Raw genomic sequence first — 112,545 nt, forward strand, 5'->3', positions numbered from 1 at the left:
GTGACCGGGCCATATCGGGCATGTCTCCCCGGCAGCGTCGTCGCAGACCGTGAAGATGAAATCCATCTGCGGCGCGCCGGGCTCTGCGAATTCGTCCCAGCTCTTGGAGCGTGCGAAGCCGGTGTCGATCTTCATGCTCGAAAGCAGGTCGAGCGCGAAGGGGTGAACTGTGCTGCGCGGATACGATCCGGCCGAATAGGCGCGGAAGCGATCGCCGCCCAGAGTGTTGAGGATCGCCTCGGCGAGAATGGAGCGGGCCGAGTTCGCCGTGCACAGAAACAGGACATTGTAGGATCGGTCGGTCATCTCATCCCTCCTTCAGCATTTGCACACGATGGCGTCGAGGACGGGCCGGCAGATTTCGGGCTCCCCCTGGCAGCAGTCTTCCATGAGGTAGGCCATCAGGTCGCGAAATCCGGTCATGTCGGCGAAATAGCGAATGACGCGGCTTTCTCGCTGAGACCGGACGAGGCCGGCCGCCGTCAGGATCTTCAGATGCGCCGAAATCGTATTCTGCACCGCCCCGAGCCGCTCCGCGATCTCGCCGGCGGGAATTCCCGCCGTGCCCGCGCGCACCAAAAGGCGAAAGACATCGAGCCGCGTTTCCTGGCCGAGCGCGGCCAAGGCCGCCAGCGATCGAAACTTATCCATATATCCATCCTTCTCGATATATGCGTATTTTGAATTGCGGATGCTGTCAATCGGCCAATCGCGGCTGGACAAGACTGCCGCGACACGCGAGACATCGGATATGGACGACATCGCAAGACCTCCGACGCCTGCCCGGAAAATGACGCGCGCCTCACTCGGCTGGCGAACGGCGACCGTCGCGGGCGTCGTTTTGGCGATCGGGCTTTGCCTGTTCCTCATCATCTACGCGTCGAGCGGCTTCCTGCTGCTCTTCGCCGGCATTCTCTTTGCGGTCTTCCTCGATGCCTTCACCACCGGGCTCGGGCGGCTCATGCCGATCCCGCGCGGCTTCAGACTGGCAATCTCGTGCCTCCTGACCAGCGCCGCCGTGATCGGATTCGTCACCAGCGTCGGCGTCACCGCCGTCTCGCAGACGCCCGACCTCATCCGCACGCTGGAGCGCGAAATCCGCGGCATCGAACAGATGTTGCAGGAATACAATGTCGTCGACGTCGTGACGGCCGAGATTACGGATCAGGACGGCGACGAGGACGGAAACGGGAATGGCGAGACGTCGACGCGATCGAACGGCATCGCGGACTGGCTGCCCGATCCGTCAGGCCTCTTCGGGCAGGTCCGGGCGGCATTCGCGACGACTTTCGGCGTCATCGGCAATATCGGCGTGATCCTCGTCGTCGGCGTTTTCCTGGCGGCACAGCCGCAGCTCTATCGCGACGGCGCCGTGCGCCTCGTCTCGATCGAGAGCAGGCCGCGCTTTGCCGAAGTTCTCGACGAGATCGGCGTCACGCTGCGGTTCTGGCTCATCGGCCAGTTCGTGACGATGAGCATCATCGGCGTGGTCGTCTATGCGGCGCTCGCCGCCGTCGGCATGCCGGGAGCCATTCTTCTCGGCCTGACGGCCGGCGTCCTCAACTTCATTCCCGTCCTCGGGCCCATTCTTGCCGGCATCCCCATCATCCTCGTCGCCATGTCGCAGGACTGGTGGGTGGTCGGCTATGCGCTCGGCGTCTACTGCGTCGTCCAGTTCCTCGAAGGCAACATCCTGACGCCGCTGATCCAGCGCCAGGCGGTGAGCCTGCCGCCTGCGCTGATCATGGCGTCGCTGGTCATCATGGGGCTCTTGTTCGGCTTCGTCGGCATCATGCTGGCGACCCCGTTCGCCGCCGTCCTGATGGTGCTGGTCAAGCGGCTTTATATCGAGGATGTGCTGGGCGACAGGGCCGGCTGAGGCAGGAAACGTTCGCGGCCCATCCAGCGGGTGATGAAGAGCACCGCGACGACCGCGAGCCCGACCGACAGGCCGATCCAGATCCCGATACCGTCGAAGCCGAGCGGGAAGGCCAGCGCCACGCCGAGCGACATGCCGATCGCCCAGTAGCCGATCGCGGCATAGATCATCGGGACGGTCGTGTCGTGCAGTCCGCGCAACATCCCGCCGCCGACAGCCTGCGCGCCATCGACGATCTGGAACAGGGCGGCGAGCGCAAGGAAGGTGATCGCCATCTCGATGACCGGCAGGTTGACCGGGTCGTCCATGTCGATGAAGGCCCAGATCAGCGCGCGCGGCGCAAGCAGCATGACCAGCGCCACCGCCGCCATGAAGCCGACGCCCAGAACGAAGGCCGTCCAGCCGGCGCGCGTGATGCCGTCGCGATCGTTCGCCCCGAAGGCGCGGCCGACGCGCACCGTTGCCGCCTGCCCGAGCCCCATCGGAACCATGAAGGTGATCGAGGCGATCTGGATCGCGATCGCGTGGGCGGCGAGCGAAATCGCATCGATCAGGCCCATGAGGAGCGCGGCGGCGTTGAACACCGAGACTTCGAGCGCCAGGACGCCGGCGATGGGCAGGCCGAGCCGGACGAGTTCGCGGAAACGCGGCCAGTCCGCACGCCAGAAGCGGCCGAATATCGCGTAGCGCCGAAACCGGCGATCCATCGTGACCACCAGAACCATGCCGGCGAACATCAACGTGCTCGACGCGGTGGTGGCGATGCCGGCGCCGACGATGCCGAGCGCGGGAAAGCCCAGATTGCCGAAGATCAACGCCCAGTTTGCGCCGACGTTGAAGGTCACCGCACCGACCATCACCACGAGCGCCCAGCCCGGACGCTCCAGCGCGGAGGTGAACGAGCGCAGGACGATGTACCAGTAGAAGGGCAGCAGCGCCCATTGCAGCGCGCGCATGTAGTCGGCCGCCTGCGCCGAGAGGTCCGGGTCCTGCCCCATGGCAAGGAGGATCGCCTCGGTCTGCCAGAGCAGGAACCAGATCGGGATCGCGACGAACAGCCCGACCCACATGCCCTGCCGGACGGTGCGGCGCACGTCGCGCACCGAACTCGACTTTCGCCCCAACTCGCGCGCCATCATCGGCGACGTGGCGAGGATCAGGCCGAGGCCGAAGATCATCGGCGCGAAATAGATATTGGAGCCGAGCGTTCCTGCGGCGAGCGCGTCGGGGCCGACCCGGCCCATCATCATGACGTCGGTCGCCGTCATCGCGGTCTGGGCGAGATTGGTCAGCACCATCGGCCAGGCCAGGAGGAGCATGGCGCGGATTTCGCCGCGCCAGGTGGACAGGGACGTCGGAACTGGCGCGGACTGAAGCATCACGGGCCAATAACGCGATTCGCGCTAGAGGCTAGACCCACCGGCGGCAAGCCGTTGGGTCACGTCGTCAACCGGCAACCGCCGCCTGCGGCTTGAACGTCATCGCCACGCCGTTGATGCAGTGGCGCTTGCCGGTCGGCTGCGGACCGTCGTCGAAGATATGGCCCATATGGCCGCCGCAGCGCGCGCAATGGCATTCGGTGCGCGTCATGAACAGCGTGTTGTCTGCCTTGGTGCCGATCGCGTTCGGTTCGGCCTCCCAGAAGCTCGGCCAGCCGGTGCCGGAATCATACTTCGTTTCCGAAGAATAGACCGCGAGATCGCAGCCCGCGCAGTGGAACATGCCGGCGCGCTTCTCGTCGTTCAGCGGGCTGGTGAAAGCCCGTTCGGTCGCCTCTTCGCGCAGCACCTGGTACTGCATGTCGGAGAGGATCGAGCGCCATTCGGCCTCGGTCTTCGTCACTTCGAAAGCGCCTTCCGCGGCGGCCATCGCATGGCCGGGCATCAGCCGGTAGAGAAGGCTGCCGCCGAGCGCCGCGAAGCCGATGGCGCCGGCGCTGCCGTAGAGAAACTGTCTGCGTGTCATCGGTTCATCTCCTGCGATCGTCAGCACCTTACATGCGGGACCTGCGCACGGGGCAATCAATTCGCGTTGAAAGGCACGTCATGCGAGCCACGCACTCGAAACGAAAAGGCCCCGCCCTTCTCGCGGGTGCAGACGCGAACGCGAAAGGCGGGGCCAAGTCAGCCGGCGACCGATGCGGGAGCAGGGAGGTCGCCGGCCGGTTGCTGAAGACGGTTCTTACATCTGGGGCAGCAGCACCGCGTCGATGACGTGGATCACGCCGTTCGACTGGTCGACATCGGCGATCGTGACAGTCGCCTCGCCGCCGTTCTCGTCGACGAGAACGATGTTGTCGCCGTCCATCTTCGCCGTCACGGTGCAACCGCCGACGGTTTCGATGGCGTGCTCGCCGCCATCATCCGAGATCATGGTGCCGATCGCTTCCGACATCGCGTCGGCGGCAACCACATGGCAGGTCAGGACCTTGGTGAGCTGCTCCTTGTTCTCCGGCAGCAGGAGATTGTCGACGGTTCCTTCCGGCAGGGCGGCGAACGCGTCATTGGTGGGCGCGAAGACGGTGAACGGGCCTTCGCCCTGAAGCGTCTCGGCGAGGCCGGCAGCCTGAACGGCAGCGACCAGCGTGGTGTGATCGGCCGAGTTCATCGCGTTTTCGACGATGTTCTTGTCGGCGAACATTTCGGCGCCGCCGACCATCGGATTGTCCTGCGCAAGCGCGGAGCCTGCGAGAGCGGACAGGGCGATGGAGCCGGCGAGAATGGTACGCGTGAAGTTGCGCATGTTCGAAACCTCCTGAATTGGCCCTCTTGCGGGGCGACACCGGGAGTCACGAAGGAGCGCGTCAAGAGTTTCAGGCCGAACCAAAAAAACGAAGCCAAAAATGAAAATCGGCCGGCAAAGCCGACCGATCTTCATGTCTCGAAAGGCCAGGAAGGCCGTTTCGTTTATTCGGCCGGCGCCGTCGTCGCCGGGGGCTCCGTCATGCCGGCCGGCTGATCCGTTCCAGCATCATCCGTGCATGCGGCCATCGCCAGAAGTCCGAAAGCAATCAGCGGATACGTCAAAATACGAAACATGTCCTTCACCTCAAATTCCATTGCATTCCCTACCCACCACCAAGGTAGGGATCGAGATGAATTTGTCGACCGGAGCGGGATAAATTCGGATCAATTCTCAAAAGATGACGTGAAGCAACAATCTACTTCGAAATCGATCAGATGCTGCGCAGATCACCAAGAGCGACCACGGCACCGGTCGGCTGCCCGGTGGGCGAGCCGCCCTCCGGTTCGAGCGATACGGCCAGGACGGCGCCGGCTGCAAACTTCGTGCGCAACTCGTCGGAAGGCCGCACTTCGAGGTGATCGGCATCGGCGAGCACGCCGAGCGAGGCCGGCGCTTCGTCGCCTTCGATGACCCAAAGCTCGAAATCCTGGCCCGCGGCGGCGGCCCCGTCGAGGCGGGTAAGGCTGATCGTCGCATGCGTCTCGTCGTAGAGGGCCAGATAGCGCACGTCCGTCTCGGGATTTTCGAGCGAGGCGACGAAACGCTGCGACGGCGCCTCCTCGCCGGGCGGCTGCAGGTTCCAGCCGACGACCAGCGCCAAGGCGACCACCGAAGCGGCGGCCAGCCCCCGCCAGACCCCGAGACTGTTCCACCACGAAGCTCCTGCCCGCGCTGCCGGCGCGACGTCGCCCGCGAAGATGCGGCGGTCGAGAGCCTGCTTCAGCGATGCCGGGGCTTCGACCGGCGCATAGAAATCGCCGAGCGGCGACAGCCGCGCCTCCCATTCGTCGACCAGGCGCGCGAACATGATGTCGGCTTCGATGCGACGCGCGACGTCCTGCCGCTCGGACGCCGGCAGCACGCCCAGAACGTACTCGGCGGCGAGCGCTTCGTCGCCTCCAAGTTCCGGTTCGTGAGGGTCGGTCGGCGTCATCTTTCCAGACAGTCCTTCAGCTTCATGAGGCTGCGGCGCAGCCAGGTTCGCATCGTGTTCAGCGGCACGCCATGGCGCTCCGCAAGTTCGGCATAGCTCTCACCGACAAGATAGGCGCCGCGCACGGCGGCGGCCCGGTCGGTGTCCAGTTCTTCAAGGCAAAGATGGATTCGCGCGCCCTCGTCGCCGGCAACCGCGAGCGCCTCCGGCCCGGGGGTGGGGTCGGCGATCTCGGCGGCCTCGTCGAGCCCGGTCTGCTTCATCCGACGCGCCCTGATCCGGTCGATCGAATGATTGCGCGCCACAGCCACCAGCCATGAAATCGGACTCAAGTCAGAGACGGCGAAGCGGTCGGCCTTCGTCCATATCTTGACGTAGACTTCCTGCAGCGCTTCCTCGGCTTCGGCCCGATCGTTCAAGACACGCAGGCACACGCCAAAAAGTTTCGCGCTCGTCTGCCGATAAAGCAAATCGAACGCTGCGCGGTCGCGCATCGAGGTCCTGACGATCAGCTTCGAGATATCGGGCGGGGTCATCTGGCACCAAACTAGCGGCCAGGTTCGGTTTTGCAACGCCTGATCGCATTTCCTTTCGGGCGGCGAAGGCGTTTGCCCGTTCCGGCGAATGAAGCTAAACAGCCCCCGCCCCAATATCGTGCGAGGACGCCCATGACCCCCGAGCAGCTCGGAACCGCCGAGGAACAGGCCCGACTCCTGTCCGCCGCCCTGCCCTACATGCAGCGCTACGAGAACAAGACGGTCGTGGTCAAATATGGCGGCCACGCCATGGGCAATGTCGAACTCGGCCGCGCCTTCGCACGCGACATCGCGCTCCTGAAGCAATCAGGCGTCAACCCGATCGTCGTTCATGGCGGCGGGCCGCAGATCGGCGCCATGCTCGCCAAGATGGGCATCGAATCGAAGTTCGAAGGGGGCCTGCGCGTCACCGACCAGAAGACGGTCGAGATCGTCGAGATGGTCCTTGCCGGCTCGATCAACAAGGAGATCGTCGCGCTCATCAATGCCGAGGGCGAATGGGCGATCGGGCTTTGTGGCAAGGACGGCAACATGGTCTTCGCCGAAAAGGCGCGCAAGACCGTGAAGGACCCCGATTCCAACATCGAACGCGCCATCGATCTCGGCTTCGTCGGCGAGCCGGTCGAGGTCGACCGGACGCTGCTCGACCTTCTCGCGCGCTCGGAGATGATCCCGGTCATCGCGCCGGTCGCGCCTGGCCGCGACGGTCACACCTACAACATCAATGCCGACACCTTCGCCGGCGCCATCGCCGGCGCGCTGGGTGCCTCGCGCCTCCTGTTCCTGACCGACGTTCCGGGCGTTCTCGACAAGGACAAGAACCTCATCGACGAACTGACCGTCAGCCAGGCCCGCCAGCTCATCGCCGACGGCACGATCTCGGGCGGCATGATCCCCAAGGTCGAAACCTGCATCGAGGCGATCGAACGCGGCGTCGAGGGCGTCGTCATCCTCAACGGCAAGACACCCCATGCGGTGCTCCTGGAGCTGTTCACCGAGCATGGCGCGGGAACGCTGATCGTGCCGTAGGCGGCATTGCGCTTTTGTAGCCCATAGGATACAGTCAGCTTGATCAAGGTTGTCGAGACCGGAAGCTACTCGAAGTGGTTCGACGCAGTTCGAGACCAAAATGCCAAGGGGCGGATATTGATCCGCATCCGTCGAATGACGCTCGGCAATTTTGGAGATGTCTCCCCGGTCGGCGAAGGCGTGTCGGAGTTGCGTGTGCACTACGGCCCGGGATACCGAGTCTATTTCGTGCGGCGCGGTGAGAAACTGATCATCCTTCTCGGTGGCGGCGACAAAAGCTCGCAAACCCGCGATATCGCTGCCGCAAAAACGCTGGCGAAGACCTTTTGAGGAAAATCAGATGTCGCTTGATCTCAAGCCCTGGGATGCCGCCGATCACCTGAGTGACGAGGGGGCGATCCTCGCCTATCTCGAGGCGGCCGTCGAAGATGGTGATCCGGCGCTGATCGCGGCTGCCATCGGCGATGTCGCGCGCGCAAAAGGGATGACCGAGGTGGCCATGGAAGCGGGACTGTCGCGCGAAAGCCTCTACAAGTCGCTGAGTGCCGACGGCAACCCATCCTTCGCGACCGTTCTGAAGGTCCTGCGTGCACTCGATATAGACCTGTCATTCAAGCGCCACGTCTCGGCCGCCTAACCCACCAGCACCAGCACCACGATCCCCGCCACGATCAGCGCGCAGCCGGCGATTTCGATGCGGTTGATGGCCTCCTTGAAGAAGAACACCGAGGCGGCGAAGGTGAACAGCATCTCGACCTGCGCCAGCGCCTTGACGACGGCGGCCTGCTGCAGCGTCATCGCCATGAACCAGCCGAAGGATGCGGTCGCGCCCATGAGGCCGGTGAAGAGCGACGGTTTCCATGCGCGCCGGATGCGGCCGATTTCGGCGCGGTCCTTCCACAGCATCCACGCCGCCATGATCGCCGTCTGGAAGGTGATGACGACGGCGAGCGTCACCGCCGCCTGCATCATGAAATTCGGCCCGCCGAGCGAGAGGGATGCGGCGCGGTAGGCGACGGCCGAGATGCCGAAGGCGGTACCCGAGGCAAGGCCGATCAGTGCGTTACGCGCCATCACGGATGTCACCAGATTGCGCCAGGTGATCTGCATGTGGGCGACCGAGATCAGCATCACGCCGAAGACGCTGATGGCGATGGCGGCGAGCGTTCCGGCCGTGACGCGCTCGCCGAAGAAGATCAGCGCGAAGAGCGCGGCCTGCGCCGGCTCGGTGCGCGAATAGGCGGTGCCGACCGCGAAATTGCGGAACGAGAAGAGGTGGATCAACAGAAAGGTCGCGGTGATCTGGCCGATGGCGCCGACTACGACCCACGCTGCAAAGGTCGCGTTCAGTGCCGGCAGGTCGAAGCCCGCGAGCCAATGCAATCCGGCGACGAAGGCGAGCGCGAAGGGCAGGCCGAAGCCGAAGCGCACGAAGGTCGCGCCCGTCGTGCCCATGACGCTCTTCAGATGCTTCTGGCCGGCCGAGCGCAAGTTCTGCAAGAACGCGGCCGCGATCGTGATGGGAATCCAAAGTTCCATGTCGCCCCCCGATGCGAGAGCGGCTAGGGCATAAAGATCGTTCGCGCAAGCCGGGCGTTGCGCTTCGTCATTTGCTGCGCCACAAGCAGGCCATGACCAATCTTCCCGATCCCGCCCGCTTCGCCCATGTCACGGACTGGGTGTTCGACCTCGACAACACGCTCTATCCGCACCACACGAACCTGTTCGCGCAGATCGACGTGCGGATGACGCGTTACATTTCGGAGCTTCTAACGCTTCCGTCGGATGAGGCGCGGCTGATGCAGAAGGAGCTCTACAAGGAATACGGGACGACGATGAAGGGGCTGATGGAGCGCCATGCCATCGACCCGGACGATTTCCTGCAAAAGGTCCACGACATCGACTATTCGCCGGTCGAGGCCTCGCCCGAACTCGGTGCCGCGATTTCGGCGCTGCCGGGCCGCAAGTTCATCTTCACCAATGGCGACCGCAAGCATGCCGAGAACACGGCCCGGAGGCTCGGCATTCTCGACCATTTCGACGACATTTTCGACATCGTGGCGGCTGGGCTCAATCCGAAGCCAGCCCGCGCGACCTACGACACGTTCGTGGCCCTCCACGACGTGGTGGGGCCGAATGCGGCGATGTTCGAGGATCTGGCGCGCAATCTCCATGTGCCAAAGGCGCTCGGCATGACCACCGTCCTCGTCGTGCCGAACAATTTCGAGCCGACCTTCGCGGAAGTCTGGGAGCAGGACCCCGATCACGAAGACGATGTCGACTACGTCACCGACGATCTGACGTCGTTCCTGACCTCGATCCTGGCGAAGCGCTAAACACGCGGGTCTGAGGTGCGGTCCGGGACGGGGTCGACCGCGTCGTCCGGATTGGCGCCGGCGCTGCGCGAAGGCGGCAGGTCGCCGAGCTGCTCGGCGCTGGACACGCCGGGCCGCTTGTCCTTGTCGAACGCGCCGTCCTTGCGCTCGGTCTCGTCGGGAAGCGAATCCTGCGGATGTTCGGCCGGCTGTTCGGCGTGGCCGAGGTCTTTTTCCTGCTGATGCTTAATGACGTCGTCGTCGGTGCTGGTGCGTCCGCCCATGGCAATTCTCCTTTGGTGGAGAAACGCCGCTCGCGCCGCGCCTGTTCCGCTCAGTGGCGGTGCGCCTTGATCATCGCCGGCTCGCGAACCGGAAACTGCAGCACCACCGAGCCCGCCTTCTCGAACTCCAGCGTTAGTTCGATCTCGTCCTCGGCGACCAGCGCCTCGTCGATGCCGGTCAGCATGAAATGCAGCCCGCCCGGCTTGAACTCGACCCTGTCACCCGGACCGATCTCGATGCCGTCCGCGACCGGCCGCATCTTCATGACTCCGTTCTCGACCGCCATCTCGTGCATGTCGACGCGCGGCGCGGCGAGCGCGGTGGCACCGATCAGCCGGTCGGCGGTCTCGCCGCGATTGAGGATCGACAGATAGGCCGCCGCCACCTTCTGGCCGGGCTGCATCGCCCGCACCCATGCACCCGAAAGCTGCAGGTCGTCGGCCATCACCGTGTCGAGGTCGACGCATCCCGCCACGTCGAAGACTTGCCCCTCCAGGCACTCCTCTTCGGCGGCGAGGGCGGGGGCGGCAAGCGCGGAAAGGGCGACACAGGCGGCCGCAATCAGCCGAAGCGGGACGAGAATCATGATGCGAAGGTCCTTTCCGACCTATTTTCCACCGTCGATCTCATAGAAACGCGCAATCACGTCCCAGGCTTCCTGCGCGGTGTCGACGAAATCGATGATATCCTGGTCCCCAGGCGAAATCGTGCCCTGTTCGGCAAGAAAGTCGAGGTCGACCGCCCGCTCCCAGAACGATTTTCCGAAGCAGATCACCGGGACGCGTTCCATGCGGCCGGTCTGGATCAAGGTCAGCGTCTCGAAGAACTCGTCCATCGTGCCGAAGCCGCCGGGGAATACGGCCACCGCCTTGGCGCGCATGACGAAGTGCATCTTGCGGATCGCGAAATAGTGGAAGTTGAAGCAGAGCTCCGGCGTCACGTAGGGGTTCGGCGCCTGCTCATGCGGGAGGACGATGTTGAGGCCGATCGAGGGCGCGTCGACATCGGTCGCGCCGCGGTTGCCGGCCTCCATGACGCCGGGCCCGCCGCCGGTGACGACGACGAATTCGCGGTATCCGTAGCTGGCCGAATGCTGCGAGCAGAGGCGGGCGAATTCGCGGGCCTCGTCGTAATATTTCGCATTGGCCAGGAGGTTCTTCTTCTGCACCTCGTTCTTGGCCGCCCATGCCTCGCCGCCCGGCTCGGGAATGCGCGCGCCGCCGAACAGGATGACGGTCGATTCGATACCGCGCTCCGCCAGCACCATATCGGGCTTCAACAGTTCGAGTTGCAGACGGACGGGGCGCAGCTCGCGCCGCGTCATGAACTCCTCGTCGTCCCAGGCCAGCCGATAGGTCGGCGCGCGCGTCTGCGGCGTATCCGGCACGCTCTTGGCGCGTTCGCGATCCTCGTCCGAATGCGGCAGAGGCGACCAGTCGTTCTTTTTCGTCCGTTGCATGAAAGCCGAATACCCCAATCTTGCGCGAAGCGCTTCGCGCCCGTCCGATTCAACCAGTCAAACCATGAAATGGCGGCGCTTGCACGTGGCTTGCGCCGATACCGCGCTTGGCCTAGTTTCCGCGCCGACCGGGAGCCGCCCACAACCCAGTAGCGAGCGGCCTTCACACCTATGCAATGGAGCAAATTGATGACCAAGCCCGATATCGGCGCGCTCGAACAAACCATCGAAAAGGCGTTCGACGAGCGTGACGGAGTGGGCACGGGCACCAAGGGCGAGATCCGCGACGCGGTCGAGACCGCGCTCAACCTGCTCGATCGCGGCGAGGCGCGGGTTGCCGTGCGCCAGCCAGACGGCTCGTGGACGGTCAATCAGTGGCTGAAGAAGGCCGTTCTCCTCTCCTTCCGCCTGAACGACATGGAAGTCATCAAGGGCGGGCCGGGCGATTCGGTCTGGTGGGACAAGGTGCCCTCCAAGTTCGATGGCTGGAGCGCGGTCGACTTCCAGCGCGCCGGCTTCCGCGCCGTGCCGAACGCCGTCGTACGCCGCTCGGCCTTCATCGCGCCCGGCGCCATCCTGATGCCCTCCTTCGTCAATCTGGGCGCCTATGTCGGCGAAGGCACGATGGTCGACACCTGGGCGACCGTCGGCTCCTGTGCGCAGATCGGCAAGAACGTGCATCTTTCGGGCGGCGTCGGCATTGGCGGCGTGCTCGAACCCATGCAGGCCGGCCCGACCATCATCGAGGACAATTGCTTCATCGGCGCGCGCTCGGAAGTCGTCGAGGGCTGCATCATGCGCGAGGGATCGGTGCTCGGCATGGGCGTTTTCATCGGCAAGTCGACCAAGATCGTCGATCGCGAGACCGGGTCGATCACCTACGGCGAAGTGCCGCCCTATTCGGTCGTCGTCGCCGGCGCGCTGCCCGGCAAGCCCATGGGCAATGGCGAGCCCGGCCCGAGCCTCTACTGTGCCGTCATCGTCAAGAAGGTCGACGAGAAGACGCGCTCCAAGACCTCCATCAACGACCTCCTGCGGGCCTGATCCGGTGAACCAGTTTCCGATCCTCTGGCTGTTCTTCGGCCTCAAGGGACGCATCAGCCGCGTCGCCTTCCTGCTCGGCGGGCTGATGATGACGGTCGTCACCTTCTTCGTGCTCTATCGCATGTCGGTCGCGGAAGAGGTCGGGCAGGGGTTCGAATTCTGGAACTCCGTCCTCGGCGTCGTCGTCTTCGTGTCGCTCTGGTGCCAGGCGGCGCTCGCGGCCAAGCGACTGCACGACATCGGACGGCCGGGGCTTTTCGCCGTCGCGATGTTCGTCCCGCTGATCAACTTCATCGCCTTCATCGCGCTGTGCGTCATTCCCGGCGAGCGCGGCCCGAACAAGTATGGCGCGGCGACCAACGCGCCCAGCTAAAGCGAGACGAGCGTGACCAAGCCGACCGATCCCGTCGAAAACCTCGCTGCCCTCATCCGCTGCCCGTCGGTGACGCCCGCTGAAGGCGGTGCGCTCACGGCGCTCGAGGCGATGCTGGCGCCCGTCGGCTTTTCCGTCGAGCGTCCGACTTTTTCGGAAGACGGCACGCCGGACGTCGAAAATCTCTATGCCCGCCTGTCGGGCAACGGCCCGCATCTGATGTTCGCCGGCCATACCGACGTCGTGCCGGTCGGAGACGAGGCCGCGTGGACGCATCCGCCGTTCTCGGCCGAGATCGCGAACGGCATGATGTATGGCCGCGGCGCGGTCGACATGAAGGGCGGCATCGCCTGCTTCGTCGCCGCCGTCGCGCGCTATGTCGAAAAGCATGGCGCGCTCAAGGGCTCGGTCTCGCTGCTCATCACCGGCGATGAAGAAGGCCCGTCGATCAACGGCACGACCAAGCTGCTCGACTGGGCTGCCGGCAAGGGCGAGGCGTGGGACGCGGCGATCGTCGGCGAGCCGACCAATCCGAAAACGCTCGGCGACATGATCAAGATCGGCCGGCGCGGTTCGGTCTCCGCCGATCTCGTCGTCAACGGACGGCAGGGCCACGCGGCCTATCCACACCTTGCCGACAATCCGGTGCGCTCCATCGTAGCGCTGCTCGACGCGCTCCTGCATCCCGCACTCGACGAGGGCACCGACGACTTCCAGCCGACCAACCTCGAAGTGACGACCGTCGATGTCGGCAATCCGGCGGTCAACGTCATCGCCGCCAAGGCCAAAGCCTCGTTCAACATCCGCTTCAACGACACCTGGACGCCCGAAACGCTGCAGGCGGAAATCCACAACCGGCTCGACCGCGCGGCGTCCCGCACGCGGCTGCGGCCGGGCAAGGACGAACGCATCGATTTCGAACTGATCTGGCGCGACCGGCCGAGCCCCGTCTTCCTCACCCGCAACGACAAGCTCACCGACACGCTCTCTGCCTCGGTTAGCGCCGTAACCGGCCTGACGCCGACGCTCTCGACTTCCGGCGGCACGTCGGATGCGCGCTTCATCAAGGATTTCTGCCCGGTCGTCGAATTCGGTCTCGTGGGCCAAACCATGCACATGGTTGACGAGCGCGTGGCTCTTGCCGACCTCGAAACGCTGACGCAAATCTATCTGCGTTTCCTCGAGGACTGGTTCGGATAGACCTTAAATGCCTTCGGCCGACTACGTTCAGCAATCGCTTTCCGGGGCCGCGCGCCTCATGGCCGGCAAGAAGGACGGGCTGCGCTTCCTCGACATCTCGGCCGACGGTTTCTGGACCTCGTTCTTCGCCATCCTGATCGCGCTTCCCGCGATGACGGTCGGCTGGGTGACCCTCGCCAACGAACTCGCCTTCCAGGGCGACGGCATCGGCAGCCGGCTTTCGATCGTCCTCAGGCTCGCGGCCATCGACGTGCTCGCCTGGATCGTCCCGCTTGCGGTCTTCGCGCTTCTGGCAAAGCCGGCCGGCATTGCAAACCGCTTCGTCCATTTCGTCGTCGCCAGCAACTGGGGCTCGGCGATCTATGTCTGGATCATGCTGCCGCCTTCCCTCATCCGGCTGTTCTGGCCGGATGCCGGCGAAGGCGTAACGGCGTTCTCGCTCGGCCTGTTCTTCTTCACCATGGTGCTCGCCTGGCGGCTGACCAATGCCATCCTCGACAAGGGACCGGCCTTTGCGACCGGGGTCTTCACCGCGATGTTCCTGGTGTCGCTCTTCGTGCTTTTCACGCTGCAGGGCGTGTTCGGGCTCGTTCAGTCGTAGTCGACACGTGTGAGAAACAGCCCATCGGGCGGGGCAACCTGGCCGCAGCGGGCACGGTCGGCGGCATCGAGCGCCGCGCGAACATCCGCGACAGACCACGCCCCCTCGCCCGCCTTCTTCAGCGTTCCCACCATCGAGCGGACCTGATTGTGCAGGAACGAACGCGCCGAGGCGCGGATTTCGACGATGTCGCCGTCGCGCGTCACGTCCAGCCGGTCGAGGGTGCGGACCGGGCTGTTGGCCTGGCACTGGACCGAGCGGAACGTCGTGAAGTCGTGCCGGCCGAGCAGCGTCTGCGCCGCCGCGTGCATCGCTTGGGCATCGAGTGCCTTCGGAACGTGCCAAGCGCGGCCGAGATCGAGTGCGGCGGGCGCGCGGCGGTTGAGAATACGGAAGAGATAATGCCGGGCAGTCGCCGAAAAGCGGGCGTCGAAATCCTCGCCTACAGCCTGCACCGCGAAAACGGCAACCGGGTCGCCCGCGAGCCGAAGATGCGCGTTGAGCGCGCCCATCAGCTTGTCCGCCGTCCAACTCCCGGCAAGATCGACATGCGCCACCTGGCCAGTCGCGTGAACGCCAGTATCGGTGCGCCCCGCCCCGCGGATCGACACGCGCTCGCCCGTGAAGCGGAAGATCGCGTCTTCGATCGCCTGCTGCACGGTGGGCAGATCGGCTTGCCGTTGCCAGCCCGAATAGGGCCGGCCGTCATATTCGATATCGAGCCGAAACCGGGCCATCACATTTCAGAAAAGGCGGCGGCGTAGACGAGCCGCCCCATGGTCGGCGCCTCGGTCGAGAAGGCGAGCGCCTGTAGATACTCGCCCTGATAGTCGCTCTCGAATTTTTCCGCCCGCTGGCGCGTATAGCCAAACTTTCCGTAGTAGGCCGGATCGCCGAGGACCACCGACAATTCCTCGCCGGCATTCTTCAGGAGATGATGCGCGTTCTCGATCAGCGCCTTGCCGACGCCGGTGCGCTGCTTGTCGGGCCGCACCGCCAGCGGCGCGAGCGCCACGGCATCCGCGCTGCGGTTCTTCGATTCGACGACGAGCCGCGAGAACAGGATGTGGCCGTAGATCTGCTGCTCGTGCGTGGCGACCAGTTCGAGCACGTCGTCGCCCGCTGCGCGAATGGCCTCGACCAGCTTCGCCTCGCCGGGATTGCCGAACGCTTCTTCCAGAACCCAGCGCACGTCTTCCGCGTCGCGCGGCTCAAAAGGCCGGATCACCAGTCCACGCATCATAGCCTGTCGCCCTTTTTCAATCCCGCGCCGCGCAGAAACGCCCCAGCCTCCATCGGCTTGCCGCCCGCGCGCTGCACTTCGACGAGGCGGACCGCGCCGTCTCCGCAGGCGATCGTCAGCCGGTCGTCGAGTATCGTGCCGGGCGTGCCCGCACCCTCGCCCATTGTCGAGCGCAGCAGCTTCAACCGCTCCGGCTTGCCACCGATATTCGCCTCGCACCATGCACCCGGAAAGGGCGAGAGGCCGCGAATGCGGTCATGGACCTCGCGCGCCGGCTTCGCCCAGTCGATCCGCGTCTCGTCCTTGGATATCTTGGCGGCGTAGGTCGCGCCCTCGCCCGCTTGCGCAACGGTCGGCAGGTCGCCGGCCTCCAGCCTGCCCAGCGCCTCGACCATCAGCCGCGCGCCAACATCGCGCAGCGCGTCGTGGAGTTCGCCCGCCGTCATGTCGGCGCCAATCGTGACGCGCTCGGTCAGGGCGACCGGGCCGGTATCGAGGCCTTCGTCCATCTTCATGATCATTATGCCGGTTTCGGCATCGCCCGCCATGATCGCACGCTGGATCGGCGCGGCACCGCGCCAACGCGGGAGGAGAGAAGCATGGCCATTGTAGGCACCGAGCCGCGTGCCCTCGAGGACCGCCCTCGGCAGGAGCAGACCGTAGGCGACGACCACGGCGACATCCGCGCCCAGCGCGCGGAACGCAGCCTGCTCGGCCTCGCCTTTCAGCGAAACGGGGGTGCGGACCTCAATGCCGAGACTTTCCGCAAGATCGTGGACAGGGGAGTTCTTCAGCTCCAGCCCGCGCCGGCCCGCCGGGCGCGGCGGCTGCGAATACGCGGCGACCACCTCGTGCCCTGCCTCGACGATCGCCTTCAACGTCGCCGCCGAAAACTCCGGCGTGCCCATAAAGATGACGCGCAGCGCCACCCGATCAGCCGACGAGGCGCTGCGGCGCCTTCTCGCGGGCGAGCTTCTTGAACTTGCGCACGACCATGTCGCGCTTGAGCTTGGAGATGTGGTCGATGAAGAGGACGCCGTTCAGATGGTCGATTTCGTGCTGGAGGCACGTCGCCATCAGCCCGTCGGCCACCATTTCCTGCGCCTTGCCATCGCGGTCGAGATAGGTGACTGTCACCGTTTCAGGACGCTCCACCTCGGCATAATAATCCGGGATCGACAGGCAACCTTCCTCATAGATGGAAATGTCGTCGCCCGACGCCACGACCTGCGGATTGATGAACACGTGCGGGGCCTTCTCCTCGCCTTCCTTGGCGAGGTCGATGACCAGCATGCGGAGCGGCTCGCCGATCTGGATCGCGGCAAGCCCGATGCCCGGTGCGTCGTACATGGTGTCGAGCATGTCGTCAGCGAATTTGCGGGTCGCGTCGTCCACGCGCTCCAAGGGCTTGGACACCTGGCGCAGGACGGGATCGGGAAGGATGATGAGCGGCTTGATCGTCATGGCCGTCAGGTAATCGGTGAAACCGCGCGCGTCAACGCTCCGGCATGTGGACGTTCTCGTTTTGGTCTTATTGCGACGTCGCGAATCGTCTAGTGTCGCGCGATGAACCCGTCCGAATCGCTCTTCGCCGCTCCCCTTCTCGTGCTCGGCTCGACCACGATCACGCTCGGCCACGCGCTGATTGCCGGCGCGGCCATGGTCCTGGCGCTGGTCGCGCTCCTCGTCATGTCCGTTTCGCGTACGGCGCGGGTGCAGGCCGAGGTGGCAGAGGAAAGCGCCGCGCGGGCGCGCGAGGCCGATGCGCGGCTCGCCGAGATCACCCGCGCGCAAGTCGAGATGCAGGGGCGCATGGGCACGATCGCCGAAGTGTTCGGCGCGCGGCAGGCCGAGCTCAACAAGGCGATCGGCGAGCGGCTGGATGGCATGACCTCGCGGCTCGGCCATTCGATCACCGAACAGACGAAGTCGACGCATGAGAATCTTGCGAAGCTACAGGAACGTCTGGCCGTCATCGACACGGCGCAGAACAACATCCAGTCGCTCGCCGGCCAGGTCGTGCAACTCCAGCACATCCTGTCCAACAAGCAGACCCGCGGCGCCTTCGGGCAGGCGCGCATGGAGGCGATCATCGCCGACGGGCTGCCGCATGGTGCCTACGAATTCCAGGCGACGCTGACGAATGGCAGCCGCCCCGACTGCACGATCCGCATGCCGAACGGCGCGCCCGACCTCGTCATCGACGCCAAGTTTCCGCTGGAATCGTGGAACGCCATTCGCACCGCTGCCGAGGCCGAGAACCCGGAGGCGCAGAAATACGCCGCGCAGAATTTCCGCCGTGACGTGGAAGTTCACCTGAAGGCGATCGCCGACAAGTATCTCATCAATGGCGAGACGCAGGACACGGCCTTCATGTTCGTGCCGTCGGAATCGATCTTCGCCGAGATCCACGAGAATTTCGAGGCGCTGGTGCAAAAGGCCCATCGCGCGCGTATCGTCATCGTCTCGCCCTCGCTGCTGATGCTCTCCATCCAGGTCATCCAGGCGGTGCTGAAGGACGCGCGGATGCGCGAGCAGGCGCATCTCATCCAGGGCGAGGTCATCCGCCTGATGGAGGATCTCGGCCGTCTCGACGAGCGTGTGCGCAAGCTTCAAACCCATTTCGGACAGGCCAATCGCGACATCGACCTGATCCTCACCTCGACGGAAAAGCTGACCAAGCGCGGCGAGAGGATCGAGGCGCTGGAACTGGACTCGCCGCAGATCGACGAGAAAGCAGACAAGAAGCCGGCAGAAGCACGCAGCGGCTCGCTGCGCCTGCGGGTCGTCGACGACGAATAGACTGTTCACCTGCCAGCGACTGGCAATCCGCCCGCCGGTTTCATACCTCTTCTTCAAATCGAAGGGACATGAACGATGGAAATCGGCCTCTACACATTCGGCGATGTCGGCACCGACCCGGTGACCGGGAACATCGTCAGTCCGGCGCAGCGCTTCGCCAATCTGATCGAGGAAATCGAACTCGCCGATCAGGTCGGGCTCGATCTGTTTGGCCTTGGCGAACATCACCGGCCGGACTACGCCGTCTCGGCTCCCGCCGTCGCGCTCGCCGCTGCCGCCCCGCGCACCAGGAACATCAAGCTGTCGAGCGCCGTCTCAGTGCTCTCGTCGGACGACCCGATCCGCGTCTTCCAGCAGTTCGCTACACTCGACAACATCTCGAACGGGCGTGCCGAGATCATGGCCGGGCGTGGCTCCTTCATCGAATCCTTCCCGCTCTTCGGCTACGACCTCGGCGATTACGACACGCTCTTCGCCGAAAAGCTCGAAATGCTGATCAAGCTCAACGAGGGCGAAATCTTTTCATGGGAAGGCGGCAAGCACACGCCGCGCGTCAGCGAGCGGGGCGTCTACCCGCGGCCCGTCAACGGCCAATTGCCGATCTGGCTCGCCGTCGGCGGCACGCCGCAATCAGTCGGCCGCGCGGCCATGCTCGGCCTGCCGCTCGCGCTCGCCATTATCGGTGGCGAACCGGCCCGCTTTGCGCCCTTCTTCAAGCTCTATCGCGAGGCGGCGGAGAAGTTCGGCCGCGATCCGAAAACATTGAAGACCTCGATCAACGTCCACGGTTTCGTCGCTGACACGCGCAAGGAAGCCATCGATACCTTCTACCCGGCGCAGGCCGAAGTGATGAACCGGATCGGCCGCGAACGCGGCTGGCCCCCGACGAGCCGCCAGCAGTTCGAGGCATCCGCCGGTCCGCGCGGTGCACAGTTCGTCGGCGACGCGTCGGAGTTGACCGACAAGATCCTGGCGCACTACGAAATCTTCGGCTTCGACCGCTTCGTCATCCAGATGGCGATCGGCGTGATGGATCACGCCAAGCTGTTAAAGGCGATCGAGATTTTGGGAACGCGGGTGGCGCCGGAGGTGAAGAAGGCGGTCGGCGAAAGGCGGATCGCCGCGGCCTGACGGGCTTTCCCGTCCGAACCGGCTGGAGATCATTTCGCGCGTTGACGCGCATTGTCCCGATTGCCGCGGTCGCTTTTTTCCGAAGTGACCCCCACCCTGTATCCCTCCCCACAAGGGGGAGGGAGTCGCCAGCGTCGAGCCTTTCCGTCAATTTTATCACCCGGCCGAAAGCAGGGGCGCGACGTGGATGTCCTCCCTCCCCCTTGTGGGGAGGGATAAAGGGTGGGGGTCCCCTTCAAAGAAAACAGCAATTGTGAAGCTGCCGCCGCCCACCCTCCCGGTCGGAACGACGCCGGTCAGCCTTCTTCGTTCGCCAGATCATTCCACGCATTCTGCTGCGCAAGCATGGACCGCAGATATGCCACGTTCGCCTCGGCCTGTTCCGGCGACAGTTCGCGGCTGGCAATCGCCTCGGCATCCGCAAAACGCCCCTGCAGCCCGACCACCAGCGCCAGGTTCTGCCGCACGCGGCTGTCGGCGCCGGGCTGGGTGACGGCGTTCTGAAGCTGGGCTTCGGCCTGCTTCAGATCGCCTTCCAGAAGGTAGGACATTCCGAGGTTTGAAAGCACGCTCGGGTCATTCGGCTGCATTTCGAGCGCGCGGGTATAGAGCCGGCGCGCCTCGCCGGCCTGGCCGAGCTGGTCGAGGATCGCGCCTTCGGCCGACATCAGCTTCCAGTCGGGATATTCCGGCGTCTGCGCACGGCGGACGGCGTCGAGCGCAGGCTGGAGGTCGCCGGCGGCGGCCAGCGCCTTGCCGTAGGCGGCGAGCACCTGACGTTCCTTGGGATGGTCGATCGCCGCCTTTCGCATCACGGCAAGCGCCTGGTCGTTGCGCCCGTCCATCTGCAGCACCGAGGCGTATTGCATGGCGACGGTCATGTCGGCCGGGTTGCGCGTATAGGCGGTGCCGAGCTGGTCGGCCGTCGCGCGCAGTTCGGGTGCCGTCATCTGCGTCACCGCGCCGGTGGTCGTGCGGTCAACGGAGGCGGTCGTCATGCGCTTGTTGCCGGCGCAACCCGCCAGCGCAAGCGTTGCCGCCAGCGCCAGGATCGTGGCCGTGGTCCTCGCCTTTGCCTTCATGTTGATCGACCTCCGCATCGACATACACTCGTGCCGAAGCACCCGTTAATGTCCCGAGCAATATTCCGTTAACCCTAACGGAGCGTTAAAAGGGTTGGCATCTGCTTCGCGCCCGCCTTCCAGGAGACCCCATGCCCATCGAAATCACGCAAACGCCGCTCGCCAATGCGAAGCCCATCCATGTCGTCGCCAAGGACGGGCTCGACGGCGTCGCGATCGACGCGCGTGCCCGCGCCTGGGCGAAGGCCAGTGGCTTTTCCGGCCAGTCTGGCAAGGTGCTCGCCTTCCCCGACGCCGACGGCGAACTGGCCGGCGCGCTGGTCGGCATCGGCAGCGAAGACGGCGCGGCGTTGGGGCTCGGCCGCCTCGCCCGCGACCTGCCCTCCGGCGAATGGGCCTTCGCGCCCGGCACGTTCGACGCGCATCTGGCGACCCTCGCGCTGGTCATCGGCGGCTACCGCTTCGAGCGCTACTGGAAGGACAGCCCGCGCGACATCCGGCTGCAGCTCAGCCCCGGCGTCGACCTTGCCCGCGTCACGCGCGAGGCGGAGGGCATCATCCTTGCCCGCGACCTCATCAACACGCCAACCAACGACATGGGGCCGGCCGATCTGGAAGACGCCGCGCGCAGGCTCGCCAAGGCGCACAGGGCAAAGATCGGCGTCATCGAAGGCGACGCGCTCCTGAAGCAGAACTTTCCGATGATCCACGCCGTCGGGCGCGCGTCCGATCAGGCGCCTCGCCTCATCGACTTCACCTGGGGGCCGAAGGACGCGCCCAAGGTGACGCTGGTCGGAAAGGGCGTCTGCTTCGACACCGGCGGGCTCGATATCAAGCCGGCAAGCGGCATGCTCTTGATGAAGAAGGATATGGGCGGCGCGGCGAACGTGCTTGGCCTCGCCTCGATGATCATGAGCGCCAATCTCGATTTGCGCCTGCGGGTGCTCATTCCCGCCGTCGAGAATGCGATCGCCGGCAACGCCTTTAGACCAGGCGACGTTCTGACCAGCCGCAAGGGCCTGACGGTCGAAATCGGCAACACGGATGCCGAGGGCCGCCTGATCCTCGCCGATGCGCTGGCGCTCGCCGACGAGGAAAAGCCGGAACTCCTGATCGACATGGCGACACTGACGGGTGCCGCCCGCGTCGCGCTCGGGCCAGACTTGCCGCCCTTCTTCACCGACGACGAAACGCTCGCCGCCGACCTGTCGCGCGCGGGCGAGACGGTGGCCGATCCGGTCTGGCGCATGCCGCTCTGGAAGCCCTACGCGAAGAAGCTTTCCTCCCGCGTCGCCGACATGAACAACGTCACCACCGACGGCTTTGCCGGCTCGGTCACGGCGGCGCTCTTCCTCCAGAAATTCGTCGAAAATGCACGAAGCTGGGTCCATCTCGACATCTTCGGCTGGAACCCGGTCGAAAAGGCCCACGCGCCCGTCGGCGGCGAGGCGCAGGCCATCCGAGCGCTGATGCACGTTCTCGAAGCGCGGTACGGAAAATGACCACGCTCGACCGCCGCCTCCACGCCTTCCGGCCCGATCTTGCAGCGGAAAGCCTGCGCGGCCAGGTCGAGGCCGGCCAGTTCGTCGAAGGACGACCGGCGCGGATCGCCGCGCCGATCGTGGATTTGCGCCCCGCCCCCCGCGCCGACAGCGGCATCGATACGCAACTGCTCCACGGCGCAACCGTCCGCGTGTTCGAAGAGCTCGAAGGCTGGGCATGGCTGCAGGCGGACGCCGACGGCTATGTCGGCTACGCCCCCGCATCGGCGCTGAGTACGGTCGAGGAGGCGACACATGTCGTTGTCGCGCAACGCAGCTTCGTCTATCGCGGCGCGGATTTGCGCTTTCCGATGACCACGGCGCATTCGATGGGCGCGACGGTTCGCATCGTCGGCGAAGCGGAAACGCGCGGCACGCGCTATGCGCTGTTGGAGACCGGCGAGGCGATGATCTTCGATCACCTTCGGCCGGTCGGGCATGTCGAGCCGGACTACGTCACGGTCGCGGCACGCTTCGAGCACACGCCCTATCTTTGGGGCGGTGTTTCGGGCTTCGGCATCGATTGTTCTGGCTTGGTGCAGCTTGCGATGCGGATGGCCGGCATATCAGTGCTGCGCGACACCGACATGCAGGCGGCGAGCATCGGCATCGCGCTCGACATCGGCGACGACCTCGCCGGCCTGCGACGTGGCGACCTCGTCTTCTGGAAAGGTCATGTCGCGATCATGCTCGACGCCGCTTCCATGATCCATGCCAGCGGCCACACGATGCGCGTCACCCGCGAGCCGCTGGCCGACGCGGTATCGCGCATCGGACACCTTTACGGCGGGCCGACGGGGTTTCGACGCCCCTGACTTTCTGGACTTCGCAAACGCCCCCTCCACCATGCTTCGCATGGTCCCCCCTCCCCCGCTTCGCAGGGGAGGAACCGAGGTTGCGGCCTTTCCTGAGGAAAATCCTCCCCCGTTCACGGGGGAGGTGGCCCGAAGGGTCGGAGGGGGCGCTCGCCCGGCCTAATACCCCGCCTTGCGGTCCACCAGATGCTGCAGGGGATCGCCGCGCTCGAAGCGGTCCATCTGTTCCACCATCAGTGGCACGAGGTGTCGCGCGTCGGAGGTGGCCGCGGCGTGGGGCGTGACGAAGACGCGTGGATGCGTCCAGAGCGGGCTCGTCGCCGCCAGCGGTTCGGTCTCGAAGACGTCGAGGCTCGCCTCCTTCAGCGTGCCATCGTCCAGCGCGCGCAGAATATCCGCCTCCTTCTGCAGCTTGCCGCGGCCCGCATTGATCAGGCACGCGCCGCCGAGCCCGTTGTCGCGGCGCAGCTTCGACAGGAGTTCGTAGTCGACGATCCCCTCGGTCGCCGGCGTGTGCGGCAATAGCACCACGAGGATATCGGTCGCGTTGAGGAACGGCGTCAGCCCCGCCTCGCCGCTGAAGGTTTCGACCCCATCGACGGATTTTTCCGTCCGCGTCCAGCCTTTCACGTCGAAGCCGATTGCCTTCAAGGCCTTCGCTGCCGCCAGCCCGAGCTCGCCGAGGCCGAGAATGCCGACCGAGACGTCCGGCGAAGCTGGCTGCGCGATCTCGCGCCAGCTCTTCTTCGCCTGCTCGGCGCGGTAGAACATGCCTTGGCGCTGGTGGTCCAGCACGCGCCAGACGACATAGTCGACCATGTGCTGGGTCAGGTTTCCTGCCACCACGCGCACGATCGGCACATCGGGCAGGTTCGGGTCGGCGAAGATGTGATCGACGCCGGCACCGATCGAGAAGATCGCCTTCAAATTCGGCAGCGTGGCGAGAATTCCGGGCTGGTGCTTCCAGACCACCGCATAATCGATGGAGTGGTCGCTTTCGCCCTGCGGCTCCGTCACGACCTCGCGTTTGGCCGACAGGAGCTCGTGCCATTTCTTCGGATTGAAACCCTGGACGGACAGAAGAATGCGCCCCGCGCGATGGTCGGTCATGGTCGGCTCCCTGATTTTTCGGTCTACTCGCTGACGACGCCGGCGGGCGCGGTCGCGATGTCGAAGGCGGCGGCGATCAGCGCCTTCGTGTAGTCGGTCTGCGGGTTCTCGAATATCTGCCGGCTGGTGCCGTATTCGACGACCTTGCCGTTGCGCATCACGATCACTTCGTTCGCGAGCGCGCGCACGACCTTCAAATCGTGGCTGATGAAGAGATAGGCGAGCTGGTGCTTCCTTTGCAGGTCTCGCAGAAGATCGACGACCTGCGCCTGCACGCTCATGTCGAGCGCCGATGTCGGCTCGTCGAGCATGACGAAGCGCGGATTGAGCACCATGGCGCGCGCGATGGCGATGCGCTGGCGCTGGCCGCCGGAAAATTCATGCGGGTAGCGGAAGCGCGTCGCCGGATCGAGCCCGACTTCCTTCAGGACGTCGACGACCAGCACGTCGCGCGCGTCGGCGTCGAGCTTCGGCTGGTGGATGCGCAGGCCTTCCTCGATGATCTCCGACACCGACATGCGAGGCGAGAGCGAGCCGAACGGGTCCTGGAAGACGATCTGCATCTCGCGGCGCAGCGGCTTCATTTCGCGGAAGGAGAAATCGTCGATCGCCTTGTCGCCGAGCATGATCTGTCCTTCCGACGAGATCATGCGCGAGAGCGCCAGACCCAGCGTGGTCTTGCCCGAGCCCGATTCGCCGACGACGCCCAGCGTCTGGCCGGCGCGCACCGTCACGTCGATGCCGTCGACGGCCTTCACATGGTCGACCGTCTTGCGGAAGAAGCCTTCCTTGATCGGGAACCAGACCTTGATGTCGTCGCCTTTCATGACGATCGGCGCCGCATCGTTCGCCGCCGGCGGCTCGCCCTTGGGCTCGGCCGCCAGCAAGTGGCGCGTGTATTCGTGCTTTGGACTGGCGAAGACTTCGGCCGTCGGCCCTTCCTCGACGATTTTGCCCTTCGTCATGACGCAGACGCGGTCGGCGATGCGGCGCACGATGCCGAGATCGTGCGTGATGAAAAGCATCGACATCTTGTTGTGGGTCTTCAGTTCGCCGAGCAGTTCGAGAATCTGTGCCTGAACGGTCACGTCGAGTGCCGTGGTCGGTTCGTCGGCGATCAGGAGCTTCGGCTCGTTGGCGAGCGCCATCGCGATCATCACGCGCTGGCGCTGGCCGCCCGAAAGCTGGTGCGGATAGGCGCCGAGCCGCTTTTCGGGCTCGCGGATGCCGACTTCGTTCAATAGCTCCAGCGTGCGGGCTTTCGACTGCTTGTCGTTCATGCCGCGATGCAGCTTCAGGATCTCGCCGATCTGCCGCTCGATCGTGTGTAGCGGATTGAGCGACGTCATCGGCTCCTGGAAGATCATCGCGATGTCGTTGCCGCGCACCCGCATCAGCGCGTGCTCGTCCAGCGCAAGCAGGTCCTTGCCCTCGAACAGCACCTGTCCGGAAGGATGGCTTGCTGCCGGATAGGGCAGGAGCTTCAGGACGGAGAGCGCGGAGACCGACTTGCCGGAACCCGATTCGCCCACTAGTGCCAGCGTTTCGCCCGGCGCGATGTCGAAGGAGATATGGTCGACGGCAATCTGCTCGCGCCCGCCCTGAGCGAAGGCGACGGACAGATCGCGGACGGAAAGAAGGGGTGCGGTCATGAAAACTCGCCACGAATTCTGGTCACGGTATCGAGATCAAGCGGAAGCACGGCGAGTTTAGCGGGTCCTCGTTCGGTGCCCCAGCGCTTATGGTACAGATTGATCTCGCTCGGGAGACGCCTGTCGCCGCTTATGAAATGGGTGCAACCCAGTCCGATAGCGGTCGAGATGTGGATCGCATCGGGCAGCTTGACCGATCGAAATTGCTGCCTAACGACAGCGGCGTACCACAGGACACCTCGATCGACGGGCCGAACTTCCAGCCAAGCCCCGGAGTTGATCCAGTTGTCGTAGAGCTGGATGAGACCGTCATTCTCGTCGCGATATGGCTGCACAAGAAGCTCCGCAAGGCTCAACTCGCTGGTGCAGAGAAATGCCTGTCCCGGCCGTTGCGTGCCGACGAGCCCATATAGCTCAGACGACAAATCGTCCGCACCTTCTGCCATTGCAACGAATACGTTGGTGTCGAGATAGAGACGTTCGATCGACGCCATCAATCGTCCCACTCGTCACGCAACTCACGTATCCGAGCCACAGCTTCCTCGACCGTCACCTTGCGCTTCAAGGACTTGCGTACCTCTAGAAACTGTTCACGCAATTCCTCTTGGGTGAACGGCTTGCGTTCCTCCTCCACCGTAACCGTAACCGACGCTCCGGGCTCGAGCCCCTCGCGCAGTTCCTCGGGCAGCTTCGACACCGGATAATGCTCGCGAACGATCCTGTTCATGGGTGCCTCCGTGGCAACATGTTCTGCGCCTGACATACCACACCGCTCATCTGAACGTCTTCCGGGGGTCGAAGGCGTCGCGGACGGCTTCGCCGACGAAGATCAGCAGCGACAGCATCACCGACAGCGACAGGAAGCCGACGATGCCGAGCCAGGGCGCGTTGAGGTTGCGCTGGCCCTGGCGGAGGAGTTCGCCGAGCGAGGCGGAGCCGGGGGGCAGGCCGAAGCCGAGGAAATCGAGCGAGGTCAGCGTCGTGATCGAGCCGTTGAGGATGAAGGGCAGGAAGGTCAGCGTCGCGACCATCGCGTTCGGCAGGAGGTGGCGGAACATGATCGTGGCGTTGCCGACGCCGAGCGCCCGCGCCGCGTTCACATATTCGAAGTTGCGTGCGCGCAGGAATTCGGCGCGCACGACTCCGACGAACGCCACCCATGAGAAGAGCAGCATGATGCCGAGCAGGATGAAGAAGCCCGGCGGCAGGATCGCAGCGATGATGAGGATCAGATAGAGGACCGGGATCGACGACCAGATCTCGATCACGCGCTGGAAGATCAAGTCCGTCCAGCCGCCGAAATAGCCTTGCACGGCACCGGCCGTGACACCGATGATCGCCGAGGCGGCCGTCAGGACGAGGCCGAACAGGACCGAAATGCGGAAGCCGTAGATGACGCGCGCGGCGACATCGCGGGCCTGGTCGTCCGTGCCGAGCCAGTTGAAATTGCCGAGCGTGCAGTTCGGATCGTCCGCGCCCTCGAAATAGCGCTGGCAGCGCGTCTCGCGGTCATAAAGCCAGGATGGCTTGGCGGGCGCAGCCTCTGGGATCTCGTTGTTCACCGTGCGGTAGGAATAGCGGATCGGCGGCCAGATCATCCAGCCATTCGCCTCGATCTCCTCCTGGATGATCGGATCGCGATAATCCGTCACCGCGAGGAAGCCGCCGAACTTTTCCTCCGGATAGTCGACGACGGTCGGGAAGAGGATTTCACCATTGTAGGAGGCGAGGACCGGCTTGTCGTTGGCGATGAACTCGGCGAACAGCGACAGCACGAACAGGACGAGGAAGATCCAGAGCGACCAGTAGCCGCGCCGGTTCGCCTTGAAATTCTGCCAGCGGCGTTGGTTGAGCGGCGAGAGCCACGGCCGCGCGACCTTCTCGCGTACTTCCTCGACCTGCGCCTTGGCGAGCATGTCGGACATCAGACGTCCCTCCGCTCGAAATCGATGCGCGGGTCAATCCAGGTGTACATAAGGTCCGATAGGAGGCTGACGAGCAGACCGATCAGCGAGAAGATGTAGAGCGTGGCGAAGACGACGGGATAGTCGCGGTCCAGCACCGAGCGGAAGCCGAGGAGCCCGAGCCCGTCGAGCGAGAAGATGTTCTCGATCAAGAGCGAGCCGGTGAAGAAGGCCGAGATGAAGGCGCCGGGAAAGCCGGCGATGATGATCAGCATCGCATTGCGGAAGACGTGGCGGTAGAGCACCTGACGCTCGGACAGTCCCTTGGCGCGCGCGGTGACGACGTATTGCTTGCGGATTTCCTCGAGGAAGGAGTTCTTGGTCAAAAGCGTCGTCGTCGCGAAGGCGGAAAGGACCATCGCGGTCAGCGGCAGCGCGAGGTGCCAGAAATAGTCGATGATGCGCTCGGGCCAGGAGAGGTCCGACCAGTTTTCGGAGGTGAGGCCGCGCAGCGGGAACCAGTCGAAGAACGAGCCGCCGGCAAAGAGCACCATCAAGAGGATCGCGAACAGGAAGCCCGGGATCGCGTAGGCGACGATGACGATGCCGCTCGTCCACACGTCGAAGCTCGAGCCGTCCTTCACCGCCTTGCGGATGCCGAGCGGGATCGAGATCGCGTAGGAGATGAGGGTGATCCACAGGCCGAGCGAGATCGATACCGGCATCTTCTCGATGATCAGGTCGATGACCGAGATGTCGCGGAAGTAGCTGTCGCCGAAATCGAACCGTGCGTAGTTCCAGATCATGTTGGCGAAGCGTTCGAGCGGCGGCTTGTCGAAGCCGAACTGGCGTTCGAGCTGGGCGATGAACTCCGGATCGAGCCCCTGCGCGCCGCGATAGCTAGATTCGCCGCCGGTATCGAAATTCTGGAAGTCGGAACTGCCGCCGCCGATGCGGTCGGCCGCGCCGCCGCCCTGCCCGGTGATGTTGGCGATCACCTGCTCCACCGGTCCGCCCGGCGCGAACTGGATGACGATGAACGAGATCGCCATGATGCCGAACAAGGTCGGAATCATCAGCAACAGACGTCGAAGGATATAGGCGCCCATCAGGTGGACTTCGCTGCGAGGGTGGTCAAATCAGTCTTAAGCCCTGCCAATCGATTTCGCCTTTTCCTCGTCGTACCACCACAAGGCCTCGACGGGGAAGCCATAGTCCGGCTTCGGGTCCTTGAAGCCGAACATGTCCCAATAGGCCGCCCGGTGATTCGGCGCATGCCAATTTGGAATCCAGTCATGGCGCGCGCGCAAGATGCGGTCCATGACCTTCAGCGTCACGACGAGGCCGTCGCGGGTCTCGGCCTTGCCGGCACGCTCAATGAGCGCGTCCAGCGCCGGCGATTTCGTGCCGGGATAGTTGCGCGTTCCCGGTAGGTCCGCCGAGCGCGAATGGAAGAAATTGGCGAGCGAATCGCGCGTCGGCGTCGCGCCGAAGGACGCAGCCATGCCCACCATGTCGAAATCGAAATCGAGCTGGCGCGCCTGGTATTGCGCTGAATCGACCTGTCGGATCGAGGCGTCGATGCCGATCTGGCGCATGTTTTCGACGAAGGGCGAGCCCGATCGGATGAAGACCTCGTCCTGGATCAGGTATTCGACAGTCAGCGGCTGCCCGGCCGCATTCCGGAGCACGCGGCCATCGGCCTGCCATCCGGCCTCCATCAGAAGACGGCGCGCTTCGCGCAGCAGGCGCCTGTCGCGGCCCGAACCATCCGAAATCGGCGCGACCACCGCCTCGCCGAAAGCTTTTTCTGGGATGTCGCTGCGGAATGGCTCCAGCAGCGCAAGTTCTACCTCGGACGGTGCGCTCTCGGCGCGGAACTCCGATTTTTCGAACACCGAATTGGAGCGCGCATACGCATCGTAGAAGAGGTTGCGGTTCGTCCATTCGAAGTCGAAGCACATGCCGATGGCCTGGCGGGTGCGCGGATCGGCGAATTTCTCGCGTCGCTGGTTGAGCGCCCAGGCCTGCATCGAGGGCGACAGTTCGCTGGGGAACTCGCGCTTGACGACGCGCCCGTCCGTGATCGCCGGGAAGTCGTAGCCCGTCGCCCAGGTCCGCGCCGTGAACTCCTGACGAAACTGAATGTCGCCCTTCTTGAACGCCTCGAAAGCGGCATTGCGGTCGCGGTAGAACTCGATACGGATCGTGTCGAAATGGAAAAGCCCGCGCATGACCGGCAGGTCGCGACCCCAGTAGTCCTCGACGCGATCGTATTCGATCGTCTGTCCGGCATTCACGCGACCGACCTTGTAGGGGCCCGAGCCGAGCGGGGGCTTGAGCTGCGAGGCGTCGAACGGGTTCTCCTCATAGAACGCCTTCGAGACGATCGGCATGGCAATGACCGAAAAGATCGTCCGCGAGGACTGGTTGCCGTTGAAGGCGATGCGGAAGGTCGCCTCGTCCTCGGCCACCGCCTCCGTCATCTCGCTCAAGGGCAGGACGAGCGAGGGGTGGCCCTTTTCCTTGAAGAGATTGAACGAATAGGCGACGTCCTCGGCCGTCAGCTTGGAGCCGTCGTGGAAGCGCGCCTGCGGCCGAAGCTTGAAGGTGAAGGAATTGCGATCGTCGGCAATGGTGATGGTTTCCGCCAGAAGTCCGTAGGCCGAATCCGGCTCGTCGAGCGAGCCGGCCATCAGGCTGTCGAAGCACAGCTCCATGCGCGGCGGCGCGTCGCCGCGGGGCACGAAGGAGTTCAGCGTGTTGAAGGTGAGGACCGACTGGTTGTAGCCCCAGTTCGGCACCGAGAAATTGAACCGCCCGCCTTTCGGCGCATCCGGGTTCGCATAGTCAAAATGCGTGAAATCGGGCCCGTATTTCAGGTCGCCGAAGGCCGAGATGCCATAGAGAGGTGTCCCAGTCTGAAGTTGCGCCAGCGCGACACGCGGCAGAAACGGCGCGGCGAAAGCGGCGCCGCCGAGCGCCAGGAAGGCACGGCGGTCGATACCTGCGCCGCTCATTCCGCTTCCTCGATCTGCTCTTCGATCTCGGCCTCGCGGTCCTGCAATATCCACCAGGATTGCGGGTCGATGCCGGAATATTCGGGCTGCTTTTCGGGAATGCCGAACTTGTTCCAGTAGGCGTAGCGCATGGTCGGCTGGAAATATTGCGGCACGGTGTAGTAGTTCCACAGGAGCACGCGGTCGAGCGCGCGCGTTGCCGCCACCAGCTCATCGCGGTCGGCCGCGTAGATGATCTTGTCGATCAGCGCATCCACCACCGGGTCCTTGATGCCGGGCACGTTGCGCGAGCCTTCGGCGTCCGCGGCCTGCGTGCTCCAATAATCGCGCTGCTCGTTGCCGGGCGATTCGGATTGCGGGAAGCGCGCCGTCACGGCGTCGAACTCGAAGGCCTGATAGCGCTGGATGTATTGCGAGGTGTCGACAATGCGCAGCGTCGCGTCGATGCCGAGGCGGCGCAGATTGGCGATGTAGCCGCCCGTGATGATCTCGCTCGTCGGCGAGGAACCCAGGAATTCGATCCGGAATTGCTCGCCGCTCTCCTTGTTCACCATGCGGCCGCCCTGGATCGCCCAGCCCGCTTCGTCGAAGAGCCGGACCGCCTCGCGCAGATTGTCGCGCTGCGCCTGCGGCGTGTCGAAGACGGGCAGCTTAAACTCTTCGGTGAAAAGCTCCTGCGGCAGCGCATCGCGATGCGCTTCGAGCATTTCAAGCTCCTGCCCTTCCGGCACGCCGCTCGACGCCAGTTCGGAACGTTCGAAATAGCTGGAAAAGCGCTCGTTCATCTCGAAGAACTGAAGCCGGTTCTGCTCCTCGAAATTGTAGGCCAGCGTCAGTGCCTGGCGCACGCGCCGGTCCTGGAAGCGGGGCTGGCGCATGTTGAAAGCGAAGGCCTGCATGTGCTGGATGCCGCCCGAGATGAATTCGCGCTTGATGACGTCTCCGCGCTCGAAGGCCGGGAAATTGTACTCGACCGCCCAGCGCCGCGTGCTCGTTTCCTGCCGGATATCCTCGAAGCCGCCGCGGGTGAAGGCCAGGAACTCGGCATTGTCATCCTGGAAATAGGTATAGGTCATGCGGTCGAAATTGTTGCGCCCGATGTTGACCGGCTCCTCGGCACCCCAATAATCCTCGACGCGCTCCCAGACGATGCGCGAGCCGGGATCGAAGGATGCGATCCTGTAAGGTCCGCTGCCAAGCGGCGCTTCGAGAGTCGGATTGGCGATATTGCGCTTCTGCCCGCGCGCGTTCTCGCCTTCCCACCAATGCTTCGGCAGAACCGCCAGATCGCCCATGATGTGCGGCAGTTCGCGGTTGCCGGTCTGGTCGAAGGTGAACTCGACTTCGCGCTCGGAAATCGCGACCGCCGCGGTGACGTTCGCATAGTAACGGCTATAGGCCGGGCTGATCTCCTTCAGCTTCTCGAAGGACCAGACCACGTCCTCGGCCGTGACCGGCTCGCCATCGTGCCAGCGCGCATCCGGGTTCAGGCGATAGATCGCCGAGGAATAGTCGTCCGGATAGGTGAAGGCCTCGGCGATCAGCGCATGGCTCGTCCCGGCCTCGTCCGGGGATTGCTGCATCAGCGTATCCCAGAGAAGTCCGCCGAACTGGCCGAGGCCGGCCGCGGGCGTGCCGCGCACGATGAACGGGTTGAAGCTGTCGAAGGTGCCGAAGGCCGCCGAATTCAGCGTGCCGCCCTTGGGCGCGTCAGGGTTCACGTAGGAATAGCGGGTGAATTCCTCGGCCGGCGGCTCGGTCTGGATCAGCGAGGAGGTCGTGCGCCATTCGGCCTCGGCATCCTGCGCCAGCGCAGTGCTCGCACCAGCGAGCAGAACGGTCGCAACGACCCATGATTTGCGCAGATGATCGCCCCAGCGGCCCAATTCCATTCGACGCATCTCCTCTTCGTCCGAGCCCGCACCCTATCCCATCGGGCGTGATTGGAAACCGGCTACGTGGCTAAACTTTGCGTGGCCGGGCATTTTCACAAACGCAAAAAAGCCGGGCGAAACCCGGCTTTTTCGTGATCGTCGATATTACGGTTTGGTTAGTTCTGCGCCGGAGCCCGCTCTTCTTCCTCGCTCACCTCGCCATCGGCGGCAGGCGTCGCGGGGTCGGTCTCGGGCGAAGCGGCGGAACCGTCTTCCTCGGGCGTTGCGTCTGCCGGAGCAGCTTCCGTCTCGCTTGCAGCATCGGCATCGGCCGGCTCTGCGGCATCGTCAGCCGGCGCGGCTTCATCGGCGCCAGGCGCAGCCTCGTCGGCCGCCGGCGCGACGTCCTCGGCAGGAGCGGCCTCTTCGCCTTCAGCGGCAGGTGCAGCATCCTCGCCTTCGGCAGCCGGAGCAGCGTCTTCACCTTCGGCGGCTGGCGCGGCTTCCTCGCCCTCGGCGGGAGCAGCTTCCTCGCCCTCGGCCGACTCTTCTTCAGCGGCGGCCGGCTCGGGCAGCGGCATCGGGTTGTCCGACTGGGCGTTGATGTAGGCGATCAGGTTGGCTTCTTCCTGCGGATCGCGGATACCGGCGAAGGCCATCGTCGTTCCCGGCACGTAGGAGCGCGGGTTGACGAGGAATGCGCTCAGATTCTCGAATTCCCAAGTCTTGGTGCCGCCCTCGGAATATTCGGTCATCGCGGCGGAATAGGAAAAGCCTTCGTGCGACGCGACGACACGGCCCAGCACGTCGTGCAGGTTCGGGCCGACGCGGTTCGCGCCGCCAGCCTCGATCGTGTGGCACGAGGCGCAGCGGCGGAAGGCCGCTTCGCCAGCAGCCGGGTCGGCGCTGGCGAGAAGGTCGAGCGCGCTCGGGCCGGTTTCGGCCGGCGCTCCGCCGCCTGCGGGCTCCTCGGGAACCTCGATCGCATAGCCCGGAGTTTCGGGAGCATGGGACGCAAAGATCGCGTCCGACACAAGGCTGACCGAAAAGACGACGAAAACGACGCCCAGAAACGCGCCGATCAGCTTGTTAAGTTCAAAAGAGTCCATCTACCCAAGGCTCCAAGGTTCGACCGGGGTGATGCGGCGTGCGGCCGGCGCACACGCGTCAAAGGGTCCCCCACCCGGTCGTGCCGGTGAAAATCGCGCGGAAACTAGGTCTTTTGCTTGGATGTTGCAACACATATAAGGGCCTTTCCACGTGAGACCTTTTGCCACTTTTCCGACCTTCCCGAGAGCCGCACCATCGCTTCGCGCATGTCCAGACTAATCCTCATTCCCGCCCGCATGGCCTCCACCCGCCTGCCCGGCAAGCCGCTGGCGGACATCGCCGGGCTGCCGATGATCGTGCAGGTCGCAAGGCGCGCTGCCGAAAGCGGCGCGGGCGAGATCGCCATCGCGACCGACAGTGACGAAGTGGCGCGCGCCGTCGAGGCCCTTGGCTTCGTGGCCGTGATGACGGCGGCAAGCCACCAGTCCGGCTCCGACCGCATCTTCGAGGCGCTGCAGAAGCTTGATCCCGACGGGCGCTACACGACGATCGTCAACCTCCAGGGCGACCTGCCGACCATCGATCCCGCACTGATCGCGAGCACGGCCGACGTGCTCGAAGGGGGCGATGCCGACATCGCCACGCTGGGCGTCGAGATCGAGGACGAGGCGGAGAAGACCAATCCGAACGTCGTCAAGATCGTCGGCTCGCCGCTCGCGCCCGACCGTCTGCGCGCGCTTTATTTCACCCGCGCGACCGCGCCATGGGGCGAAGGCCCGCTCTACCACCATATCGGCATCTACGCCTATCGCCGCGCCGCGCTCGAACGCTTCGTCGGCCTCGGCCCGAGCCCCTTGGAGACGCGCGAGCGGCTGGAGCAGCTGCGCGCGCTCGAAGCGGGCATGCGCATCGATGTCGGCCTCGTCCGTTCCGTTCCGCTGGGCGTCGATACGCCCGAAGATCTCGAGCGCGCCCGCGCCATGTTGTCGTAAGGAAGAGCAGAAGCCGCATGTCCAGGACCAACCGCATCGCATTTCAGGGTGAACCCGGCGCCAATTCCGACACCGCCTGCCGCAACATGTTTCCCGGCATGGAGCCGATGCCCTGCGCGACCTTCGAGGACGCGTTCAATGCGGTCGAGAGCGGTGCGGCCGAACTTGCGATGATCCCGATCGAGAACACGATCGCCGGCCGCGTCGCCGACATCCATCACCTCCTGCCCGAATCGAGCCTGCACATCGTCGGCGAATATTTCCTGCCGATCCATTTCCAGCTCATGGTCCTGCCGGGCGTGAAGATCGACGAGATCAAGTCCGTTCACAGCCACATTCACGCGCTCGGCCAGTGCCGCAACGTGATCCGCAAGAACAAGTGGAAGCCGGTCATCGCCGGCGACACGGCCGGCGCTGCGCGCCAGGTGGCCGACGAAGGCGACCGCACCGCCGCAGCGCTCGCGCCTGTCCTTGCCGCCGAACTCTACGGCCTCGACATCGTCGCAGAGAACGTCGAGGACACCGACAACAACGTCACCCGCTTCGTCGTGCTGGCGAAGGAGGAATCCTGGGCTCCGCGCAAGTCGGCCGACGATCTGATGATGACGACCTTCATCTTCCGCGTGCACAACATCCCGGCCGCGCTCTACAAGGCCATGGGCGGCTTCGCCACCAATGGCGTCAACATGACCAAGCTGGAGAGCTACCAGCTCGGCGGCACCTTCTTCGCCTCGCAATTCTACGCCGACATCGAAGGCCACCCCGACGACGCCAATGTCGCTCAGGCGCTCAAGGAACTCGACTTCTTCTCGCGCGAAGTACGGGTGCTCGGGGTCTATCCGGCGGCGGAGTTCCGGATCAGCCAGCGTCCTTCTTGAAAAACCCAACTGATGGGATAATGTATTGGTCGTCGTCCACCGTGCGCATGGCTATCGTTTCGTCATCTACACGCAGGACCACGCGCCGGCCCATATCCATCTCATCGGAGCGGGCAATGCCAAGATCAACCTGATCGGGCCGGACGGTTCGATCGAGCTGGTCTTTGCGATCGGGATCAAGCGGCCGGAGTTGCGCCGGCTTCTTGAGGAAGTCGCGGCACGGCGCGACGATTTCCTGCAGGACTGGGAGCGCATTCATGGTGAAGCTGACTGACATGCAGATCGACGCCGCCGAAGAGCGGGGACGACAGGTGCTCGCCGAAGGTCTGCGGGCACGGACGGCGAGCTTTGACGCGGCGAGCGGCCGGATCGTCGTCGAGCTCGAAAATGGCTGCGCCTACGTCTTCCCGCCCGCGCTCGTCCAGTATCTGCACGATGCGCCGGCGGCCGATCTGGGCTTGGTCGAGGTCGACGGGTTCGGCCTCAATCTTCACTGGCCGCGCCTCGACGTCGATCTTTCCGTGCGGGCGCTCGTTGGTGGCGTATTCGGCACACGACGTTGGATGGCAAGCCAGTTCGCGCGTATTGGCGGCAGCACGACATCGCCGGCCAAGGTGCGCGCCGCGCGCGAGAACGGCGCAAAGGGCGGACGGCCGCGCAAGAGCGCCTGATCAGCCCGCGTCCACCCACGCCCGGATGAGATGATTGGCGATCGCCGCATTCGGCGGGACGATCAGGCGATCGGGGTGCGCGCCGGCGATCATTGAGCGCACTTCCTCGCGCGTGAACCAGCGGCAGGCTTCGAGTTCGGTGAAGTCCGGCGTCAGATCTTCGTTCAGCGCCTCGCCGAAGCAGCCGATCATCAGCGAATGGGGAAACGGCCAGGGCTGGCTGGCGTGATAGGCGACGCGGCCGATCTTGACGCCCGATTCCTCCAGCGTCTCGCGCCGCACCGCATCCTCGATCGTCTCGCCCGGCTCCACGAAACCGGCGAGCGTCGAAAACATGCCCGGCACGAAATGCGGGCTGCGGCCCATCAGGCAGCGATCCGGCGTGACGGTCAGCATGATGACGACGGGGTCGGTGCGCGGGAAATGCTGCGCGCCGCAGCCGGTGCACACGCGCTTGTAGCCGCCGATGCGTGACTCGGTCGCCGCCCCGCAGCGGCCGCAGAAGCGGCAATTGGCGTTCCAGGCGAGGAGGGACGCGCCCTGCCCTACGGCACCCATGTCCTCGGGAGCGAGAAGGCCCTGGCTGTTGAGCGAGCGCAGGTCGATCGCCTTGATGCCGTCCGGCAGGCCCTCGGGCTCTAGACTACCAGGGGCAGCGATCACCGGACCGTCGGGGCCATGGCCGAGCAGCACCGCATGCTCCAGCTTGACCCTGAGGGCTTCGGCTTCCGATGCCGAAAAACGGCAGTCGGGACCGGCGCCGTTCATCTTCAGGCAGAGGCGCCCGCCGCGCAGGATGAGAACCGACAGGCGCGGGTCGGCGAGCGCATCCGCCAGCGCCGTCTCGGAGCGGTTCTCGGCCTGCCGGTCGATGCAATTGCCGGCAAAGCCGACGAAGCGGCTCGGCTCTTCGGCCGGCCGGTCGAACAAGGCGAAATTCACAGGCGGCCCTTGATGTCGTTGATCAGGCCGTGGAGGTCTTCACGGCGATAGGGTTCGGGCTGGCCGTGGCCCCAGACGGGCCCGGGCCAGTTCGCATCGCCTTCCCTGCGCGCGATGACGTGGACGTGGAGCTGGCGGACGATGTTGCCGAGCGCGCCGATATTGATCTTGTCGCAGCGCGTGACCTCTTTCAGCGCCTTCGACACCATGGTCGTCTCGAAGGAGAGCATCGCCTGGTCGAGCGGCGTCAGGTCGTGGATCTCGACGGCGCCGCGGCGTTGCGGGATCATGATCAGCCATGGCCAGCGCGCATCGTTCATGATCCGAAGCTCGCAAAGGCCGAGCCAGATCACTTCGCGGCTGTCGCGTTCAAGCTTCCTGTCGAGCTCGAAACCGCCAGCCCTGTGCGGCATGTCCATGTCTCCCTCCTCTGCCAGGGTTGCGAGGCTAGAGCGTTTCCCCGCCCGATGGAAGCGAATCGTTCCAGCTTTCGATCCGGCCTTGCATTCGCCTTTCGAATTGCCGATATGGGGCGCGGGAGGTTGGTGGTGGACGAGCCACTCGCCAACCGGGTCAGGTCCGGAAGGAAGCAGCCCTAACGAGCCCCGGCACGGGTCACCGTGCCAGCCTCCCACCTTATTTCCCCGGCCTTGCGTCCGAGCCGTTTGCGGCATTGACGCCTGGCCATGTCGGGGACGACACTCGCGCCGCGAGGATGATCCGGGCCTTCGGGCTCATGGCACGAGCGAGACTTGATGGACGAAACTCCGCAGATCGAGACGAGCCGTCCGCAGGGACCCTACCGGGTCCTGGCGCGCAAATATCGCCCGCGCGACTTTTCCACCCTGATCGGCCAGGAGCCGATGGTGCGTACGCTGACCAACGCGTTCGCCACCGGCCGCATCGCCCAGGCCTGGATGCTGACCGGCGTGCGCGGCGTCGGCAAGACGACGACCGCCCGCATCCTCGCCCGCGCGCTCAACTACAAGACCGACGCCGTCAGCCAGCCGACCGTCGATCTCTCCGTCCCCGGCGAACATTGCGAAGCGATCATGGAAGGCCGCCATGTCGACGTGGTCGAGATGGACGCCGCCTCGCATACCGGCATCGACGACATTCGCGAGATCATCGAGCAGGTCCGCTATGCGCCGGTTTCCGCGCGCTACAAGGTCTACATCATCGACGAAGTGCACATGCTCTCGACGCAGGCCTTCAACGGCCTGTTGAAGACGCTCGAGGAGCCACCGCCGCACGTCAAGTTCATCTTCGCGACGACCGAAATCCGCAAGGTGCCGATCACCGTCCTGTCGCGCTGCCAGCGCTTCGACCTGCGCCGCGTCGACGCCGGCCTGCTGACCGCCCATCTGCGCGGCATCGCGCAGAAGGAGGACGTCGCGATCGACGACGACGCCCTCGCTATGATCGCGCGCGCGGCCGAGGGGTCGGTGCGCGATTCGCTGTCGATCCTCGATCAGGCGATCGCCCACGGTTCGGGCACGGTTACCGCCGAGGCGGTGCGCGACATGCTCGGCCTTGCCGACCGCGCGCGCGTCATCGACCTTTTCGAACTCCTGATGAAGGGCGACGTCGCCGGTGCGCTCGGCGAATTCCGCGGCCAGTACGATGCCGGCGCGGACCCCGCGACCGTTCTCACCGACCTTGCCGAGTTCAACCATCTCGTCACGCGCATCCGTTTCGTGCCGAACGCGGCCGACGACGCCTCAATCTCGCAGGAAGAGCGCCAGCGCGGGCGCGAATATGCGGACGGGCTTTCGGTGCGCGTCCTATCGCGCACGTGGCAGATGCTCTTGAAGGGCATCACCGAGGTTCAGACCGCGTCGCGGCCGGTCAGCGCCGCCGAGATGGTGCTGATCCGCATCGCGCATGCCGCGACCCTGCCGACGCTCGACGAGGCGCTGAAATCGCTGGAAGGCGACGGCCCGGTCCGCACGCTTCCCCAGGGCACGCCGACATCTTCCGCAGGAAGTGCTCCGAACCGTGCGCCGGCACCGGTCGATGCAGTCGCCGCCCAGCCCGTCGCGATGTCATCGAATGGCGGCGGGCAGACGATGCGGCTGGTACGCACCGAGCCGGAGCCCCTTCCGGTCGCCACGCCGAAGCCGCAGGTCGAAGAAGCGCCGGCCGAACCCCGTATCGCCTCGATGACCGATCTCGTCGCCTTGTGCGACGCCAATCGCGACATGGCGCTGAAGGTTCAGATCAAGCAGTTCCTGCGACCCGTGAAATTCGATCCGGGCCGCATCGAGGTCAGCCTGACCGAACACGCCCCGCGCATGCTCGTCAGCGACCTGACGACCCGGCTCCACACCTGGACCGGGCGGCGCTGGGTCGTCACGATCTCGCGCGAGCGCGGCGGCGACACGCTGTCGGAGATCGAGCAGGCGCGGCGCGACGTCGCCCTTCTCGACGCCAAGAACGACCCCTCCGTCGCGGCGATCCTCGCCCGCTTTCCCGGCGCGAAGATCATCGACGTTCGGCTGCCCGACGCGGTCGAGACGGCGGAGATCGAGATCGAAAGCGACGAAGTGCCGGTCGACCCGGGCATCGGCGATCTGGACGATGACGACGAAATCTGACCAACGGAGATCACGATGAAAGACCTTCTCGGCATGATGGGCAAGGCCCGCGAGATGCAGGCCAAGTTCCAGCAGATGCAGGAAGAACTGGCCAATGTCGAAGCGTCCGGCCAGTCCGCGGGCGGGCTCGTCCAGGTCACGCTTGCCGGCAAGTTCGAAATGAAGTCGCTCAAGATCGACCCCTCGCTCTTCAAGGAAGACGACGTCGAGATTCTCGAGGATCTGATCCTCGCCGCGCACAACGACGCCAAGACCAAGATCGAGGCGATCATGCAGCAGAAGACGCAGGAACTGACCGCCGGCCTGCCGATCCCGCCCGGCATGAAGCTGCCCTTCTAGGTTGCGGTTAACGCGTTAATAACCATTCGGGCGATAGGATCGGGCATATCCGGTTTTGATCGCGGAGTTCCGGCACAGGTGCGTTTGTGGCGCACCTGCCCCTTTTTTGCCGCAAAACACCCTTTCAAAATCATCGACGAAACGGCGGGGGCCGTTCGGAGAGGTTTGTAACGTGTTCTTTCGGCTCCCGGCCGCGGCCTGCGCGGTCGCCCTTTCGCTTGTTGTTTCCGCCTGCACGTCCAGCAGCGACCTTCTCGACGACGTGGTGACGTCCTCGGTCAAGCCCGTTGCGGCGACGGCCAGCAATCGCGATTGCATGGCGCGCGCGATGTTCTTCGAATCGCACAGGTCGAGCCGCGAAGGCCTCGTCGCCGTCGGCACGGTGGTGATGAACCGGGTCAATTCGGGCGAGTATCCGAACACGATTTGCGGTGTCGTCGGCCAGAAGAACCAGTTCGCGCCCGGCGTGATGACGCGCAAGATGAACTCCAAGGCGATGCCGGACGTGATGGCCGCTGCCGACGCGGTGCTTGCCGGCGAGCGCCACCCGATGGTGCAGAACGCCAAGTTCTTCCACACGGCCGGGCTGAACTTCCCCTATCCGAACATGCACTACGTGCTGAAAGCCGGCGGCAACGCGTTCTACGAGAAGCGCGGGCGCGAGGAACGCGCCGCAAACGGCGTACGCCCGCAGTCGCAGCTTGCCGCCGCCGGCCGCGTCGAGGGCAAGCAGGCGCGCGTCCAGGTCGCGGCCGCGCCGCAGCCCCAGCCGCAGGCCGAGCGCTTCGGCACGCCGCAACCGGCGCCGGCTGTCCCGCAGATGGAAACGGCTGAGGCAGCAGCCCCGGCGAACACGGCCTCCGAGGCGCTCTCCTTCGCCGTCGACCAGACCAACGCTGACGCGATCGGCGCCCTGATCCTCGACCAAACGCGGACCGGCTCGACCAACTGAGTTCGACCTACACATCGGCGGGTTTCGGCGTTAAACCGGAGCCATGTCGAAGAGAATCGCCGGCCCCGAAATCGAACGTCTGATCCAGCTTCTGGCCAAGGTGCCGGGGCTCGGGCCGCGCTCGGCGCGGCGTGCGGCGCTGCATCTCATCAAGAAGAAGGAACAGCTCTTCGTGCCGCTCACCGCCGCCATGGGCGAGGCGGTGGAGAAGGTTCGCGTCTGCTCCACCTGCGGCAATGTCGATACGTCCGACCCCTGCACGATCTGCACAGACCCGCGCCGCGAGGACGCAACGCTGATCGTCGTCGAGGACGTCGCAGATCTGTGGGCGCTGGAACGCGCGGCGGCGATGAACGTGCGCTACCACGTCCTCGGCGGCACGCTGTCGCCGCTCGACGGCGTCGGGCCGGACGACCTCAACATCAAGGCGCTGATCGCGCGCGTCGCTTCGGGCGGGGTGTCGGAGGTGATCCTCGCGGTCAACGCGACCGTCGAGGGTCAGACGACCGCGCACTACATCACCGACCAGTTGTCGAGCTTCGACGTCAAGGTCACGCGGCTGGCGCACGGCGTGCCGGTCGGGGGCGAGCTCGACTATCTCGACGAGGGAACGCTGACGGCGGCGCTGAAATCGCGCACGGCGTTTTGAGCGCTCGGCCATAGGGAGAAGACGGATGTCGCGGAAGTCACCCCCCTCTGGCCTGCCGGCCATCTCCCCCTCAAGGGGGGAGATCAATCTCGTCGCCGCCGCACTTGAGCCGACAAGGTCGGGTGCGAAATCCACGCGCGTGATCTCCCCCCTTGAGGGGGAGATGTCCGGCAGGACAGAGGGGGGTGTTCGTCTCCGCCGCTCCTTCATTGCAATACTGCTCCTCCTCCTCCTCCTCCCCCTCCCCGCCCTCGCCCAATCCATCGACCAGCAATTCCGCACCTGGCTCCAGAGCGACCTCTGGCCCGAAGCCTCCCGCGCCGGCGTCTCGCAGTCGACCTTCGACGCCGCCTTCGCCAATGTCGGCCCCAATCTCGACCTGCCCGACCTCGTCATGCCGGGTCAGGCTGCGCAGACGCCGCAGCGCCAGCATCAGGCCGAGTTCGGGTCGCCCGGCAACTATTTCGCAGAGAACATCGTCGGTGGCGTCACCGCGGGCGGGCGCCAGCGAGCGGGGCGGCTCGCACCGGTCTTGCGAGATCTCGAAGCGCGATACGGCGTTCCCGGCGGCATTCTGCTCGCCGTCTGGGGGCGCGAGAGCGGGTTCGGGGCGGCGCGCATCCCGCACAACGCGTTTCAAGTGCTCGGCACCAAGGCGTTCATGGCGACGCGCAAGGAGATGTTCCGCGCCGAGGTCATCGCCGCTTTGTTGATGGTCGAGCGCGGCCATGCGCGCGTATCCGACATGAAATCGTCCTGGGCCGGTGCACTCGGCCAGCCGCAATTCCTGCCTACTTCCTATCTCGAACATGCCGTCGGCCACTCCGGCGGACGGGCGGACATATGGAACTCCGAGGCGGACACCCTCGCCTCGATCGCCAACTATCTCGCCCATTTCGGCTGGGTGCGCGGGCGCGACTGGGGCTTCGAGGTCACCTTGCCGGCAAGCGTTTCCTGCGCGCTCGAAGGTCCCGACCGGGGGCGTCCAATCGCCGAATGGGCGTCGATGGGCGTCGCGCGCGTCTCGGGCCGGCCCTTCCCCGAGCACGAGTCGCGCGGCGAAGGCTTCCTCATGATGCCTGCCGGCCGCTCCGGCCCCGCCTTCCTCGTCACGCCGAATTTCTACGTCATCAAGGAATACAACGAGAGCGACCTCTATGCGCTCTTCGTCGGCCACGCAGGCGACCGCATCACCTATGGCGACAGCCGCTTTTCAGGCGCATGGGGCAATGTCGGCGGGCTGATACGATCCGACGTCGCGGCGATGCAGCGCGGGCTGCAGGCGCTCGGCTACGACACTGGCGGCGCCGACGGCCTGGCCGGATTTCGCACCCGCCGTTCGATTGGGGAATGGCAGCAGAAAGCGGGTCAGGCACCGACCTGTTTCCCCGACGGTTCGATCGTGCGCGCGCTGCGATGATTTTTTTGTCGGCGGCGGGAACCACAATGCGTCCAGCGTCTTGAAGCATTCGGGACGGGTCTGTTTTGGAGTGAACTCATGAAATTCGAATTTTCCGGATTGAAGACCGGATTGCTGGCAGTCGTCGGCGCCGGTCTGCTGGCATCGTGCGTCGTCGTCGAGGAAGGCCCGCGGCCCCTGCCGCCGCGCCCCGGCCCCGAGCCGATCTGCACGCAGCAATATGATCCCGTCTGCGGGGAGCGCGGACGTGACCAACAGACCTTCCCCAATTCCTGCGTGGCGCGCGCCGAAGGCTATCGCATCGCCTATGGCGGCGAATGCCGTCGCGGCGGCGGCTCGAACTGGGATCGTCCGGGACGTCCGGGCGGTGGCCCGGGCTGGGATCGTCCGGGCCGGCCGGGCCCCGATCGCCCGCAGTTCTGCACGCGCGAATATGCCCCGGTCTGCGCCGTGCAAGGCAACCGCCAGCAGACATTCGGCAATGCTTGCGAGGCAGAAGCTGCCGGCTGGCGCATTCGCCGCGGCGGCGAATGCTGATCTGAACAGGAAAAAGGCCGGCGCGATGCCGGCCTTTTCTTTGCTATTCGGCGGCGGCGCTCATCGCGGCCAGTCCGTGGACCTCGGCCAGTATCTCGAAAGAACGCACCCGCGCCGCGTGATCGTGGATTTGCGCTGTCACCATCAGTTCGTCCGCGCCGGTGCGCGCGATGAAGGCTTCGAGCCCTTGGCCGATCCGCTGCGGTGAGCCGACGATGGCGCAGGTCAGTGCCTGGTCGAGCATCGCCTTCGCCATCGGATCGATCTGCTGCTCGAACCCCTCGACCGGCTTCGGCAGCTTGCCGGGACGGCCGGAGCGCAGATTGACGAATGCCTGCTGCAGCGACGAGAACAGATAGCGCGCCTCCTCGTCGGTCGGCGCCGCGACGACGTTCAGCCCTGCCATGACATGGGGCTTGTCGAGATATTCCGATGGCTCGAAGCGTGTCCGATAGACCTCCAGCGCATGGTCGAGTTCGGCCGGGGCGAAATGCGAGGCGAAGGCGTAGGGCAGGCCGAGAGCGGCCGCGAGTTGCGCGCCATAAAGGCTCGACCCGAGAATCCACACCGGCACGTTCGTCCCCTCGCCCGGCACCGCGCGCACGCGCTGGGTGGGCTCAGCCGGCTTGAAATAGGCGAGCAGTTCGAGGACGTCGTTCGGAAACTGGTTGACGTCTCCCGAAAGAGAGCGACGCAGCGCGTGGGCGGTCAACTGGTCGGTGCCGGGCGCGCGGCCGAGCCCGAGATCGATGCGCCCCGGATAGAGCGAAGCCAGCGTACCGAACTGCTCGGCGATGACGAGCGGCGCGTGGTTCGGCAGCATGATGCCACCGGCGCCGACGCGAATGCGCGACGTGCCCCCCGCGACATGGCCGATGACGACCGAGGTCGCCGCGCTCGCGATGCCCGGCATGTTGTGATGTTCGGCGAGCCAGTAGCGGTTGTAGCCGAGCCGATCGGCGTTTCGTGCAAGGTCGAGCGTGTTGGCGAGCGCCTCGGCGGTCGTCGCGCCGTCCGGCACGGGGGAAAGGTCGAGTACGGAAAGGAGGGTCATCGCATCATCCGGTCATTTTCACTGCCCGGATATAGGAAAGCCTTTCGCCGCTCGCCAACTCACGGCGTGACGTGCTGCGCCTCTTCCTTGCTTTCTTCCTCTTCCTCGGCCGTCTGCTGGGCCGAGAGGAAATTGCCGACATGGCTCAGGCTCTCGAAATGGTCGCAGAAGACCTTGATGACGACCAGCAGCGGCACGGCAATCAGCGCGCCGACGAAGCCCCAAAGCCACGACCAGAACGCGACCGCGATGAAGATCGCGACAGCGTTGATCTCCAGCCTGCGCCCGACGATCAGCGGGTTGATGAAATTGCCTTCGAGGATATTGCAGAAGAGCACGAAGGCTGGCGGGATCATCGCATAGGCGATGCTGTCGAACGAGACGATCGACAGTACGGCGACGAGGATGATGGTGATCGCCGCGCCGACATAGGGCAGGAAATTCAGGAGGCCGGCCGCCACGCCGAAAACGAACGGCATCGGCATGCCCAAGGCCCAAAGGCCGGTGCCGACGGCGATGCCGAGGCATGTGTTGATCGCGGCGACGGTGAGCAGATAGCGCGAGATTTCGCGCTCGACGTCATAGACGACGCGCAGCGCACGCTTCTTCTCGCTCAGTTTGGTGAAGGACTGGACGATCTTCTCGTAGAACATCGTCCCCGAAGCCAGCAGGAACAGCGACAGGACGAAGGTGATCGCGGCCGTCGTCGACCCGGAAAGCAGATTACCGGCCGCGCGCGAGACGATGCCCGGCTGCGAGACGACGACGCGCTGGACGTCCGGCTCCGAGGTGGTTTCGGCCGCCTCGTCCACCTGTCGCGACACTTCCATGAAGCGCTCGAACGGGCGGCGCACTTCCTCGAGCCGTTCGGTCAGCCGGCGGCCGATGGCCGGCGCGTCGTTGACGAGTTCCACCACCGGCCCGGACAGGAAGTAGCCGGTCGTTCCGATCGCCGCCATCGACATGAAGACCAGAAGCGTCGCCGACAGCGCTTCGGGCACGCGGCGCTTGCGCAGGAAGCGCACGATGGGCGTCAGCATCAGCGCCAGCAGGAAGGCGAGGACGATCGGCATGAAGAAATCGCGCGCGAAATAAAGCGCGTAGACGACCGCGAACAGGAAAAGGCCGAGCATGAACGTGCGAATGAGACGCAGATCCCGGTCGCGCGCAGGAACGGGCACGGGCGGCACGGACGGCCCCGCTGGATCGAATTCGCTCTTCATGACCGTTCCCCGGACTTCCATCCGCGAGTGCCGGCGGCAATCGGGCGGATTGTGGCTGAAACGCGGCGCTCTGCCTTTCGTTCCGGCCCTTAGAAAGGGTCAGAAGATGTTCTGCTGGGAAATCTGGATGCCGGCAGGCCCGAGGATGACGGCGAAGAGAACCGGCAGGAAGAACAGGATCATCGGCACGGTCAGCTTCGGCGGCAGGGCCGCCGCCTTCTTCTCGGCCGCGGTCATCCGCGCCTCGCGGCTTTCGGCCGAAAGAACGCGCAGAGCGTGGGCGACGGGCGTGCCGTAGCGCTCGGCCTGGATCAGCGCCTGAGAGACGGAACGGACGGTTTCGAGACCGGTACGGCTCGCCAGGTTTTCGTAGGCCTGCTTGCGCTCCGGCAGGAACGAAAGCTCGGCGTTGGTCAGGACCAGTTCCTCGGCGAGCTCGACCGATTGCGAGCCGATTTCCTCGGCCACCTTGCGAAAGGCCGCCTCGACCGAAATGCCGGATTCCACGCAGATCAGCATCAGGTCCAGCGCGTCGGGCCAGGCGCGCTGGATCGATTGCTTGCGCTTGGTCGCCTTGTTGGAAACGTAGAGGACGGGGACGTAGAAGCCGGCATAGGCCGCGATGATGCAGATGACGCCGCGGATCAGATCGGGCTGATCGGCGAAGGCGCCCATGCCGAAGACGTAGACGAGCGCGGCGGCCAGGAAGACGAAGGGAAGGACGAGGCGGAAGAACAGGAACTTCGTCAGCGGATTCTGGCCGCGATAACCGGCCATGCGCAACTTGGCGACCGTCGCATCGTCGGCGAGCGCGCGGCGCAGGTCGAGCTTTTCGACGATGGACCTCATGCCCACCGATTCCTGCTCGCGAAGCCCCTTGCGCCGGCGTTCCGCCTCGCTTGCGAGCCGTGCCTTCTGCTGCGCGCGCAACTGGTCGCGCTCCAGCGCCACGGCCTTCATGCGTGTCTTCAGCGGATTGCCCGAAAGCGCCGGCAAGGCCGTGAACAGCGTCGCGAACACCGCCACCGAGACGAGAACCGCCAGGAGGAAGCTGGGATCGGTAACGATGCCGACGACTGAGCCTGTCATGACCGGTTCCTAGAAATCGAAGTTCATCATCTTGCGCATCACGAGCAGGCCCATGGCCATCCAGATGCCCGAGATCAGAAGGATGAGATGGCCCGTGCTGGTGGTGAAAAGCGGCATGATGTAGCCGGGGCTCGACAGGTAGACGAGGATCGCGACCACGATCGGCAGCGCGCCGATGATCACGGCGGATGCCTTGGCTTCCATCGACAGGGCGTCGATCTTGGCCTTCATCTTCTTGCGGTCGCGCAGCACCTTGGACAGATTGCCGATCGCTTCCGACAGATTGCCGCCGGCCTGGCTCTGGATCTGGATGACAATGCCGAAGAAGCTCGCCTCCGCCGCCGGCATGGATTCGGGCATCCGCATCACCGCTTCGGGGAGCGACAGGCCGAGTTGCTGATGCTCGACGACGCGCTTGAACTCGCTCTTGACGGGCTCCGGCGATTCACCGGCGATCATGCGCACGGCATCGTTGAGAGGCAGGCCGGACTTCACCGCGCGAACGATCACGTCGAGCGCGTTGGGGAATTCATTGAGGAACGCCTTGACGCGCCGCGCACGCTTGAAGGTGACGAACCAGCGCGGCAGGCCGAGACCACCCGCGATCATCGCGCCGGCGGCCAGCAGCAGCGGTGCGCCCAGGAACACGAACAGCACGAAGGTCACAAGGCCGGCAGCGACCGAGACCATGTAGAACTGGCGCATCGACATGGTGAGGCCGGCCTGGCGGATCTGCACCTTCAGCGGCGGCTTGTGCCGGCCCTGCCCGCGCGCCTTCTGCTTTTCCTCGAGATCCTTCAGCGTGTCCTGCACCGATTTGCGGCGCTTGGCGGCCTCGGCCACGCGGTCGCGCGAGGCGCGGACGATGTTGCGGTCGGCCTCGGCATTGCGGACCGTCTCGAAGCGACGCTCGATGGTGCGTTCGCTCTGCACGCGCGAAAACAGCAGGCCATAGGCGAGTGCCCCGGCGCTGACCGTTGCGAGCGCGATGAAGAGCAGCAGGTTCATGTCCATCGCGCGTTCCCCGTCCGGCTGGTCACGACTGAACTTCCATCGCTTCGAGTGCTGCGGCCAGACGCGCCTCCTCGCCATAGTAGCGCGCACGGTCCCAGAAGCCGGGACGGCCGACGCCGCTGGAGACGTGGTTGCCGATCAGGCGGCCATTGGCGTCTTCGCCCTTGATCTCGTAGGTCATCAGGTCCTGCGTGATGATGACGTCGCCTTCCATCCCGATCACCTCGGTGATGTGGGTGATGCGGCGCGAGCCGTCGCGCAGGCGCGCGGCCTGGATGATGACGTCGATCGAGCCGACGATGATCTCACGGACGGTCTTTTGCGGCAGCGTGAAGCCACCCATGGCGATCATCGATTCCATGCGGTTCAGGCATTCGCGCGGATTGTTGGCGTGGATGGTGCCCATCGAGCCGTCGTGACCGGTGTTCATCGCCTGCAGGAGGTCGAACACTTCGGGTCCGCGCACTTCGCCGACAATGATGCGCTCGGGGCGCATGCGCAGGCAGTTCTTGACGAGATCGCGCATGGTGATCTCGCCTTCGCCTTCCAGATTGGCGGGGCGCGTTTCGAGGCGCACGACATGCGGCTGCTGAAGCTGCAGCTCGGCCGAATCCTCGCAGGTGATGACGCGCTCCTCGCGGTCGACATAGTTGGTCAGGCAGTTGAGGAGCGTCGTCTTGCCCGAGCCGGTGCCGCCGGAAATGATGACGTTGCAACGCACCCGGCCGATGACCTTCAACACCTCCGCGCCTTCCGGCGAGATGGAGCCGAACTTGACGAGCTGGTCGAGCGTCAGCTTGTCCTTCTTGAACTTGCGGATGGTGAGCGCGGTGCCGTCGATGGCGAGCGGCGGCGCGATGACGTTGACGCGCGAGCCGTCGGGCAGGCGCGCATCGCAGATCGGCGAGGATTCGTCGACGCGGCGGCCGACCTGGCTGACGATGCGCTGGCAGATGTTCAGGAGCTGCTGGTTGTCGCGGAAACGGATCTGCGTCTGCTCGACGCGGCCGGCGACTTCGATGAAGACCTGCCGGGCGCCGTTGACCATGATGTCGGCGATGTCGTCGCGCGCCAGAAGCGGCTCCAGCGGACCGTAGCCGAGGACGTCGTTGCAGATGTCCTCGAGCAGCTCCTCCTGTTCGGAGATCGACATCGCGAAATTCTTGATCGCGATGATGTCGTTGACGATGTCGCGGATTTCCTCGCGCGCGGCGTCCGGCTCCAGCTTGGCGAGCTGCGACAGGTCGATCGTGTCGATGAGGGCGGAGAAGACCTGGCTCTTGGTGTCGTAATAGGCTTCCGAACGAGGCCGTGCCTGCGTTGCGACGCGTTTCGGCTCAGGCGCGAGCGGGGGCGTCGGATCGACCGCGCGCTTGGGCGCGGCGGAGCTTTCCGGCCCGCGCTCCACCGGACGTTCGTCAAGCGTCAGCGATTCGGAGACGGGCGCCGCGGGGGCGGGCCTGAATTCCGGAGTGTTGCGGCTTCCGCCTTCGTTTCCACGCTTGCCAAACATCGCTATGCCCGTCGTCCCCCGGCCCCGCCATCGGTGCCCAAGATGGATTTCTGCCGTCGATCGGCAGCGCTCACGCGCTCTTCTTCTTCATCTTCAGGCGGCCCAGCAGATCGCCGATGCCGGCCTTTCTCTTCGATTTCATCTCGCTGCGTCCCGTCAGCACATGCGCCATCTCGTGCACGATCTTGACGATGGCGTGCTGCACGTCCGTCTCGCCCAGCATCCGGCCATTGTTTGCCGCATTGCCGAAGAGCAGCGGCTCGAACGGGATGACGGCCAGCGGCATGACGCCGAGCGGCTCGGAGAAATCGTCCGGGGAAATCTCCGGCCGCTTCGGCACGCCGGCCTGGTTGATGATCAGCTTGGGCGGCGCATCGTTCGGGCGCAGCTTGCGCAGCATGTCGATCAGGTTCTTCGTATTGCGCAGATTGGCGAGTTCGGGCGTCGCCGTGATCACGATCTCGTCGGCCTGCGCCAGCGTCTGCCGGGTCCACCCCGTCCACACATGGGGAACGTCGAGGATCACCGTTGGCGCGCTGCGCTGCGCGGTCTCGATCAGCGATGCGAACGCGTCCGCATCGAAATCGTAGATCCGGTCGAGCGTCGAAGGCGCGGCCAAGAGCGACAGGCGCTCGGCGCACTGGGCCAGCAGGCGGTCGAGATAGACCTCGTCGATGCGCTCGGGCGAAAACACCGCCTCGGCGATGCCCTGTGCGGGGTCCTGGTCGAAATTGATGTTGGCGGTGCCGAAGGCGAGGTCCATGTCGGCCACGACGACTTCCGACTGGAACAGCGTCGAGAGCGTCCAGGCGACGTTGTGCGCGATGGTCGAGGAACCGACGCCGCCCTTGGCGCCGATGAAGGCGATGGAGCGCCCGATAGGCTCGGCATCGGGATCGACGAAAATCTTGGCGATGTCTGCGACGATGTCGGCCATCGAGATCGGCGCGACGATGTATTCGGAGATGCCGAAGCGGATCAGCTCGCGATAGAGCGACACGTCGTTGTGGTGGCCGATCACCACGACCTTGCTCGCCGGGTCGCAGACTTCGGCCAGCTTCTCGAGCCTGCCGATCAGGTTTCTCGGTTCGTCGCGCGATTCGATGATGATGAGGTTTGGCGTCGGCGCCGTGTGATAGAACTCGATCGCCGTCTGGATGCCGCCCATGTGGACCTTCACATGCGCCTTGGCCATCCGGCGATCCTCGGCGGCGCGCTCGATCGGCTGCGCCACCCCGTCGGTTTCGCAGAAAGCCTGGATCGAGATGCGCGGAACGGGCCGCAGCGCCTGCATCGCGGCGGCATCTGGCACGACGGCGTCGTTCGGATCGGTGGTGTAGGCCAGGTTCGTCATGTCGTTGCCCCCACGCTGTCCTTAGTAGTTGATCTCGGACGTGCCGATGAATTCCGGCGCGACCTGGCGGCGCTGATACTGGTCGATGGCGTTCGAGCGGTTCTGGGCGTCGATCGGCGTCGTCTCGCGCGGCGTCAGGAGATCGGCCGGATTTGCGATCTGGGCCGCGAGGTTGTTCTGGTAGGAACAGCCGAAATTCGCCCAGTGCTTGTTGTCGACCCGCGCCAGCATGTCCTCCGGCCAGCGGCCGCAATTGGAGGCGACCTGCGCGCGCATGTTGGCGTAGGTGATGCGGATCGGGGCGGAGGCGTCGGCGGGCGCCTGGTAGTGCTGCTGGACGACGCGGTTCTGCGGCACGCCGGCCCTGTGCAGGTGGCTGGCGAACTGCGCGGCGATGCGCGATGCAGCCGCCGAGTTGGCCGAGCCGTAGGGAACCATCAGGTTGACCATCGGCGCGGCCTTGCCGTCGTAGCGCGACATGAAGCCGGTCAGCGCCGTGCGCTGGACGCGCGTCATCTGGTAGTCGTTGAGACCGACCGGGATGTCGATCTTCTCCTGCTTCTCCGCGATGACGATCGGGTGGTTGGTCCGGTAGTCGTCCGGGATCGCGCCGACCACGATGCTGTCGCGCTGCGTGCAGCCGGCGACGAAGGCAGCCGAGCCGACGAGTGCGACGGCGATCAGGAAGCGGGAATTCCGGTTGGTTTTCTGGGCAGACATCGTTCGGTCCCCGCTCACTTGTAGATGAACCCGACCACGCCGTGGTAGCGGCCGGCGGGCCGATCTGTCTTCATGGTTCCGTAGACGCGATTGACGCGGCCAAGGAAATTGCCCGCGCCTTCCGAGGCGGGGTTGAAATTGTCGGTCGGAGCGGCGAGCTCGTTGCGCGCCACCGGCCGCGCCAGATAGGGCGTGACGATGATGACGAGCTCGGTCTCGTTGCGCTCGAACGCGCGGCTGCGGAAAAGCGCGCCGAGGACGGGCACCCGCGAAAGACCAGGCAGGCCGTTGATCGACTGGCGCACGTCGTCACGGACGAGTCCGGCGATCATCATCGAGCCGCCCGAGGGAAGTTCGACGGTGGTATCGGCGAGGCGCTTGCGGATGGAGACGATGTTCATCCCCTGCAAATTGCCGCCCTGGTTTCTGCGCGATGCTCCTTCGAAGAGAACCGACCCTTCGGTCGTCGGCTCGGAAACCTGAGTGCGCAGCTTCAGGCTGATGCGGCCGGGCGACAGGACGGTCGGCTGGAACTCCAGGCCGATGCCGTACTCGACCTGCTCGACCTCGTAGGTCAGCGCACCGTCGTCGTCCTGATCACGGTCCCGAACCATGTTGAACTCGCCGCCAACGCGGAAGGTGGCTTTCTCTCCGGATACTGCCGTCAGCGTCGGCTCGGCGAGGGTCTTCATGACTCCCGACTGTTCCATCGCATTGAAATAGGCGTCGAGCGCCGAGCCCCCGATCCCGAAACCGCTGTTCGAAAGCGGCTTTCCGAGACCCATCGAGCTTTCATTGATCATCGACCAGTTGATACCGTTCGACCCGCTACCGACCATGTTCACGCCCAACTGGCGCATCACGGACCGGCTGACCTCGGCAATCGTCACCTTCAGCGTGACCTGATCCTCGCCGACGATCGACAGCATGTTGACGATCTGGGAGACGCGGCGTTCGTTGTCGGGGTTGTTGATGTCGACACCGCCCGTCGCGGCGCCGCCGGCAGCGGTCTGCGCGAACTGGCCTGTGGTCGCTTCACCGCCCGAGACGAAGAGCTGGGCGATCTGTTCGGCGCGCTTGGCATCGAGCGGCGTATCCACCGTTCCCGACAGGACGACGTTGTCGTTGATGAGTTCGACCTTGATCGCCGAGTTCGGCAGATAGCGCTTCAGATGGTCTTCGAGGCCGGCCACGTCGCGCTCGATCGACAGGTCGAGGCTGACGATCTGCTCGCCATTCGCGCCGAAGACGAAGATGTTGGTCTCGCCGACCTGCTTGCCGAACAGATAGATCCGTCGCGACGTGCGCGTCACCGCGTCGGCAACGGCCGGATTGGCGACGAGGATGTCGTAGGCATCGGCCGGCAGGTCGATGACGATCGACTTGTTGAGGCCGAGCTTGACGCGCTGGCTTGCGGCCTGCGACGCGATCCGTACCTGCGCGCTCGCGCCCGCCGTATCGGCAAGGATCATGACGCCGGCCAGCGGCGCTGCCAGTGCAACGGCTGCGGCGGTGCCGATCAACGCGGTCTTGAAAGTGCGGATCATTGGCGGCCCCCTACTTCGGACACCTGTCCGGACTTGATCAATCGAATGGCGCCGCGGCGCCCGCTGCCCGACAGAAGGTGATCGGCCTGATCGGTGACGACTTCCTGCGTGTCGACGACGGATCGCAGCGCCAGGCTCAGCCGGTCCGCCATCTGCTGGGCGACCGTGATAATTTCCGCCTGCTCGGGCGAAAGCTCCAGCGTCGCCGTTTCGCCCACCTTCACCCTGCGGCCTTCCTCGTCTTCCTGGATCGCCTGGTCGATCGCGAGAACGCGGATGTTGCGCAGCACGGTTTCGGTCGAATAGCTCTCCGTGCCCGAACTGTTGGTCTGGCGGCGGGTCATGATGACGTCGACATAGTCGTTCGGAAGGATGAAGCCGCCAGCCGACGTATCGGCCGAAATCTGCGTCGCGACCGCCCGCTTGCCGGACGGCAGGATCGACGACATGAAGCTCTGGCCCTCGCCGATCAGCTTGGAGCGACGCAGCGGCTCGCCTGCATAGATCGGAACGCGCGCAATCGCGGTCTGCAGTTCCTCCAGCGCATTCGGGTCGGTGTCGCGGCGGATGAAGTAGTCATAGACGTTGCTGGACGGCCAGGACTGCCAGCTCAATTGCTGGCCAAGCTCGCCACCCATCGGCACGTCACCGCTGAGAACGAGCACTTCCGTCAGCGCAATGGCGGGCTCGGACGGGCCGGAATCGACGAAGACCTGTTCGGGCGGTGCGGACGCCATGTTCCTGGCAATGATGCCAGCCCCCGCGGCGGCCACGACCGCAACGCCAAGGATGATCACTCTGGATGGAGCCATGTCCGCGCCCTTTACCCGGCAGTTCCTCTAAGCCAGGGCAGACCTTGCAACATCAATCGTCAAATTAAGGTTAACGGCTCGCTTACACTTATGCTTAACAAGCGGTTGACGGCACTTTACCTGGTCAAGGCCTGCATGGCCCAGACGCCGAGCGGGGAGCTTGGAAAGACCATCAGTCCCGCCGCGCCGAGCGCCACGCCATACGGGATTCCCACGCGCCGGTCGGCGAACTTGCGCAGCAAGAGGAAATTGCCCGTGACGTCCGAGATCGGCGAGTTGCGATAGACGAGGATGGCCAGCGTCAGCATCCCGCCCCAGACCGCGCCGAGAACGGCATATTCGGCAAGCGGCGTCCCGAACCCCATCCACAGCGCCGTTGCCGCCAGCAGCTTGGCATCGCCGCCGCCCATCGTGCCCAGCGCGAAAAGCCCGAACGTGACGGCCAGAACCGCCATTGCCGCCAGCACATGAAATCCGATCGCCGCCAGCGGCATTCCGGTTAGCGGGGCGACGATGAGGAAGGTCGCGACGAGGAGAACCGACACGCGATTGGCGATCGTCATCGTGATCATGTCCGAAATGGCGGCATAGACCATGCAGAACGGAAAAATGACCAGGATCAGGGCTTCGATCATGACGGGTCCTCGGCACAAAGGCCAAATCTAGACATGCCGCGCTTAAGCATTGGTGAAATCGGCCTTCCGCTTTCAAGCAATCCGCGTCTCCCGGAGCGATTAACCGGCAATTCACCATTCCGCTTCATCTTGTGCGGATTGCCGAACAGGAGAGCCCCAACGTGGCGCGGTCGACAAAATCCATTCGATTCTTCGCAGGCCTGGCGCTGACGGCTACGGCTTCGGTTCTTGCGGCGCCGGCATTCGCCGAAGCAGGCATCAGCGTCCTCGTGAACCAGGCCAAGATCGTCAAGCTGGCGCGCAACGCCGACACGATCATCGTCGGCAATCCGGAAATCGCCGACGCCTCGGTCCAGGACGCCTCGACGCTGGTCCTGACGGGCAAGGGTTTCGGCGTCACCAATCTCGTCGTGCTCGACGCCGAAGGCCGGCCGATCGTGGACGAGCAGGTGACGGTCTCGCGCCAGTCGGTGAACTCGGTCCGCATCTACCGCCGCGCCGCCGTGCAGACGCTGTCCTGCACACCGGTCTGCGAGGCGGCCTATGTCACGGAAGCCGAAGCCATGTCCGACACGACGATCGGCGTACCCTGAACGCGACGTTAATTCTTTCCAGCGCATCCTAGCGACCGCCACAACCTCAATTCAACGCGCGTGCGATAGGCTCGATCGTGGAGTTGAACAGGCGGGACCCTGAAGAATGACGACACATGCCTCCGTCAAGACGCGCGCCGGCCGCAAGGGGCTGCTGCGCGCATTCGCCCGGCAACGCGACGGCAGCACCGCGATCGAATTCTCGATCCTCGTCATCCCTTTCGCCCTTCTCGTCTTCGCCATCCTCGAAAGCTGCATTTCCTTTGCGGCGCAACAGGTGATGACCAACGCGGCCGATGACGTCGCGCGGCTCTATCGCACCGGGCAGGTGCGGCCAGGCCCTGGAACGGAGCCGAACCAACTGACGCATGAACAACTGCGGGACAAGATCTGCGAACGCATGGCGATCCTTGTCTCCGACAAATGTCCGGGCCTGGAAGTCGACCTTCAGACATTCGAGACTTTCGCGCAGGCTGCCGCGCTGCGCACGCCCTACAGCAATAACGATCTCGACGCCACGGGCTTCGATGCTGTCTCAGGCGGCGCGGGGTCAAAGAATGTTCTCAGGGTCTATTATCGATGGCCGATCATAACCGACCTGTTGCGGCTTTCGATGTCGACCATCAAGGATGGCAAGGTCCTGCATTTCGCGAGCGTCACCTGGCAGAACGAACCCTATGCGGAGTGAGGCAGCCCGATGATGCAATCCATTGCCACAGTCTCGAAACGCTTCCGAGCCGATCGTCGCGGCGCGGCCGCTATAGAGTTCGCCTTCATCGCGCCTATCCTTTTCGTTCTCTATTTCATGACGATGGAGGTGTCTCAGGCAATCGAAACCAACAAGAAGGTCGGCCGTATCGCATCGATGGTGGGCGATCTTATCGCCCAGCAGCGCAACGGGGTGCTCCGCACGGAAGTCGACAACATCCTCGACATCGGCGCTGCCATCATTCTGCCCTACGGCCCCCCGCTTCCTACGATCATCGTCGAACACATCTGGATCGAGGCCGACAAGCCCAATCCCAAGGCGCTCGTGACCTGGTCGCGCAAGCTTGAGGGCACCAACAAGAGCCAAGCTGTCGCCCCTAACAGCGAGACGCAAGTTCCCGAGCAATTGAAGGTCGCCAATACATATCTCGTCCGCGTTACGACGAAACTCGGATACAAGCCCATCATCGCTTGGAACGACGACCAAAAGTCCGCCCTTGGGCTCGGTTCGGCCTTCAGCATTCTGAACATGAGCGAACAGTACTACCTGCGCCCGCGCATGTCCCAATGGATCGATTGCACCGGCTGCTGAACGATCGGAATTTGCAACGACCCCGGCATCGGCCTATCTGTCGCGAAACGTCCGACAGAAGGATCGATCGATGCGCCGCGCCTTCCTCTTCGTGCTGGATTCCTTCGGCATCGGCCATGCGCCGGATGCCGACAGGTTCGGTGATGCCGGCTCCGATACGCTTGGCCATATCGCGGAACGCTGCGCGCGCGGCGAGGCCGACAGGCCAGGCCTGCGCGAGGGGCCGCTCGATCTGCCGCACCTGACACGGCTCGGGCTGTTCCATGCGGCCGACCTCGCCGCGGGCCGCAAGCCGGCTGGAACGGAAGTATCGGGCTTCTTCGGCTCGGCGCAGGAGATTTCGAGCGGCAAGGACACGCCGTCCGGCCACTGGGAGATGGCGGGCGTTCCCGTCACCTTCGACTGGGGCTATTTTCCCGACGAGGGCCCCGCCTTTTCCGACGATCTCGTCGCCGCGATCATCGCCGAGGGCAAGGTTCCGGGTATCCTTGGCAATTGCCACGCCTCGGGCACCGACATCATCGCGCGCCACGGCGAGGAGCACATCCGCACCGGCAAGCCGATCTGCTATACCTCGGCCGACAGCGTCTTCCAGATCGCCGCGCACGAGACCCATTTCGGGCTCGACCGGCTCTACGCGCTCTGCGAGACCGTGCGGCGGCTTCTTGATCCGCTCAATATCGGCCGGGTCATCGCGCGGCCTTTCGTCGGCGAGACGGCCGAGACGTTCAAGCGGACGGCCAACCGCCGCGACTATGCCGTACCGCCCCCCGAGCCGACGCTGATGGACCGCGTGATCGCGGGCGGCGGGCGCTCGCTCGCGGTCGGCAAGATCGGCGACATCTTCGCCCATCGCGGCATCTCGCATCTGCGCAAGGCGCCGGACAACATGGCGATGCTCGACCGTGCGCTCGAGGCGATGGCCGATGCGCAGGATGGCGATCTCGTCTTCGCCAATTTCGTCGATTTCGATACGCTGTTCGGCCATCAGCGCGATGTCGCCGGCTACGCAGCGGCGCTCGAGGCCTTCGACCGCCGGCTGCCCGAGGCACTCGAACGGCTCCGCCCCGGCGACCTTCTGATCCTCACGGCCGATCATGGCTGCGACCCGACCTTCCGGGGCACCGACCACACGCGCGAGCAGGTTCCCGTCATCGGCACCGGGCCAGGGCTCGGCACCGGCTCCGTCGGCGTCCGCAAAAGCTTCGCCGATATCGGCGAGACGATCGCGGAGCATCTGCGACTTGCGCCCGGACCGCACGGCCGGTCCTTCTACGGCAACATCGCCGCCAATGCCTGAGCTGCCCGAAGTCGAGACCGTCCGGCGCGGCCTTGCGCCCGTCATGGAGGACGCGACCATCGTCGCGGTCGAGCAGCGCCGGCCGGATTTGCGCTTCCCCTTTCCGCACGACTTCGCAGCACGGCTTCAGGGCCGGCGCATCATCTCCGTCGGGCGGCGGGCGAAGTTTCTCGTCATCCATCTCGACAAGGACCCCGTGCTGATCGCGCATCTGGGCATGTCAGGCTCGTTCCGCATCCATGACGGCACGAGCGAAGAGATGCCGGGCGATTTTCACCACGAACGCTCCAAGCTCGCTGCGCACGATCATGTCGTTCTTCACCTGGACCGAGACGGCAGGACGCATCGCGTCGTCTACAACGACCCGCGCCGCTTCGGCTTCATGGTCTTCGCCGAGGCCGGCAGTCTGGACACCCATCCCTTTCTCGCCTCACTCGGGATCGAGCCCACCGGAAACGCCCTCGACGGCGCGGCGCTGGCTGCGCTCCTCGCCGGTCGTCGCGCGCCGCTCAAGGCCGCGCTTCTCGACCAGAAGCTGATCGCCGGGCTCGGCAACATCTATGTCTGCGAGGCCCTCTGGCGGGCCGGTCTGTCGCCGAAGCGGCTCGCCGGGACGGTGTCGGGCCAGCGCGCCGCGCGCCTCGCGGAAGCCATTCGCGCCGTCATCGCTGACGCGATCGCCGCCGGTGGCTCGACCCTTCGCGACCACCAGTTGACCGACGGCTCGCTCGGCTATTTCCAGCACTCCTTCAGCGTCTACGACCGCGAGGGCGAGGCCTGCCGGCGCGAGGGATGCGGAGGAATCGTCAAACGGGTTGTGCAGTCGGGCCGTTCGACCTTCTATTGCTCCGCCTGCCAGCGTTAGCTATCCCATAGCCATTCGAATTGTCGGCGTTCAGGAGGAAAATTTGGCCTACGAAACCATTCTCGTCGAAACCCGCGGTCGCGTCGGTCTCATCACGCTGAACCGTCCCAAGGCGCTCAATGCGCTCAACTCCGAAGTGCTCAAGGACGTGGTGGCCGCCGCCGAGGCTTTCGAGGCCGATCCCAAGATCGGCGCGATCGTGCTGACGGGCTCCGAAAAGGCGTTCGCTGCAGGCGCGGACATCAAGGAGATGCACTCGAAGTCCTATATCGACATGTATATGGAGGACTTCTTTTCCGGCTGGGACGCGTTCACCCGTATCCGCAAGCCGATCATCGCGGCCGTTTCCGGCTATGCGCTGGGCGGCGGCTGCGAACTGGCCATGATGTGCGACTTCATCATCGCCGGCGACAATGCCAAATTCGGCCAGCCCGAGATCACGCTCGGCGTCATGCCCGGCATGGGCGGCTCGCAGCGCCTCACCCGCTTCGTCGGCAAGTCGAAGGCAATGGACATGTGCCTCACCGGCCGGATGATGGACGCTGCCGAGGCCGAGCGCGCCGGCCTCGTTTCCCGCGTCGTGCCGGCAGGCGAACTGATCGAGGAAGCCATCAAGGCCGCATCCAAGATCGCCGAATTCTCGCTGCCCGCCGTGATGATGACCAAGGAAGCGGTCAATCGGTCCTACGAGACGTTTCTGGGCGAAGGCCTGCGTTTCGAACGCCGGGTCTTCCACGCCATGTTCTCGCTCGACGACCAGAAGGAGGGCATGGCCGCCTTCTCCGAAAAGCGATCGGCGAATTTCCGCAATCGATAGGCCGGTTAGGCGTTGACGCATGGGGGGATGTTCGACTATAAGCCCCCACGACTGAGGCAGCTTGCGGGCTGCCCCAATTGTTTTTGCGCCCGGCTTCTGCTCGTTCGGCGCGTCCACGCAAAAGAACTGAAGAGAGGCATTCGATGGCCAATACGTCTTCGGCCAAAAAGGCAACGCGCAAGATCGCTGCCCGCACGGCTGTTAACAAGAACCGCCGCTCGCGTGTTCGCACCTTCCTGCGCAAGGTCGAGGAAGCTCTTCTGTCCGGCGACAAGACCGCCGCGCAGGAAGCCTTCCGCGCCGCCCAGCCGGAACTGATGCGCGCCGCGTCCAAGGGCGTGCTCCACAAGAACACCGCCTCGCGCAAGGTCTCGCGCCTCGCCAATCGCGTGAAGGCTCTCGAAGCCTGAACCGACGACGATCTGCATTCAAAAAACCCGGCCTCGTGCCGGGTTTTTTTGTGCCCGATCGCAGGCCTCCCCTACCCTTGGGGAACGCAAATGTCATCGATTGCAACAACTTGCCGACGAAAGAATCAGCGGCTTTCCCAATCCTTCCCCATCGTTATGCACAGGCGTCGGCCCGTCATGTTTTTCTGTGGAAAATCAATAGATTAGACGGGGTGTCTTGAAGCCACTCAAATGAGGGCCTCACCCCGCGAAGAGGCCGATGAGTCAAGCTGCGATTCGGAAAATTTTTTAGAGCCCACAACCAAAATCCTTCGCCCGGCAAAAAGGTTTTGAATCAAAACGGTTTATGCGCCGGCGACAGACGCCGGAGCGCCGACGGGGGCCTCGAACGGGGCCGCGGAAATGAAGAATCCGTTACGCCGGTCTTGCCTGTCCGCCACCGGCTTTTGTAATGTCGGCCGTGTTGAGAGGGGCAGGGAAAACCTGCGGATTTAAGCCAAATCCGGCATGTCGGGCAACGTGGAAGCGATTCCGCGCACGCTATCGGCTTGATCGCTTTCAATACATTACAAATCGAAACGCCGTCGCGTCTGACGGCCCTGCCGCGCCGGCTCTGCGCCGGACGGATATCTATTGCCCAGAGGGGGGCGGACGAAACGCGCGACGATCGAGGCTGCGCGAGCACGAGGATCGATGGACCCGGCAGCGACCGGGACCGAGCGGAAACGAACGAGGAAGCGGCAGGTGTCTCGACGAGGAGATGCGCCATGCCGCTCGCACAACAGGGACACTCATCATGCAAAGCGGCGTCGAAGCGGGTGCGCGGGCAAGCACCTCCTTTTCGAAGATCAAGATCGAGGGACAACAACAGATGGATGGCGACAGCACGGCGGGGGCCGGAGCGACGTTCGAACGCGTGACTGCACAGTTGAAGGCGCGACTTGGCAATGATGTCTATTCGAGCTGGTTCGGCCGGATGCAGGTCGCCGAAGCCTCGCGCGGCATCGTGCGCCTCTCGGTGCCGACCGCCTTCCTGCGCCAGTGGATCAACGGGCACTATCGCGACCTGATCGGCGAATTGTGGAAGCAGTCGGACCCGTCCGTGCTCAAGGTCGAGATCGTGGTGCGCAGCGCCACGCGTCCGGTCAAGGGTCTGGAAGACGAGGATGCGCAGGCGACGAAGGCCCGTGCGCTCCCGAGCGCCACCGTCATGCAGATGCCGGTCCGAACGGGCGCCCCGGCCGGCCAGCCTGCCCGCTCGAACGGCAACGAGCCCTTCGTGCAGCGCCAGTCCGTTCTCGGCTCGCCGCTCGACAGCCGCTACACCTTCGCCTCCTTCGTCGACGGCCCGTCGAACCGCGTGGCTTTCGCTGCGGCGCGTGCCGTGGCCGAGAGCGCGTCGAACGCGGTGCGCTTCAACCCGCTCTTCCTCCACGCCTCCGTCGGCCTCGGCAAGACGCACCTTCTCCAGGCGATCGCGGCCGAGGCGCTGCAGCGCCGTCCGCAGTCGCGCGTCGTGTATCTCACGGCCGAATATTTCATGTGGCGCTTCGCCACCGCGATCCGCGACAACAACGCGCTGACCTTCAAGGAACAGCTTCGCGACATCGACCTTCTGATCATCGACGACATGCAGTTCCTGCAAGGCAAGTCGATCCAGCACGAGTTCTGCCATCTCATCAACACGCTGCTCGACAGCGCGCGTCAGGTCGTCGTCGCCGCCGACCGGCCGCCATCCGAGCTGGAATCGCTCGAGCCGCGCGTGCGCTCGCGCCTCAATGGCGGCGTCGCGCTCGAAATGGCGACGCCGGACTTCTCGATGCGGCTTTCCATGCTGCAGCAGCGTCTTGCCTCCGCCTCCGCCGAAGATCCGTCGATCGCGATCGCCGACGGTATTCTGGAACATGTCGCCCAGACCGTAACCGGCTCTGGCCGTGAGCTCGAAGGCGCGTTCAACCAGCTTTTGTTCCGCCAGTCCTTCGAGCCGCAACTGTCGGTCGACCGGATCGACGAACTGCTCGGCCACATGTACCGCTCGGGCGAGCCCAAGCGCGTGCGTATCGAGGACATCCAGCGCATCGTCGCGCGCCACTACAACGTGTCGAAGACCGAACTTCTGTCCAACCGGCGCACCCGCACCATCGTCAAGCCGCGCCAGATCGCCATGTATCTCGCCAAGATCATGACGCCGCGCTCGCTGCCGGAGATCGGCCGGCGCTTCGGCGGGCGCGACCACACGACGGTCCTGCACGCTGTACGCAAGATCGAGGGGATATCGGAGGGCGACACGAAAATGGCGCAGGAGCTCGAACTTCTGAAGCGGCTGATCTCCGATCAGGCCTGACCGGCGCCGGGCACAGACTATCCACGTTTTTGACAGGGTTCCGGGCCGCCATTTTCGGCCCGGACTTGCGTTTTCGCCGGATTTCCTGTCAGTCTGCCCACCCGTTTCCGGCGCCGTCCCGGCCGCCAGGAAACCCTGCCATCAAGTCCTTCGCGAGTATAATCGGTCATGCGCGTCATCCTCGAACGGTCGAACCTCCTCAAGTCGCTCAACCATGTTCACCGGGTGGTCGAGCGGCGCAACACGATCCCGATCCTGTCGAACGTGCTGCTCGGCGCCGATGGCGAGAGCCTGTCCTTGAAAGCGACCGACCTCGACCTCGAAGTGACCGAGGCGACGCCTGCCCGCGTGGAGCAGGCCGGCGCGACCACCGTTCCGGCCCACCTCCTCTACGACATCGTGCGCAAATTGTCGGACGGGTCGGAGGTCATGCTCAAGCTCGACGAGAGCGGCAATGCGATGTCGGTCGTCTCCGGCCGCTCGTCCTTCCGTCTCCAGTGCCTGCCGCAATCGGACTTCCCGGAACTGACCGCCGGCTCCTTCACCCACCGCTTCCAAATCCCCGCAGAGGCGCTGAAGCGGCTGATCGACAAGACCCAGTTCGCGATCTCGACCGAGGAGACGCGCTACTATCTCAACGGCATCTATCTCCACGCCATCGAGGCCGACGGGCGTCTTCGCCTGCGCTCGGTCGCGACCGACGGCCACCGCTTGGCGCGCGCCGAGACGGAAGCGCCCTCGGGCTGCGAGGGCATGCCGGGCATCATCATCCCGCGCAAGACGGTGTCGGAACTGCAAAAGCTCGTCGACCAGCCCGACCTCCAGGTCTCGGTCGAGTTGTCGGACACCAAGATCCGCTTCACGATCGGCTCCATCGTGCTGACCTCGAAGCTGATCGACGGCACCTTCCCCGACTACCAGCGCGTCATCCCGACCGGCAACGACAAGAAACTGCTGATCGACCGTCAAAGCTTCGCGCAGGCCGTCGACCGCGTCTCGACCGTCTCGTCCGAGCGCGGCCGCGCCGTGAAGCTCTCCATCGGCGATGGCATGGTGACGCTCGCCGTCAACAATCCGGATTCGGGCAGCGCGACGGAAGAGGTCGCCGCCGACTATGCCGCCGACCCGATCGAGATCGGCTTCAACGCGAAATACCTACTCGACGTCGCCGCGCAATTGTCGGGCGGCGAGGCGCAATTCATGCTCGCCGATGCCGGTTCGCCGACGCTCATCCAGGACGGATCGGACGCCGATACGCTCTACGTCCTGATGCCGATGCGCGTCTGATCGCCGGACACGGAGCTTGGCCGACCAAACCGCAATCCGTAAGCTAACGCTTACGAACTTCCGGAACTACGGCCAGTTGTCGCTGTCGCTCGAGCGCGGGCCCATCGTGCTGACCGGCGACAACGGCGCCGGCAAGACCAACCTCCTCGAAGCGATCTCCTTCCTCACTCCCGGCCGCGGCCTGCGCCGCGCCGCGCATGAGGAGATCGCGACCGCCTCGGCCACTGCCGGCTTTGCCATCAACGCAAAGGTCGAGGGGCCGTTCGGCAAGACGTCGATCGGCACCGGTACGCTTTCCGATCAGCCCGGCATGGTCGAGCCAGCTCGCCGCGTCCGCATCAACGGCGTGCCGGCGAAATCCGCCGACGACCTCCTCGAATGGCTGCGCATCATCTGGCTCGTTCCGTCGATGGACGCGCTTTTCAACGGCCCGGCCGGCGATCGCCGCCGCTTCCTCGACCGGCTGGTCCTCGCCATCGACCCGCAGCACGGCCGGCGCGCGCTCGACTACGAAAAGGCGATGCGCGGGCGCAACCGGCTCCTTGCCGAGGGCAGCCGCGACGACCGCTGGTTCGACGCCATCGAAACGCAGATGGCCGAGACGGGCGTCGCCATCGCTTCGGCGCGCATGGAACTCGTCGGCCTCCTCGCCGGCATGGTCGAGAAGCTGCCCGATAACGGCCCGTTCCCTAAATCCGACATCGCCCTCGACGGTGTGATCGAGGCGTTGGTCGGCACCGCCCCCGCCGTCGACATCGAGACGGCCTTCATCAAACGCCTCGCAGACAACCGCGCGCGCGACCGGGCGGCCGGGCGCACGCTCGAAGGTCCGCACCGCTCGGACTTGACCGTCACGCACCGGCCCAAAGCGATGCCCGCTGCGCTATGCTCGACCGGCGAGCAGAAGGCGCTTTTGACCGGCATCGTGCTCTCGCAGGCCCGCCTCGTCGCCGAGATGACCGGCGCGACGCCCGTCCTGCTGCTCGACGAGATCGCGGCCCATCTCGATCCCGGGCGACGCGCCGCGCTCTTTTCGATCCTCATCGACCTCGACTGCCAGGCCTTCCTGACCGGAACCGATGCGGCGCTGTTCTCCAGCCTCGAAGGCCGCGCGCAATTTCTCGACGTGAAGACCGGCACCGTCTCGCCGCGATGACAAATGACGGCCGCGTGGCTAACATCGCGCCATGAACAAGCCCCCTCCCCTATCCGACGACGAACTCGAACGCTACGCCCGCCATATCGTGCTGGCCGAGATCGGCGGCCCGGGCCAGCAGAAGCTGAAACGCGCGCGCGTCCTCGTCATCGGCGCGGGCGGGCTCGGCGCACCTGTCCTGCAATATCTTGCCGCCGCCGGCATCGGCACGCTCGGCATCGTCGATGACGACCATGTCTCGCTGTCAAACCTTCAACGCCAGGTGATCCACGCGACCGAGGCGGTCGGCACGGCCAAGGGGGAAAGCGCCGCCGACGCGATCGGTCGGCTCAATCCGAACGTGAATGTCGAGATTCTCGCCCTGCGCATCACGACAGAGAACGCCGCCAGCCTGCTCGCCGGCTACGACATCGCGGTCGACGGCTCGGACAATTTCGACACGCGTTATGCGCTCGCCGATGCCTGCGCTGCAGCCAACATTCCGCTCGTCACCGGCGCGGTCGGCCGATTCGACGGGTCGGTCACGGTCCTGAAACCTTTCGAGGCGGGGCCGGACGGGCGGCAGAACCCGTCCTACCGCGATCTCTTTCCCGAGCCGCCACCGGCCGGCCTCGTTCCGTCCTGCGCGCAGGCCGGCGTCGTCGGCGCGCTGACGGGCGTCATCGGGACGCTGCAGGCGATGGAAGTGATCAAGCTCGTCACCGGCGCAGGCGAGCCGCTGGTTGGGCGGCTCCTCCTCTACGACGCGCTCGGCGCGCGTTTCGACGTCGTGAAATACCGCGCGGCTAGAGTTTAGCCGCGCATCGGATTCTCCGAAAACCGGTTCCCACTTTTCGGTCCGATGCGTCAGACCTTGAGCGGCAGCACCCGATCGGGCGGGCGGTGGCCGTCGAAATAGGTGCGGATGTTGATGATCACCTTTTCGCCCATGTCGATCCGACCCTCGATCGTCGCCGAGCCCATATGCGGCAGGATGACGACGCGGCCCTTGGCGGCGAGTTTCAACAGTTTCGGGCTGACCGCCGGTTCATGCTCGAAGACGTCGAGCCCGGCCCCGGCCAGCTTTCCGTCCTGCAGCATCCTGATCAGCGCATCCTCGTCGATGATGTCGCCGCGCGCGGTGTTGACGACATAGGCCGAGGGCTGCAGCAGCGCGAGGCGACGGGCGGAGAGGAGATGGAACGTAGCGGGGGTCGACGGGCAGTTGACCGAGATGATGTCCATGCGGGCCAGCATCTGGTCGAGGCTTTCCCAATAGGTCGCCTCCAGATCGTCCTCGATCTTCGGCGCGACGCGCTTGCGGTTATGGTAGTGGATCGACAGGCCGAACGCCTTGGCGCGGCGCGCGACCGCGGTTCCGATGCGACCCATGCCGACGATGCCGAGACGCTTCCCCCAGATGCGGTGCCCGAGCATCCAGGTCGGCGACCAGCCCGGCCATTTGCCGTCCTCGCTCAAGACATCCGCGCCCTCGACGAGCCGGCGTGGCACGGCAAGCATCAGCGCCATGGTCATGTCCGCCGTGTCCTCGTTGAGGACGTTCGGCGTGTTGGTGACGGTGATGCCCTTCTTGGCGGCGCTCGCGACGTCGATATTGTCGACGCCGTTGCCGTAATTGGCGATCAGCTTCAGATTGGGGCCGGCCTGCTCGATCAGCGCCGCGTCGATCCGGTCGGTAACGGTGGGAACCAGCACGTCGGCCTCGCGCATCGCCGCCACGAGCTGGGGCTGCGCCATCGGCCGGTCGTCGACGTTCAAGCGCGCGTCGAAAAGCTCGCGCATCCGCGTTTCGACCTGATCGGGGAGCTTGCGGGTAATGACGACCAGGGGCTTCTTGCGGCCTGCCATGGGTTCCTCGAATCCTGACGCGTTGAGACCTCTTTAACCAAGAACGCCGATAGTTCAAACCGGAATCACCCGCATTTCCTGGCGCGGCGCCGTCCGCCACGGTGGCGCTGGAGATGATATGTCAGAAAGGCCCGTTTCGACCATGCAGGACCACATCCCCTCTTCCTCGCGCCCGCGCCGCCTTGCCCTGGCGGGCCTCGCGGTTCTGCTGGCGTTCGGCGGCCTGGGGCTTGGAGGGCTCGCACCGGGGGCGACGGCCAGCGCCCAGGAAGTCGGACCGAGCGGTCTGCCGCTTCCGCGCTTCGTCAGCCTGCGCGCCAACCGCGTCAACCTTCGCGTCGGCCCCGGCACGAATTACGCCGTCGAGTGGATGTATCTGAAGTCGGGCCTGCCGATGGAGATCATCCAGGAATACGACAATTGGCGCCGTGTGCGGGATGCCGAGGGCGCGGAGGGGTGGATCAACCAGTCGCTTCTTTCGGGAAGCCGCACCGCCGTCGTCGCCCCGTGGCACAAGGGCAAGGACGACGTCCAGATCAACCTCTACGGCGAAGCAAACCGCGCCGCCGCGATCCGGGCCTATATCGAGCCAGGCGTCGTCGGGTCGATCCGGGCCTGCAATGGCGAATGGTGCGAGATGGAGTTTGCCGGCAACCGCGGCTGGATCGAGCAGGCGCAGGTCTGGGGCGCCTATCCGGGCGAAACCTATACCAACTGACGGATCAGATCGGGTCAGCCGCGCTTCGGGCGCAGGCGAATGACGATATCGACATTCGCGATTTCCATGCCTTCCGGCGGTTCGGGCAGGTTGGTGACGGTCACCGGTCCATGCTCGATATCCATCACCCGGTTCTCGCCTTCGACGAAGAAGTGATGGTGGTCGGAGGTGTTGGTGTCGAAATAGGTGCGCGCACCCTCGACGGCCAGAATGCGCAGCAATCCCGCCTCGGTGAACTGGTGCAGCGTGTTGTAGACGGTCGCCAGCGAAACGGCGACGCCGGCGCCCTGCGCCTCCTCGTGCAGTTCCTCGGCCGACAGGTGACGGTCGCCCTGCGCGAAAAGAAGATCGGCAAGCGCGATGCGCTGGCGCGTGGGCCGAAGCCCTGCACGCCTGACGCGCGTCTCGATCTGTGCTGCGGAGGTCTCGCTGCCTGAGGCCATTCTCTCGCCGGTAAACTCGTTCATACAAACCGTGTTGCTGCCGAACTTTCCGGGCAGCGTTGTCAAGAAGATATATTCGGTAAGCCGACCGCGATCAATAGCGGCGCATTGACCGGCGCGGACGGGCGCGTTAAGCGCGAAGCGCGGTTTCCTCGGGCAAACCGACTATGCTAGGGACTTTCTCAAACGGTCGTGAAGCGACCGTGCCAACGGGACGGAGCGATATGGCTGACCAGAAATCGAGCTACGGTTACGAGGATCTTCTCGCTTGCGCCGAGGGCAAACTTTTCGGTCCCGGAAACGCCCAGCTCCCCGCTCCCCCGATGCTGATGTTCGACCGCATCACGCAGATCAGCGAGACGGGCGGCGAATTCGACAAGGGCTTCGTGCGCGCCGAACTCGACATCAAGCCCGACCTCTGGTTCTTCCCCTGCCACTTCCCCGGCAACCCGATCATGCCCGGCTGCCTCGGTCTCGACGCCATGTGGCAGTTGACCGGCTTCTTCCTCGGCTGGCTCGGCGAAGAGGGCAAGGGCATGGCCCTTTCGACCGGCGAGGTGAAGTTCAAGGGCATGGTGACGCCATCGGTGAAAAAGGTCGAATACGGCGTCGACTTCAAGCGCGTCATGCGCGGCCGTCTCGTTCTCGGCATCGCCGACGGCTGGCTGAAGGCCGATGGCGAACAGATATACAAGGCGACCGACCTCAAGGTCGGCCTGTCTAAGCAGGAAGCCGCGTAAGGCATCCCGACACAATCGCGGACATTCGTGCCCGCCATCAAATGGAGCGCCATATGAGACGCGTCGTCATCACGGGTTTGGGGATCGTGTCCTCGATCGGAAGCAATGCCGAGGAGGTGACGGCCTCGCTGCGCGACGCGCGCTCCGGCATCTCCTTCTCCGACGAGTTCGCCGAGCACGGCTTCAAGTGCCAGGTCTGGGGCAAGCCCGATCTCGACCCCACCGAGGTCGTCGACCGTCGCGCCATGCGCTTTCTGTCCAAGGGCGGCGCGTGGAACCATGTCGCCATGGAACAGGCGATCACTGACGCGGGCCTCGGCGAAGCCGAGATCACCAACGAGCGCACCGGCATCATCATGGGCTCGGGCGGTCCGTCCACCCGGCAGATCGTCGAAGCCGCCGACATCACCCGCGAGAAGGGCAGCCCCAAGCGCATCGGGCCGTTCGCGGTGCCAAAGGCGATGTCGTCGACCGCATCGGCCACGCTTGCCACCTGGTTCAAGATTCACGGCGTCAACTATTCGATCTCGTCGGCCTGCTCGACCTCGGCACACTGCATCGGCAATGCCTACGAACTGATCCAGTTCGGCAAGCAGGACCGCATCTTCGCCGGCGGCCACGAGGATCTCGACTGGACCATGTCGAACCTCTTCGACGCCATGGGCGCCATGTCGTCGAAGTACAACGACCGCGGCGAAGTCGCCTCCCGTGCCTATGATGAAGGCCGCGACGGCTTCGTCATCGCCGGCGGCGCCGGCGTCCTCGTCCTTGAGGACCTCGAGACGGCCAAGGCGCGCGGCGCGAAAATCTATGCGGAAGTCGTCGGCTACGGCGCGACGTCGGACGGCCACGACATGGTCGCCCCCTCGGGCGAAGGCGCGGTGCGCTGCATGCGCCAGGCGCTCGCCAACGTGAAGGGCGACGTCGACTACATCAACACCCACGGCACCTCGACGCCTGTTGGCGACTCCAAGGAAATGGGGGCAATCCGCGAGGTATTCGGCGACAATATCCCGCATATCCAGTCAACCAAGTCGCTGACCGGCCATTCGCTCGGCGCGGCGGGCGTCCAGGAATCGATCTATTCGCTCCTGATGATGCAGGCCGGCTTCATCGGCGAGAGCGCCCATATCGAAAACCTCGACCCCGAATTCGAGGGCATGCCCGTCGTGCGCAAGCGCATCGACGACGCCAAGTTCGACATCGCGCTCTCCAACTCGTTCGGCTTCGGCGGCACCAATGCGACGCTGGTCTTCCAGCGTTACCAGGGCTGATCCGATGGATGGTTTGATGAAGGGCAAGCGCGGCCTCGTCATGGGCGTCGCGAACGATCATTCGATCGCCTGGGGCATCGCCAAGCAACTCGCCGAACACGGCGCCGAACTCGCCTTCACCTACCAAGGCGAAGCGTTCGGCCGCCGGGTGAAGCCTCTCGCCGAAAAGGTCGGCGCGAAGCTCGTCCTACCCTGCGACGTCGAGGATTCCGCCTCGATCGACGGCGTTTTCGATGCGCTGAAGGCCGAATGGGGCACCATCGATTTCGTCGTCCACGCCATCGGTTTTTCCGACAAGAACGAGTTGAAGGGCCTCTACGCGAACACCACGAAGGACAACTTCACCCGCACGATGGTGATCTCGTGCTACTCCTTCACGGAAATCGCCCGCAAGGCTGCCGAGATGATGAATCCCGGCGGATCGATGCTCACGCTCACCTATGCCGGCTCGGTCCGCGTCATGCCCAACTACAACGTCATGGGCGTCGCCAAGGCCGCGCTCGAGGCGTCGGTGCGGTATCTGGCCGACGACTACGGACCGCGCGACATCCGCGTCAACGCGATCTCGGCCGGCCCCGTGCGCACGCTCGCCGGTGCGGGCATTTCGGATGCGCGGCTGATGTTCTCGTTCCAGAGCCGCAACTCGCCGCTGCGCCGCACGGTCACGATCGACGAGGTCGGCGGCTCGGCCCTCTATCTCCTGTCCGGCCTGTCCTCGGGCGTGACGGGCGAGATCCACTATGTGGATTCGGGCTACCATATCACGTCGATGCCGCAGCTCGACGAGCTGAAGTCGACCGACAGGATCGTTGGTGAAGGCGCGTAAATCCCGTTCAAGGTTGCAAAATATATCTTAAGGAGTCGGCGGTAATACATCTGTGAAACAGGGTGTTACCGCATGACGTCTCGAAATCCGATCCGGACGAAGGGCTTCCGGCTGCTGACGATCGCAGCCTGCACGCTCGGCAGTTTCGTGATCGGACTGGCCGCCGCCCGCTACGGCATGGGCGGCGTCGGCGGCATCCCGGCCGAGATCGTCGGCCTCAGCATGGCCGCGCTCTGCGCCTTCGCGGCGGCAAGTTCGGCGGCTTCCTTCTTCGCCGGCGTCGATGAATCCGTCCAGTATGTCTACCACGAAACGCAGCACGACAAGCTGACCGGCCTGCCCGGCCGCCAGGCGATGATGTCGAAGATTCGCGAGGCGGCGGACCGCACGCGATCGACCGGTTCGCCCGTCTTTCTGATCGACATCGACATCAACCGCTTCAAGTCGATCAACGACGCGATCGGCTATTCCAACGGCGACGAACTGGTCCGCGCCTTTGCCGATCGGCTGCGCCAGGTGGTGCCGGTCGGCACGGCGGTCGGCCGGATCGGCGCCGGCGAGTTCGCCCTCCTCTATCAGGATGAAGGCGGGGCCGAGCGGGTCGACCTCTTCGTCGAACGCCTGCTCGATCTGATGACCAAGCCCTACCGGCTGACCACGCACCTTCAGTCGATCAATCTGTCGATCGGCATCGTCTCTCTGCCCAAGGACGGTTTCGAGCCGACGCGCCTGTTGCGCCTGTCAAACCTCGCGCTGCAACACGCCCGCGGCTCCGGCGTCGGCGGCTGGGCGGTGTTTCATCGGGAAATGGGCGAGGTCGCCGATTATCGCCAGTGGATCGAGGCCGAACTCAACGGCGCGTTCGAGCGCGGCGAATTTTCCCTGCACTACCAGCCGCAGCACGATCTTTCGAGCGGGCGCATCGTGGGCTACGAGGCCCTGATGCGCTGGACCCATCCTGCGCGCGGGATGATCCCGCCGGCCGAGTTCATCCCGATCGCCGAAGAGACGGGCATAATCGCGCCGATCGGGGCGTGGGCGCTTCGCCAGGCCTGCCTCGACGCGCGCCGCCTGCCGCAGGATTGCTTCGTGGCGGTCAACATCTCGGCGGTCCAGTTCATGACTCGCGACTTCATCGCGCAGGTTGCAGCCGTCGTGGCGGAGACGGGGATCGATCCCTCCCGCCTGGAAATCGAAATCACCGAAACGGCGATGATGCAGGACCGCGACCGCGCCGCCGCGATCCTGAAGGATCTGACGGCGATGGGACTGACGGTCGCCGTCGACGATTTCGGCACCGGCTATTCCAATCTGAGCTATCTGATCGATTTCTCGTTCCACAAGCTGAAGATCGACCAGTCCTTCATCCAGCGACTGGAAACCGATGCGAGCACCGGCGCGGTCGTCTCGACCATTGTCGGCCTGTCGCGCGCGCTCGGCGTCCATACGATCGCCGAGGGCGTCGAGACCGAGCATCAGGCGACGCTTCTGCGCGCCGCGGGCTGCCATATCGTCCAGGGCTATTATTACGGCCGGCCGGCACCGCTGTCCGTCGCCGCGGTCGAGCAGAAGCCGTTCCTGCGCGCGGTGAGCTGACTACTTCCGGGCCCAGAGGACCTTGAACCCGGATTCGCGCGCGCTCAGGCCCGTCGCGGCGAACATATCCGACAGCGTCGCCTCGTAAGGCAGGTGCACATTGGCGACGAGATGAAGCCGACCGCCCGGTTTCAAGAGCCGCCACGCGCCTGCGATCATTGCCCGTCCGACGTCCGGGTCGCCGCTGCGCCCGGTATGAAAGGGCGGATTCATGACCACCGCGTCGTAGCGTTCGCGCGGGTCTTCGGCCGCGACGTCGAGCCAGCGCGTCGTGCTTGCCATGGCGCCCGCCAACCGCTTCATGTTTGCTTCCGCCGCCTGTGCCGCGGCGTGGCTCGCCTCGTAGAGATCGATCCGCTTCACCTTCGGGCAGCGCGCGGCGATCTCCACCGACAGGTACCCCCACCCGGCGCCGAGATCGGCGACCGCGCCGTAAAGGTCCTTCGGCAGGTGCTCCACCAGAAGCGCCGAGCCCGGATCGATCCGGTCCGCCGAGAACATGCCGGGCATCGTCTCGTACCGATCGTCGACGACGATGGTTTCCAGCTTTTCGGCCGGCGCGCCATCGGCGCGGAACCAGAAGACGTTGCCATGGTGCTTGGCCGCCTGGCCTTCGATCTCGAAGCGATCCTTCAGCCGTTTGCGCAGGCTGTCGGCACCGTCGGTCTTGAGGCCGGCGACGACCACGAGGCCGCCCGGGATCACGCGCGCACTGGACTCCAGCACGTGATGCTCGTTCATCTGCCGGTGCCGGCCGCACAGGACCAGCGCCAGCGCATAGCCGTCGCCGTCGCCGTCCAGAGCTGGCGTCACGCGACAGCCCGCACGCTCGATCTTCAGGAACTCGGGGCGGAAATCCTGCACGGCATCGACGCTCGCCGTGTTGAGCCCGCGCACCAGCGCTTCCGTGGCGTTCAGCGCCAGCAGGCGCCCGCTCTCGGGCAGGTCGAGCACCCCCGTCTCGAATGGATGCAGCAGCGTCTTTGTCGCGTCGTTCACGGCAACCTCACAAAAAAACGGGCGCGAAGATCGCGCCCGTTCCATTTCGGATATCGGCGAGGATCAGGCGTCGGCCTCTTCGGCGTCAGCCGACTTCTTCTCGCGGACGAGTTCCTTGCCGGTCTCCTGGTCGACGACCTTCATCGACAGACGGACCTTGCCGCGCTCGTCGAAGCCGAGCAGCTTGACCCAGACCTTCTGGCCTTCCTTGACGACGTCGCCGGTCTTGGCGACACGGTCGGCGGCGAGCTGGCTGATGTGGACCAGTCCGTCCTTCGGGCCGAAGAAGTTCACGAAGGCACCGAAATCGGCGACCTTGACGACCGTGCCCTCGTAGATCTCACCGACTTCCGGCTCGGCCACGATGGTGTGAATCCACTTGCGTGCCGCCTCGATCTCCTTCGCGTTCGACGAAGCGATCTTGACCGTACCGTCGTCCTCGATGTTGATCTTGGCGCCGGTCTTTTCCACGATCTCGCGGATGACCTTGCCGCCCGAGCCGATCACGTCGCGGATCTTGTCGGTCGGGATGTTCATCACTTCGATACGCGGTGCGAATTCGCCGAGCTCGGAGCGACCCTCGGTGATGGCGTTGGCCATCTCGCCCAGGATATGAACGCGACCGTCCTTGGCCTGACCGAGCGCGATCTTCATGATCTCCTCGGTGATGCCCTCGATCTTGATGTCCATCTGCAGCGAGGTGATGCCGGCTTCGGTACCTGCCACCTTGAAGTCCATGTCGCCGAGGTGATCCTCGTCGCCGAGGATGTCGGAGAGAACCGCGAAGCGCTCGTCTTCCTTGATCAGGCCCATCGCGATGCCCGCGACCGGCTTGGCCAGCGGAACGCCCGCATCCATCAGCGCGAGCGACGTGCCGCAAACCGTCGCCATCGAGGACGAGCCGTTGGACTCGGTGATCTCGGAGACGATGCGCAGCGTGTAGGGGAACTGCTCGACGGCCGGAAGCATCGGACGGATCGCGCGCCAGGCCAGCTTGCCATGACCGATCTCGCGACGACCGGGCGAACCCATGCGGCCCGTTTCGCCGACCGAGTAGGGCGGGAAGTTGTAGTGAAGGAGGAAGCGCTCCTTGTAGGTGCCGGTCAGGGCGTCGACGAACTGCTCGTCTTCGCCGGTGCCGAGCGTGGCGACGACGATCGCCTGCGTCTCGCCGCGGGTGAAGACGGCCGAGCCGTGCGTGCGCGGCAGGACGCCGACTTCGGAGACGATCGGACGGACCGTCGAGAGGTCACGGCCATCGATGCGGCTCTTGGTGTCGAGGATGTTCCAGCGGACGATCTTCGCCTGGAGCGACTTGAACACGGTGCCGATCTGTTCGGAGGTCCACTTGGCCTCTTCGCCTTCGGCCGGCGTGAAATGCGCCTTCACCTTCGCCTTGACGGCGTCGACGGCGGCATAGCGCTTCATCTTGTCGGTGTTCTTGTAGGCGGTGCGCAATTCGTCTTCGACGAGGCCCAGCATTTCGGCTTCGAGCGCCGAATAGTCGGCCGGCTTGAACTCGCGCGGCTCCTTGGCGGCGACTTCGGCCAGCTTGATGATCGCGTCGATCACCGGCTGGAAGCCGCGATGGCCGAACATGACCGCGCCGAGCATGGTCTCTTCGTCGAGTTCCTGCGCTTCCGACTCGACCATCAGCACGGCATCGCCCGTTCCGGCGACGACGAGGTCGAGCTTGGATTCGGGCATCTCGTCGACATGCGGGTTGAGGACGTACTCGCCGTTGATGTAGCCGACGCGCGCGCCGCCGATCGGGCCCATGAAGGGCACGCCCGAAAGCGTCAGGGCTGCCGAGGTCGCGACGATGGCCAGGATGTCCGGATCGTTCTCGAGGTCATGCTGCATGACGGTGACGACGACCTGCGTGTCGTTCTTGTAGCCGTCGGCGAAAAGCGGGCGGATCGGACGGTCGATCAGGCGGGAAACAAGCGTTTCCTTCTCGCTCGGACGGCCTTCGCGCTTGAAGAAGCCGCCGGGGATCTTGCCGGCCGCGTAGGTCTTTTCCTGATAGTTGACGGTCAGCGGGAAGAAGTCGAAGCCGGGCTTCGGCTCCTTGGCGGAAACGACGGTCGCCAGAACGACGGTCTCGCCATAGGTTGCCAGAACGGCGCCGTCGGCCTGGCGGGCGATCTTGCCCGTCTCCAGAACCAGCGGGCGGCCTGCCCATTCGATTTCCACGCGATGGTGATTGAACATGTAGTGTCCTTTCATGGCCGAACCTTGCAAAGCCTTCGCCTTGCCGATCCCGGCCTGTCTTTGGCGGGACGAGCCACGGGCAAGACAACGGGAGGCTCTTCATCGGCGCCGGCGGGCGCGAGCATCCTGCAATCCTGCCCCATGACCGATCCCATGGAGCGTCCCGGCCTTCATGGCCACTGGGACGGGTCGGGCACCGTGCCCGAATGCGAAAATCGGCGGGAGCGCAAGCGATCCCGCCGAAGAACTGTTAGCGGCGCAGGCCGAGCTTTTCGATCAGCGTCTGGTAGCGGCCTTCATCCTTGCCCTTGAGATAGTCAAGGAGCTGACGGCGCTGCGAGACGAGAGCCAGAAGACCACGGCGGGAATGGTTGTCCTTCTTGTGGTCCTTGAAGTGCTCGGTCAGGTTCTTGATACGCTCGGAGAGCAGCGCGACCTGAACTTCCGGCGAACCGGTGTCGTTCTTGGTCGTCGCGTATTCGGTGAGCAGTTCCTGCTTGCGTTCAGCGGTGATCGACATCTCATGCTTCCTTTCGATTGGGAGGAATGGGGTCGCCCACGGCCGGGATGTCGTCCAGCGGGGGCCAGTGGTCGCGGCAGCAAAGGCTGCGGCGATGGCGCGCATATAGTCCATATGCGCCGACATTGCCAGCTAATTCAGCGAAGCGGGCCTTAGCCGCCGAACCGACGCTCGGCCTTCATCGCGTCGGGGTCGGGAAGAAGCTTTTCGACCGGCATGGTGAAGCGGCAATGCAGCCCGTCCGGCGTGATCTCGCGGTCGATCACCGCATCGAGGGTGCCACCCAGCATCCGCTCGATGACTTCGGTGCCGAAGCCGCGTCCCTCCTCACGCGGCTCCAGCCGCGCCACGGTTTCGCGCCAGTCGATAACCAGATTTTTGCTGCCGATCGTCCATTCGACGGCGAGGCGGCCGCTATTCGTCGAGAAGGCACCGTATTTCGACGCATTGGTCGCCAGTTCGTGGACCGCGAGCCCGATCGTCTGCGCCGCCTGGTTGGACAGGCGAAAATGCGGCCCTGTCATCGTCAGTCGCGAGGCTTCGCCCGGGCGGAACGGCTCGATCTGCGCCTCGAGCAGTTCACGCAGTTCGACGCCCGCGACGCCGCCGGCAATCAGGAGATCGGTCGAGCGCGCCAGCCCCTGCACGCGCTTCTGGAACGAATCCTGGAAGGCGTCGAAATCGGGCGCATGGCGGGCCGTCTGCTTGGCGATGGACGAGACGACGGTCAACTGGTTCTTCGACCGGTGCGCGACCTCGCGCATCAGGAACCGGATTTCGCCTTCCGCCTCCTGCCGGTCGTGCGACGCTTCGGCGAGCGCGGACGAGACGGTCGCGATTTCCGACACCTTGTACGGCTTGGCGGTCACCGCTTCGCCCGAGCCGAGCCGGCGCGCGTCGGCGGCCAGTTCGCGCACCGGGCGCGTCACCTGACGCGCGAGCACCCAGGCGAAAAGCGCACTGAGCGCCGCGAGGAGAAGCCCGCCGAAGGCGAATGTCTGCAACGCGCGCGTCAAAGGCGCAGCCACGACTTCGGTCGGAGACCAGACGACGACCTTCCAGCCGCTCAGGCGCGAATTCACCGTGAAGGTCTCGTAGTTCGCACCGTCGACGGCCAGGGTCTGGCGCGAGGGGGCGCTGTCGGAGCGGCCCTCCTCCCAGAGCAGGAACGGCTTGCCGATGTCGGACGACATGAAGGTCGTCGCAACGACGATGCCGTTGCCGTCGACGACCGAGGCGTTCCAGCCGCCGCGCAGGTTCTGTCCCGCGATGAGGCTCGTCAGGTCCTCGGCATTCTGGGTCAGGACCAGAACGTGCCGCTTTTCGTCTTCATCCCAGGGCACCATGACGTTGAAGACCCATTTCTGGGCGACCTCACCGTAAAATGCGTTCGAGATAACCGTATTGCCCGTATCGAGCGCACGCTGTGCTGGTATCGGGTCGGATGTCTGGCCGAGATCGGCGCCGAAGTCGACGCGCGTATTGATGAGCTGGTCGAGATTTTCGTCGAGCAGGATGAAGTAGGATCGGGTGTCGCGAAGCGCACTTCTGGCCCGGTCGTAGAGTTCAACGAGATCGTCGGTGTCGAGCGAGCGCGACGTCGACAGCACCCGCAGCGTCGTCGTCATGCCGGCGAGTTCACGGTCGATCGTCTCGACGATCGACCCGGCCGTGGCTTCGGCCAGCGTCGTCAGTACGTCCTGCTGGGCCCGGTTGTTTCGCTCGAGCAGGACAGCGGTGAACAGAAGTGTCGGGATGAGCGCGACCGCGACGAGTGCGCCGAGATACGCGCCGATCGGCAGCGGCCACGAGAAGAGGCGGGTGCGCACGTTTTCGGCAGGCTTGTCGGTCGCTCCGTCGCTCAAATCATTCCCCCGGCTCGCGAGCGATTCGAGCTCGTCTCGTCTGCAGGTTAGCGCATGTGTCGACCTGGAGGCGCTAACAATTGATGAACGTTTTCCCCTTCCGGGGAATCGTTCACCGATTGCTAAAATTCAATTGGGGCGAAAAACCGGGCGCGTCGCGTTCAGCCGACGAAAACGCGCTTCGGCTTGAACATGCCAGCCTCGATCATGCCGATCGCGACGAGCTTGCCGCGCGCGGTGGCGCAGGCTTCGTCGGCTTCGAGCGGCGCGTCGCGGCCGCGGATGATAACCGGATTGCCGAGCCGTATGCGCGCGGCGGCATCATCCGTCAGCGCCACCTGCGGCAGGCAATCGAGCGCGGCGCCGGTGTCGACGAGCAGGTCGTCGAGCGCCTTCAGTTGCGCGCCTTCCGGCCGTCGGGGCGCCTCGCCCTCGGCCAGTTCCGGAGCATTCGATGCCACGGCCGCTTCCAGTTCGGCGAGCGTGACCAGATCGTCGGCGGTGAACGGGTCGACCTCGGTGCGCCGCAGCGTCGAGATGTGACCGTAGCAGCCCATGTCGCGGCCCATGTCGCGGGCGAGCGAGCGCACATAGGTGCCCTTGCCGCACTCGATCTCGAACACCGCGCTGTCGTCGTTGCGTTCGATCAGGTCGAACCGGCCGATCTCGACCTCGCGGGCCGGAATGTCGACAGTTTCGCCTTCACGGGCGAGATCATAGGCGCGCTCACCGGCGATCTTGATGGCCGAGAATTGCGGCGGCGTCTGCATGATGACACCGGTATAGTTCGGCATGACCGCGCGGATCTCGGCCTCGGTCGGCCGCACATCGGAGCGCTTCGTGACATCGCCTTCGAGGTCGTCGGTCGCCCGCTCCTCGCCCCAGGTCACCGTGAAGCGGTAGACCTTGGCGCCGTCCTGCACATAGGGCACCGTCTTGGTCGCCTCGCCGAGCGCGATCGGCAGCATGCCGGAAGCGAGCGGGTCGAGCGTGCCGGCATGGCCGGCCTTTTCGGCGTTGAACAGCCACTTCACCTTCGAGACCGCATCGGTGGAGCCCATGCCCACCGGCTTGTCGAGAATCAGCCAGCCGGAAACCGGACGCCCCTTCTTCTTGCCGCGCCGCGCCATACTAGCTCTTGTCCTCGTCTTCGTCGTCAAGGTCGCGCACCACTTCCGGCGAGCGGAGGAGCGCATCGATCTTGGCGAAATTGTCGTAGCTGGTGTCGAGCCGGAACCGGAATTCGGGCATGTATTTCATCTGGCGCAACGCGCCCGAGACGCGGCCGCGAATGAACTTCGCGTTCTTCGCCAGCGCCTTGATCACGGCCTGGTCGTCCTTGGCGCCGAGCGGCGAGACGAAGGCCGTCGCGATCTTCAGGTCCGGCGACATCCGCACTTCGGAGATCGAGATGACAGTGCCCTCGATCACGTCGTCGCGCACCTCGCCGCGCTGAATGACGTCGGCGAGCGCATGGCGCACCTGCTCGCCAATGCGAAGCTGGCGCTGGGACGGGCCGTCCGAAGCGAAGCGGGACATGGGATTACCTCGATCTCGCGCGAACGGGGTCAAACCGTCGCGACTTCGTTCAAACGGATGCAACGGCGGGGGCCCCGCCGCTGCCTCGTTTCATGTTCCGCGCACTAGAGCGTGCGCGTGATCATCTCGACGCGGAAGCACTCGATGACGTCGCCGGCACGAATGTCCTCGTAGTTCTCGAAGGCCATGCCGCACTCCTGGCCGACCGGCACTTCGGAGACTTCGTCCTTGAAGCGCTTGAGCGTCTTGAGCTTGCCTTCGTGGATGACGACGTTGTCGCGCACCAGACGCACGCCGGCGCCGCGCTCCATCTTGCCTTCCGTGACGCGGCAGCCCGCCACCTTGCCGACCTTGGTGATGTTGAACACTTCGAGAATCTCGGCATTGCCGAGGAAGGTCTCGCGGCGTTCGGGCGACAGGAGGCCGGACATGGCGGCTTTGATGTCGTCCACGAGGTCGTAGATGATGTTGTAGTAGCGGGTCTCGATGCCGGCCTGCTCGGAAGCCTCACGCGCCTGCTTGTTGGCACGCACGTTGAAGCCGAGGATGACCGCGCCGGACGTTTCCGCCAGCGAAACGTCGCTTTCGGTGATGGCGCCGGCGCCCGAATGGACGATGCGCGCGCGCACTTCGTCGGTGCCCAGCTTGTCGAGCGCGGAGATGATCGCCTCGATCGAGCCCTGCACGTCGCCCTTGATGACCAGCGGGAACTCCTTGAGTCCCGAGGTCTGGAGCTGCGACATCATCTGCTCCAGCGAACCGCGCTGGCCAGCCTGGCGTGCGACAGCCTTCTCGCGGGCGAGACGCTGGCGATACTCGGCGATCTCGCGCGCCTTGGCCTCGTTTTCGACCACGGCGAAGCGGTCGCCGGCCTGCGGCGTGCCCTGGAGACCCAGGACCTCGACCGGCAATGCCGGACCGGCTTCCTTGATCTGGTCGCCCTTGTCGTTGACGAGCGCGCGGACGCGGCCCCACTCGTTGCCGGTGACGATGATGTCGCCGATCTTGAGCGTACCGGCCTGGACGAGCACGGTCGCGACCGAGCCGCGGCCCTTGTCGAGCTTAGCCTCGATGACGACGCCCTCGGCGGTGCGGTCCGGATTGGCCTTCAGGTCGAGAATTTCGGCCTGCAGCAGGATCGCCTCGAGAAGCTTGTCGAGATTGGTGCCCTTGGCCGCCGAAACCTCGACGTCCAGCACTTCACCGCCGAGCGATTCCACGAAGACCTCGTGCTGAAGGAGTTGCGTGCGCACCTTCTGCGGGTCGGCCTGCGGCTTGTCGATCTTGTTGATCGCCACGATGATCGGCACACCGGCCGCCTTGGCGTGGCTGATGGACTCGATGGTCTGCGGCATGACGCTGTCGTCGGCCGCAACCACGAGGATCGCGATGTCGGTCGCCTGCGCGCCGCGGGCGCGCATCGCCGTGAAGGCGGCGTGGCCGGGCGTATCGATGAAGGTGATCTTCTGACCGTCCTGCTCGACCTGGTAGGCACCGATGTGCTGGGTGATGCCGCCGGCCTCGCCCGAAACGACATTGGCCTTGCGGATGGCGTCGAGCAGCGAGGTCTTGCCGTGATCGACGTGACCCATGATGGTGACGACCGGAGGACGCGACTTCAGGTCCTCGGCGTTGTCGGCGATGTCGAACATGCCGGTCTCGACGTCGGATTCCGACACGCGGCGAACGGTGTGCCCGAATTCGGACGCGACGAGCTCGGCCGTATCGGCATCGATGATGTCGCCGGGCTTCATGATCTGGCCCTGCTTCATGAAGTATTTGACCACGTCCACGGCACGCTCGGCCATGCGCTGTGCAAGTTCCTGCACCGTAATCGTTTCGGGCAGAATCACCTCGCGGGAAATCTTCTCGCGCGGCTCCTGCATCTGGGCGCGCTTGAACTTTTCCTGGCGGCGGCGCATCGACGAGAGCGAACGACCGCGCGCATCGCCGTCATCCGACGTGGCGACGGAGAGCGTCAGCTTGCCGCGGCGACGGTCGTCGTCGGTGCGTGGCTTGGCCGGGCGCGGCGCCTCGACGGCAGCCTTGACCGGACCGCGCTTGATGGCGGTTGCCGGGCGTGCCTTGGCGCGCGAATCCGCTTCCTCTTCCTCGGCGACTGCCGGGGTGACGGGCGCACGGCGACGAGCTTCCTCTTCGGCGCGGCGGCGCGATTCCGCCTCGGACTGGAGCCGGGCTTCCTCCTCGGCCTGGCGGCGGGCGGATTCCTCACGCTCCTTGGCGCGGCGGGCATCTTCCTCGACGCGGCGCTTGGCGTCCTCGGCGGCGCGCACGCGCTCTTCCTGTTCGCGCACGCGAGCGCCTTCGAGCGCACGACGGCGGGCATCCATCTCGCCGCTCGACAGCGAGTTCAGGACCATGCCCGAACCGCGATTGCCGACCGGACGGGGTGCGGGACGCGGTGCCTGCTGGGAGGGTGCGGGGCGCTGCGGCTGAGGCTGCGGCGCGCGCACGACCGGCTCGATGACAGGAGCGGGCGCTGCCTGGACGGGCGCTGCCGGCTTGGGCTTGGGCGCAACGACAGGCGCAGCCGCCGGCACGGCGGCAGCGACAGGCGCTTCCGGCTTGTCGCCCGGCATGGAGAACTTGCGCTTCTTGGTCTCGACGACGACGGACTTGGTGCGGCCGTGCGAGAAATTCTGGCGCACGGTTCCCTGCTCCACGCCGGGGCGCTTCAGCGTCAAGGTCTTCTTGGTGTTGACGCTCAACGTCTTGTCGTCACCCGATTTCGTATCACTCATTCCGTATCCTCTGCGGCCTCTCGGTGGTCGATGACCGCCGCATTCGCATTCCGCTCGTCCGGGGTTCCGCCCCGATATCGGTCAAGCGCACCCACGCGCTTTGCCGCCGCTTTGCCGGCATCCAAGCCGAGCACGGCAGCATGTATCACATTTGCCCCCCCCAATGCCAAACCCAATTCGGCCTGCGAAAAGAGTTTGTAGGCGGGGATATCCGGCCCTTCCAGATGCACAACGGAGCGCCGTGCCTGGGTAATCTTGCGCACGCCGTCCTCCGACGCTTCGATGGCGTGAAGGACGAGTTTTGCCTTGCCGCTGCGCACTGCGGCCTCGACTTTCGCGGCGCCGAGCACCAGTTGCCCGGCCTTGCGCGCCAATCCGATCGACCCGAGCGCCTGCCGGGCCAGAAGCCGGTCGACGAGATCGCCGAGATCGGACGATACGGTGACCTTTTCCTTCAGGGCGCGGGCGAAGAGGTTCTTCGCCACCGCCTTGTCCAGGATGGTCCGCTCCGCCGTCACCCAGCAGCCGCGACCGGGCAGATTGCGCTTGAGATCGGGAACGACGCCCATATCGGGACCGGCCACGAAGCGGATCAAGCCGTCAGGCGATCCGCCCTGCCTCGTCACTATACATGTGCGTTCGCTGGCCGCGTTCAAGTGCGCTCCATCCATCCGGCACCCGATCAGGCGCCCTGCGTTTCGTCCTGGGCCTCGCCCTCGGTAGCGGCTTCCTCTTCGGAGGCCAGATCGTCCTCGGTGATCCAGCCGGCCTTGAGGCGGGCGGCGACGACCATCTGCTCGGCATCGGCGCGGGTGACGCCAAAGGGCGACAGGACGCCCTCGAACATCTTCGTCTCGCCGTCCTTGCGCTCCTTCCAGCCGACGAGATCGTCGACGGCGTAGCCGGCGAAGTCCTCGATCGACTTGACGTCGTCCTCGCCGACCGCGACCAGCATTGCGGTCGTCATGCCGGGAATTTCGCGCAATTCGTCGAGGACGCCGAGCGTGCGGCGCTTCTCGTCATATTCGGATTCGATGCGCTCGAGATGCTCGCGGGCCCGCTCCTGAATCTCGGACGCCGTGTCCTCGTCGAAACCGTCGATCGACGCGATCTCGTCCGAGTCGACATAGGCGACTTCCTCGACGCTCGTGAAGCCTTCCGACGCCAGAACCTGGCCGACCATCTCGTCCACGTTGAGCGCGTCCATGAACAGGTTCGAGCGCTCGACGAATTCCTTCTGGCGGCGCTGCGATTCCTCTTCCTCGGTCAGGATGTCGATGTCCCAGCCGGTGAGCTGCGAGGCAAGGCGCACATTCTGGCCGCGGCGGCCGATGGCCAGCGAGAGCTGATCATCCGGCACCACGACTTCGATGCGCTCGGCATCCTCGTCCAGAACGACCTTGGCGACTTCCGCCGGCTGCAGCGCGTTGACGATGAACGCGGCGGCGTCCTGGCTCCACGGAATGATGTCGATCTTCTCGCCCTGGAGCTCGCCGACGACGGCCTGAACGCGCGAACCGCGCATACCGACGCAGGCGCCGACCGGATCGATCGACGAGTCGCGCGAGATGACCGCGATCTTGGCGCGCGAACCGGGGTCGCGGGCGACCGACTTGATCTCGATGATGCCGTCGTAGATTTCCGGCACTTCCATCTGGAAGAGCTTGGCCATGAACTGCGGATGGGTGCGCGACAGGAATATCTGCGGGCCGCGCTGCTCGCGGCGCACGTCGTAGACATAGGCGCGGACGCGGTCGCCATACTTGTAGTTTTCGCGCGGGATCAGTTCGTCGCGGCGGATGATCGCCTCGCCACGGCCGAGGTCGACGATGACGTTGCCGTATTCGACGCGCTTGACCGAGCCGTTGACGATCTCGCCGACGCGGTCGCGATATTCGTCATACTGGCGGTCGCGCTCGGCTTCGCGGACCTTCTGGACGATGACCTGCTTGGCCGACTGGGCGGCGATACGGCCAAAGTCCATCGGCGGAAGCAGGTCCGCGATGAAATCGCCGACCTGTGCGTCCGGATTGCGGTGGCGGGCATCCTCGATCGAAATCTCGCGGGCATATTCCTCGACGGTCTCGACCACTTCGAGCAGGCGCTGCAGCTTCATCTCGCCGGTCGTCGGGTTGATGTCGGCGCGGATGTTGGTTTCCTGGCCGTAGCGCGAGCGCGCCGCCTTCTGGATGGCGTCGGCCATTGCGGCGATGACGATCTGCTTGTCGATCGACTTTTCGCGGGCGACGGCGTCGGCGATCTGCAGAAGCTCGAGCCTGTTTGCACTCACTGCCATGGTAAGTCTCCTTGGGCACTTTGCCTGCGCAGCGCGTCAGGCGTCCGTCTCAATCAGTTGTCGTTGTCGGCGTCGGGTCCGTCGCCTTCGATTTCCACGTCGTCGTCGAGCTTGCGCGCCTTCTTGGCGGCCTTGTCGCGCTTCAGCGTCTCGCGGATCAGATCGTCGGTCAGGATCAGCTTGGCGTCACCGAGCGCGTCGTAAGGGATGCGCGCGACCGGTTCCTCGCCATAGCTGAGCTGATCGCTCTCGAGCGTGATACCGTTTTCGTCCGCCTCGACGATCTTGCCCTTGAAGCGCTTGCGCCCGGCGACCATCAGGCTGGTCTCGATCTTCGCCAGATGCCCCTTGGCCAGGACGAAGTCGGACTTGCGCACCATCGGCCGGTCGATGCCCGGCGAGGACACTTCCAGATGATAGGCCTTTTCGATCGGGTCTTCCACGTCGAGAACCGGCGAGACGGCGCGGCTGACCTCCTCGCAATCCTCGACCGTCATCGTGCCGTCGAAGCGCTCGGCCATGATCTGCAGCGTCAGGCCGTTCTGGCCCGACAGGCGCACCCGCACGAGCTGGTAGCCCATCGAACGCATTACCGGTTCGATGATCTGCGCAATGCGCGCATCGATGCCCGTCTCGCGGATGATGCGGTCGTCGCCCGAAGGTTTGGAAGTGCCGGTTTCGCTCAATTGGTGACCCTGATCGTGCGGCCGGTAACAAAAAAGAGCGGGACCGGGTGGACCCACTCTTTGCCATACCGACCAAGAATTTGACGCTCCTATACGCCAACCGGCCCGTCCGATCAAGAGCGGCGTTGACCCCTGCATTCCTGCATGGCTGCCCTGACGAAGCGGTATTGGCGAAATCGCGGCAGCGCACCTATCTTTGCTGCATCGCACAATTCTGAAAGGATCGCAGCCATGTCCCGTTCGCTCCAGCGCAGCGTTTCCAGCTTCTTCGGCATTTTCCGCAGCGCGATCGCCGTGTCCGCCGCCGCCGAAGCCGGCCGTCCGGCCCACGCCGGCGATCTGTCCCGCCTCGGCATCGACCCGGCTCAGTTCCGTGCCATCGAGCGCCGCTGATCAGATCCGCCTGAACGTCAGATAGGCAGGCGTACGCCCCTCGCGGATCGCCTTCGCCTCATAGCGCGTGCCCGGCCAGCCTTCATAAGGCTGGCGCCAGTCGTCCGGCCCCTCCGCCTGCCAGTCGAAATCGCCATGCGCCCGGCAATGCGCCAGCGTCCAGTTGACGTAATGCGGGATGTCGGAGGCGAAGCGGAACCGCCCACCCGGCTTCAGGACGCGCGCGAAACGGTCGAGATTGACCGGGCTGACGAAGCGCCGCTTCCAGTGCCGTTTCTTCGTCCACGGATCGGGATAGAGAAGATCGATCGCCGACAGCGATGCCCCCGGCAGCCAGTCGAGAAGTTCGGTGGCGTCGTCGTCATGGAGCCGGACATTGGCGAGCGGCGCCGCATCGAACTGCGACACGAACTTCGCCATGCCGTTGACGAAGGGCTCGACGCCGATGAAGCCGGCTTGAGGAAAACGCGACGCCTCGTGATGAAAATGCTCGCCGCCGCCGAAGCCGATCTCCAGCCTGACCTCATCTACCGGCGCTGCGAACAGCGTGCGCAGATCGGCGGGTGCCGGCGTCTTCAAATCGAGTTTCAGCCGCGGCAGGTGGGTCGCCATCTGCGCCACCTGCTTCGGGCTCATCGTCTTGCCGTGCCGGCGGCCGAAAAAGGCTTCGGTCGCCCGCTCTCCCCAAACGTGTCCCGACATTTTCAGGCGGCGACCGCTTGCCTGAGGGCCTTCACGAGGTCCGTCTTTTCCCAGGAAAACGAGCCGTCGCGGCCGGCCTTGCGGCCGAAATGGCCATAGGCGGCCGTGCGCGCATAGATCGGCTTGTTCAGGTCCAGGTGCCGGCGAATGCCGGACGGCGACAGGTCCATGACCTCGCGCAGCGCCTTCTCCACCACCTCTTCGGCGACCTTGCCGGTGCCGTGCAGGTCGACATAGACCGACAGCGGCTGGGCGACGCCGATGGCGTAGGCGAGCTGGATCGTGCAGCGGTCGGCCAGCTTCGCCGCGACCACGTTCTTGGCCAGATAGCGCGCGGCATAAGCTGCCGAGCGGTCGACCTTGGTCGTGTCCTTGCCCGAGAACGCGCCGCCGCCATGCGGAGCCGCGCCGCCATAGGTGTCGACGATGATCTTGCGGCCCGTCAGGCCGGAATCCCCATCGGGTCCGCCGATGACGAACTTGCCGGTCGGATTGATGTACCAGTTGCAGTCGTCGGCGATCGACAGCCCGCCGGAGGACAGCGCCTCGCGGATGTAGGGCTCGACGACCTTGCGCACCTTCTTGTTATCCCACTCGGGATCGATGTGCTGGGTCGAGAGCACGATCTGCGTCGCTTCCTTCGGCTGGCCGTCGACATAGCGCACGGTCACCTGGCTCTTGGCATCGGGACCGAGCCGCGCCACGTCGCCGTCGCCGCTCTTGCGGGCGTCGGCCAGAAGCTCGAGAATCTTGTGGCTGTAGTAGATCGGCGCCGGCATCAGGTCCGGCGTCTCGCGGCAGGCATAGCCGAACATGATGCCCTGGTCGCCCGCGCCTTCCTCGCCCTGCTTGTCGGACGCATTGTCGACGCCCTGGGCGATGTGGGCGGACTGGCCGTGGAGGAGAACGTCGATCTTCGCCGTCTTCCAGTGGAAGCCGTCCTGCTCGTAGCCGATCGCACGGATCGCCTTGCGCGCCACCGACTTGAACTTGGCCGGATTGACCATCGGGTTGCCCGCGGCATCCTTGACGAATTCACCGTCCTTGGACTTCTTCAACAGCGTGTCGGGTACGCGGACCTCGCCGGCGATGACGACACGGTTGGTGGTGGCGAGCGTTTCGCAGGCGACGCGCACCTTCCACGCATCCATCTGCGGCTTGCCGCTGCCGTTCTTCTTCGCCGCCTCGCGATAGACCAGGTCCACGATCTCGTCGGAGATGCGGTCGCACACCTTGTCGGGGTGGCCTTCGGATACGGATTCGGAGGTGAAGATATAGTTCTGGCGCAAGATCGGGTGTCCCCTCTGGAAAGCGCTCTGCCGAAAGGGCAGGCGGAAAGACGTGTAGCCAAGCGCAGAAGGCCCGGTCAAGACATGCTCGACCGAGTCCTCAAATCCGCCGGGCTCTTCCCTCTACGGCGTTTCGTCGTCGTCGGATGCGAGCGACTTGACCAGATCGATGATCCGGCGCCGAACTTTCGGATCGGAAATCTTGATGAAGGCGCGGGTGAGTTGCAGGCCTTCGGAACTGTTCAGGAAATCGACCACATAGGTCGATCCGTCATCCTCCGAAAAGCCGCTGCGGTTCTCGTCCTGCCCCGGCGCGTCCTCGAAGAAATAGGAAACCGGAACGTTCATGACGGTTGAAATCGCCTGCAGGCGACTGGCACCGACACGGTTCGTGCCCTTTTCGTATTTCTGGATCTGCTGGAACGTGATCCCGAGCATTTCGCCAAGCTTTTCCTGGCTCATGCCGAGCATGTTACGACGCAACCGCACCCGACTGCCGACGTGTATGTCGATCGGATTCGGCTTCTTCTTATTGGTTATCATGATGTTAGCCCATTGGAGCAGGCCATTGTCGTTGAGCTTTGCGCTTCTGGCCGCGTGTCGTGCGAGCGCCCCAAGGCCCGCCCGACTCTAGATCGCGGTAATCTGACTATGAGTCGCTAATATATGTGTGTCAATTGACACGATGGCGCGACCGCAGGTTGTTTGCTGTGGCAGCGATGCCAAGTGCGATCAGCAGGCTCCAGCCGACGAGACCGGGGCGCAACGGCGGCAGGAACGCTCCGGCCTCGCCGAGCGGAACGTCCACGTCGAGCACGCCGACGGCATCGACGGCCAGTCCGTCGACCACGCGGCCATAGCCGTCGACCACCGCCGAAATGCCGTTGTTGGCGGCGCGAACGAGCGGCAGGCCCGATTCGACGGCGCGGAACTGGGCCTGGCGAAAATGCTGGTAGGGTCCGGGCGTATCGCCGAACCAGGCATCGTTGGTGACGTTGATGAGAAGCCTCGCATCGCCGCCGCCGCGAGGCGCGATGCCGGGGAAAATCACTTCGTAGCAGATGAAGGGCAGGCCGGAGACGCCGCCGCCCAGATCGAGCGGCCGGCGCGTCGAGCCTGCGGAAAAACCGCCAATGTTCTGCGCCAGTTGCCGCAGGCCGAAGCGGGACAGGAATTCCTGGAACGGCAGGTATTCGCCGAACGGGACGAGCCGCACCTTGTCGAAGGCATCGACGATCTCGCCCGACCCGTCGATGACGACGATCGAATTGTAATAGGAAGTCTCGCCCTCCCCGCGCGCTTCCGCGCGCACGATGCCGGCGAGCAGGCGCTGGTCGTCGTCGATGGCCGCGCCGAGCGCGGCGAGGGCGTCGGGCCTGTCGCCGAAGAGGAACGGCACCGACGTTTCGGGCCACACGACGATGTCCGCCTTCTCGCCACCTTCCTCCACCGGCCGTGTCGTCAGGTCGAGATGCGCCTGGAAAATCCGGTCGCGCTCGGCCATGTCCCATTTCTGGCTCTGCAGGATCGACGGCTGGATCACGCGGATCGCGATCGTCTCGGCACCATCGGTCGCCTCGGCCTGCGAAAGACGAAGCCCGCCATAGCCCAGATGAAGCACGACCAGCCCGACGCCGAGTGCCGCCCCCAGCTTCAGATGCGCGCGACCTGCAAGCAGCGCGGGCAGCGAAAAGACGAAAACGGCAAGGACGTTGATCCCGACCGCGCCGACGATAGCGATCGACTGCATGGCGAGCGGCACAGGCATCGCCGCATAGCCGACGGCGTTCCAGGGAAATCCGGAAAAGAGCACCGAGCGCAGCCATTCGGCGAACGCGAAGGCGACGGCAAGCGCTGCGATGCGCCCGATATCGTCGCTCCAGGCGATCTTCGCGAGCGCCGCTGCAAACGCATAGAAGAACGCCAGAACCGCCGGCAGGCCGATAATGGCCAGCGGCAGAGCCCAGGCGAAGAGATCGGCCTCGACCAGAAGCGCGTTGCCCGTCCACCAGAGGCCGACCAGGAAATAGCCGAAACCGAACAGCCAGCCGACCAGAAAGGACGGTCCGAGCCTGCTCAGGCCGCGCCGTTCGGGTGCGGCAACGGCCCCGTCAAGCAGCCAGACGAGAACCGGAAAAGCGACGAAAGCGGCAAGCGGAAAATCGAACGGCGCCTGAGACAGGCTCGCAATCGCGCCCGCAGCCAAGGCGACCAGCGCCCTGCCGGCCCCCGACAGGAGAATTATCTTGCCCGCAAGGCGCTCCATTCACCCGTCCGCTGCCAGAATCAAACCCCGCACCTCTTTAGCAAAGGCGCTGGGGCTTTCCAAACGGACGTGAGAATTGCGCTTTCATGACTGATGGCATGCGCGGTTTTCGACTCGTTTGGTCGAAAGGGACCCCCACCCTTTATCCCTCCCCACAAGGGGGAGGGAGGGCATCGGCGTACCGCTCTACCCGTCAAACCGGGTGGTGCATTGATCGTTCGCCGGAACGCTCGCGACTCCCTCCCCCTTGTGGGGAGGGATACAGGGTGGGGGTCCCCTTCGCAAAAACCCGACCTGCACCCAAAGCCTAATTCGTCGCCTGCCGCACCTGACGCCGGCGGCGATCCGTGCCGCGGCTCTGGACGATGCGCACCCGTTTGACCCTTCGCGGGTCAGCGTCGAGCACGTGGAACTCGAAGCCAGGGATCGCCTGGACCACCTCGCCGCGCGCGGGCACGCGGCCGAGCGCGTTGAAGATCATGCCGCCGATCGTGTCGACATATTCGCCGTGCTCACCGGCCGAGAACGCATCGCCGATCTTCTCGGCGACGTCGTCGATCTCGGCCTTGGCATCGACGATGAAGACGCCGTCGCCCGCCTGCGTGATCATCGCCTCGTCGTCGTCATGCTCGTCCTCGATGTCGCCGACGACCATCTCGACAATGTCCTCCAGCGAAACGAGGCCGTCGGTGCCGCCATATTCGTCGATGACGAGCGCCATCTGCAGCCGTTCGGCCTGCATCCGCGCCATCAGGTCGGAAGCGAGCATCGACGGCGGCACGAAAAGCAGTTTTCGCACGAGGCTCAGTTCGCCGATGCTCTTTCCCAACTCGACATTGGAGAGATCAAGCGTCGCGGCGTTGAGCGGCTTCTTCGTCGCCCGCGACTTCTTCTGTCCCGCCGTGCGGGTGATGTGGGCGATCACGTCGCGGATGTGGACCATGCCGCGCGGATCGTCCAGCGTCTCGCCATAAACAGGCATGCGCGAATGGCCGAGCCGCTCGAACGTGACCATAAGGTCGCCGAGCGTCGTCGTGATCTCCACCGCCTGGATGTCGGCGCGGGGGATCATGACGTCCTCGACGCGCAGTTCGCGCAGCCGCAGGATGTTCTTGAGCATCGCGCGCTCGCCCGGCGAAAAGCCGGCCGAATCCAGCGAATGCTCGTCGAGCGCGTCGGCCAGATCCTCGCGGATCGACGAGCCGTTCCTGGGCTTGAACAGCCCCGAGAGCCTGTGGAGGAAAGTTGTGGACTTGCCGGCAGTGCCAGCGGTCCTACTTTGGGCGTCCGAACCTTCGTCGGAGCCGCCTGCTTCTGCCCGTTCGGGGGAAGCCTCAATCTGCGTTTGTTCGTTCATTGTCCCTAAGGCCATGTTGGCCCTACCAGTTAGACATACGGATCGGGAATGGCAAGACGCGCGAGCACCTTGCGTTCCAGCCCCTCCATCTCGTCCGCCTCTGCGTCATTTTCGTGGTCGTAGCCCAGAAGATGAAGCAAGCCGTGGACGATCAGATGGGTCAGATGGTGCGCGAACGGCTTTGCTTCCAGTGCCGCTTCGGCCGAAACCGTCTCGAAGGCCAGAATAACGTCTCCGAGCATCGGCGGCAACGGATCGCCCGGCGCGACCTCGAATGCCGGGAAGGAGAGGACGTTGGTCGCCTTGTCCTTCCCGCGCCAGTCCCGGTTGAGGACGCGGATCGAGGCGTCGTCGGTGAAGAGCAGACTGAGTTCGGACGCCGGATCGGCGATATCGAGCTCGGCGAAGACGGCGTCGGCCGCCCGTTCGGCATGGCCGTGCAGTTCGTCTTCGGCCGGCCAGTCGCCGGCCTCCATGGCGATGTCGATCTCGATCGTCATTTTCAGACCTGAAGCGGCCCCCGGCCGGGCATGCCAGCGCCTTCCCGGTCATAGGCGCGCACGATTTCGGCGACGAGCGAATGACGGACGACATCAACGTCGTTGAAGCGACAGGTGACGATGCCCGGAACGTCGGTGAGGATGCGCAGCGCCTCGACGAGGCCGGATTTGGTGTTGGGCGGCAAGTCGATCTGGCTCGGATCGCCCGTGACGATCATGCGCCCGCCCTCGCCGAGGCGGGTCAAAAACATCTTCATCTGCATCGGCGTCGTGTTCTGCGCCTCGTCGAGGATGATCGCGGCATTGCGCAGCGTTCGCCCGCGCATGAAGGCGAGCGGCGCGATCTCGATCACTTCCGCGGCGATGGCGCGTTCCACCTTGTCGGCCGGCATCATGTCGTAGAGCGCGTCGTAGAGCGGGCGTAGATAGGGGTCGACCTTTTCCTTCATGTCGCCCGGCAGGAAGCCGAGCCGCTCGCCCGCCTCCACCGCCGGCCGCGACAGGATAATGCGCTCCACGGCGCCGCGCTCGAGCAGCATCGCGGCGTGTGCGACGGCGAGATAGGTCTTGCCGGTGCCGGCAGGCCCGATGCCGAACACCAGTTCGGAGCGCTCCAGCGCGCGCATATAGGCGTCCTGATTGACCGAGCGGGCATAGATGGTGCGCTTGCGCGTCGCGATCTGCGCCGCCGCCATCTTGCCCTTGCGCTCGAGCGTCGGCAGCGTCAACTGGTCGTCGGCGGCGATCGAGATGCGGATCGCGCCGTCAACCTCCGACGGCGAGACATCGTGGCCCTTCTGCAGGAGGCCGTAGAGATAATCCAGCGCGCGGCGCGCCTGTTCGGCCGCGCCAGGCTCGCCGCGGATCGAAAGCTGGTTGCCCTTGGAACGGATGTCGAGGCCGAGCTTCTGCTCGATGCGCGCCAGATTCTCGTCGAACTGACCGTAAAGGGCGGAGGCAAGTCCGTTGTTGTCGAAGGTGAGTACGATATGCGCCATGTCCGACGCCCCCTGGGGGCCGGGCTTCAGTTCCGGTGCGACGCTCAATCGGCTCTCCTCATTGGTGCCTGACCTCAAACCGGCTCGGCAAACAGGCTGTTGCGGCCGGCGCTCAATACCTTCACCCGGACAATGTCGCCGATTCGGCCGACGGTTTCATCAAGAATCACCGGCTGCAGCCAGGGCGAGCGTCCGACGATCTGTCCCTCGCGCCGGCCCGGCTTCTCGATCAGCGTGTCCATCACCATGCCGACGCGGGTCTGCGTGAACGCTTCGAGCTGGTTTGTCAGCAAAGCCTGCAGTTCCTGCAGCCTTTCGTCCTTCACACGTTCCTCGACGTGCAACTTCATCTCGGCGCCCGGTGTTCCCGGACGCGGCGAATATTTGAACGAGAAAGCCTGTGCATAATCCACCTCGCGCACCAGCTTCATCGTCGCACAGAAGTCCTCGTCGGTCTCGCCGGGGAAGCCGACGATGAAATCGCCCGACATGGCGATGTCGCCGCGCACGCCGCGAATGCGATCGACCAACCGCAGATAGTCGTCGGCCGTGTGCTTGCGGTTCATCGCCTTCAAGATGCGATCCGAGCCCGACTGAACGGGCAGATGGAGATAGGGCATCAACTGTTCAAGGTCGCGATGCGCCGCGATCAGCGCGTCGTCCATGTCGCGCGGATGGCTGGTCGTATAGCGTAGCCGGGCGAGCCCCGGAATTTCGGCCAGTCGGAACAGAAGCTCGCCGAGCCCCCACTCCCTGCCATCTGCGCCCTCGCCATGCCAGGCATTGACGTTCTGGCCGAGCAGCGTGATCTCGCGCACGCCGCCCTCGACGAGCCGCTGCGCCTCCGCCACGATCTGCGCGACGGGCCGCGAGATTTCCGAGCCGCGCGTATAGGGCACCACGCAGAAGGTGCAGAACTTGTCGCAGCCTTCCTGCACGGTCAGAAAAGCCGTCACGCCGCGCGACCTGACCGCCGCCTTGTTCGGCTGCGGCAAATGCTCGAACTTGTCTTCGAGCGCATATTCGGTCTCGACCACCTTTTCGCCCGCGCGCGCCTTCCGCACCACCGCCGGCAGGCGATGATAGGTCTGCGGACCGACCACGAGATCGACCGCCGGCGCGCGGCGCAGGATTTCGTCGCCCTCGGCCTGCGCCACGCAGCCGGTCACGCCGACGACCATCTGGCGGCCCTCGGCGGCGCGCTCTGCCTTCAAGTCGCGGATGCGCCCAAGCTCCGAATAGACCTTTTCGGCCGCCTTCTCGCGGATGTGGCAGGTGTTGAGCAGCACCAGATCGGCGTCCTCGATCGTCTCCGTCGGCTGGTAGCCATCGGCGGCCAGCGCATCGGACATGCGCTGGCTGTCGTAGACGTTCATCTGGCAGCCATAGGTCTTGACGAAGACCTTGCGGGCCTGCGCCAAACCTGTTTCCCGCGGAGCGATCGTATCTGTCTGTTCCATGCGGCGAGCCTCTAACGCTTTTTGGCGCCGAAGGACAGACCGCGCGTGATCACAGCTTCGCGCCGCGCCTGACGCCGGTCACGAGTTCGCGGATCGCCGCTTCCGAACGCGCCGAGACCTGCTTGCGGTTCGCGCCGGCGAAACTGATCGGCTCGCCGAAACGCACCTCGACGTCGACGGGCCCGCTTTCGAGGATGCGCAGCAGGTGCGGCACCAGCTCCTCGTCGCCGATCCAGGCATAGCGCGCGCGGTGGCGCCGCCCCATCGCCATGCCGTGCAGCCGCGAATAGAAGAGCGCCGCCGGCTGCACCGCGAACGCCTCGTCGGACAGTTGCGCGGCCGCGCCGAAGAGCGTCGACTTGAACGGCAGGAGCCGGTTGCCGCACGCCGTCGTGCCTTCGGCGAACAGCACCAGCGGATCGCCCGATTTCAGCGTTTCGGCCACTTCCCGCGTCTGGTGGCCGGAGCGATGGCGCGCCTCGCGCTCGACGAAAACGGAGTTCTGCGACCGAAAGAGCCGGCCCAGAACCGGCCATGTCGCGACCTCCGCCTTGGCGATGAAGTTCACGGGCGCGATCGAGCCGAGCACCATGATGTCCGTCCACGACACATGGTTCGCCGCGATCAGCAGCGGGCGCTGCGGCGATAGCGGCCCGCTCACATGGACGCGGATGCCGAGCAGCGCCAGAACCATGCGGTGCCAGAGCAGTGCCGGCTTTCGCGGATCGCCGATGCGCGTCATTTTCATCGCCGTCTGCCACGCCACGAGACCCGCCGTGCCGAGCGCGAAGCCGATCAGGGCAATGGCAAGCTTCGCCTTGGCGCGCATGGGTCAGTGAAGATCGCGGCGCATGACGATCGCGCCGGTGCGCCCACCGCCCGGCTGCTTGTAATAGTCCGGCCGCTTGCCGACCTGGATGAAGCCGATCCGCCGATAAAGCGCGATCGCCGGCGCATTGGTCTCGTCGACCTCGAGGAAGAGCGAGGCGGTGCGTTCGGCGTGGAGCGCGCGCAGAACGGCGTCCATCAAGCTGCGCCCCAGCCCAAGCCGCCGCGCCGAGCGCGCGACCGCGACGGTCAGGATTTCCGCCTCGTCCGCCGCCTGCCGCACCAGCACGAAGCCGACCGGTCCGAGATGCCGCTTGCCGACCTCGCGCGCGGCGAAACCGAAGACGTTGCCCTGCGCCAGGAGATCGGCGAACTCGTCTTCCGACCAAGGACGGATGAAATCCTCCTCATGGATGCGCGGCAGTGCCGCCGCATCCTCGATCTCCAGCGGCTCGATGGCGAATTCACGCGGCGTCGACCATGGCATCTTCATGGCGCCGCCTTTCGCGCGACGGCGAAGCCTGCGTTCACCTTGGCATCGGCGGAGCGGAGATAAAGCGGAGCCGGTCGCGCGCCGGTGTCGGGCTTGCCCGAACCGAGCACGGCATAGGCTGCGATGTCCGCCGTCGCTTGCCGGCCGGCAATGTCGATCGCCCCGCCTCCTGCCGCGTGGATCGCATCCGCCGCCGTGCCGACGAGGATTGCGTTCGCGCGCGTCGCAATTTCGCAAGCCGCCTTCAGATCGATCGCGGCCGGCGTTGCGATTTCTTCGCCGTCCGGACCGTAGAGCGCGGCATGGATTTCGCCGCGCCCGCCATCGAGTCCAGCCAACACGTTCCGCCCGACATTGGCCTGCCGCGCTTCAAATGCCAGCGCTTCGAGCGTCGTTATTCCGATGGCCGGGATTTTCAGCGCCAGCGCCAGTGCGCGCGCGGCCGAAACCCCGACGCGGATGCCGGTGAACGAACCCGGCCCGATGGAAACGGCCAGCCTGTCGAGATCGGCGTAAGTCTTACCCGCCGCCGCCAAAGCCTCGTCGACCACCGCCATCAGATGCTCGGCATGGCCCTTGCCGAGATCGCGCACGCAACGGCCGAGTTCACGGTCGGCGTGGATCGAGGCGGCGCAGAGATTGGCGGAGGTGTCGATGGCGAGGATGATCATGAATAAGATGGCAATGCGCCCCCTCCACCATGCTTCGCATGGTCCCCCTCCCCCGTAAACAGGGGAGGATCAAGGTCGAGGCCATCCGCAACGGTAGTTCCTCCCCTGCGAAGCGGGGGAGGGGGACCGCCAAAGGCGGTGGAGGGGGCTTCGCGCACCGTTTTCTCCAAACGCAAGAAAATCAAGCGCCCCGCTTCGCCTTCAGCTCCAGCCGCCGCCGATGCAGCACCGGCTCCGTATAGCCATTCGGCTGCTCGCGCCCCTTCAACACCAGATCACACGCCGCCTGGAACGCGATGGAGTTGTCGAAATCCGGCGCCATCGGCCGGTACAGCGCATCGCCCTCGTTCTGCCGATCCACTACGGCGGCCATGCGCTTCATCGTCTCCATCACCTGATCGCGAGAGCAGACACCGTGATGCAGCCAGTTGGCCATGTGCTGCGCCGAAATCCGCAATGTCGCGCGGTCTTCCATCAGGCCGACATCGTTGATGTCCGGGACCTTGGAGCAGCCGACGCCCTGGTCCACCCAGCGCACGACGTAGCCCAGAATTCCCTGCGCATTGTTGTCGAGTTCGCGCTGGATGACCTCGGGCGTCCAGTTCGGCCGCGTCGCGACCGGGACCGACAGGATATCGGCCAGCTTGGCACGGGCGCGGGCCTTCAGTTCGCCCTGCACCTTGGCGACGTTGACTTTGTGATAGTGGGTCGCGTGGAGCGTCGCGGCCGTCGGAGACGGCACCCAGGCGGTGTTGGCGCCTGCCTTCGGGTGGCCGATCTTCTGCTCCAGCATCGCGGCCATCAGGTCCGGCATCGCCCACATGCCCTTGCCGATCTGCGCATGGCCGGCCAGCCCGCATTCCAGCCCGATATCGACGTTCCAGTTCTCGTAGGCGCCGATCCAGGCCGCCTGCTTCATGTCGCCCTTGCGGATCATCGGGCCGGCTTCCATCGAGGTGTGCATCTCGTCGCCGGTGCGGTCGAGGAAGCCGGTGTTGATGAACACCACGCGCGACGACGCCGCGCGGATGCACTCCTTGAGATTCACCGTCGTGCGGCGCTCCTCGTCCATGATGCCCATCTTCATCGTGTTCGGCGCCATGCCCAGCATCGTCTCGACGCGGCCGAAGAGTTCGGATGCGAAGGCGACCTCCTCGGGACCGTGCATCTTCGGCTTCACGACATACATCGAGCCCTTCAGCGAATTCGCGCGGCGGCCGTTCGGGCCGATGTCGTGCAGTGCGATCAGGCCGGTGATGGCGGCATCCATGATGCCTTCCGGCACCTCGTTGCCTTCCGCATCCAAGATCGCCGGGTTGGTCATCAGGTGACCGACATTGCGCACCAGCATCAGCGAGCGACAGCGCAGCGAAAATGTCGAGCCATCCGGCGCGGTATAGTCGAAATCAGGGTTCAGCTTGCGCGTGAAGCTCTTGCCGCCCTTGGTCACTTCCTCGGTCAGATCGCCCTTCATCAGGCCGAGCCAGTTGCGGTAGACCTCGACCTTGTCCTCGGCGTCGACGGCCGCGACCGAATCCTCGCAATCCTGGATCGTGGTCAGCGCGGATTCGAGCCAGACGTCGGAAATATGCGCCGGATCGGATTTGCCGATGTCGGATTCCGCGTCGATGAGCACCTCGATGTGGATGCCGTTGTTCTTCATGAGGAACTGCGTCGGGGCAGCCGCATCGCCCACATAGCCGGCGAACTGCGCGCCATCCTTCAGCCCGGTTTTCCCGTTCGCCGTCTCGACGACCAGCTTGCCGCCCTCGACCCCGAAGGACCGCGTATCGGTCCAGCTCGCACCTTCCAGCGGCACCGCGCCATCGAGGAATTCGCGCGCCCAGGCGATCACCTTCTCGCCGCGCTTCGGATTGTAGCCCTTGCCCTTTTCCGCGCCGTCGGTCTCGGGGATCGCGTCGGTGCCGTAGAGCGCGTCATAAAGCGAGCCCCATCGCGCATTGGCAGCGTTCAGAGCATAGCGCGCATTCATCACCGGGACGACGAGCTGCGGGCCGGCGATGGTCGCGATCTCGTCGTCGACGTTCTCGGTCGTCACCTTGAAGGCGGGGCCTTCGGGAACGATGTAGTCGATCGAGCGCAGGAAGCCTTCATAGGCGGCCAGATCGTTGGGCGCGCCGTTCTCGCGGTGCCAGGCGTCGATCTTTTCCTGGATCGCGTCGCGCTTTTCCAGAAGCGCCCGGTTCTTCGGCGCGAGATCGGCGACGATCACTGCAAAATCCCGCCAGAAGCTTTCCGCATCGATGCCCGTACCGGCCACGGCCTCGTTGGCGATGAAGTCGTAGAGAACCCGGTCGATCTTCAACCCATTGGCGTCAACGCGGTCATTCATGCAGAAAACCTCCCTCAAAAGCGCATGGCGATGGCCTTTGAAGGCCCTGATCGCTTTCACCACGCGCGGGGCGGTCGGTCAATTCGGCAAAAGGCGAAACTGCCTTGCGAAAAATTCTAACGCAGCGTGATCCGCGGCCGGCCAGTCGCCACCGCGCGCAGGCTCGCCTCGATGAACGCACGCTGCCCTTCGATCGTCGCGATGCGCAGATCGGTCGCGACGTCGATCTCGACATCGTCGCTGCCGGCGCGCCGCGCTGCCTCGCGCGCAAGGTCACGCAGATGCGCGCTCGCGACCGAAAGTGCATCATCCTCCGAGCGGTGGTCGGAGATCGTTTCGCCCGCGCTGACGCGGAAAATGCCCTCTACCGGCTGGGTGACGACCGCTTCGGCGCTGACGCGCACCTGCCCCACCACCGCGCCGATGGCGTTCGCCACGTCGGCATCTTCCGGCACGACGCAGCCCTGCCCGACCAGCTTCGGCAGGCCGGCATAGTGCAGGCCGGCCGATGCGCCGAGGCCGATGACCTGCCGGTCGAGACCGACCGCCAGCCTTGCGATGCCAGCCTTGCCGTCGAGCGCGCGCTGGACCAACGGCCCGGCGACGATCGCCGCGCCGTCGAGACCGTCATCGGCGAGCGCCGATTCCAGCATCAGTTCGGCCGAGCGGCGCGTGACAGCGTCGAGCACGCGCTGCGAAATCTCCGCCGCGCCCGCCGCGATCGCCTGCCCGCGTCCGTCACGCCGCCGCGCCACCAGTTCCGCGCCGAGCCGGGCGGCGCGCTCGTCCCAATTATCCTGCCGTCCGAGCACATGGGCGGCGTCGGATGGGGTGAACCCACACAGATGAACAAGGCCGCGCGCGACGAGACGTTGCAGCGTCGCCACTTGGGCCGTCGAGGTCAGCAACTGGTCGAGCGGCAGCGGCGTCGCCGTCACCTTCTCGTAAAGCCGAGCCTCGGCAGCGGAGAGCCCGGCCGCCAGTCGTTCCGGCACGCCGGTTCGCACCGCGAAACGACCATCCATGCGGCCGGGATTGGCAGCGCGGAGCTGGCGTTCCAGCGTTTCGGCGATGGCCGCGCCATGCTGATGCGCGGCGAGCGACAGCGGCACGAGGCGGCGGGGGCCGAGCAGGATCGCCGGATCGAGCCCCCCATCGGCGACCGTCACTTCCGAATCGCCGCCGAGCCCGAAGGTGCGCATCGCCACGGCCTCGACCATCGTCCGAAACCCGCCGACCGTTGCCCCGTCCGGGTCGAGCCGCGGGACGCCCTTGTCGAGGATTGCTATGTCGGTCGTCGTGCCGCCGATGTCGGAGACAACGGCATCGTCCAGCCTGGTCAGATGACGGGCGCCGACGATGCTTGCGGCCGGTCCGGACAGGATCGTCTCGATCGGCCGCTGGCGCGCGAAGCGGGCGGAGACGAGCGCGCCGTCACCGCGCACGACCATCAGCGGGGCGTCGATGCCGCGATCTGCAAGGAAACCTTCGGTGGCGGCGATGAGGCGGTCGATCATCGAGATCAGCCGGGCGTTGAGGAGCGTCGTCAGGGCGCGGCGGGGGCCGCCGAGTTTGGAGGAGAGTTCGTGGGATGTCGTTACGGGCAGTCCCGTCCGTTCTCGGATCAGGTCGCGGGCCAGTATCTCATGTTTGGGATTGCGGGTGGAAAAGTAGCCGCAGACGGCGAAGCCGGAAACGCTTGTCGCCAGTTCCGGCAGGGCATCTTCCAACGCGGCAAGGTCGAGCTTTGTCTCGTTGCCGTGGACGTCGTGGCCGCCGGGGACGAAAATCACCGGATCGGAGCCGAGGGCGGTTTTGAGGCCGTCTTTATCGAGATCGGTTTCGGAGAAGCCGATCATCACCAGACCGACCCGACCGCCCTGCCCTTCGACGAGGGCGTTGGTGGCGAGGGTGGTGGACATCGACACCAGGCGGATTGCCCGCGGAGCGATGCCGGCCAGCGCGATGACGCGGTCGGCAGCCTCAGTGATGCCGACGGCGAGGTCGTGCCGTGTCGTCAGCGCCTTCGCCTTGGCGATGACGCCGCGCTCCTCGCTGAAGAGCACGGCGTCGGTATAGGTGCCGCCCGTATCGAAACCCAGATAGAGCGGCGCGTCGTCAGTTCCGGCCATGGAGATCGCCCGTTGAAGACGATCTCCTTAACGCGGCCGGTTCGGCCAGGAAAGGCCGATTACTCGACCCAGATGACCTCACGCGTGCCGCGCTCGACCACGATCGGGCCCTGCTCGGTGTAGACGTAGCCGTAATACGGATCTTCCGGCACCTCGATGATCTGGACGTCGGCCGGCAGGATCGCGCCGGTCGAAATCTCGGCGTCGATCACGACGGGATCAGCCGGGTTCTCGGTGATGTAGGTCACGGTGCGCTCCGGCACGACGTAGCCGGGCGAATAGACCACCTCGCGGCTCTCATACTCGACCAGGACCGGACGGCCGTTGACGTAGATGTAGCCATATTCCGGGCTGTCGGGCACCTGCACGACCTCGACCTCCGCCGGGATCACGGCGCCGGCTGCGATCTCGCCTTCATAGGTGACGGTCGGGACCGGATTGTCGACGACATAGCCGACGACCTCGTCCGGAACAGCCGTTTCCGCGCCGATCACGGCACCGGCGAAACCGCCGACGATCGCGCCGATCGGGCCGCCGACGACGGCACCGGCAACGGCACCCGTCGTGCCGCCGGCCGTCGCGCCGAAGCCGCGGGCCGAATCATCGTTGGAAGTCTGGGCGTGCGCGGCACCGACCGACAAGGCGGCAATGGCGGCGGTCGCAAGAAGGAACTTACGCATGGTGGGTACTCCTTTGATGGTGGCGCGGTCCCCTTCTCCAAGGCGTCCGCGCCGCAAACGTTCAGTGACGTCCCTCGGCTTCAAAAATGCGTGAGGGCGAGGTGCGTTCCCCTCAAATGACATCACGGAACGTAACAAAGGAGCCGCACAGCGACACCGGATCACCCGTCGAGCATATCGCGCTGGTCCTCTGTCAGCGGCCGTATTCCCGGCGCGGCCGACGCGGCGGGGCTGACTGGTGCAACCAGCGCTGCGGGGGCGACCGTAGCCGTGGGAACGGGCGGCGGGCCGGCATCGAAGGTCGAGCAGGCGGGAAGGGCGAGGACGGGAAGAAGCCAGATGCGCATCTTCCAGCCCTGCCCTGCGATCGTGGCGCAGTTGGGGTGGCGCGCCGCACGCACCGAAATCGCTCTTTTCCTCATCGCTTTTCCTCGTTACCACGGCACTTCGCTCCGCCATTTGCCGGGGTTCGACACGTGGTTCAACATGCGCACCTCTTCGCCCCTTTCGGGGGTGTCGCAGCAGGGCGGGAAAATGCGGCCCATATGGGCGAGCGCATCGGTCGGCCGCAGCGGCCCGACGCAGCGCCGCGCGCGCCGGCAGACCGACCATTTGCAGCTCGCCATCAGGCCGAGCCAGGTCGCCGCGTGGCGGCAGTTCGCCTGCAGGATCGCATCGATCTGAGCGCGCTCTTCGTCCCACTGGCGGGTGACGGCATATTGCGCGTCGGTCTGGTGCGGCTGGCGCAGGTGGTAGATGACCGGCAGCGGCGGGATGTCCCGCGGCGCCTTTTGCCTGCGTCGCTTGCGCCTTGCCATCTTGTTCCTCCACGCATGAGTGATTGCGCCCGCGCGGCGCGCGGGGCGGTTGAAAGGGCTCGGGAAGACGGGCGGCTGCGGCATCGCTCATCTGTAGGTATGACTGCGATCCCGCAGCCCTACGCTATGGCTTCGGGCGTTCGTCGCTCGGAAAGCCAAATCGTTGGCTTTCCGTCCGCTGCGCGGACCGCTTCTCACCCCATCCGGCGTTCTTTGCAAAGCCGCGCCCGTCCCGCTGCCCCGCCGCGCTTTCCGGCTTTCGCCGAAGGCATCGACAGGTTGCGTGCTCGTCCAGCACACCCGGCCCGTAGTGGCCGGAGGGGGACCCTCGACGCGGCCCTCCCCGGCCGCCGGCTACGTTTGCCGAACGGCGGAGGCGCCGATCCCCGCCCGCATGACACCGTCGCGACAGGCGTTCCCGAAGACGGGGACGCGGTGGAGTATGGGAGAGGTTTTGGGGAGGGGGATAAGTTTTTTGCGGCTTCACGCCGGGCAGGCGACGACATGCGCGCGCAACCAGCCCTCGATGACCGGCTTGCGAAACGTGCTTGCTTCGAGATGGCCATAGATGAAGGCGATGACCGCTTGGGGCTCGGCTTCGAGGCGTGCGCCGTTGAGGCCGAGAAAAATATCCATGCAAGCAAAGGCGACGCGCTTGTTGCCATCGATGAAGCCATGATTCATCGCAAGGCTTTCCCACAAGGCGGCGGCCTGTTCGATCAAGTCGGCATAGTAGCCGGTCTGCGGACGCAGCAGTGCGGATTCAATCAGGCCATGATCGCGAACGCCCTTGGCACCGCCGAACAGACGCAATTGCTCGGCGTGGATATGGAGCGCGTCGTCGAGCGTGAGATAGTCCACCTACTTCGCCAGCGCCTCGTAGACGCTCGCCCAGCGCCTGGCGCTTTCGGCATGAAGACGCTCGACGGCCGGATTGACCTTGCCGCGCGCGGCGTCGGCCATGCGGCGAAACTCTTCCGGGGACAGGACGATGGCGACATCCCTTCCTTGGCGCTGTACGCGCACGGGTTCGGCCTGCGCCATGTCGATGAGTTGGCCGAAACGGTTTTTGGCGTCGGAGGCGGAGAACGATTTCATTCAGGGATATTAGCTGAATTGGCCAATTTGGGCAAGGAGTCGGATGCAACTATTGATAATGTTCCTTTTTTGTTCTATGCAAAAGTCTTGGCGGGAGGGTTGCAATGAACGTCGCGAGATTTTTTGATGAACGCACCGATCAATCTGAAGTAAAGGCGCGCATAGTTCAAAAGTACTTCTACGCTTGGGCGAATGTCATTATGCCAACGGCACAGAAGAACGGCAGCAGGATTGCCTATATTGATTTGTATGCGGGACCAGGCCGATACAAGGATGGTGCCGCTTCGACACCGCTGCTTGTGCTTCAGCACGCCATCACTGATGTCAAGCTCAGCTCGATGCTTATTACGTTCCTGAATGACGCAGATAGCAACAAAACATCTACACTTCAGGCGGAAATCGACAAGCTGCCCGGAATTGAAAAATTAAAGCACAAGCCCACCGTCTCCTGTGGCGAAATCGACGAAGAAGCAGAAAAGCACTTTAGTCAATCGAAGCTCGTTCCATCCTTCTCATTCATCGATCCCTTTGGATATAAAGGGCTTTCCCTTAAAATCATAAAGGGTGTCATTAAGGATTGGGGGTGCGATTGCGTCTTTTTCTTTAATTACAATCGGATCAATGCTGGAATCGGAAATCAGGCCGTGGCCGGTCACATGGATGCGCTGTTCGGTAAGGAACGCGCGGATGCGCTGAGAGCACTACTGCCCAGCCTTTCGCCTGAGCTGCGTGAAGCGTTGATCTTGGAAGAACTCGCAGCTGAGATCAAGGCGCTTGGCGGCACCTATGTGCTCCCCTTCACATTCCGGAACTCGGGCGGCACGCGCACTTCGCACAAACTTGTTTTCGTAAGCAAAAGCTTCAAGGGCTATTCCATCATGAAAGACATTATGGCGAAGGAAAGTTCGACGGAGGACCAAGGTGTACCGTCATTGGCATATTCTCCGGCCGACTGGTCGATGCCCCTGCTGTTCTCGCTGCAACGGCCGCTCGATCAGCTTCGCGCTTCGCTGCTCAAGAAATTTGCAGGGCAGGAACTTTCTGTTGCCGAAATCTATGAGCGCCACAGTGTCGACACGCCCTATGTCCTGAAGAATTACAAGGAAAGCCTGACGCAGCTTGAAGCGGAAGGAAAGGTTGGCGTCCGTAGCCTCAAGGGGACCCGCCGCAGAGGAACGTTTGCCGACCACCTTCTGGTTAGGTTCCAGTGAGCAGTATCGATGGCGAATAATTCTTCAATCGAGTGGACGGAAGCGACGTGGAATCCCGTTGTCGGCTGCACGATCATTTCGCCGGGATGCACAAACTGCTACGCCATGCGCATGGCGCGCCGGTTGGAGGCGATGGGCCAACCAAAGTATGCTGGCACAACGCGCATGTCTGGCGGCCGTCCGAAATGGAACGGCATTGTGCGGATAGACGAGGATTCGATATCACTTCCGACAACTTGGAAAGTCGGTCGTATGATATTTGTAAACTCTATGTCCGACCTGTTCCACGAAGACGTGCCGTTGGCATTCATAAAGCGGGTGCTGGCGACGATGCAGAAAACCCCGCAACACACTTATCAGATTTTGACTAAGCGAGCCGAACGTCTCGAAGAATTATCACCGGAGCTGGCATGGCCCCGCAATGTTTGGATGGGAGTAAGTGTCGAGAACGAAAACTACATGTTCAGGATCGATCACCTCCGTCGCACGCAAGCAGTGATCAAATTCCTAAGCCTCGAACCATTGCTAGGACCACTCGACAATCTCGATCTCGTCGGCATTGATTGGGTTATTGCGGGTGGTGAAAGTGGGCCTCATGCCAGACCAGTGGAGCCGGATTGGATTAGGAGCATTCGGGATCAATGTTATGATGCAGAGACAGCCTTCCATTTCAAGCAATGGGGTGGTGTCAACAAGAAGAAGACCGGTCGTGTTCTCGATGGCCGCACTTGGGATGATTTTCCTGGCGGCGCTCAGGCGTAGCTACTTCTTTAGCGTACAGACAGGGGAATCTGATCGGCAGCTATGCCGGTACACCTCTTAAATCTCAGCCATCGGTCTCGGCCGAAACTAATCCGAGCATGGCGATTTGGAGATGTTGGCGCGCGCGCTTCCCTCTGTCCTGCCAGACATCCCCCGCGACGGCGGGAGATCGAGCTTGGGCGAGGTTCGCGGAACCCCCCTCTCCGTCTCGGGCTGCGCCCGAGCCACCTCTCCCCCGCAAGCGGGGGCGAGGAAAGGCGCTTTAGCCGTCGCCCATTTTGAGGGCTTCGATGAAGGCGGCCTGCGGAATCTCCACCTTGCCGAACTGGCGCATGCGCTTCTTGCCTTCCTTCTGCTTTTCCAGAAGCTTGCGCTTGCGGGTCACGTCGCCGCCGTAGCACTTGGCCGTCACGTCCTTGCGCAGGGCCGAGATCGTCTCGCGGGCGATCACCTTGCCGCCGATCGCCGCCTGGATCGGGATCTTGAACATGTGCTTGGGGATCAGGTCCTTCAGCTTTTCGCACATGGCGCGGCCGCGCTTTTCGGCCGCCGAGCGGTGGACGAGCATGGAGAGGGCATCGACGGGTTCGTCGTTGACGAGGATCGACATCTTGACGAGGTCGCCCTCGCGGTAGTCGGTCAACTGGTAGTCGAAGGAGGCGTAGCCCTTGGAGATCGACTTCAGGCGGTCGTAGAAATCGAACACCACCTCGTTCAGCGGCAGATCGTAGGTGACCATGGCGCGCTTGCCGACATAGGACAGATCGACCTGGACGCCGCGGCGCTCCTGGCACAGCTTCAGGATCGCGCCGAGATAATCGTCCGGGGTCAGGATCGTCGCCTTGATCCACGGCTCCTCGATGCCGGCGATCTTCATCACGTCCGGCATGTCGGCCGGGTTGTGGAGCTCGATCTCCGAGCCGTCATTCATGGCGAGCTTGTAGACGACCGAAGGCGCGGTCGCGATCAGGTCGAGGTCGAACTCGCGCTCCAGACGCTCCTGGATGATTTCCAGATGCAAAAGGCCGAGGAAGCCGCAGCGGAAGCCGAAGCCGAGCGCGGCGCTGGTTTCCATTTCAAATGAGAAGCTGGCGTCGTTCAGGCGCAGCTTGCCCATGGCGGCGCGCAGATCCTCGAAATCGGCGGCGTCGACGGGGAAGAGGCCGCAGAAGACCACCGGCTGCGCCGGCTTGAAGCCCGGCAGCGGGGTGGCGGTCGGCTTGCGGTCGTCGGTGATGGTGTCGCCGACGCGGGTGTCGGCCACTTCCTTGATCGAGGCGGTGATGAAGCCGAGCTCGCCGGGGCCCAGATCATCCACCATCACCATCTTGGGCGTGATGACGCCGACGCGGTCGACCGTGTAGCGCGCGTTCGTGCCCATCATGCGGATCTGCTGGCCCTTCCTCAGCCGGCCATCGATGATGCGCACCAGGACGATGACGCCGAGATAGGCGTCGTACCAGCTATCGACCAGCATGGCCTTCAGCGGCGCGGTCTCGTCGCCTTCCTTCGGCGGCGGCAGCTTGGTGACGATCGCCTCCAGCACGTCCTCGATGCCGATGCCGGTCTTGGCCGAGATCATCACGGCGTCGGACGCGTCGAGGCCGATCACTTCCTCGACCTGCTCCTTGATGCGCTCGGGCTCGGCGGCGGGAAGGTCGATCTTGTTGAGGACGACCACGATCTCGTGGTTGGCGTCGATCGCCTGGTAGACGTTCGCCAGCGTCTGCGCCTCGACGCCCTGTGAGGCATCGACCACCAGCAGCGAGCCCTCGCAGGCGCGGAGCGAACGCGAGACCTCGTAGGCGAAGTCGACATGGCCGGGCGTGTCGATGAGGTTCAGCACATAGTGCTCGCCATCCTTGGCGTCGTATTCGAGCCGGACGGTGTTGGCCTTGATGGTGATGCCGCGCTCGCGCTCGATGTCCATCGCGTCGAGCACCTGCTCCTTCATCTCCCGGACCTCGAGCGAGCCGGTCATCTGGATCAGCCGGTCGGCAAGCGTCGACTTGCCGTGGTCGATATGGGCGACGATGGAGAAATTGCGGATCTTGGAAAGGGGCGTCTTCATGAGCCGCGCTTTAGCAGGGCGGCGGGGGGTTCACAAGCGCGGCGGATGACGCAGGCGGGACGTTCGGGACGGTGTCCGTGCTCTTTTTGGTTGCATTTTTCTGGTATGCAACTTTAACTGAGCGCCCGACGGGACGGGCAGCAAACCGGCGTTGCAAAAGGGGTATCCCTTTGCGCGGTGATTTCGTGCGCCCTCATTCGGGAGGGGCGCTTGGAGGTCGAGACTTTCATCTCACGCTGGACGGACCGCGATGGCGGCGCCGAGCGCGCCAACTACCAGATGTACCTGTCCGAGTTCTGCGACGCCATCGGCGTGTCCCGCCCCGACCCGGCCTGCGCGGAACACACGCTCAACAATTACGCGTTCGAGCGCGGGGTGAAGCGCCGGACGAGCGACCCGGTCGTGTCGACGCGGCGGATCGATCTCTACAAGAAGGGCTGCTTCATCCTCGAAGCCAAGCAGTCGCGGCTGCCCGGCGCCAAGAATGCCCTGCCGGACCAGCTTGCCCTGCCCGACATCGCGCCCGAGCGGCTCGGCCGGCGCGGATCGGGGCGCAACTGGGATGCGATGATGTCGAGCGCGCGCAAGCAGGCGGAGGAATACGTCTTCCTGCTCGACGCCGACCATCCGGCGCCGCCCTTTCTGATCACCTGCGATGTCGGCCACGCGTTCGAGATTTTCGCCGATTTCAGCGGCAACGGCCGGTCCTACGATCAGTTCGGCGGCCGCAAGGGGTTTCGGGTCTATCTCGAAGATTTGCGCCGGCCCGAAATCTGCCAGATGTTCGCCCGCATCTGGAACGATCCGCTCAGCCTCGATCCGACGCGGCAATCGCTTCAGGTCACCCGGCACATTGCCGAGCGGCTCGCGGCCGTGACACGCTCGCTGGAGCGCCACTATCCACCGGAAGACGTCGCGATCTTCGTCATGCGGTGCATCTTCTGCATGTTCGCCGAGGATGTGGACCTGCTGCCCAAGGGCGAGTTCACGCGGCTTCTGGAAGACAGCGCCAAGTCTCCCCGATCCTTGGTGCCGCTGCTCGAGGAGTTGTGGTCGAAAATGGATCAGCCGCGCGAGGAGATGCGATTCTTCTCGTATTTTCGCACTCATCTTCGCCACTTCAACGGGAATCTCTATCGCGACGCACGCGCGCTGCCCTTGGAGCGGGAGGAGATCGGCGAACTCGTCGCGGCGGCCCGGCACGAATGGACCAAGGTCGATCCCGCGATTTTCGGGACGCTCCTCGAACAGGCGCTCGACCCCCAAGAAAGACGCAAGCTGGGCGCGCACTACACCCCGCGCGCCTATGTCGAACAACTCGTCTCGGTAACGGTGATGGAGCCTCTTCGCGACGATTGGCGTCGGGCAATGACGAAGGCCGAAGCTGCGAAGGAGGAAGGCGACGACCGCCGCGCGATCGCGCTCGTCCGCGCGTACCACCATCAGCTTTGCACGACGCGCGTGCTCGATCCGGCATGCGGAACGGGCAACTTTCTCTATGTCGGCCTCGAGCTGATGAAGAAGCTCGAGGGCGAGGTGCTGGAGACGCTCGCCGATCTGGGCGCCAACGAAACGCTGGGGCTCGAGGCGGAGACGGTGAGCCCACATCAATTTCTCGGGCTGGAGCTCAATCCACGCGCGGCGGCCATTGCCGAACTCGTCGTGTGGATCGGCTATTTGCAACAGCACTACAAGACCCATACCGGCCATCCGGGCGAGCCGATCCTCAAGGCCTTCGAGAACATCAATTTCGGGCGCAAGGACGGATACGATGCCGTTCTGGCTACCGATGATCCGGGCATTCAGGATCAATGCGCGAGCAGGCCGCCGACGCGCAATCGAATTTTTGCCCACCCGCGACGGCCCGACTGGCCGGAGGCGGAGTTCATCGTCGGCAATCCCCCGTTCATCGGCGGCAAGGATTTGCGGGCACGGCTTGGGTCGGATTATGCGGAGGCCTTGTGGAAGGTGCACGCCCACATGAACGAAAGCGCCGACTTCGTCATGTATTGGTGAGACCGGGCGGCCGAACTGCTGACCGCGAAGAAGACGCCGCTCAAGCGCTTCGGGCTCGTTACGACCAATTCGATCAGCCAGATTTTCCAGCGCCGGGTGATGGAACGGCATCTGACGGCGAAGAAGCCGGTCAGCCTGATCTATGCCATTCCCGACCATCCGTGGACCAAGGCCACAAAGGACAGCGCCGCGGTGCGGATCGCGATGACCGTGGGCGAGGCGGGCAAGCGCGAGGGCTTGCTGCTGGAGACGACGCGGGAGGACGGCTTGGGCAGCGACTAACCCAGGATCGAGTATGCCGGGCGTTCCGGCGCCATCAATTCCGATCTTTCGATCGGGGTAGACGTCACGAAGGCAACGGAACTGCTGGCCAATGCAGGGCTGTCATCGCCCGGCGTGAAGCTACATGGGGCTGGGTTCATCGTTACCCGGTCCGAAGCGCAGCACCTGGGTCTTGGGCGCATCGAGGGCCTTGAGACCCATATCCGAGAATATCGCAACGGCCGTGACCTCACCGCGCGCTCACGCGATGTGATGGTCATCGATCTTTTCGGATTATCGGCGGCGGAAGCGCGTCAAAAATTTCCGGCTGTCTACCAACATCTTTCAAAGCGCGTTAGATACGACCTCGATGCTAACGGCCAGCCCCGTGTAGACAAAGAGGGTCGGAAACTCGGTCGCGAGTGGAATGCCCGACAAAGCTACAAGGATAGTTGGTGGGTTTTTGGAGAACCGCGGAAGGATCTGCGTCCAGCACTGGAGGGGATTCCTCGCTACATCGGAACGGTCGAGACCACCAAGCACCGTGTCTTCCAGTTTCTCGATGCCTCCGTGCTGGCCGACAACATGATCGTCGTGATTGCCGATGCCGACGCTGCCACGCTGGCGATCCTGTCCAGCCGCTTTCACACGAGTTGGGCACCGGCCATGGGTGGCTGGCTTGGGTACGGCAACGATCCCCGCTACTCAAAGTCCCGCTGCTTCGACCCCTTCCCCTTCCCCGATCCATCCGACGCCGTTCGCCAGCAACTCCGCTCCGCCGGCGAGGAACTCGACGCGTTGCGCAAGCGCGTGCTCGCCGACCATCCCGATTTGACGCTGACCGGGCTCTACAACGTCCTTGAAAAGCTCAATGCTGACGCCCCCTCCACCGCTTCGCGGTCCCCCTCCCCCGTGAAGAACGGGGGAGGATCAACGCTCACCGACAAGGACGAGGACGTGAAGGCGCGCGGGCTGGTGCTGATCCTGAAGGAACTGCACGAGACGATCGACCGGCTGACAGCCGAGGCTTATGGCTGGCCGGTGGATCTTTCCGACCAGCAAATCCTGGAGCGGCTGGTGGCGCTCAATGCCGAGCGGGCGCGGGAGGAGGCGGAGGGCCATGTGCGCTGGCTGCGGCCGGACTACCAGATTCCGCGGTTCGCCAAAGGCGCCAAGACCAAAACAGGTGAACTGGACCTCGGAGAGACGGTCGTCGCCATCGATGCGGGCAAGCCCGCCTGTCCGAAGGACCGCCATGAACAGCCACTGGCCGTCGAGGCGGTGCTGGCGGCGCATGCAGGCCCTATGGACGCGACCACGATCGCCCGCGCATTCAAGGGCGGCGGCAGGAAGATCGAGCCGCGCGTGATGCAGGCCCTCATCAATCTAGCCCGCTATGGGCGCGTGACCGCCTTGGCCGATGGCCGCTTCGCGGCGCGACGGGCGGCGTAGGGCATGGTGCAGACACGCGGTTTCGGCGCGCGATAAAGTATCAATGCGATATATTTCGTGCCGCATGGGTTGTCAGGGCGTTCGGCGGCGGTTAGGTTCCGGCCAAACAAGCCGCAGAGACGTTTTCGTTGAGCCGTGATCTTTTCGAGATCGCGGGCGCGGCGCATTTTGTCTTAACCAGATCCAATGCCGATCGCGATCGGTGGAAAGAGATGTTTTGCAGGATCGAACGAATATCAAGGTAGAGGCCAGATCCATCTTCAAGGTATTTGGCCAGAAGCCGGACGAGGCGCTCGGCCTCCTGCGCGACGGGCAGACGAAGGAAGAGATTTTCGCGGCGACGGGCAACACGATCGGAGTGCAGGACGCCTCCTTCGAGGTCGGCGAAGGCCAGATTTTCGTCGTGATGGGGCTTTCGGGATCGGGCAAGTCGACGCTGGTGCGGATGATCAACGGGCTGATCGCGCCGACATCGGGGCAGATGCTGATCGACGGAACGGACGTCGCCAATTGCGCGCCCAAGGTGCTGCGCGACGTGCGCCGGTCGAAGATCGCGATGGTGTTCCAGCATTTCGCGCTGTTTCCGCACATGACGGTCGCCGACAACGTTTCCTATGGTTTGAAGATCAAGGGCATCGGTGCGGACGAGCGTCGCCGGAAGGCCGAGGAGGCGCTGGCGCAGGTGAGCCTCGGTGCCTATGCCGACAGCTATCCCGACGAGCTTTCGGGCGGGATGCAGCAGCGCGTCGGGCTTGCCCGCGGGCTCGCGTCCGAAGCTGAAATCCTTCTGATGGACGAGCCGTTTTCGGCGCTCGACCCGTTGATCCGCCGCGACATGCAGGAAGAACTGCTGGAGCTCCAGCGCTCCCTGAAGAAGACCATCATCTTCATCACGCATGATCTCAACGAGGCACTGATCCTCGGTGATCGTATTGCGATCATGAAGGACGGCCGCTTCGTGCAGGTCGGCACGGCGGAAGAAATCGTCGACCGGCCGGCGGACGACTATGTCGCCGCCTTCACCTCCGACATCGACCGCTCGCGCGTCTTCACCGCCGGCAGCGTCGCCGCGCCGGCTGAGGCGCTCGACATCCGCACCGACACGGCCGAGACGGCCATTGCGCGGATGGAAGCGCTGGGGCGCGACGCGCTGCACGTCACCGAAGGCGACGCGATCCTCGGCATCGTCGCCTATCGCGACCTGTCCGCCTCGCTGCGCGAGAATGGCGGCGCGCTCCAGGATGCGCTGGTGACCGACTTTCCAAAAGTCGGGCGCACCACGCAGCTCTTCGAGCTCTACCCGCTCGCCGAAAGCGGGCTGCCGATCGCCGTCACCGACCGCAAGGGCAAGCTGATGGGCGTCGTCGCCCCGCAGGACGTCTTCGCCAAGCTCGCCACGCCGGTCGCCGCTTAATCCATCCGCTTGCATTTTCGAAAGGAGGCGCTGTGTTCAGCCCTTCCGACATCCTCACCATTCCGCTGGCCGACTGGGTCAACAGCCTCGTGCGCGACTGGCTCGTGCCCAATTTCCGGCCGTTCTTCCGCTCGTTGCAAT

Annotated in this window: 116 protein-coding genes and 1 other RNA gene (2 of these 117 only partly in view); 48 read left to right on the forward strand and 69 right to left on the reverse strand. The window is 64.7% G+C overall.

Translation table 11 applies throughout. The features are described from left to right. Both ALII_RS0107220 and ALII_RS0107225 read right to left on the reverse strand, forming a co-directional pair. Positions 1–306, reverse strand: the 5' portion of a protein-coding gene (locus ALII_RS0107220; protein WP_024586651.1) for an arsenate reductase ArsC. Its footprint begins 204 nt before the window's first position; the window shows 306 of its 510 coding nt (coding positions 1–306); it begins with the start codon at positions 304–306; its stop codon lies beyond the left edge, outside the window. A 12-nt stretch (positions 307–318) separates the two neighbouring features. After that, a complete protein-coding gene (locus ALII_RS0107225; protein WP_024586652.1) occupies positions 319–651 on the reverse strand; it encodes a metalloregulator ArsR/SmtB family transcription factor in 333 nt (110 codons plus the stop codon). 100 nt (positions 652–751) lie between these two features. Between ALII_RS0107225 and ALII_RS0107230 the strand changes: the two genes are divergently transcribed. Then, entirely contained in the window at positions 752–1,879 is a 1,128-nt protein-coding gene (locus ALII_RS0107230) for an AI-2E family transporter (protein ID WP_161632249.1), read from the forward strand. Here the strand turns inward: ALII_RS0107230 and ALII_RS0107235 are convergent. From ALII_RS0107235 to ALII_RS0107260, 6 genes are all read right to left on the reverse strand, one after another. After that, positions 1,843–3,198 (reverse strand): MATE family efflux transporter, encoded by a 1,356-nt coding sequence (locus tag ALII_RS0107235; RefSeq protein WP_024586654.1) that lies wholly within the window; start codon positions 3,196–3,198, stop codon positions 1,843–1,845. The genes ALII_RS0107230 and ALII_RS0107235 overlap by 37 nt on opposite strands. A 127-nt stretch (positions 3,199–3,325) precedes the next feature. Then, complete coding sequence (msrB, locus tag ALII_RS0107240; protein WP_024586655.1) at positions 3,326–3,844, reverse strand: peptide-methionine (R)-S-oxide reductase MsrB; 519 nt, start codon at positions 3,842–3,844, stop codon at positions 3,326–3,328. Between the two features lie 216 nt (positions 3,845–4,060). Beyond that, positions 4,061–4,621: a fasciclin domain-containing protein gene (locus ALII_RS0107245; protein WP_024586656.1), complete on the reverse strand. Its 561-nt coding sequence runs from the start codon at positions 4,619–4,621 to the stop codon at positions 4,061–4,063. 164 nt (positions 4,622–4,785) lie between these two features. After that, complete coding sequence (locus ALII_RS22670; RefSeq protein WP_161632250.1) at positions 4,786–4,938, reverse strand: hypothetical protein; 153 nt, start codon at positions 4,936–4,938, stop codon at positions 4,786–4,788. A gap of 116 nt (positions 4,939–5,054) precedes the next feature. Continuing rightward, positions 5,055–5,777 carry an anti-sigma factor gene (locus tag ALII_RS0107255; protein ID WP_024586657.1) on the reverse strand — a complete coding sequence of 241 codons (723 nt, stop codon included), beginning with the start codon at positions 5,775–5,777 and terminating at the stop codon, positions 5,055–5,057. Next, positions 5,774–6,313, reverse strand: a complete 540-nt coding sequence (locus ALII_RS0107260; RefSeq protein WP_024586658.1) for a sigma-70 family RNA polymerase sigma factor — start codon at positions 6,311–6,313, stop codon at positions 5,774–5,776. Before ALII_RS0107260 ends, ALII_RS0107255 begins: the two co-directional genes overlap by 4 nt. Positions 6,314–6,445: 132 nt before the next feature. On the opposite strand from ALII_RS0107260, the gene argB reads away from it, so the two are divergent. Genes argB through ALII_RS0107275 form a run of 3 tightly spaced genes read left to right on the forward strand, consistent with a single transcriptional unit; the run spans position 6,446 to position 7,979 of the window. Then, positions 6,446–7,342 carry an acetylglutamate kinase gene (gene argB, locus ALII_RS0107265; protein ID WP_024586659.1) on the forward strand — a complete coding sequence of 299 codons (897 nt, stop codon included), beginning with the start codon at positions 6,446–6,448 and terminating at the stop codon, positions 7,340–7,342. Positions 7,343–7,381: 39 nt separating this feature from the next. Next, positions 7,382–7,672 (forward strand): type II toxin-antitoxin system RelE/ParE family toxin, encoded by a 291-nt coding sequence (locus ALII_RS0107270; protein WP_024586660.1) that lies wholly within the window; start codon positions 7,382–7,384, stop codon positions 7,670–7,672. 10 nt (positions 7,673–7,682) lie between these two features. Further along, entirely contained in the window at positions 7,683–7,979 is a 297-nt protein-coding gene (locus ALII_RS0107275) for an addiction module antidote protein (protein WP_024586661.1), read from the forward strand. Here ALII_RS0107275 and ALII_RS0107280 read toward each other — a convergent pair. Then, on the reverse strand, positions 7,976–8,881 hold the full coding sequence (locus ALII_RS0107280) for a DMT family transporter (protein ID WP_024586662.1): 906 nt from the start codon (positions 8,879–8,881) through the stop codon (positions 7,976–7,978). The genes ALII_RS0107275 and ALII_RS0107280 overlap by 4 nt on opposite strands. A 92-nt stretch (positions 8,882–8,973) precedes the next feature. Here ALII_RS0107280 and ALII_RS0107285 point away from each other — a divergent pair, with 92 nt between their 5' ends. Further along, complete coding sequence (locus tag ALII_RS0107285) at positions 8,974–9,678, forward strand: pyrimidine 5'-nucleotidase (RefSeq protein WP_024586663.1); 705 nt, start codon at positions 8,974–8,976, stop codon at positions 9,676–9,678. Here ALII_RS0107285 and ALII_RS0107290 read toward each other — a convergent pair. Genes ALII_RS0107290 through ALII_RS0107300 form a run of 3 tightly spaced genes read right to left on the reverse strand, consistent with a single transcriptional unit; the run spans position 9,675 to position 11,401 of the window. Beyond that, positions 9,675–9,941, reverse strand: coding sequence for a hypothetical protein (locus ALII_RS0107290; RefSeq protein ID WP_024586664.1), 267 nt, complete (start codon positions 9,939–9,941; stop codon positions 9,675–9,677). The genes ALII_RS0107285 and ALII_RS0107290 overlap by 4 nt on opposite strands. A 50-nt stretch (positions 9,942–9,991) precedes the next feature. Then, positions 9,992–10,528, reverse strand: a complete 537-nt coding sequence (locus ALII_RS0107295) for a copper chaperone PCu(A)C (RefSeq protein ID WP_024586665.1) — start codon at positions 10,526–10,528, stop codon at positions 9,992–9,994. A 21-nt stretch (positions 10,529–10,549) separates the two neighbouring features. Continuing rightward, positions 10,550–11,401, reverse strand: coding sequence for an LOG family protein (locus tag ALII_RS0107300; protein ID WP_024586666.1), 852 nt, complete (start codon positions 11,399–11,401; stop codon positions 10,550–10,552). Between the two features lie 189 nt (positions 11,402–11,590). On the opposite strand from ALII_RS0107300, the gene dapD reads away from it, so the two are divergent. From dapD to ALII_RS0107320, 4 genes are read left to right on the forward strand one after another with little or no spacing between them, the layout of a single operon-like run. Next, the gene (gene dapD, locus ALII_RS0107305; protein WP_024586667.1) at positions 11,591–12,445 is read left to right on the forward strand and encodes a 2,3,4,5-tetrahydropyridine-2,6-dicarboxylate N-succinyltransferase; all 855 of its coding nucleotides are present in this window, start codon (positions 11,591–11,593) and stop codon (positions 12,443–12,445) included. A 4-nt stretch (positions 12,446–12,449) separates the two neighbouring features. Continuing rightward, complete coding sequence (locus ALII_RS0107310) at positions 12,450–12,818, forward strand: DUF805 domain-containing protein (RefSeq protein WP_024586668.1); 369 nt, start codon at positions 12,450–12,452, stop codon at positions 12,816–12,818. 12 nt (positions 12,819–12,830) lie between these two features. Continuing rightward, on the forward strand, positions 12,831–14,018 hold the full coding sequence (gene dapE / locus ALII_RS0107315; protein ID WP_024586669.1) for a succinyl-diaminopimelate desuccinylase: 1,188 nt from the start codon (positions 12,831–12,833) through the stop codon (positions 14,016–14,018). Positions 14,019–14,025: 7 nt separating this feature from the next. Next, positions 14,026–14,619 carry a hypothetical protein gene (locus ALII_RS0107320; RefSeq protein WP_024586670.1) on the forward strand — a complete coding sequence of 198 codons (594 nt, stop codon included), beginning with the start codon at positions 14,026–14,028 and terminating at the stop codon, positions 14,617–14,619. Here the strand turns inward: ALII_RS0107320 and truA are convergent. The 4 genes from truA to def are packed head-to-tail and all read right to left on the reverse strand — an operon-like array spanning position 14,610 to position 17,326. Beyond that, on the reverse strand, positions 14,610–15,356 hold the full coding sequence (gene truA, locus ALII_RS0107325; RefSeq protein ID WP_024586671.1) for a tRNA pseudouridine(38-40) synthase TruA: 747 nt from the start codon (positions 15,354–15,356) through the stop codon (positions 14,610–14,612). The two genes, ALII_RS0107320 and truA, sit on opposite strands and share 10 nt — an antisense overlap. Then, positions 15,356–15,859, reverse strand: a complete 504-nt coding sequence (locus ALII_RS0107330; protein ID WP_024586672.1) for an N-acetyltransferase — start codon at positions 15,857–15,859, stop codon at positions 15,356–15,358. The genes truA and ALII_RS0107330 overlap by 1 nt, the downstream gene beginning before the upstream one ends. Beyond that, on the reverse strand, positions 15,859–16,791 hold the full coding sequence (gene fmt / locus ALII_RS0107335; RefSeq protein ID WP_024586673.1) for a methionyl-tRNA formyltransferase: 933 nt from the start codon (positions 16,789–16,791) through the stop codon (positions 15,859–15,861). The genes ALII_RS0107330 and fmt overlap by 1 nt, the downstream gene beginning before the upstream one ends. Positions 16,792–16,795: 4 nt before the next feature. Beyond that, positions 16,796–17,326: a peptide deformylase gene (def, locus tag ALII_RS0107340; RefSeq protein ID WP_024586674.1), complete on the reverse strand. Its 531-nt coding sequence runs from the start codon at positions 17,324–17,326 to the stop codon at positions 16,796–16,798. A gap of 102 nt (positions 17,327–17,428) precedes the next feature. Here def and rmuC point away from each other — a divergent pair, with 102 nt between their 5' ends. Then, positions 17,429–18,664, forward strand: coding sequence for a DNA recombination protein RmuC (gene rmuC, locus ALII_RS0107345; RefSeq protein ID WP_024586675.1), 1,236 nt, complete (start codon positions 17,429–17,431; stop codon positions 18,662–18,664). A 75-nt stretch (positions 18,665–18,739) separates the two neighbouring features. Further along, complete coding sequence (locus tag ALII_RS0107350) at positions 18,740–19,795, forward strand: Atu2307/SP_0267 family LLM class monooxygenase (RefSeq protein ID WP_024586676.1); 1,056 nt, start codon at positions 18,740–18,742, stop codon at positions 19,793–19,795. Positions 19,796–20,091: 296 nt separating this feature from the next. On the opposite strand, the gene ALII_RS0107355 is transcribed toward ALII_RS0107350, so the two are convergent. Further along, positions 20,092–20,877, reverse strand: coding sequence for a tetratricopeptide repeat protein (locus ALII_RS0107355; RefSeq protein WP_244437364.1), 786 nt, complete (start codon positions 20,875–20,877; stop codon positions 20,092–20,094). A gap of 131 nt (positions 20,878–21,008) precedes the next feature. Here ALII_RS0107355 and ALII_RS0107360 point away from each other — a divergent pair, with 131 nt between their 5' ends. Together ALII_RS0107360 and ALII_RS0107365 are read left to right on the forward strand one after the other, a co-directional pair. Next, on the forward strand, positions 21,009–22,379 hold the full coding sequence (locus ALII_RS0107360; protein WP_024586677.1) for a leucyl aminopeptidase family protein: 1,371 nt from the start codon (positions 21,009–21,011) through the stop codon (positions 22,377–22,379). Continuing rightward, complete coding sequence (locus ALII_RS0107365; RefSeq protein WP_024586678.1) at positions 22,376–23,233, forward strand: NlpC/P60 family protein; 858 nt, start codon at positions 22,376–22,378, stop codon at positions 23,231–23,233. Before ALII_RS0107360 ends, ALII_RS0107365 begins: the two co-directional genes overlap by 4 nt. A gap of 159 nt (positions 23,234–23,392) precedes the next feature. Here ALII_RS0107365 and ALII_RS0107370 read toward each other — a convergent pair whose 3' ends face one another. The 9 genes from ALII_RS0107370 to ALII_RS21585 all read right to left on the reverse strand — a co-directional run bounded on the left by ALII_RS0107370 (position 23,393) and on the right by ALII_RS21585 (position 33,902). Beyond that, entirely contained in the window at positions 23,393–24,343 is a 951-nt protein-coding gene (locus ALII_RS0107370; RefSeq protein WP_024586679.1) for a glyoxylate/hydroxypyruvate reductase A, read from the reverse strand. A 23-nt stretch (positions 24,344–24,366) separates the two neighbouring features. After that, positions 24,367–25,995, reverse strand: coding sequence for an ABC transporter ATP-binding protein (locus ALII_RS0107375; RefSeq protein WP_024586680.1), 1,629 nt, complete (start codon positions 25,993–25,995; stop codon positions 24,367–24,369). Beyond that, positions 25,992–26,489, reverse strand: coding sequence for a PIN domain-containing protein (locus ALII_RS0107380; RefSeq protein ID WP_024586681.1), 498 nt, complete (start codon positions 26,487–26,489; stop codon positions 25,992–25,994). The genes ALII_RS0107375 and ALII_RS0107380 overlap by 4 nt, the downstream gene beginning before the upstream one ends. Beyond that, positions 26,489–26,722, reverse strand: a complete 234-nt coding sequence (locus ALII_RS0107385) for a hypothetical protein (protein WP_029660299.1) — start codon at positions 26,720–26,722, stop codon at positions 26,489–26,491. Before ALII_RS0107385 ends, ALII_RS0107380 begins: the two co-directional genes overlap by 1 nt. Before the next feature lie 46 nt (positions 26,723–26,768). Continuing rightward, positions 26,769–27,920 carry an ABC transporter permease gene (locus ALII_RS0107390; protein ID WP_024586683.1) on the reverse strand — a complete coding sequence of 384 codons (1,152 nt, stop codon included), beginning with the start codon at positions 27,918–27,920 and terminating at the stop codon, positions 26,769–26,771. After that, a complete protein-coding gene (locus ALII_RS0107395; protein WP_024586684.1) occupies positions 27,920–29,008 on the reverse strand; it encodes a microcin C ABC transporter permease YejB in 1,089 nt (362 codons plus the stop codon). Before ALII_RS0107395 ends, ALII_RS0107390 begins: the two co-directional genes overlap by 1 nt. A 36-nt stretch (positions 29,009–29,044) precedes the next feature. Next, positions 29,045–30,919: an extracellular solute-binding protein gene (locus ALII_RS0107400; protein WP_024586685.1), complete on the reverse strand. Its 1,875-nt coding sequence runs from the start codon at positions 30,917–30,919 to the stop codon at positions 29,045–29,047. Continuing rightward, positions 30,916–32,811 (reverse strand): extracellular solute-binding protein, encoded by a 1,896-nt coding sequence (locus tag ALII_RS0107405; protein ID WP_024586686.1) that lies wholly within the window; start codon positions 32,809–32,811, stop codon positions 30,916–30,918. Before ALII_RS0107405 ends, ALII_RS0107400 begins: the two co-directional genes overlap by 4 nt. Before the next feature lie 158 nt (positions 32,812–32,969). After that, positions 32,970–33,902 (reverse strand): cytochrome c family protein, encoded by a 933-nt coding sequence (locus tag ALII_RS21585; protein WP_024586687.1) that lies wholly within the window; start codon positions 33,900–33,902, stop codon positions 32,970–32,972. A 207-nt stretch (positions 33,903–34,109) separates the two neighbouring features. Here ALII_RS21585 and ALII_RS0107415 point away from each other — a divergent pair, with 207 nt between their 5' ends. The 4 genes from ALII_RS0107415 to ALII_RS0107430 are packed head-to-tail and all read left to right on the forward strand — an operon-like array spanning position 34,110 to position 36,384. After that, positions 34,110–34,835: a 3-deoxy-manno-octulosonate cytidylyltransferase gene (locus ALII_RS0107415; protein WP_024586688.1), complete on the forward strand. Its 726-nt coding sequence runs from the start codon at positions 34,110–34,112 to the stop codon at positions 34,833–34,835. Between the two features lie 17 nt (positions 34,836–34,852). Then, entirely contained in the window at positions 34,853–35,713 is an 861-nt protein-coding gene (locus tag ALII_RS0107420; RefSeq protein WP_024586689.1) for a prephenate dehydratase, read from the forward strand. A 25-nt stretch (positions 35,714–35,738) separates the two neighbouring features. Further along, positions 35,739–35,987: a DUF4160 domain-containing protein gene (locus ALII_RS0107425; RefSeq protein ID WP_024586690.1), complete on the forward strand. Its 249-nt coding sequence runs from the start codon at positions 35,739–35,741 to the stop codon at positions 35,985–35,987. Next, complete coding sequence (locus ALII_RS0107430) at positions 35,971–36,384, forward strand: DUF2442 domain-containing protein (protein WP_024586691.1); 414 nt, start codon at positions 35,971–35,973, stop codon at positions 36,382–36,384. Before ALII_RS0107425 ends, ALII_RS0107430 begins: the two co-directional genes overlap by 17 nt. Here the strand turns inward: ALII_RS0107430 and nudC are convergent, their stop codons facing one another. Further along, entirely contained in the window at positions 36,385–37,326 is a 942-nt protein-coding gene (nudC, locus tag ALII_RS0107435; protein WP_024586692.1) for an NAD(+) diphosphatase, read from the reverse strand. It lies immediately after the preceding gene. After that, on the reverse strand, positions 37,323–37,739 hold the full coding sequence (locus ALII_RS0107440) for an HIT family protein (RefSeq protein WP_035449469.1): 417 nt from the start codon (positions 37,737–37,739) through the stop codon (positions 37,323–37,325). The genes nudC and ALII_RS0107440 overlap by 4 nt, the downstream gene beginning before the upstream one ends. 124 nt (positions 37,740–37,863) lie before the next feature. On the opposite strand from ALII_RS0107440, the gene ffs reads away from it, so the two are divergent. The 7 genes from ffs (at position 37,864) to ALII_RS0107470 (ending at position 43,820) form a co-directional block, all read left to right on the forward strand. Next, positions 37,864–37,961, forward strand: an RNA gene (ffs, locus tag ALII_RS21880) — signal recognition particle sRNA small type. 120 nt (positions 37,962–38,081) lie between these two features. After that, positions 38,082–39,923, forward strand: coding sequence for a DNA polymerase III subunit gamma/tau (locus tag ALII_RS0107445; RefSeq protein ID WP_024586694.1), 1,842 nt, complete (start codon positions 38,082–38,084; stop codon positions 39,921–39,923). A gap of 15 nt (positions 39,924–39,938) precedes the next feature. After that, positions 39,939–40,262, forward strand: coding sequence for a YbaB/EbfC family nucleoid-associated protein (locus ALII_RS0107450; RefSeq protein WP_024586695.1), 324 nt, complete (start codon positions 39,939–39,941; stop codon positions 40,260–40,262). A gap of 172 nt (positions 40,263–40,434) precedes the next feature. After that, positions 40,435–41,214, forward strand: coding sequence for a cell wall hydrolase (locus ALII_RS0107455; protein WP_024586696.1), 780 nt, complete (start codon positions 40,435–40,437; stop codon positions 41,212–41,214). 43 nt (positions 41,215–41,257) lie between these two features. Continuing rightward, positions 41,258–41,863 (forward strand): recombination mediator RecR, encoded by a 606-nt coding sequence (gene recR / locus ALII_RS0107460; RefSeq protein ID WP_024586697.1) that lies wholly within the window; start codon positions 41,258–41,260, stop codon positions 41,861–41,863. A gap of 163 nt (positions 41,864–42,026) precedes the next feature. Then, a complete protein-coding gene (locus tag ALII_RS0107465; protein WP_024586698.1) occupies positions 42,027–43,283 on the forward strand; it encodes a lytic murein transglycosylase in 1,257 nt (418 codons plus the stop codon). Positions 43,284–43,361: 78 nt separating this feature from the next. Next, positions 43,362–43,820 (forward strand): Kazal-type serine protease inhibitor, encoded by a 459-nt coding sequence (locus ALII_RS0107470; protein WP_024586699.1) that lies wholly within the window; start codon positions 43,362–43,364, stop codon positions 43,818–43,820. A gap of 43 nt (positions 43,821–43,863) precedes the next feature. Here the strand turns inward: ALII_RS0107470 and ALII_RS0107475 are convergent, their stop codons facing one another. From ALII_RS0107475 to ALII_RS0107520, 10 genes are all read right to left on the reverse strand, one after another. Continuing rightward, positions 43,864–44,874, reverse strand: a complete 1,011-nt coding sequence (locus tag ALII_RS0107475; RefSeq protein WP_024586700.1) for an LLM class flavin-dependent oxidoreductase — start codon at positions 44,872–44,874, stop codon at positions 43,864–43,866. Positions 44,875–44,933: 59 nt separating this feature from the next. Then, a complete protein-coding gene (locus ALII_RS0107480; protein WP_244437370.1) occupies positions 44,934–46,007 on the reverse strand; it encodes an AI-2E family transporter in 1,074 nt (357 codons plus the stop codon). A gap of 189 nt (positions 46,008–46,196) precedes the next feature. Continuing rightward, on the reverse strand, positions 46,197–47,186 hold the full coding sequence (locus tag ALII_RS0107485; protein WP_024586702.1) for a type II secretion system F family protein: 990 nt from the start codon (positions 47,184–47,186) through the stop codon (positions 46,197–46,199). A 9-nt stretch (positions 47,187–47,195) separates the two neighbouring features. Beyond that, positions 47,196–48,200, reverse strand: coding sequence for a type II secretion system F family protein (locus tag ALII_RS0107490; protein WP_024586703.1), 1,005 nt, complete (start codon positions 48,198–48,200; stop codon positions 47,196–47,198). Positions 48,201–48,222: 22 nt separating this feature from the next. Continuing rightward, positions 48,223–49,713, reverse strand: a complete 1,491-nt coding sequence (locus tag ALII_RS0107495) for a CpaF family protein (RefSeq protein ID WP_024586704.1) — start codon at positions 49,711–49,713, stop codon at positions 48,223–48,225. Positions 49,714–49,783: 70 nt separating this feature from the next. Continuing rightward, positions 49,784–51,067, reverse strand: a complete 1,284-nt coding sequence (locus ALII_RS0107500; protein ID WP_024586705.1) for a CpaE family protein — start codon at positions 51,065–51,067, stop codon at positions 49,784–49,786. A gap of 21 nt (positions 51,068–51,088) precedes the next feature. After that, complete coding sequence (locus tag ALII_RS0107505; protein WP_024586706.1) at positions 51,089–51,787, reverse strand: CpaD family pilus assembly lipoprotein; 699 nt, start codon at positions 51,785–51,787, stop codon at positions 51,089–51,091. Positions 51,788–51,801: 14 nt separating this feature from the next. Further along, complete coding sequence (locus tag ALII_RS0107510; protein ID WP_152529562.1) at positions 51,802–53,259, reverse strand: type II and III secretion system protein family protein; 1,458 nt, start codon at positions 53,257–53,259, stop codon at positions 51,802–51,804. A 71-nt stretch (positions 53,260–53,330) separates the two neighbouring features. Beyond that, positions 53,331–54,146 (reverse strand): Flp pilus assembly protein CpaB, encoded by an 816-nt coding sequence (gene cpaB / locus ALII_RS0107515; RefSeq protein ID WP_024586708.1) that lies wholly within the window; start codon positions 54,144–54,146, stop codon positions 53,331–53,333. A gap of 116 nt (positions 54,147–54,262) precedes the next feature. Beyond that, entirely contained in the window at positions 54,263–54,781 is a 519-nt protein-coding gene (locus tag ALII_RS0107520; protein WP_024586709.1) for a prepilin peptidase, read from the reverse strand. 161 nt (positions 54,782–54,942) lie between these two features. Here ALII_RS0107520 and ALII_RS0107525 point away from each other — a divergent pair, with 161 nt between their 5' ends. The 11 genes from ALII_RS0107525 (at position 54,943) to moeB (ending at position 65,649) form a co-directional block, all read left to right on the forward strand. After that, positions 54,943–55,374 (forward strand): pilus assembly protein N-terminal domain-containing protein, encoded by a 432-nt coding sequence (locus ALII_RS0107525; protein WP_024586710.1) that lies wholly within the window; start codon positions 54,943–54,945, stop codon positions 55,372–55,374. Positions 55,375–55,480: 106 nt separating this feature from the next. Then, complete coding sequence (locus ALII_RS0107530; RefSeq protein ID WP_024586711.1) at positions 55,481–56,062, forward strand: TadE/TadG family type IV pilus assembly protein; 582 nt, start codon at positions 55,481–55,483, stop codon at positions 56,060–56,062. A 9-nt stretch (positions 56,063–56,071) separates the two neighbouring features. Then, on the forward strand, positions 56,072–56,674 hold the full coding sequence (locus ALII_RS0107535) for a TadE/TadG family type IV pilus assembly protein (RefSeq protein ID WP_024586712.1): 603 nt from the start codon (positions 56,072–56,074) through the stop codon (positions 56,672–56,674). A 70-nt stretch (positions 56,675–56,744) separates the two neighbouring features. Continuing rightward, entirely contained in the window at positions 56,745–57,974 is a 1,230-nt protein-coding gene (locus tag ALII_RS0107540) for a phosphopentomutase (RefSeq protein ID WP_024586713.1), read from the forward strand. Continuing rightward, positions 57,967–58,839 (forward strand): bifunctional DNA-formamidopyrimidine glycosylase/DNA-(apurinic or apyrimidinic site) lyase, encoded by an 873-nt coding sequence (gene mutM / locus ALII_RS0107545; protein ID WP_024586714.1) that lies wholly within the window; start codon positions 57,967–57,969, stop codon positions 58,837–58,839. The genes ALII_RS0107540 and mutM overlap by 8 nt, the downstream gene beginning before the upstream one ends. A gap of 43 nt (positions 58,840–58,882) precedes the next feature. Continuing rightward, the gene (locus ALII_RS0107550; protein WP_024586715.1) at positions 58,883–59,656 is read left to right on the forward strand and encodes an enoyl-CoA hydratase; all 774 of its coding nucleotides are present in this window, start codon (positions 58,883–58,885) and stop codon (positions 59,654–59,656) included. Between the two features lie 143 nt (positions 59,657–59,799). After that, entirely contained in the window at positions 59,800–60,066 is a 267-nt protein-coding gene (gene rpsT, locus ALII_RS0107555) for a 30S ribosomal protein S20 (RefSeq protein WP_024586716.1), read from the forward strand. A gap of 871 nt (positions 60,067–60,937) precedes the next feature. Then, positions 60,938–62,410 (forward strand): chromosomal replication initiator protein DnaA, encoded by a 1,473-nt coding sequence (dnaA, locus tag ALII_RS0107560; protein WP_244437372.1) that lies wholly within the window; start codon positions 60,938–60,940, stop codon positions 62,408–62,410. A 168-nt stretch (positions 62,411–62,578) separates the two neighbouring features. Further along, positions 62,579–63,697: a DNA polymerase III subunit beta gene (gene dnaN, locus ALII_RS0107565; protein ID WP_024586718.1), complete on the forward strand. Its 1,119-nt coding sequence runs from the start codon at positions 62,579–62,581 to the stop codon at positions 63,695–63,697. Between the two features lie 16 nt (positions 63,698–63,713). Beyond that, positions 63,714–64,853: a DNA replication/repair protein RecF gene (gene recF / locus ALII_RS0107570; RefSeq protein WP_024586719.1), complete on the forward strand. Its 1,140-nt coding sequence runs from the start codon at positions 63,714–63,716 to the stop codon at positions 64,851–64,853. A gap of 31 nt (positions 64,854–64,884) precedes the next feature. Next, positions 64,885–65,649 (forward strand): molybdopterin-synthase adenylyltransferase MoeB, encoded by a 765-nt coding sequence (gene moeB, locus ALII_RS0107575; RefSeq protein ID WP_024586720.1) that lies wholly within the window; start codon positions 64,885–64,887, stop codon positions 65,647–65,649. A 50-nt stretch (positions 65,650–65,699) separates the two neighbouring features. On the opposite strand, the gene ALII_RS0107580 is transcribed toward moeB, so the two are convergent. Further along, entirely contained in the window at positions 65,700–66,701 is a 1,002-nt protein-coding gene (locus ALII_RS0107580) for a D-glycerate dehydrogenase (RefSeq protein ID WP_024586721.1), read from the reverse strand. Positions 66,702–66,819: 118 nt separating this feature from the next. On the opposite strand from ALII_RS0107580, the gene ALII_RS0107585 reads away from it, so the two are divergent. After that, on the forward strand, positions 66,820–67,419 hold the full coding sequence (locus ALII_RS0107585) for an SH3 domain-containing protein (protein WP_244437366.1): 600 nt from the start codon (positions 66,820–66,822) through the stop codon (positions 67,417–67,419). Positions 67,420–67,433: 14 nt separating this feature from the next. On the opposite strand, the gene irrA is transcribed toward ALII_RS0107585, so the two are convergent. Continuing rightward, the gene (irrA, locus tag ALII_RS0107590) at positions 67,434–67,862 is read right to left on the reverse strand and encodes an iron response transcriptional regulator IrrA (RefSeq protein WP_029660302.1); all 429 of its coding nucleotides are present in this window, start codon (positions 67,860–67,862) and stop codon (positions 67,434–67,436) included. A 224-nt stretch (positions 67,863–68,086) separates the two neighbouring features. Here irrA and fabA point away from each other — a divergent pair, with 224 nt between their 5' ends. The 4 genes from fabA (at position 68,087) to ALII_RS0107610 (ending at position 72,298) form a co-directional block, all read left to right on the forward strand. Next, complete coding sequence (fabA, locus tag ALII_RS0107595) at positions 68,087–68,602, forward strand: 3-hydroxyacyl-[acyl-carrier-protein] dehydratase FabA (protein ID WP_024586724.1); 516 nt, start codon at positions 68,087–68,089, stop codon at positions 68,600–68,602. 53 nt (positions 68,603–68,655) lie between these two features. Further along, positions 68,656–69,876, forward strand: coding sequence for a beta-ketoacyl-ACP synthase I (gene fabB / locus ALII_RS0107600; protein ID WP_024586725.1), 1,221 nt, complete (start codon positions 68,656–68,658; stop codon positions 69,874–69,876). A 4-nt stretch (positions 69,877–69,880) separates the two neighbouring features. After that, positions 69,881–70,702 carry an enoyl-ACP reductase FabI gene (gene fabI, locus ALII_RS0107605; RefSeq protein WP_024586726.1) on the forward strand — a complete coding sequence of 274 codons (822 nt, stop codon included), beginning with the start codon at positions 69,881–69,883 and terminating at the stop codon, positions 70,700–70,702. Positions 70,703–70,774: 72 nt separating this feature from the next. After that, complete coding sequence (locus ALII_RS0107610; protein ID WP_029660303.1) at positions 70,775–72,298, forward strand: bifunctional diguanylate cyclase/phosphodiesterase; 1,524 nt, start codon at positions 70,775–70,777, stop codon at positions 72,296–72,298. On the opposite strand, the gene ALII_RS0107615 is transcribed toward ALII_RS0107610, so the two are convergent. From ALII_RS0107615 to rimP, 10 genes are all read right to left on the reverse strand, one after another. Then, positions 72,299–73,297, reverse strand: a complete 999-nt coding sequence (locus ALII_RS0107615; RefSeq protein WP_024586727.1) for a class I SAM-dependent methyltransferase — start codon at positions 73,295–73,297, stop codon at positions 72,299–72,301. A 63-nt stretch (positions 73,298–73,360) separates the two neighbouring features. Further along, a complete protein-coding gene (gene pnp, locus ALII_RS0107620; protein ID WP_024586728.1) occupies positions 73,361–75,511 on the reverse strand; it encodes a polyribonucleotide nucleotidyltransferase in 2,151 nt (716 codons plus the stop codon). Between the two features lie 250 nt (positions 75,512–75,761). Further along, positions 75,762–76,136 carry a 30S ribosomal protein S15 gene (gene rpsO / locus ALII_RS0107625; RefSeq protein WP_280113762.1) on the reverse strand — a complete coding sequence of 125 codons (375 nt, stop codon included), beginning with the start codon at positions 76,134–76,136 and terminating at the stop codon, positions 75,762–75,764. Between the two features lie 47 nt (positions 76,137–76,183). After that, entirely contained in the window at positions 76,184–77,896 is a 1,713-nt protein-coding gene (locus ALII_RS0107630) for a sensor histidine kinase (protein ID WP_024586730.1), read from the reverse strand. A 161-nt stretch (positions 77,897–78,057) separates the two neighbouring features. Beyond that, on the reverse strand, positions 78,058–79,026 hold the full coding sequence (truB, locus tag ALII_RS0107635) for a tRNA pseudouridine(55) synthase TruB (RefSeq protein WP_024586731.1): 969 nt from the start codon (positions 79,024–79,026) through the stop codon (positions 78,058–78,060). Position 79,027: 1 nt separating this feature from the next. Beyond that, entirely contained in the window at positions 79,028–79,435 is a 408-nt protein-coding gene (gene rbfA, locus ALII_RS0107640) for a 30S ribosome-binding factor RbfA (RefSeq protein ID WP_024586732.1), read from the reverse strand. Positions 79,436–79,539: 104 nt separating this feature from the next. Then, a complete protein-coding gene (infB, locus tag ALII_RS0107645; RefSeq protein ID WP_024586733.1) occupies positions 79,540–82,197 on the reverse strand; it encodes a translation initiation factor IF-2 in 2,658 nt (885 codons plus the stop codon). Continuing rightward, the gene (locus ALII_RS0107650; protein WP_024586734.1) at positions 82,194–82,853 is read right to left on the reverse strand and encodes an RNA-binding protein; all 660 of its coding nucleotides are present in this window, start codon (positions 82,851–82,853) and stop codon (positions 82,194–82,196) included. Before ALII_RS0107650 ends, infB begins: the two co-directional genes overlap by 4 nt. Before the next feature lie 26 nt (positions 82,854–82,879). Next, complete coding sequence (nusA, locus tag ALII_RS0107655; RefSeq protein ID WP_024586735.1) at positions 82,880–84,493, reverse strand: transcription termination factor NusA; 1,614 nt, start codon at positions 84,491–84,493, stop codon at positions 82,880–82,882. A 53-nt stretch (positions 84,494–84,546) separates the two neighbouring features. Then, on the reverse strand, positions 84,547–85,179 hold the full coding sequence (gene rimP, locus ALII_RS0107660; protein ID WP_024586736.1) for a ribosome maturation factor RimP: 633 nt from the start codon (positions 85,177–85,179) through the stop codon (positions 84,547–84,549). Positions 85,180–85,410: 231 nt separating this feature from the next. Here rimP and ALII_RS22860 point away from each other — a divergent pair, with 231 nt between their 5' ends. Beyond that, the gene (locus tag ALII_RS22860) at positions 85,411–85,572 is read left to right on the forward strand and encodes a hypothetical protein (protein ID WP_173401400.1); all 162 of its coding nucleotides are present in this window, start codon (positions 85,411–85,413) and stop codon (positions 85,570–85,572) included. Here ALII_RS22860 and ALII_RS0107670 read toward each other — a convergent pair whose 3' ends face one another. The 18 genes from ALII_RS0107670 to ALII_RS21110 form a co-directional block, all read right to left on the reverse strand. After that, positions 85,573–86,274, reverse strand: coding sequence for a tRNA (guanosine(46)-N(7))-methyltransferase TrmB (locus tag ALII_RS0107670; RefSeq protein ID WP_024586737.1), 702 nt, complete (start codon positions 86,272–86,274; stop codon positions 85,573–85,575). A 2-nt stretch (positions 86,275–86,276) separates the two neighbouring features. Beyond that, a complete protein-coding gene (metK, locus tag ALII_RS0107675) occupies positions 86,277–87,566 on the reverse strand; it encodes a methionine adenosyltransferase (RefSeq protein ID WP_024586738.1) in 1,290 nt (429 codons plus the stop codon). Positions 87,567–87,686: 120 nt separating this feature from the next. Continuing rightward, complete coding sequence (locus ALII_RS0107680; protein WP_024586739.1) at positions 87,687–88,106, reverse strand: helix-turn-helix domain-containing protein; 420 nt, start codon at positions 88,104–88,106, stop codon at positions 87,687–87,689. 130 nt (positions 88,107–88,236) lie between these two features. After that, positions 88,237–89,829 (reverse strand): apolipoprotein N-acyltransferase, encoded by a 1,593-nt coding sequence (gene lnt, locus ALII_RS0107685; RefSeq protein WP_024586740.1) that lies wholly within the window; start codon positions 89,827–89,829, stop codon positions 88,237–88,239. Positions 89,830–90,136: 307 nt separating this feature from the next. After that, a complete protein-coding gene (locus tag ALII_RS0107690) occupies positions 90,137–91,186 on the reverse strand; it encodes a hemolysin family protein (RefSeq protein WP_024586741.1) in 1,050 nt (349 codons plus the stop codon). 29 nt (positions 91,187–91,215) lie between these two features. Then, positions 91,216–91,686 (reverse strand): rRNA maturation RNase YbeY, encoded by a 471-nt coding sequence (gene ybeY, locus ALII_RS0107695; protein WP_029660307.1) that lies wholly within the window; start codon positions 91,684–91,686, stop codon positions 91,216–91,218. A 2-nt stretch (positions 91,687–91,688) separates the two neighbouring features. Continuing rightward, the gene (locus tag ALII_RS0107700; RefSeq protein WP_051375802.1) at positions 91,689–92,684 is read right to left on the reverse strand and encodes a PhoH family protein; all 996 of its coding nucleotides are present in this window, start codon (positions 92,682–92,684) and stop codon (positions 91,689–91,691) included. Between the two features lie 74 nt (positions 92,685–92,758). Next, entirely contained in the window at positions 92,759–94,144 is a 1,386-nt protein-coding gene (gene miaB / locus ALII_RS0107705) for a tRNA (N6-isopentenyl adenosine(37)-C2)-methylthiotransferase MiaB (protein WP_029660308.1), read from the reverse strand. Positions 94,145–94,193: 49 nt separating this feature from the next. Continuing rightward, a complete protein-coding gene (locus ALII_RS0107710) occupies positions 94,194–94,973 on the reverse strand; it encodes a lysophospholipid acyltransferase family protein (RefSeq protein WP_024586745.1) in 780 nt (259 codons plus the stop codon). A gap of 3 nt (positions 94,974–94,976) precedes the next feature. Beyond that, entirely contained in the window at positions 94,977–95,465 is a 489-nt protein-coding gene (locus ALII_RS0107715; RefSeq protein ID WP_024586746.1) for a GNAT family N-acetyltransferase, read from the reverse strand. Beyond that, entirely contained in the window at positions 95,462–96,136 is a 675-nt protein-coding gene (tsaB, locus tag ALII_RS0107720) for a tRNA (adenosine(37)-N6)-threonylcarbamoyltransferase complex dimerization subunit type 1 TsaB (RefSeq protein ID WP_024586747.1), read from the reverse strand. Before tsaB ends, ALII_RS0107715 begins: the two co-directional genes overlap by 4 nt. A 181-nt stretch (positions 96,137–96,317) precedes the next feature. Beyond that, on the reverse strand, positions 96,318–98,489 hold the full coding sequence (locus tag ALII_RS0107725; RefSeq protein WP_024586748.1) for a malate synthase G: 2,172 nt from the start codon (positions 98,487–98,489) through the stop codon (positions 96,318–96,320). 116 nt (positions 98,490–98,605) lie between these two features. Beyond that, on the reverse strand, positions 98,606–100,621 hold the full coding sequence (locus ALII_RS0107730) for a hydantoinase/oxoprolinase N-terminal domain-containing protein (RefSeq protein ID WP_024586749.1): 2,016 nt from the start codon (positions 100,619–100,621) through the stop codon (positions 98,606–98,608). A gap of 59 nt (positions 100,622–100,680) precedes the next feature. Then, on the reverse strand, positions 100,681–101,301 hold the full coding sequence (locus ALII_RS21590; protein ID WP_024586750.1) for a DUF1236 domain-containing protein: 621 nt from the start codon (positions 101,299–101,301) through the stop codon (positions 100,681–100,683). Positions 101,302–101,462: 161 nt separating this feature from the next. Beyond that, entirely contained in the window at positions 101,463–101,723 is a 261-nt protein-coding gene (locus tag ALII_RS0107740) for a hypothetical protein (RefSeq protein ID WP_152529561.1), read from the reverse strand. 12 nt (positions 101,724–101,735) lie between these two features. After that, positions 101,736–102,119, reverse strand: coding sequence for a hypothetical protein (locus ALII_RS0107745; RefSeq protein ID WP_035449474.1), 384 nt, complete (start codon positions 102,117–102,119; stop codon positions 101,736–101,738). Positions 102,120–102,602: 483 nt separating this feature from the next. Beyond that, complete coding sequence (locus tag ALII_RS0107750; protein WP_024586753.1) at positions 102,603–102,980, reverse strand: type II toxin-antitoxin system death-on-curing family toxin; 378 nt, start codon at positions 102,978–102,980, stop codon at positions 102,603–102,605. Next, entirely contained in the window at positions 102,981–103,217 is a 237-nt protein-coding gene (locus ALII_RS21110; RefSeq protein ID WP_024586754.1) for a type II toxin-antitoxin system Phd/YefM family antitoxin, read from the reverse strand. 104 nt (positions 103,218–103,321) lie between these two features. Between ALII_RS21110 and ALII_RS0107760 the strand changes: the two genes are divergently transcribed. Together ALII_RS0107760 and ALII_RS0107765 are read left to right on the forward strand one after the other, a co-directional pair. Next, positions 103,322–104,428: a three-Cys-motif partner protein TcmP gene (locus ALII_RS0107760; protein WP_024586755.1), complete on the forward strand. Its 1,107-nt coding sequence runs from the start codon at positions 103,322–103,324 to the stop codon at positions 104,426–104,428. 9 nt (positions 104,429–104,437) lie between these two features. Then, complete coding sequence (locus tag ALII_RS0107765) at positions 104,438–105,190, forward strand: phage Gp37/Gp68 family protein (RefSeq protein ID WP_024586756.1); 753 nt, start codon at positions 104,438–104,440, stop codon at positions 105,188–105,190. A 262-nt stretch (positions 105,191–105,452) separates the two neighbouring features. Here ALII_RS0107765 and lepA read toward each other — a convergent pair whose 3' ends face one another. Further along, on the reverse strand, positions 105,453–107,261 hold the full coding sequence (lepA, locus tag ALII_RS0107770) for a translation elongation factor 4 (protein ID WP_024586757.1): 1,809 nt from the start codon (positions 107,259–107,261) through the stop codon (positions 105,453–105,455). A gap of 210 nt (positions 107,262–107,471) precedes the next feature. On the opposite strand from lepA, the gene ALII_RS23280 reads away from it, so the two are divergent. The 5 genes from ALII_RS23280 to ALII_RS0107785 all read left to right on the forward strand — a co-directional run. Then, on the forward strand, positions 107,472–109,277 hold the full coding sequence (locus tag ALII_RS23280; protein WP_348265978.1) for a type IIL restriction-modification enzyme MmeI: 1,806 nt from the start codon (positions 107,472–107,474) through the stop codon (positions 109,275–109,277). Positions 109,278–109,376: 99 nt separating this feature from the next. Next, positions 109,377–109,559: a hypothetical protein gene (locus ALII_RS23285; protein WP_348265979.1), complete on the forward strand. Its 183-nt coding sequence runs from the start codon at positions 109,377–109,379 to the stop codon at positions 109,557–109,559. A gap of 252 nt (positions 109,560–109,811) precedes the next feature. Next, entirely contained in the window at positions 109,812–110,990 is a 1,179-nt protein-coding gene (locus tag ALII_RS23290) for a type IIL restriction-modification enzyme MmeI (RefSeq protein ID WP_348265980.1), read from the forward strand. Between the two features lie 217 nt (positions 110,991–111,207). Further along, positions 111,208–112,404: a glycine betaine/L-proline ABC transporter ATP-binding protein gene (locus tag ALII_RS0107780; protein ID WP_201767712.1), complete on the forward strand. Its 1,197-nt coding sequence runs from the start codon at positions 111,208–111,210 to the stop codon at positions 112,402–112,404. Between the two features lie 32 nt (positions 112,405–112,436). Beyond that, positions 112,437–112,545, forward strand: the 5' end (the start) of a protein-coding gene (locus tag ALII_RS0107785; RefSeq protein WP_024586759.1) for a proline/glycine betaine ABC transporter permease. It continues 812 nt past the right edge of the window; 109 of the gene's 921 nt are visible here — the first part of the coding sequence; the start codon lies at positions 112,437–112,439; its stop codon lies off the right edge, out of view.

The sequence above is a fragment of the Aliihoeflea sp. 2WW genome (assembly GCF_000497755.1).
In the GTDB taxonomy this organism is placed as follows: domain Bacteria; phylum Pseudomonadota; class Alphaproteobacteria; order Rhizobiales; family Rhizobiaceae; genus Aliihoeflea.

Coding starts and splice junctions, on each gene's coding strand:
- ALII_RS0107700 (WP_051375802.1), bottom strand. CDS start 92,684: ATGGCGCATATCGTACTCACCTTCGACAACAACGGACTTGCCTCCGCC.
- ALII_RS0107360 (WP_024586677.1), top strand. CDS start 21,009: ATGCCCATCGAAATCACGCAAACGCCGCTCGCCAATGCGAAGCCCATC.
- ALII_RS0107580 (WP_024586721.1), bottom strand. CDS start 66,701: ATGGCAGGCCGCAAGAAGCCCCTGGTCGTCATTACCCGCAAGCTCCCC.
- dapD (WP_024586667.1), top strand. CDS start 11,591: ATGACCAAGCCCGATATCGGCGCGCTCGAACAAACCATCGAAAAGGCG.
- argB (WP_024586659.1), top strand. CDS start 6,446: ATGACCCCCGAGCAGCTCGGAACCGCCGAGGAACAGGCCCGACTCCTG.
- ALII_RS0107680 (WP_024586739.1), bottom strand. CDS start 88,106: ATGATAACCAATAAGAAGAAGCCGAATCCGATCGACATACACGTCGGC.
- rmuC (WP_024586675.1), top strand. CDS start 17,429: ATGAACCCGTCCGAATCGCTCTTCGCCGCTCCCCTTCTCGTGCTCGGC.
- ALII_RS0107670 (WP_024586737.1), bottom strand. CDS start 86,274: ATGTCGGGACACGTTTGGGGAGAGCGGGCGACCGAAGCCTTTTTCGGC.
- ALII_RS0107320 (WP_024586670.1), top strand. CDS start 14,026: ATGCCTTCGGCCGACTACGTTCAGCAATCGCTTTCCGGGGCCGCGCGC.
- ALII_RS0107465 (WP_024586698.1), top strand. CDS start 42,027: ATGTCCGGCAGGACAGAGGGGGGTGTTCGTCTCCGCCGCTCCTTCATT.
- ALII_RS0107260 (WP_024586658.1), bottom strand. CDS start 6,313: ATGACCCCGCCCGATATCTCGAAGCTGATCGTCAGGACCTCGATGCGC.
- ALII_RS21110 (WP_024586754.1), bottom strand. CDS start 103,217: ATGAAATCGTTCTCCGCCTCCGACGCCAAAAACCGTTTCGGCCAACTC.
- rpsT (WP_024586716.1), top strand. CDS start 59,800: ATGGCCAATACGTCTTCGGCCAAAAAGGCAACGCGCAAGATCGCTGCC.
- ALII_RS0107245 (WP_024586656.1), bottom strand. CDS start 4,621: ATGCGCAACTTCACGCGTACCATTCTCGCCGGCTCCATCGCCCTGTCC.
- ALII_RS21590 (WP_024586750.1), bottom strand. CDS start 101,301: ATGCGTAAGTTCCTTCTTGCGACCGCCGCCATTGCCGCCTTGTCGGTC.
- ALII_RS0107740 (WP_152529561.1), bottom strand. CDS start 101,723: ATGAGGAAAAGAGCGATTTCGGTGCGTGCGGCGCGCCACCCCAACTGC.
- ALII_RS0107235 (WP_024586654.1), bottom strand. CDS start 3,198: ATGCTCCTCCTGGCCTGGCCGATGGTGCTGACCAATCTCGCCCAGACC.
- ALII_RS0107585 (WP_244437366.1), top strand. CDS start 66,820: ATGTCAGAAAGGCCCGTTTCGACCATGCAGGACCACATCCCCTCTTCC.
- ybeY (WP_029660307.1), bottom strand. CDS start 91,686: ATGACGATCGAGATCGACATCGCCATGGAGGCCGGCGACTGGCCGGCC.
- recR (WP_024586697.1), top strand. CDS start 41,258: ATGTCGAAGAGAATCGCCGGCCCCGAAATCGAACGTCTGATCCAGCTT.
- moeB (WP_024586720.1), top strand. CDS start 64,885: ATGAACAAGCCCCCTCCCCTATCCGACGACGAACTCGAACGCTACGCC.
- ALII_RS0107470 (WP_024586699.1), top strand. CDS start 43,362: ATGAAATTCGAATTTTCCGGATTGAAGACCGGATTGCTGGCAGTCGTC.
- ALII_RS0107355 (WP_244437364.1), bottom strand. CDS start 20,877: ATGAAGGCAAAGGCGAGGACCACGGCCACGATCCTGGCGCTGGCGGCA.
- ALII_RS0107375 (WP_024586680.1), bottom strand. CDS start 25,995: ATGACCGCACCCCTTCTTTCCGTCCGCGATCTGTCCGTCGCCTTCGCT.
- ALII_RS0107350 (WP_024586676.1), top strand. CDS start 18,740: ATGGAAATCGGCCTCTACACATTCGGCGATGTCGGCACCGACCCGGTG.
- ALII_RS0107530 (WP_024586711.1), top strand. CDS start 55,481: ATGACGACACATGCCTCCGTCAAGACGCGCGCCGGCCGCAAGGGGCTG.
- ALII_RS0107300 (WP_024586666.1), bottom strand. CDS start 11,401: ATGCAACGGACGAAAAAGAACGACTGGTCGCCTCTGCCGCATTCGGAC.
- ALII_RS23285 (WP_348265979.1), top strand. CDS start 109,377: ATGGAACGGCATCTGACGGCGAAGAAGCCGGTCAGCCTGATCTATGCC.
- ALII_RS23290 (WP_348265980.1), top strand. CDS start 109,812: ATGGTCATCGATCTTTTCGGATTATCGGCGGCGGAAGCGCGTCAAAAA.
- ALII_RS0107380 (WP_024586681.1), bottom strand. CDS start 26,489: ATGGCGTCGATCGAACGTCTCTATCTCGACACCAACGTATTCGTTGCA.
- lnt (WP_024586740.1), bottom strand. CDS start 89,829: ATGGAGCGCCTTGCGGGCAAGATAATTCTCCTGTCGGGGGCCGGCAGG.
- ALII_RS0107480 (WP_244437370.1), bottom strand. CDS start 46,007: ATGCTCGGCCTTTTCCTGTTCGCGGTCGTCTACGCGCTTTATTTCGCG.
- ALII_RS0107535 (WP_024586712.1), top strand. CDS start 56,072: ATGATGCAATCCATTGCCACAGTCTCGAAACGCTTCCGAGCCGATCGT.
- ALII_RS0107255 (WP_024586657.1), bottom strand. CDS start 5,777: ATGACGCCGACCGACCCTCACGAACCGGAACTTGGAGGCGACGAAGCG.
- ALII_RS0107505 (WP_024586706.1), bottom strand. CDS start 51,787: ATGTCTGCCCAGAAAACCAACCGGAATTCCCGCTTCCTGATCGCCGTC.
- def (WP_024586674.1), bottom strand. CDS start 17,326: ATGACGATCAAGCCGCTCATCATCCTTCCCGATCCCGTCCTGCGCCAG.
- truB (WP_024586731.1), bottom strand. CDS start 79,026: ATGGCGCGGCGCGGCAAGAAGAAGGGGCGTCCGGTTTCCGGCTGGCTG.
- ALII_RS0107430 (WP_024586691.1), top strand. CDS start 35,971: ATGGTGAAGCTGACTGACATGCAGATCGACGCCGCCGAAGAGCGGGGA.
- ALII_RS22860 (WP_173401400.1), top strand. CDS start 85,411: ATGTCCCGTTCGCTCCAGCGCAGCGTTTCCAGCTTCTTCGGCATTTTC.
- tsaB (WP_024586747.1), bottom strand. CDS start 96,136: ATGATCATCCTCGCCATCGACACCTCCGCCAATCTCTGCGCCGCCTCG.
- ALII_RS0107290 (WP_024586664.1), bottom strand. CDS start 9,941: ATGGGCGGACGCACCAGCACCGACGACGACGTCATTAAGCATCAGCAG.
- ALII_RS0107520 (WP_024586709.1), bottom strand. CDS start 54,781: ATGATCGAAGCCCTGATCCTGGTCATTTTTCCGTTCTGCATGGTCTAT.
- ALII_RS0107510 (WP_152529562.1), bottom strand. CDS start 53,259: ATGATCCTTGCCGATACGGCGGGCGCGAGCGCGCAGGTACGGATCGCG.
- ALII_RS0107710 (WP_024586745.1), bottom strand. CDS start 94,973: ATGCGCGCCAAGGCGAAGCTTGCCATTGCCCTGATCGGCTTCGCGCTC.
- ALII_RS0107760 (WP_024586755.1), top strand. CDS start 103,322: ATGAACGTCGCGAGATTTTTTGATGAACGCACCGATCAATCTGAAGTA.
- ALII_RS0107405 (WP_024586686.1), bottom strand. CDS start 32,811: ATGGAATTGGGCCGCTGGGGCGATCATCTGCGCAAATCATGGGTCGTT.
- ALII_RS0107420 (WP_024586689.1), top strand. CDS start 34,853: ATGTCCAGGACCAACCGCATCGCATTTCAGGGTGAACCCGGCGCCAAT.
- ALII_RS0107395 (WP_024586684.1), bottom strand. CDS start 29,008: ATGGGCGCCTATATCCTTCGACGTCTGTTGCTGATGATTCCGACCTTG.
- ALII_RS0107745 (WP_035449474.1), bottom strand. CDS start 102,119: ATGGCAAGGCGCAAGCGACGCAGGCAAAAGGCGCCGCGGGACATCCCG.
- ALII_RS0107690 (WP_024586741.1), bottom strand. CDS start 91,186: ATGAACGAACAAACGCAGATTGAGGCTTCCCCCGAACGGGCAGAAGCA.
- ALII_RS0107730 (WP_024586749.1), bottom strand. CDS start 100,621: ATGGCCGGAACTGACGACGCGCCGCTCTATCTGGGTTTCGATACGGGC.
- ALII_RS22670 (WP_161632250.1), bottom strand. CDS start 4,938: ATGGAATTTGAGGTGAAGGACATGTTTCGTATTTTGACGTATCCGCTG.
- ALII_RS0107400 (WP_024586685.1), bottom strand. CDS start 30,919: ATGAGCGGCGCAGGTATCGACCGCCGTGCCTTCCTGGCGCTCGGCGGC.
- mutM (WP_024586714.1), top strand. CDS start 57,967: ATGCCTGAGCTGCCCGAAGTCGAGACCGTCCGGCGCGGCCTTGCGCCC.
- miaB (WP_029660308.1), bottom strand. CDS start 94,144: ATGGAACAGACAGATACGATCGCTCCGCGGGAAACAGGTTTGGCGCAG.
- msrB (WP_024586655.1), bottom strand. CDS start 3,844: ATGACACGCAGACAGTTTCTCTACGGCAGCGCCGGCGCCATCGGCTTC.
- ALII_RS0107415 (WP_024586688.1), top strand. CDS start 34,110: ATGTCCAGACTAATCCTCATTCCCGCCCGCATGGCCTCCACCCGCCTG.
- ALII_RS0107500 (WP_024586705.1), bottom strand. CDS start 51,067: ATGACGAACCTGGCCTACACCACCGATCCGAACGACGCCGTCGTGCCA.
- ALII_RS0107275 (WP_024586661.1), top strand. CDS start 7,683: ATGTCGCTTGATCTCAAGCCCTGGGATGCCGCCGATCACCTGAGTGAC.
- dnaA (WP_244437372.1), top strand. CDS start 60,938: ATGGATGGCGACAGCACGGCGGGGGCCGGAGCGACGTTCGAACGCGTG.
- ALII_RS0107475 (WP_024586700.1), bottom strand. CDS start 44,874: ATGACCCTCCTTTCCGTACTCGACCTTTCCCCCGTGCCGGACGGCGCG.
- cpaB (WP_024586708.1), bottom strand. CDS start 54,146: ATGGCTCCATCCAGAGTGATCATCCTTGGCGTTGCGGTCGTGGCCGCC.
- fabB (WP_024586725.1), top strand. CDS start 68,656: ATGAGACGCGTCGTCATCACGGGTTTGGGGATCGTGTCCTCGATCGGA.
- nusA (WP_024586735.1), bottom strand. CDS start 84,493: ATGGCAGTGAGTGCAAACAGGCTCGAGCTTCTGCAGATCGCCGACGCC.
- ALII_RS0107330 (WP_024586672.1), bottom strand. CDS start 15,859: ATGCGTGGACTGGTGATCCGGCCTTTTGAGCCGCGCGACGCGGAAGAC.
- irrA (WP_029660302.1), bottom strand. CDS start 67,862: ATGGCCTCAGGCAGCGAGACCTCCGCAGCACAGATCGAGACGCGCGTC.
- ALII_RS0107715 (WP_024586746.1), bottom strand. CDS start 95,465: ATGAAGATGCCATGGTCGACGCCGCGTGAATTCGCCATCGAGCCGCTG.
- ALII_RS0107285 (WP_024586663.1), top strand. CDS start 8,974: ATGACCAATCTTCCCGATCCCGCCCGCTTCGCCCATGTCACGGACTGG.
- ALII_RS0107490 (WP_024586703.1), bottom strand. CDS start 48,200: ATGGACATGAACCTGCTGCTCTTCATCGCGCTCGCAACGGTCAGCGCC.
- fabI (WP_024586726.1), top strand. CDS start 69,881: ATGGATGGTTTGATGAAGGGCAAGCGCGGCCTCGTCATGGGCGTCGCG.
- ALII_RS0107440 (WP_035449469.1), bottom strand. CDS start 37,739: ATGCCGCACAGGGCTGGCGGTTTCGAGCTCGACAGGAAGCTTGAACGC.
- ALII_RS0107540 (WP_024586713.1), top strand. CDS start 56,745: ATGCGCCGCGCCTTCCTCTTCGTGCTGGATTCCTTCGGCATCGGCCAT.
- ALII_RS0107495 (WP_024586704.1), bottom strand. CDS start 49,713: ATGTTTGGCAAGCGTGGAAACGAAGGCGGAAGCCGCAACACTCCGGAA.
- rbfA (WP_024586732.1), bottom strand. CDS start 79,435: ATGTCCCGCTTCGCTTCGGACGGCCCGTCCCAGCGCCAGCTTCGCATT.
- ALII_RS0107225 (WP_024586652.1), bottom strand. CDS start 651: ATGGATAAGTTTCGATCGCTGGCGGCCTTGGCCGCGCTCGGCCAGGAA.
- ALII_RS0107390 (WP_024586683.1), bottom strand. CDS start 27,920: ATGTCCGACATGCTCGCCAAGGCGCAGGTCGAGGAAGTACGCGAGAAG.
- ALII_RS21585 (WP_024586687.1), bottom strand. CDS start 33,902: ATGGACTCTTTTGAACTTAACAAGCTGATCGGCGCGTTTCTGGGCGTC.
- ALII_RS0107365 (WP_024586678.1), top strand. CDS start 22,376: ATGACCACGCTCGACCGCCGCCTCCACGCCTTCCGGCCCGATCTTGCA.
- ALII_RS0107370 (WP_024586679.1), bottom strand. CDS start 24,343: ATGACCGACCATCGCGCGGGGCGCATTCTTCTGTCCGTCCAGGGTTTC.
- ALII_RS0107765 (WP_024586756.1), top strand. CDS start 104,438: ATGGCGAATAATTCTTCAATCGAGTGGACGGAAGCGACGTGGAATCCC.
- lepA (WP_024586757.1), bottom strand. CDS start 107,261: ATGAAGACGCCCCTTTCCAAGATCCGCAATTTCTCCATCGTCGCCCAT.
- ALII_RS0107295 (WP_024586665.1), bottom strand. CDS start 10,528: ATGATTCTCGTCCCGCTTCGGCTGATTGCGGCCGCCTGTGTCGCCCTT.
- ALII_RS0107725 (WP_024586748.1), bottom strand. CDS start 98,489: ATGAATGACCGCGTTGACGCCAATGGGTTGAAGATCGACCGGGTTCTC.
- ALII_RS0107610 (WP_029660303.1), top strand. CDS start 70,775: ATGACGTCTCGAAATCCGATCCGGACGAAGGGCTTCCGGCTGCTGACG.
- pnp (WP_024586728.1), bottom strand. CDS start 75,511: ATGTTCAATCACCATCGCGTGGAAATCGAATGGGCAGGCCGCCCGCTG.
- ALII_RS0107445 (WP_024586694.1), top strand. CDS start 38,082: ATGGACGAAACTCCGCAGATCGAGACGAGCCGTCCGCAGGGACCCTAC.
- ALII_RS0107280 (WP_024586662.1), bottom strand. CDS start 8,881: ATGGAACTTTGGATTCCCATCACGATCGCGGCCGCGTTCTTGCAGAAC.
- ALII_RS0107230 (WP_161632249.1), top strand. CDS start 752: ATGGACGACATCGCAAGACCTCCGACGCCTGCCCGGAAAATGACGCGC.
- ALII_RS0107450 (WP_024586695.1), top strand. CDS start 39,939: ATGAAAGACCTTCTCGGCATGATGGGCAAGGCCCGCGAGATGCAGGCC.
- truA (WP_024586671.1), bottom strand. CDS start 15,356: ATGGCCCGGTTTCGGCTCGATATCGAATATGACGGCCGGCCCTATTCG.
- ALII_RS0107485 (WP_024586702.1), bottom strand. CDS start 47,186: ATGACAGGCTCAGTCGTCGGCATCGTTACCGATCCCAGCTTCCTCCTG.
- fabA (WP_024586724.1), top strand. CDS start 68,087: ATGGCTGACCAGAAATCGAGCTACGGTTACGAGGATCTTCTCGCTTGC.
- ALII_RS0107385 (WP_029660299.1), bottom strand. CDS start 26,722: ATGAACAGGATCGTTCGCGAGCATTATCCGGTGTCGAAGCTGCCCGAG.
- infB (WP_024586733.1), bottom strand. CDS start 82,197: ATGAGTGATACGAAATCGGGTGACGACAAGACGTTGAGCGTCAACACC.
- dnaN (WP_024586718.1), top strand. CDS start 62,579: ATGCGCGTCATCCTCGAACGGTCGAACCTCCTCAAGTCGCTCAACCAT.
- rpsO (WP_280113762.1), bottom strand. CDS start 76,136: ATGCGCGCCATCGCCGCAGCCTTTGCTGCCGCGACCACTGGCCCCCGC.